This is a genomic window from Mucilaginibacter sp. (assembly GCF_965277465.1).
GTDB lineage: Bacteria > Bacteroidota > Bacteroidia > Sphingobacteriales > Sphingobacteriaceae > Mucilaginibacter.
The window spans coordinates 1,614,803-1,730,145 of the sequence record NZ_CBDICW010000002.1; the positions used below are offsets into that span (position 1 = coordinate 1,614,803).

Genomic DNA, 115,343 nt, shown 5'->3' on the forward strand with positions numbered 1-115,343 from the left:
CCGTGCTATCAGCTTTGCGATATCCGATGGGCAATTGCCATCAAATAATAAAGCTGGGTATGTAATTCGCCGTATTTTACGTAGAGCTGTTAGATATCAATATCAGTATATAGGTTTTAAAGAGCCATTTTTAAATACTTTGGTGCCATTACTTGTAGAACAGTTTAAGGGTGTTTTTGACGAGTTATGGAATCAAAAGGATTTTGTGCAGAAAGTTATTCTGGAGGAAGAAATAAGTTTTTTACGAACATTAGAAAATGGCCTACAAAAATTCAACGTTTATTTGGTAAAATTAATTGATCGCGAGGAAAAACATTCATTGGCTAAAAAACATGATTTGTTGAGCGAAGAGCCAAAATCTGTAGGAGAATCTTTGAAGAAAGGTTTTGATCTTTCAGAAGATATAAATAAGATATTGACCGGAAAAGCCATTTCAGGAGATTTTGCTTTTGAACTATCAGATACATATGGTTTTCCTTTGGATTTAACTGAATTAATGGCTCGTGAAAAAGGACTTATTGTAGATATTGAAGGCTATAATAAAGCCCTCACCATCCAAAAAACCCGTTCGCGTGCGGCCACGGCTATTGATACCGGCGATTGGGTTATTGTAAAAGACGATGACACCGTTGAGTTTACCGGCTATGATGAAACAGAAAGTGTTGCGCACATTGTTAAATACCGCAAGGTAAAAGCAAAAGGCACAGAACAATACCAGATAGTGTTGGATAAAACGCCTTTTTATGCCGAAAGCGGCGGACAGGTAGGCGATAAGGGCGAACTTGTTTTTCCCGATGGTGAGATCATTGCCGTTACGGATACCAAAAAGGAGAATGGGCTTATTGTTCATTTTACGGATAAACTGCCCGCTACTATTGATGATGCCTTAACAGCCATTGTGGATGCCACGCAGCGTAACAGTACCGAAAATAATCACAGCGCCACACACTTGCTGCATGCCGCTATGAAACAGGTATTGGGTGCGCATGTAAATCAAAAAGGATCATTAGTAAATGCGGAGTACCTGCGTTTTGACTTTTCGCATTTTGCTAAGGTAACTGATGAGGAGGTGGCCAAAATTGAAGCCATCGTAAATGAAAAGATCCGCGAGAATGTTTTCCTGAAAGAGGAGCGTAACGTGCCTTACCAGCAAGCCATCAGCAGTGGGGTAACCGCACTGTTCGGCGAAAAATATGGCGACTTTGTAAGGGTGATCACTTTCGACGATAAATTTAGCAAGGAACTTTGTGGTGGTACGCACGTTAAGGCTACCGGTCAAATCGGTTTCTTTAAAATAGTGGCCGAAAGTGCCGTTGCGGCAGGTGTAAGGCGTATTGAGGCTATAACCGGCATAGCTGTTGAAAATTATATCAACGAACAAAGCAAACTGGTGCAGCAATTGAAAGAATTGCTGAAAAATCCAAAAGACATTTCAAAAAGCGTTGAAAGCCTGTTGGACGAAAATGCCAAACTGAAAAAGGAAATTGAAAAATCAATCCTTGAAAAATCATCAGGCTTAAAAAATGAGCTGGCCCAAAAGGTTGAAACCATTAACGGTATCAACTTTATAGCTCAAAAAGTTCAGCTTCCAAATGCTGATGCTATTAAAAACCTCGCGTATCAGCTTAAGGATATTGTGTCTGATCTTTTCCTGGTGCTGGCTGCCGATATTGATGGCAAGCCATCATTAACCGTAATGATAGCCGAGAACTTAGTGAAGGAGAAAAACCTTAACGCCGGCACAATAGTGCGCGAACTGGCAAAGGAAATTAAAGGTGGCGGGGGCGGTCAGCCGTTTTTTGCAACTGCGGGCGGCAGCGATATAAGCGGCCTGAACAATGCGCTTGAAAAAGCAAGGACCTTTATTGTTTAAATTATAAGATAATCAGGTGGTGATGAAATAGCTTTAGCACCACCTGATCATTAAGATAAACTTAATATGCTGTCAATTAATATAGCATATTAATAACTATTAACTTTATATTTGACCTGTAACAGAGGCTGCAACCAAGGCCGCTTTTTATTTATATGACAATTCTTACAGCCGGAATAGGCGACAAATATGAATTAGTTGTCGGGTTAGAGGTACACGCACAATTATCTACACTAAGTAAATCTTTTTCTTCAGATTCTGCTGCTTTTGGTGCAGGCCCCAACCAGCACATCAATCCTGTTTCATTAGGGCATCCGGGTACATTGCCGCGCCTTAATAAAAAGGCAGTGGAGTATGCTGTTAAAATGGGTTTAGCCTGTAATTGTACCATTAACCTGCGCAATACATTTGCCCGTAAGAATTACTTTTATGCCGATTTGCCAAAAGGCTACCAGATAACACAAGATCAGATGCCGATATGTTTAGGCGGTTCTGTTTTAGTACGCTTAGCCGATGGGGTCACCAAAAATATAGCTATCCACCATATTCACATGGAAGAGGATGCAGGCAAAAGCATGCACGATCAGCACCATGCCGATTCATTAATTGATCTGAACAGGGCAGGGGTACCGCTTATTGAAATTGTTACCGAGCCAGATATGCGCAGCAGTGAAGAAGCCGGTCAGTTTTTATCCGAGATCCGTAAGTTAGTGCGTTACCTTGATGTTTGCGATGGCAATATGGAAGAAGGCAGCCTGCGCTGCGATGCCAATATTTCAGTAAGACTAAAAGGCCAAACCAAGTATGGCAATCGCTGCGAGGTGAAAAATTTAAACTCTATCCGCAATGTGCAGCGCGCAATTGAGCATGAGTTTGAGCGCCAGGTAAACATTATTGAAAATGGCGGTCATATAGACCAGAATACCTTGAACTTTAATGCCGATACCGGCGAAACATCTGTGCTGCGCTCAAAGGAAATGGCAAATGATTACCGTTATTTCCCTGAGCCTGATTTAACCCCTTTGGCACTTAACCAGGAATACCTGGATAAGATATTGAAGGACATGCCTACGCTGCCTAATGCACTTTATAAAAAGTACACTACAGAGTTAGGCCTTTCGGACTATGACGCCGGGGTTATTACTGCTGACAAAGATTTTGCGCATTATTTTGAAACGCTGATCACTTATACCGATAATTATAAGGCCGCAACAAACTGGTTGATGGGCGCGGTTAAATCGCACCTTAACGATCATAATTCATCTATCAAGGATCTGCATTTAAAGCCGGAAACCCTTGCCGGGCTGATTAAAATGGTAGATTCGGGCCAGATCAATAATTCAACAGCATCGCATAAGTTATTCCCTGCCTTGTTAAAAAATGAAGGCAAAAGCGCCGAACAAATGGCTGCCGAGCTAAACCTGCTGATCAGTTCAGATAATAATGATGTAAGCCGTTTTATACAGGATGCTATTGCTAAATTCCCGGATAAGGTAAAAGAATACCAAAAGGGTAAAAAGGGCGTTTTAGGCCTGTTTATGGGCGAGATCATGAAAAGCTCTAAAGGCAAGATCGATCCGCAGAAAACAAATCAACTGTTAATAAAGGAGTTAGAAGCTAAATAATAATGAGATAGGCTAGATGAACTTTTAGTCCGTATATCTCAAATAACCATATCATTAATATGAAAAAGAATATATTTCAATACAGTATTATCCTGTTGGCATTCTTAATATGCTCGTGTAAAGATAGCAGTGTATTTACCATTGCAGGTACTGTAAATAATCCGGGTAGTTTAAAAACTGTATTTTTATTGGAGGCCGACAGCAGCCAGGTTTCGGTAATTGATTCAACCAATTTAAGCGACCAGGGAAAATTTCAGTTTAAGCATAAAGCGCCATACGCTAACCTTTACAAGCTTAGAATTGGCGGCAGTATTTTTGACCTGATCGCAAAAAATGGCGATGAGATCGATTTTACCACCAGTCTTACCGATAATACGCACGGTTACCAGATCACCGGGTCTTCAGAATCTGATAAGATCAAGGAGTTTAATAAGATCAGTAATTTTTATATCGACAAAAGCAGCAAGCTAACACAGGAATACCAGGACAAAGCACAGGCATTAGGCAAAGAATCAGACTCGCTGATCGCTATCTATAAACCTATGTTTATGAAAAACATGGATGCGTACAGCGTTGAGATATTGAAATTTGTTAACGCTAACAAAACATCATTAGCTGGTTTTTACGCAGCAACATCGCTTGACCAGGTTAAGTATGAAACACAGCTGATAGCTTATGCCGATGCGATAAAAGACAACTTTAAGGATAACCCGGCTGTTGGGCATTTTGTAAAGCAGATGGAGGATATAAAACCAATTTCCATTGGCCATAAAGCACCTGATTTTACCATCGTAGGTATTGATGGTAAGGCTATTAAGCTGTCTGATTATAAAGGTAAATACGTAATGCTTGATTTTTGGGCATCGTGGTGCGCACCATGCCGTGCCGAAAATCCGAATGTTGTTAAGCAATATGCTATATACAAATCATTAGGGTTAAATATTTTAGGAATCTCGCTTGATAATGATAAAGCTAAATGGCAGCAGGCTGTTACGGCTGATAAACTGGTATGGAGCCACGGATCAGACCTTAAAAGCTTTGAAGGCGCTACAGAAAGACTGTACCACATCGAGGCCATCCCTTCAAATTTTATTATTGACCCGCAGGGAAACATCGTTGCAAAAAATGTAACGGGTGCCGATCTTGAAGAATTTTTAAACAAAACATTTACTAAGGCTCAACAAATCGTTAAAATAAGGTAAGACTTTACAATTTCTTAATGTATATTTAACCATTAGCTTCTATTATGCTCATACATTTACACAAAAATTAACACTGCATGAGTAACTCTACCAAACAGAAGATTCTTATAGTTGATGATGAGCCCGATATTTTAGAGCTGATAGAATATAATTTAAAAAAAGAAGGTTACCAGGTTTATACTGCCCGTAACGGTCAGGAAGCGGTAGCTGAGGCCAAAAGATCATTACCCGATTTGATTGTGCTTGATATTATGATGCCTAAAATGGATGGCATTGAAGCTTGCCGCATTATGCGTACCATGCCCGAGTTTAAAAATACCTTTATGGTTTTTTTAACCGCCCGCAGCGAAGAGTACTCAGAAATTGCAGGCTTTAACGTAGGTGCCGATGATTATATAGCAAAACCAATTAAGCCACGTGCTTTGGTAAGCCGTATAAACGCCATACTGCGCCGTAATGCCCCAGCCGAAGATGTTACCGATAACAAACTTGAAATTGGCGATCTGGTTATTGACCGCGAAGCCTATCTTGTTTTTCAAAGAGGTAACAAAGTGGTTTTAGCCAAAAAGGAATTTGAATTACTTTACTTATTGGCCTCAAAGCCAGGCAAAGTTTATACCCGCGAGGTGATCCTGAAAAATATTTGGGAAGATTCTGTTGTGGTAACTAACCGTACCATTGATGTTCACATCCGCAAGCTTCGCGAAAAATTGGGCGATGATTGTGTTGCAACTGTAAAAGGGGTAGGTTATAAGTTTGAAGCTTAATAATTTAATAACATAAAAAAATGGCCGGCTAAATATTAGCCGGCCATTTTTGTTTTATACTGTTTTAATTTTCAGCTTAGTGAGCTGAAGATACTTTTTTCTTTGCGGCTGTTTTAGCGCTTGTAGCTTTTGCAGCAACGGCTTTTTTAGCACTTGTAGTCTCAGCTTTAGCTTTTGTAGTAATTGCTTTGGCCTTAGTTTCAGCTTTAGCTTTTACATCAGCAGCTGCTTTTTTAGCATGGGCTGCTTCTTCTTTTGCTTTGGCACTTATTTCTTTCGCTTTGGTATCGGCTTTAGCTTTTACATCGGCAACAGCAGTTTTTGCTTTCGCTTTAGCTGCATGTGCTTTATCGGCAACCTCATGTTTAACTGCTGTTGCTTTTTTTGCTGCAGTAGCTTTTTTTGCGGTAACCGTTTTTTTTAGATCATCAAACTTGTCTTCGGTAGCTTCTTTAAGGTCTTCGGCTTTATCTTTAGTTCCATCCCAAAACTCTTCAATTGTTTCTTTAACCTTCTCGAAAAATCCCTTCTCTTCAGGCTTGGTTGAATTTGTGCTCATTTTATTTGGTAGTTAGATTTTTGTTTTTTTATTTTCAAATCAATACAAATATCAAACCAAGCCCATTTTTAACATTATATATGTTTGTAAATGAGTTTAAAATGAGCTTTACTGTACTTTAAATTATACAATATTATTGTACATATACATGCCCTCATTGCCTGCGCAATTAAAATTATCGTATCCATATTAATAACCGTATTTTTGCCGGCTATTATTTTGTTATGAAGACTCCAAAATTTGCCGACCTGATACTGTTTGAAGATGATGATATAATTGTGGTTAATAAGCCGCCATTTATCAGCTCGTTAGATGAACGTGAGGGCGGCGAGGTGAATATGCTGCGATTAGCTAAAGGTTATACCGATGATGCGCAGATATGCCACCGGTTAGATAAAGAAACCTCTGGTGCCCTTATAGTAGCCAAAAACCCTGAAGCATACCGTGCGGTATCTATGCAGTTTGAAAAACGCCAGGTAAAAAAAGTTTACCATGCTATAATTGATGGTACCCATGTATTTGATAACCTGCTGATAGACCTGCCGATACTTAACGTGGGTAAAGGTAACGTTACCATTAACAGGCAGGAGGGTAAAAGGGCCGAAACATGGTTTCAATCGTTAAAATACTTTAAGCACTATACCTTGGTAGAGTGTCGCCCGGTAACAGGCCGTATGCACCAGATCCGTATCCACTTAGCCACGCAAAGGGCATCCATAGCAGGGGATGAGATGTATAAAGGACTGCCGGTATTTTTATCAAAAATAAAACGCAAATACCATTTAGGTAAAGATCAGGAAGAGCAACCCATTATGAAACGCTTTGCACTTCACGCCTATGAAGTAACTTTTAAATTATTAAACGGCGAGCCCATTACTATCCACGCCCCATATCCAAAAGATTTTGAAACTTTGCTGAAACAGTTGGAGAAGTTTGACCTGTAGTTATAGAGTGAAATTATATTCATTGAAAAAGCCCTCCGGAGTTTAAAACTTCGGAGGGCTTAATATTTATATTGAAATCTTTTTTGGTTTTGCTTATTAGGTTGTATATCCTAAAATTTTCATTACCTGCTTGCTGTTCTGCTCTTCACCAAAAACCTCAAAGTTGAATGTTTCGTCACGGTTTCTGCGGATGATAACATGCTTTGGCGATGGTAACAGGCAATGATGGATGCCACCATAGCCGCTTAATACTTCCTGGTAAGCGCCCGTGTTAAAGAAACCCAGGTACTGTACCTTACGTGTTTTTGGCATAAACACGCTGTTCATGTGCGCTTCCTGGTTATAGTAATCCTGCCCGTCGCAGGTTATACCGCCAAGATTCACCCGCTCGTATTCAGAGTCCCAGTTGTTTATAGGTAATAAAATATATTTCTGGTTCAATGCCCAAACATCAGGAAGGTTGGTAATAAATGATCCATCCAGCATTAACCATCTTTCGCGGTCATTTTGCTGTTTACGGCCCAAAACCTTGTATAAAATACCCGAAGCTTCGGCCACGGTGTATTTACCAAACTCGGTAATAATATCCGGTTCTACCGTATCGTTTTCAGCGCAGATCTCTTTGATACGGCTCACAATCTCGTTGATCATGTATTCGTAATCAAAATCAAATACCAACGAATCCTTGAAAGGCATACCACCACCAATGTCCAACGTATCCAGATCAGGATTGATCTTTTTGAATTTGCAGTAAAGGGTTACATACTTTTCTAACTCGTTCCAGTAATAAGGTGTATCAGAAATACCCGAGTTGATAAAGAAATGTAATAGTTTAACCTTAAAGTTTGGATTACCTTCAATCTTGTTATAATAAAAATCGATGATGTCTTCCATGCGCACACCTAAGCGTGAGGTGTAGAACTGTGAGTCTGGCTGCTCTTCAGCTGCTATACGGATACCCAGGTTACATGGTGTATCCATCTCGATCTCGTCATCATAAAGATTAAATTCTTCTTTATTATCCAGTACCGGAATGATGTTTTTAAAACCGTCGTGCAACATATCAATAATATACTGCTTGTACTGGAAAGTTTTAAACCCATTACAAATAACAGTTATATCCTTAGTTACCGAACCTTTTTTCTCCAATGCATCAATCATAGGCATATCAAATGCCGATGATGTTTCCAGGTGGATCTCATTTTTAAGTGCCTCTTCAACAACGTGCTTAAAGTGCGAACTTTTGGTGCAATAACAATATTTATAGCTGCCGCGATAGTTGTTTTTAACAATCGCCTGCTGAAACAGCAGTTTTGCCTGCTGGATCTTTTTCGAAATTATAGGAAGATAAGTGAAGCGCAGGGGGGTGCCATACGTTTCAATCATTTCCATTAAGTTGAGGTCCTGAAAATATAGTTCATCCTCAATGATCTCAAAACCGTCCTGTGGAAAACCAACACTCAGATCAAGAAACTCTTCGTAACTCTGCATTCTTTAAAATTTTGGCAAAAATGTAATTTTTAAACGGAATAATTGGCTATTTATTGATAGAATTTTTATGGTTGAAATGTAATTTGTTTTTAAGGTATAGTTTATATTTTCAATACTATGCAATATTAGCTATAAAGTTACTGGTAAATGCACTTCGGCCATCATACAACGTGCACTGCCGCCGCCGGTGGTTTCAATGGTATTAATATCAGCATAAACCAGTTTTCCATATTTTTGTAGCCGTTTACGCTGCGCATCGGTAAGTGAATTATAGGCATTGGCCGACATTACGATTAAATTTTCGCCGGTTTTACTCTCTACTTCCAGCATATTACCTGCAAAACTATTCATCTGCTCAAATGATATGACAATAATTTCCTTATGGGTTAATTTAAGGATACTTACCACTTCATTTCTTTCACTGTCGTCAGTAATACTATCCAGGCAAATAACTGTAAATCCGCTGCCTATGCACATCAGCACGTTGGTATGGTAAATGGCTTGGTTATGCTCATCAACAGCATTAAAGCTAACTTCTTTATAACCTGTTTGTGAGCAAAACAGTGCAAGCACTTCACGGTCAGTACGGGGAGAGATGCAGGCATAGGCAATTTTATTTATACGATCTAAAACCATGCTGCCTGTTCCTTCTAAAAACTTTCCTTCTGCTTCAAATCGGCTCAGGTCAATAATGTGGTTTGCTTTAAATTTATCCGCTATCCGGTTGATAATATCTTCCCGGCGCTCCAGCCTGCGGTTTTCGGCCTGCATAGGGTATAAAAAAATATTACCATCAGCATGAAATGATACCCAGTTATTGGGGAAGATAGAATCGGGCGTATAAGGCTGCGGAGTATCGTCAATAACAATAACATCAACCCCGTTATTACGTAGTTTATTTACCATGCCATCAAATTCCTGCTGCGCTTTTTCGTTAACAGTATCATTTTCGGCAACTTTTGTTTGAAAAGCATTACTCCCGGCAGTTTCCTCGTTAAAACCAAAGTTAACCGGGCGGATCATTAATATATGTGAGGTGGCTTGTTTGTTAGTCATTAGTAAATATTATATAATATTATCTCTTTGAAGTGGCATGCTCATGCAATGGAAACCGCCGCGTGCCCTTGATAGTTCTGCCGATGGCATCAAAACCAGGGTATCAGTTATGGTATCCGGAGATATCTCGCCCGATTCAAATTTTTGAAGCAGTTCGGCCACCCTTATTATTTTAAATCCTTTTTCTTTAAATGCGTCAACGGTCTTGTCATTCCTGTCGTAACCCAAAACCACCCCTTCTTTAACGGCAAGCAGGTTGCAGGAGTCTGTCCATTGCTCGCGGGCATCATACGGAAAAGTATCCCCGCCCGAATAGATGAACTGGGTTTTCTCGGTACTCTTTAAATCATTTTCGCTTATATCAGCAAGCAGGTCTTCAAGGCTCTCAAACGTTTTTGTCTTTTTGTCTTTCCTGAACTGAACTATCTCCGGCTTATCCTTGTTCTTTTTATCAGCAAACCAGGCTATTGGCTCATTATTTTCAAGAGCACTTTCTGTTATGGATAATGAGCGCAACAATACCCACATGTTGCGTTTTACCTGGGTAAATACGGTATCAATATGCATATAATCGCGCTTATGCGGTATTTTCACAATGGTTACCTTTTTTACCACATCTTTTTCAAACAAAAGCTTTATTGCTTCATTGGCACCGCTTACTGATGTGCGCTCGCTGCAGCCAATTATCAGGTGCTTGGGGCTAACCATCATTACGTCGCCGCCCTCTAATGTTGTTTTTTGATCGGTGTCCTCGCCGGGGCGTAAAAAATGCTGAACCGTTTCCGGGATCTCTAATATATTATCTTGGTAGACTGCAAAAATCGGGTGATTAAAAAATATATAACGCATTATCAGCGTTTCGCGCGCTCGCGCCTTTTTTGCAGGCTTGTTGAGCAGCATGTAGTTATTAATAGCGATGCCAATATCCCTCGAAAATATGAGATTAGGGATAGGGGCAAAGATCATCTCGCTTTTGCTGAACGAGCCGGATATGATAACCTTTGCTAACTCTACAGGATCGGTATCAATAAGTTTTAACTGCAGGCGATAGGTACAGTTTTCAATAGCACAAACCGATGCAACTAACTTTTTACGGGTATCGGCATCGTGTAAAATATCTTCCAGTAACGACTGGATCTCTATAACCCGGTTTGACGCATGAAAATCTTTATCGTCGGGTTTAAAAAATGAGCGTTTATTTTTTTCGGCATCAATGTCTTTCAGCTTTCCTTTTATTTTATCCGGATCAAGAAAATACATCAGCAGCTTTACGTAATAATCGTATTCGCCTTTGCGCATGGTTTCAAGGTGCACAATATCCTCAAAAAGCCAGTCTTGTGCTTTTGAAGGAACAACTTTGCCCAGGCCATTGTCGGGGCTGTGGATCAGTAAGGTACGGAGGGTGCCAATTTCGGATGTTACATCTAATTTAAAATCGCTGTTGCTAAGAGTCATAAATGGTTTGTAGAGTAGCAAATCTATTCTTTTTTATTTCGGAATCCCTGATTTTGAAGCCGGAAATTTGTGTGAGGCAATCAGATTTTATAGGATTGCAGTTTATATAAATTTATAAATGTTTAAAATATCAATTTAGTACGATACCTAAATACTGTAAATTCTGATTCGACCAATTTTCGGACTAAAATAACTAATTTTGCCCGATGAATTTTATTATTGAAGCTACCCTTAAAGCTGTTAAACATTTATACCAAACTGATATTGCCGCTACAGATATAAACTTACAGGAAACCCGTAAGGAATTTGAAGGGCAGGTTACCATAGTTACTTTTCCATTCACTAAGTTTTCAAAGAAATCGCCGGAGCAAACAGGCAATGAGATTGGTGAATACCTGAAAAATGAGTTAAAAGAAATTGCTGCTTTTAATGTAGTTAAGGGGTTTTTAAATATATCAATAGCCGATAGCTACTGGATAAACGAACTGTACACCGCAATATTACCGGATGATTTTGCTGTAATTAAACCTAATGGCAAAAAGGTAATGGTTGAATATTCATCGCCAAATACCAATAAACCCTTGCATTTGGGGCACGTGCGCAACAACCTGTTAGGTTTTTCGGTGTCTGAAATTTTGTCTGCCGCCGGGTATGAGGTGATCAAAGCCAACCTGGTTAATGACAGGGGGATCCACATTTGTAAATCCATGCTGGCCTGGCAAAAATTCGGTAATGGAGAAACTCCCGAATCTTCGGGTTTAAAAGGCGATCATTTGGTGGGTAAATACTATGTGATTTTTGATAAGGAATATAAAAAGCAGATAGAAGAGTTAAAGGCAGCCGGACAAACCGAAGATGAAGCTAAAAAGAATGCCCCGCTGATAAAAGAGGCGCAGGAAATGCTGCTTAAATGGGAAGCCGGGGATGAAGAAGTGATCAGCCTTTGGAAAACCATGAACAGCTGGGTTTATGCAGGCTTTGCCGATACCTATAAAAAATTAGGCGTAACGTTTGATAAATTCTATTACGAATCAGATACTTATTTGTTGGGTAAAGATATTGTTGATGAAGGCCTGGCAAAAGGTGTTTTCTTTAAAAAAGAAGATGGCTCTGTTTGGATAGATCTGACTGCCGAAGGGCTTGATGAAAAGCTGGTGCTCCGTTCAGACGGGACATCGGTTTACATGACCCAGGATATGGGCACCGCCCAGTTGAAATATAACGACTATCACATGGATAAATCAATCTACGTGGTAGGCAACGAACAGGATTATCATTTTAAGGTGCTGTTCACTATTTTGAATAAACTGGGTAAAGATGGTGCCAATGGATTATATCATTTATCCTACGGCATGGTTGACCTCCCTTCGGGCAAAATGAAATCGCGCGAGGGAACGGTGGTTGATGCAGATGACCTGATGGCCGAAATGGAAAAAACGGCTAAAGAACAAACTGATGCTACGGGCAAGGTGGATGGCTTTAGCGAAGAAGATAAACAACAGCTTTACCATATTATTGGCATGGGTGCTCTGAAGTATTTTTTACTGAAGGTTGACCCTAAAAAACGACTACTTTTTGACCCTAATGAGTCGGTAGATTTTCAGGGACATACCGGGCCGTTTATACAATATACCCATGCGCGTATCCGTTCTGTTTTAAACAGGGCAGCCATAGACGAACAGGGGCAGGAAGCATATCCGGCTTTAGCTGATGAGGAGCGCGACTTGATAGTTACCTTAACCCAGTTCCCTGAAATTATTAAATCGGCAGCAGAAAGTTATAGCCCGGCAGTTATTGCCAACTATGTTTACGAGTTAGCAAAAGTTTATAATAAATTTTACCATGAAAGATCAATACTACAGGCAGAAACTGAAATAGCCAAACAATTCAGGTTAAGGCTTTCAGCAGCATCGGGTAAGGTGATCAATAAAGGGATGAAACTTTTAGGTATCGAAGTGCCGGAAAGAATGTAGGCCTCACCTAAATCCTCTCCAAAGGAGAGAACTTGGAAAACAAACTTCATCACAACCCCAATGCGGGTAAAGGCCTGTCAGAAAAGCGGGCCTGGGAGTATGGCCTGCGGGGGGAAGCTTTTTTCTGACTTGATCTTTGGTTACTTTCCATCTAAGGGAAAGTGACTAAGCCCCGCGGCTATGAGCGGGACGGTGCCCTTCATTTAACACAAATTATATTCAATAGAACCCCTACCTCCTCCTTCCCCAGGGAAGGAATCGCACGAGCCAGCGCTTGCAAAAGCCTCACCTAAATCCTCTCCAAAGGAGAGAGGACTTTAAAAGCATTTTAAATACCCCCACATTCCTTTCCCCAAGCATGGAAGGAATCGCACGAGCCAGCGCTTGCAAAAGCCTCACCTAAATCCAATTTATCTTGAGTAAGGAATCGCAGAGGGACAAAACAAAAAAATCCCTGATCATTTAGATCAGGGATTTTTTTGTATCGTTATAATTCCCTTTCAGGGGATAAAGGGGCTGTATCTTATCTCCAGCGACCTCTGTGCCATGCATAACCACGGCCAGTGCGAACCCATCCGCCGCGCATGTAAGCATGTCCAGGTCTTGGCCTTGCCCAGTAACCACGGGTATAAACGTACCGGCCACCACTCCATGTCCAGTCGCCATCAATCCAGACAGCTCCGGCATAAGGAGCCACAGGTCTTTCATAAACAGGCTCAACAGGTTGGTCGGAAACGTAATAACTTCCTGCGCACGAGGAAAAGAACAAGGACCCGGCTAAAGCAGCCATTAATCCTAATTTTGATAATGTCTTCATCGGTATATGAATTTATTTTAAATTACATGTATTGACAAACGACTGACAAAAAGGTTTAATAATTATTTTTGTTTAAACTTATACGCTACTACTAAATCTTTGCTTCCTGCAGTATATTTATAAAACCCACTTCCTGATTTTGCGCCCTTATGTCCGGCCGCAACCATGTTAACCAACAGGGGGCAGGGAGCGTATTTGGGATTGCCAAAACCATTGTATAATACATTAAGTATAGCAAGGCAAACATCAAGGCCAATAAAATCAGCAAGTTGCAGGGGGCCCATTGGGTGCGCCATGCCTAATTTCATTACAGTATCAATTTCTTCAACGCCTGCCACACCTTCGTACAAAGTGTAAATAGCTTCATTTATCATCGGCATTAAAATGCGGTTGGCAACAAAACCCGGATAATCATTCACTTCTACCGGGTCTTTATCCAGCTGGCGAGACAGATCCATAATAGTTTGTGTAACCGCATCAGTAGTGGCATATCCGCGTATTACCTCAACAAGCTTCATTACCGGTACCGGGTTCATAAAATGCATGCCTATCACATTGCCCGGGTTTTTAGTTACGGCAGCTATCTGGGTGATAGATATGGACGAGGTATTGGATGCCAGTATAGTACCATCTTTACAATAGTCACTTAACTGTTTAAAAAGATTCAGCTTAATATCGCGGTTCTCTGTGGCGGCTTCAATTACAAGGTCGGCATCGACAACCGCGGTTTTAAGATCAGTAAAGGTGGTGATATGTTTAAGGGTATTTGTTTTCTGCTGATCGTCAATGATGCCTTTTTTTACTTGCCTTTCTAAATTACCGGCAATAGTTTGCACTGCTTTGGCCAGTGTATCGGGGTTAACATCAACTAAGGCTACTTCAAAACCATGCTGGGCAAAAGTATGCGCAATACCATTGCCCATTGTTCCTGAACCTATAACTGTTATCTTTTTCATATAAAAACGAATGAGCTACTAAGTTGGATCAAATTATTTGTAAAGACAAATTACAGCGTGATGTAGCTGCCAGCATCAATAATGGCCTTTTTATCCAGGTTGTTATATTCGGGCAGGTGACCAAGCAATTCAAGCCCCGAATGCTGCATAATATATTCTTTTGAGTAGATGTCTTTTGTGCCGTTAAAAATGATACCTTTAATCGGAATGCCGTACTGTTTAAGTGCAAATACCGAGAGCAAAGTATGATTAATACTGCCCAGGTAATTTTGCGATACCAATATTACTTCAGCATTTAATTGTTTGATCAAGTCGATTATTAAAAACTGATCATTAAGCGGAACCATCAAACCACCTGCACCCTCAATTACTAATTTGTTATTAGTTTCGGGTTGAATAAATTTAGACCGATCTATCGTAATACCGTCAATAGCTGCCGATTTATGGGGAGAAAAGGGTTGTGTTAACCTATACGTTTCAGGATGAAAAAACGAGGTAGTATTCGATACCAGGCTTTTTACCCTCCAGGTGTCGCTTTTATCCAGGTCACCTGATTGTACAGGTTTCCAGTAATCAGCCTTTAGTTTCTCAACTATAGCTGCAGATACAATTGTTTTACCTATCCCGGTACCTATGCCAGTAATAAATATAGGTTTGTCAGACATTCTTTATTAACGTTAAAGCCTCAATTATACGATGACTTTTCCTGTATTTAATATCCTTTTCAATTATTTAATCAACCTTTTTTATAAATATCAGATAATCATTTAAATAAAATCAGTGCTTAAGGTTGTACTGACTTTTACATTTAGTAAAATTCGTTTAAAAATTGTGAAGGGACATACCACCCGCCGAACTCTGCTTTAATAAAAAAGGCGTTGTAATTAATTACAACGCCTTTTTTATTAAGACCGGGCGAGGGTTAGTTACCACCACCGCCGCCACCACCTTGCTGCCTTTGGGCACGCATTTCGTCCATCATTTTTTGATAGGCGGCTGCCTGGTCAGCAGTTAAAATTGCTTTAAGCTGCTCGTTAGTAGCCATCATTACAGGGCGCATTGCAGATCTGTCTGCACCTGCTGTACGCAAGCTATCCATCTTAGTAGCCTGTACCTTGTATAAAGCTGTTATTTTAGCTGTTTGATCGTCGCTAAGTTTAAGCTGTGTTTGTAATTGTTTGGCTCTTTCTTCAGGGCTTTTTCTCATACCGCCACCTTGTGCCCGGCAGATAGCTGTCATTCCAATAAGGACGCAGCACATTAACAAAAATTTTCTCATCGTTTTTCAGTTTTTATTTGTTTGATAAAGATAACCGCCTTATGGTTTAATAACGATGATGTAACTTAATTGTTGCTTTGTGTTGGCGGCAGGTCAATAGCAATTAGCGATTTAAAATTAACTGAGTAATTTTAAATAATATGCCAGTTCAAACAATGACCTATTTATAAATGCCCAATTACTAATTGCTCCCCTGTAAGTTTGAAATGGAGCGCTGCATTTGTGCCATCATGGTGTTAAGGCTTTCCAGCGTAGGCTCGGGGGTTGGCAATGGTAAATGAGTAGAGATATAGGCTTTAGCTTTCCAGATCTCTAATACATCCTCGCCATTTATTTCGTATGGTTCATAAACTGGATTATCTGAAATGAGCTTTAGTTTTTTGGTATCCTTAAATTTATTGCCTGCGCGTTTGTAAACTATACCATCACTTTTTGATATGATCACGTAGGTTTCTGCGGGCTTTACATCGCCCCAGTTCTCTAAATATTCACCTATTATAATAGTACCCGATACTAAGGGTAACATGGAGTCGCCTTTTATTTCAAAAGCGCGGTAAGTACCCTGCTTAAACATGGGCAGGTAAAACTTAGGTAGCTTTGAAACGTATTCAGGATCGGCGTAACCATTTAAATAGCCCGCACTTGCCTTCATAGGTACCAGCTCAATATTTTCATTATCATCCTTATCAACCGAGATGCTGAGCACCCTTAAATTGGCAGGATTGCCTTTTGGTTTAGGCGCCCACTTTTCATTAATGGTTTCATTGATAAAATCATCAATAGAGACTTCGAAAAACAATGCTATCTTTTTTAGTAAATCATATTTCGGGTCTGCCCGTTCCTCTTCATAAGCGCCAACCAATGATCTTTTAATGCCCACAGCATCTGCAAACTGCTGTTGTGTAAGGCCTTTCTTTTTGCGGAGGAATTTAATATTTGAAGGAATATTTGACATAAAATTTGGAATTGCTAAAATTATTAGTATTTTTATGCTCATAAAATTAGTAATTATTTTTTAACCAGCAAATTTTATTATCAAATGAAACGTTTTATCTATATCATTACTGACAGAAACCGCAATAATTTACACGTTGGCTTATGCTCTGACCTGTTAAAAACACTTGATTTTTACCGCCAGATGCCTACTTTGTTTTTTGATAATTCAAAACAGCTTAACCGTTTGGTTTACTTTGAGGAGATTAATACTGAGGAGCAGGCTATGGAGCGCTTTAAAACAGTAAGCACTTATACAAGGCCCCAAAAAGAAAAAATGATCAGACCTGTTAACCCTGACTGGGTAGATCTGACCATTGGTTTAAATTTTGAAAGCGGCATCAGGGTTAGGCCTCAGCTTCGCCCGTCTATCAATGCTAATCGCAGAGCGCTTACTTTTTAACAAATTTTAATGCACCGGAGTTCATGCAGAAGCGTTTTCCGCCTCGATCGGCAGGGCCGTCGTCAAAAACGTGGCCTAAGTGCAAACCTGTGCTTCGTTCAATAACTTCGTCGCGGCTCATGCCGTAGCTATTGTCTTGTACAACTTCAACTTTTTTGGGGTCAACAGCCTTTACAAAACTTGGCCAGCCTGTACCACTGTCGTATTTATCTTCCGAGCTAAATAAAACCTCGCCAGTTGCTGCACTTACATACACACCCTTCTCATGGTTGTTGTAGTAAGCATTTTGATATGGGGCCTCGGTTCCGCTTTCCACCATAATATTATACTCATTAGGGGTAAGGATTTTTTTCCACTCGGCAGGGGTTTTACTCATTTTACGCTTCGGATCGTATTTTTTAACCTGACCGCTGCTTTGCTGGCAACCAAATGCTGTAAAAACACTCAGTATAATTATTGCTAAAATCGACTTTTTCATTCTATTTACGTTTTTTAGTTAGACGAAGGAGTTTAGATATCCTTACAATAATAAATACGAAATATTACTCCGGTAAGTTTGTCAGCAATGCGTCTGTTTACAGTACTTTGGTTTTAGGAACAAGTACCGAACTAACAATGTGCATTATACCATTACTCTGCTGAATATCAAAGTTACTGATCACACTTTCGCCGCCATTTTCGTCAATCAATATAATATTGCGGTTCACGTCAATTTTGGCAGTAAGAATTACGCCGGCAATAGTTCTGAAAGTAGCCTCGCCTTTGTTAGCGTTTATTTTTCTTTGAATATCCTTAACCGTTAATTTACCCGCTATGGCATGATAAGTTATCAGATAGTTTAAATCATATTTATGGCTCGGCTTTAAAAGCGTATCCATTTCGCCGGCAGGTAGTTTACTAAAGGCCTGGTTGGTTGGTGCAAAAAAAGTAATAGGACCTTTGCTTTTAAAGGTTTGGGTTAAACCTGCATCTTCAATGGCAGTAACCAGTAAGCTGTAATCTTTTGATAGGTTAATGTTCTCAACAATATCATTTGATGAGGTCATGGCGGTACCGTTCACAATTTTTATTTTACCCCATTTTGCCTTAGCCGTATCAATAACCGGATGCATTTTTACAGACTTTTGTGCAAATAATACGGAGCTGCTAAAAATAAATAAAGCAATTGTGAGCCACTTTTTCATGGCCGCAAAACTACTATAAATAATGCTGTAAGTAATACACTAATTATAATCTGTTGATCACCAGTGTGTCACAATGAGATATTAACAAAAAAAGCGGTTCATGCCACTTTTTTTGTTAATTAAAGCTGTTAAATTACCATCCTGGTGTAAAGCCTAAGCCAAATACAGGCTTGTTAATATCAGTACGGTTAAACGGAACAGCCAGGTAAGGCTCCAATACAAGGTAGCCGAAAATGTTAATTCTTAAGGAGATACCTGCACTTGTTGCCGGTACGCGCGAATAAACAGTTTGTGTTAATGGCGCGCCCGAAGTTGGGTCAGTTTCCTGATGCCCGGCCAAATCTAACAGTGGTTTTGAACCTAAAATAGTAGGGTTTGATTTAAACTCTATTTTGTCGCCGGCGTTCCATGCCAAGCCTGCATCAAAAAACAGGTTAAGTTCAGTAAACAGTATCTTCGATTTAATTTGTGAAAGTCTTTCGGGCCCGGTAAATGGCAGACGAATCTCAAAGTTAGCCACTGCTATGCGGTTACCTGATAACTGATCAATAGTGAAGTTATTGGTAGGTTTTTTACTGTTGTTATTATAAAAAGTTTGTGCCTCATAACCCCTTATCAGGAAAGGGTAACCTAAGTATAACTGGTAAAGGTTACCCGTATTACCAAAACGACCATAGCCATATAACCTTGCCGCAAAGGTAACCGGTGCTACCCGTACATATTCGCGCAGGTCAATTGTTGGTGCAAAATACTGGTAGGTGCCAAAATCATACTCGGCCTGCAGGCGGTAACGATAGCCATTAAGTGGCGATGCTACCCCAAAAAAGGAATTATCGCCAACTAAAGCGGTGTTCACATTAAAAATTGTGAAAGGCGTTAAACTGAAATTGGTATTTGTTGGGTCGGCGTTATAGGCAGAATTTGAGATATGCTTTTTAGTATAATCAAGTATACTACCTGTGCTGTCATAAATGGTGCTATACCTGTCAACCCGGTAATAGTAACGTGCAATACCGGTACCAAATTCAACCCTTGTTTTTTTGGTGATGGGATAGGAAGTGAAAATGGCAGCCTGATCCTGAAAAATACGGATCAGATCAAAGCGCTGCTCAGTTGCCGGTACCGTGTTACCATTAACTTTGAAGGTAGTGGGCACTAAGTTGTAATTAGCAGTTTGAAACGGGATATGTGATACCGTACCGCCAATGTTCCAGCGGCCTTGCTGGTTAATGTAAGTGAACTGGGCACCAAAGTCATAAATCTCCCCGTTAACTGCGGCCCCTGCATATATTTGGTTGCGGCCTAAAATATCACTGAAAACGCCTTGTACACCGCTTGATAAACCCGTGCCGTACTGGCTTACAGATGCGCCTATACCACTGCTGGCCAGGTAATCCATTTTAAATTGTGGTTTATATGGAACGTTTTTTATAGAGTCTACCGGGATTTTTGGGTAAGCCAGGTAATTGTTCAGGTTTGAATTGATCAGATCAACCCCAACCGAACGCGACGGCGGCAGCATGGCCACATTAAAATTAATATCACCTCCATCAACGGGTGTTGCCGTAAATTGGGAAGCTTTAGCATTATACAACGCGTACTTTTGGGCACGGTAGTACGAGTAAACAATATCATTATTAGCCGATATACTTAACGCTGGCGAATATTCCGTTATACCACAAATACCTGTAAACAGGTTAGTCATCTGCTCGGTTTTGCCCGTTGCCGTTGTGTAACGGTACATATTGCGGAAGCCATCCCGGTTTGACAGGAAATAGATCTGTGTTCCGTCTGATGAGTATTGCGGGTTTAAATTATTGGCTTTATTAAATACTTTAATATCGGTTACTTTTCCGCTGGCTATATCAAGCTCGGCAAGATTAAAGGAAATATCTTGCGAAAGCGTTTGGTCGTAAGTAGTACGGTCGCTTGAGAATACGATCTTTTTACCATCGCGCGAAAAACTTGGCTGATAGTCGGAATATTTATCGTTGGTTAACTGCCTTACCTGTTTGGTGTCAAAATTATATAGGTACAAATCACCCTGGCCTTCTGATAATCCCTGGAAAACTACATTTTTACCATCCGGCGACCAGGAAAGGTTACTAAACTGCTCAGCCTTGCCCATCGAAACATCATCAATAATATTTCCCGAAGCTACATCAACCACTACCATGCGGTTACGGCCCTTGTTAAATACGCTGAATGCAAATTTCCTGCTATCTGGCGACCAGGCACCTGCCGACTCAATAAAGTTAAATTCATCAATATGGGTATTGGATACTTTGCTGGTGAGTTTTCGTAAAATGGTACCTGTTTTTGCATCGGCCAGGAAGAGATCAACCGTAAACAAATTCTTTTCGGACAGGAAGGCCAAATATTTACCATCCGGGCTGATGGCAGGGGCAAGGTTCATCTTGCCGGAGTTTTTTTCGTCAATCAGCCTGTGCCCAACCGGGGTTTGCAGAGTATCTTTTAAATAAGGCTTATAAGTTGCCTCAATGGAATTTTTCCAAATGCTTGATAAAGTTTTGTCATCATAACCAAACGTGCGGCGAATTCCGTAAGATAAACCAAACCGGGCCGTATTTTTAAAGAAGGGGACGATTACCGTATCACCATAGGTAGACCCAATGAAAGACCAAAATGCTTCGCCATAACGGTATGGGAAATATTTATTGCTTTCGGTCAGGTCCTTTACTGTCGGAATATCATGGTTCAGGTAGGCATCGCGCATCCACATTGCGGTATAGGAATCCCTTTTACCTAATGACAGGTACTCGGCCATCCCTTCAATCATCCATAAGGGAAGGTTATTAATATTCTCGAAAGTGGCGGAGTCTCGGCCTAACAAAGCATGGTACTGAAAAGCATGCACTAACTCGTGCCCTATAACATGGCGGGTTGTTTGGTTAGTTTCCATAACCGGCATAACAATCCTGTTTTTCAGGCCCTCTGTAATACCACCCGTCCCCACGTCAATTTCCCCATCAATGGCAGTTGTTTGCTGAAAATCTGGGTGATTAGCATATAATATAATTGGATTTGGCTTGCGGAATGTATCACGAAAAACCTGCTGATGCAAGGTGTACCAAAGCTCGCTCTCCTGGGCAAACCGCCTGATCATACTATCATTTTTTAAATAATAATAGATTTCAAAATGCGGAGTTTTATAAACTTTAAACTTAAGGTTTTTGTAACGCACCTTGTTTTGGCCAAAGTACTGTGCGCTCGCCTTGAAGCTTAAAAGCATTGAGCCACATACACATAACAATATAAACAGGGATTTTTTTATTTTAACATGGGAGCGGAGATGTGTACGCATAGGTGATAAGTTGATAAGCACTAAAATAGTTAAAACTTAAAACAGTTGGATTGATTTTACCCAACCCAACTGTTCAATTATTTTATCCTTTTCAATTTTACGCTGATTATATATAACCTTTACGCGTAAAACTACTTGTCGGTTGCCTTGGTTTCCGGATTTTCTGTCGCAACAGGAACCGGAACTACTTTTGTTGAATCAAGCGGGCGGAACAAACTATCTGTTTCGGCTGAATCAACCTTTAAATGCGGCGAAGGGCAATCATAACTTTTTGTGATCTTAACCCAGGGTTTCGGGAACATGCCATAAGTATAGCCCGATTTTGGATCGGCATAAACCTTTTCCATAAACCTTGCAAAAATAGGCAGTGCAGTGTGCGAACCTTCACCGGTTTCTGAATTGGTAAAGTGTACGCTGCGGTCATCATCGCCCACCCAAACACCGGTTACCAAATCTTTGGTAATACCCATATACCAGCCATCCACATAATCTGACGATGTTCCGGTTTTGCCACCAATCTGGTTTTCTTTTTTCCATAAGCCTGGATATTCCCATAGGGCTTGCGAAGTACCACCCGGTTCTTCCATACCACCACGAAACATGTATAACATCAGCCATGCAGTTTCTTCGCTCAATACTTTCTCAGTCTTTAAACCAAATTCCTGTAATACATTACCATCCTGATCGGTGATCTTGGTCACTAATAAAGGATCAATTTTTTCGCCTTTGTTCAGGAAGGTACTGTAAGCGCGTACCATTTCAAAAACGGATACATCATTTGATCCTAATGAAACAGACGGTACTGATTTAAGCGGACTTTCAATACCACACTTATGCGCATACTGAACAATTTTATCCCAACCAACCTTTTCTGTAAGCTGCGCTGTAATTGAATTTACCGATTTACCCATTGCCCATCTTAAGGACATTTCCTGGTACGAGAATTTGAAATCGGCATTTTTGGGTTCCCAAACCTGGGCTACACCGCCATCAGTATATTTTATAGATACCGGCTTATCGGTAAATTTATCACAGGGGCTATAACCATTATCCAATGCGGTTAAGTAAGCAAAAGGCTTAAATGTTGAGCCTGCCTGCCTGCGTGATTGATTGACGTGATCGTAATTAAAGTACTTATGATCAATACCTCCAATCCATACCTTTATCTTGCCTGATGATGGCTCAATGGTCATCATCCCTGTATTAAGGATCCGGGTATAGTATTTTATAGAATCCACACTTGAAAACGTGGTATCCTTTTCACCATTCCAGGTAAATACCTTCATGCGTTTAGGCTTTTCAAAATATTGATTGATCAGCGTGGTATTGTTGCTGTATTTTTTTTGCAGCTTGGCATAAATAGGCAGGCGTTCTTCGGCCTTTAAAACAAAATCTTTTATCTCATCACCATTTGAATCGCGCCATGGATTTTTTTTGCCCCATAGGTTATCAAAGCGTTTTTGAAGCATCTTCATTTTTTCGGCAACTGCCTCTTCTGCAAATTGCTGCAAACGCGGGTCAATAGTGGTATAGATCTTTAAACCATCTTCATACAGGTTATAATCATTATCATGGCACCATTTTTTTAACCACCGTTCAACCGCCTGGCGCAGGTATGAGTCGCCTTGTCCTTCGTTTTCAACATAGCTCAAGTCAAGCTTAATGGGTGTTTTAACAATGGTATCGTATGCTGCCTTTTTCAAATAACCATACTTTAACATCTGCCCCAATACAGTATTGCGTCGCTCTAAAGAATGTTCAGGGTTATTGATGGGATTATAGGTTGATGTAGCTTTAAGCATGCCAACAAGGGTTGCAGCCTCGGCAGGATTAACCTTATCCGGCGTTTTATTAAAGATTTTTAACGAGGCTGTTTTTATGCCGAAAGAATTATTACCAAAAGGAACTGTATTTAAATAAAGTGTTAAAATTTCCTGTTTGGAATAAACGTGCTCAATCTTAAATGCCGTTAGCCATTCCTTGCATTTATAAACTATAGTTCTGATAAGCGGAATATGCTTTATAATACCCTGCGATTTCTTTTTACGGGTTTCGAAAAGGTTTTTAGCCAATTGCTGCGTAATGGTACTACCACCACGTTTATCGCCTTTAGCCGTTGATACTATACTGGTAAAGAAGGAGTAAAAATCGACACCGTTATGATGATAAAACCTTGCGTCCTCGGTAGAGATAAGCGCATTGATGATATTTGGCGATATGTCTTTAAATTCAACAGGCGAACGGTTTTCCTTATAATACCGCCCGATCAGCGTGCCATCGGCATAGTAAACCTCCGACGAGAGTGACATGCTTGGGCTTTTAATATCTTGCATATCAGGCGAGTAGCCAAATAACCAAAGAAAGTTTAATTCGATGGAGCAGAAAAATATAATAATGAAATAAATGAAGATCAAAAAATATCTCAGAAATTGGTTTTTTATACGTCTGAACATAGGGGTAAAGATGTAAAATTATGGCCCTAAATCATAGCCATTTTAACAATTATTAACAACGCGAATTTAGCAGGTAAATTTTAAGTTAACTTAGATAAATATTTTTTGTTTAATGAAAAGCATAAGTAACAAGTTTAAAATAACAAACGGTCATAAGTTTTCGCTCGCTGAATTTGATACAAGCTATTCGGGGAGTTTAAAAAAGGAGGATAGCAAAACTATTTTGGATGAGCTGATTGAACAAACAGCTGCCCTGCAATCAACCCTGTATGCCGATAACAGGTATGCCCTGCTCATTATATTCCAGGCAATGGATGCTGCCGGTAAGGATGGTGCCATAGCACATACCTTATCAGGACTGAATCCGCAAGGCTGCGAGGTTTATAGCTTCAAACAGCCAAGTACCGAGGAACTTGACCATGACTTTTTGTGGCGGCACTATAAGGCCTTACCTGAATTTGGGAGGATAGGCGTGCATAATCGGTCACACTATGAAAACGTGCTGATAACTAAAGTACATCCTGAGTTACTACTGAAAGAGAAGCTGCCGGGTATGGACTCGGTGAAAAAGGCCGACAAGAAATTTTGGGATAACAGGTACCAAAGTATCCGGTCGTTTGAAAAGCATTTATCAGATAATGGTACGGTGGTTATCAAATTCTTTTTGAATTTATCAAAAGATGAGCAAAAGGAACGGTTTTTAAAACGGATAGATGACCCTGAAAGAAACTGGAAATTTTCATCCGCAGATATTTTAGAGCGAGGCTATTGGGATGATTATATGAAAGCTTATGAAAAAGCCATCAAAGAAACGTCAACGCCTGAAAGCCCCTGGTATGTGATCCCGGCGGATAAAAAATGGTATACCCGCATAGCTATATCAAGCATTATATTGGAAACTTTAAAAGGCCTGGATTTAAAATACCCCGTTTTGCCAAAAGACGAAAAGGAAAAGCTGGATGAGGCCAAAAAGGAACTGATGAAATAGGGAGATAAATTAACAATCCAAATAAAAAGCGGGAAGATTGCTCTTACCCGCTTTCTAAAAAATTAAAACTATAAATGTTAAACCGAAGTTTCTGTTTAATTAACCGTAGCACGCAGCATTAATGCGCCTACAGTTACATTGGTGCGGCTATCAATAATTATAGCGCCACCGTTTGCCTTATTGTTCTGGTAAAGATCAAAGGCCAAAGGCTCGGCTGTTTTGATCACTATGCGGCCAATATCATTCAGCTTAAAATCTTCATTGTATTCTTTTTCAAGCGTATTGATATTCACTTTGTATAAAATTTCCTGTATGCGGCAGCGGGTAACCTTGCTGTTATGCTGCACAAAATAGGTATGGGTGGTATCCAAAGCGCGGGTATCCATCCAGCAAAGATCAGCTTCTATTTGTTGCGAAACTTCAGGCAGATAATCCGTGTTCACCAAAATGTCTCCGCGACTAATATCTATCTCATCTTTTAAATGGATAGTAACAGACATGCCGGCAAATGCCTCAACAGGTTCTTCATCAAGTAATTCTATTTTTTCAATAGTTGAATGAAAACCCGATGGCAGCACAGTTACCTTATCATTTACTTTGAACGATCCGCTTGATACTCGGCCGGCATATCCGCGGTAATCGTGCAGTTCCTCAGTTTGCGGGCGTACTACCCATTGCACCGGGAAACGGGCATGTGCGGTGCTGTTATCAACCACTAATTCAATGGTTTCTAAAAACTGTAACAAGCTTTCTCCTTTGTACCAATGTATATTGGTTGATGCATGCACAATGTTATCGCCTTTTAAAGCACTAACCGGGATATATTTTACATTTTTAAGTCCAACCTTTTCAGCAAGGGCCTTGTAATCGTTAACAATGGTTTCGTAAGTAGCTTCGCTGTAATCAACCATATCCATTTTGTTGATACACACCACCACCTGCTGGATACCTAAAAGAGAAACCAGGTAGGAGTGACGGATGGTTTGCTCAATAACGCCCTTTCGCGCATCCACCAAAATAATGGCCAGGTTGGCATTTGATGCACCTGTAACCATGTTACGGGTATACTGAATATGCCCTGGGGTATCGGCAATTATAAATTTGCGTTTATCGGTCTGAAAGTATTTGTAGGCCACATCAATGGTGATGCCTTGCTCACGTTCGGCTTTCAGGCCGTCGGTTAAAATGGCAAGGTCAATACTGCCGTCGTCATTTTTACGGTTCGAGCTGTGCAGAGCTTCTAATTGATCGGCAAGAATAGATTCGCTGTCATACAGTAAACGACCTATCAGGGTACTTTTACCATCATCAACGCTGCCTGCAGTAATAAATTTTAATATATCCATATATGTTTATTTCGGATCTCAGATTTTTGAATTTAGATTGAGCTATATTATTGATGACGTCACCAACAAAAAGGGCTTAATATCCTTTAGCTGAAATTTAGAAATATCCTCCTTTCTTACGGTCTTCCATTGCGGCTTCGCTAACCTTATCGTCCATTCGGGCGCCGCGTTCACTTATTTTTGATTCGCTTATTTCGTTAATTATATCATCTATATGGTAAGCGTATGATTCTACCGCTGCCGTACAGGTCATATCACCCACGGTGCGGAAACGTACATTTTTACGGCTTACCGTATCATCAGCATCCATATTTAAAAACGGAGAAGCGGCCATTAGCTGCCCGTTACGGGTAATTACTTCGCGCTCATGCGCAAAATAAATAGAAGGTAGTTCAATTTTTTCTCTGCGGATATAGTTCCAAACATCAAGCTCGGTCCAGTTACTGATCGGGAAAACCCTTACGTTTTCGCCTTTGTGAATTTTACCGTTAAATATATTCCAAAGTTCGGGGCGCTGGCGTTTTGGATCCCATTGGCCAAATTCATCCCTAACCGAGAAGATCCTTTCTTTTGCACGTGCCTTTTCCTCATCGCGGCGGGCGCCACCAATACAGGCATCAAACTGATGCTTGGCAATGGTATCCAGCAGTGTAACGGTTTGCAAAGCATTTCGGCTGGCATTTTTTCCTTTTTGCTCAACTACCTTGCCTGCATCAATAGAATCCTGTACATGACCAACTATCAGCTTTTCGCCGATACGTTTAATCATGTCATCGCGGTACTCAATGGTTTCAATAAAGTTGTGCCCGGTATCAATATGCACCAGGGGAAACGGGAACTTACCCGGCCTGAAAGCTTTTTCGGCAAGGCGTACCAGGGTAATAGAATCTTTTCCACCCGAAAATAGCAGGGCAGGTTTTTCAAACTGACCGGCTACTTCACGCAGAATATAAATAGCTTCTGCCTCTAACTCGTCTAAATAATCAAATTGATGTTTACTCATTTGTCTATAACTTCATTTACCTCATGTAATCCACATTCCTTTTTAGACTGATCTTCCCACCACCAGCGGCCCGCACGAAAATCTTCTCCGGGTTGTACCGCTCTTGTGCATGGCGCGCAGCCTATACTCGGGAAACCCCTGTCGTGCAGTGTATTATAAGGTATGTTGTATTTTTTTATATATTCTTTTACTTCGTCTAATTTCCAGCTATAAATAGGATGAAACTTTACAAGGTTGTTTTGCTCGTCCCATTCCACATTTTCCATGCTCTGCCGGCTTGCTGATTGCTCGGCTCTTATGCCAGTTACCCAGCATTTGTTACCTGCCAAAGCACGCTTCAAAGGCTCAATCTTGCGTATGCCGCAGCACTCCTTACGGTTATCAACAGAGTTATAAAAGCTATTAGGGCCTTTGGCGTTCACCATTTGTTCCAATAGCTCATTGTTTGGATAATAGGCATGTATGGGCTTGCCGTATATTTCCATAGTGCGGTTCCATACATAATAAGTTTCAGGGAAAAGCCTGCCGGTTTCCAGCGTAAAAATTTTAATGGGCAGGTTATTGGTGAATATCATGTGCGTTATCACCTGGTCTTCCCAGCCAAAACTGGTTGAAAAAACAATTTCGCCATGAAAAATATCTGATAAAAGTGTTAAAGCTTCTACCGGGTTTAATCCACTGGTTTCCTGTTTTATATGTGCTGCTAATTCGCTCATCTTATAATACCTTCATTAAAAAAAGCACAATACTTTTAACACTTATTATTATTACTATCACACCAACGGCTATCATTATTGCCTTGGCCGAAATCTTATTTGATATTTTAGCCGCAATAGGCGATGCAATGGCACTCCCTATCACTAAACCAGCAACAGCACCCCAATGGTTACTGTTAAGCATGGTAATAAATGTTATAGAGCTCATGAGCGCTATAAAAAACCTTGAAAGCTTTACCGTACCCAATGAAAAACGCGGATTACGGCCACCGGCTATCAACGTTGATAATACGATTGAACCCCAGCCGCCACCGCCAACAGCATCAATAAAGCCGCCGCCTAAACCTAATAGAGAGATCTTTTTTATTTTGTCGGATGATTTTTTTACCCCGGTTTTAAATGCTTTTGATAGAATAACTATACCTAATATTAACGTATATAAGGATACAAAAGGCTTGGTGTACTGACTGTAATGCTCTAATGAGGAAAGAAGGTAGGCTCCAGTTACGGCACCAATTATACCCGGTACAAGCAACAGTTTAAACAGTTTCCAGTTAATATTGCCCATGCGGTAATGCATCCAGCCGGCAATACCATTGCTCATGATCTCGGATAAATGGACACCCATACTGGCCGATGCAGGCGGCACACCCATTGACAATGAAAACGAGGTGCTTGTAACCCCGTACGACATGCCGATAGCCCCATCAATCAATGCAAAAACAAAGCCCGCTCCTAAAAAGTAATAAAACTCAAAAGGGATGGTTTGCGCATAAGCTTTAAACCCAGGTTCCCTTAACCATAGGGCTGTTGCCACAACTAATATGGATAGTATAATGCTGCTCCAGATAAGCCAGATAAAGTTCTTTTTTCCGGCGGCTTTTGGTTCAACTAAAATTGAGGTAACTTCATTAAGTTTGCGCACTTTGTAGGCAAAATCACCACCAAGGGTATTGCGCAGATCGCTCATTTGTTGCAATGTGGTATCCAGTTCGGCAGGCAAACTTTCATTTAATACCTCTTTAAGGCGTTTAGCAATAGTGGGCGATTTGCCGTTGGTTGATATAGCAATTTTTAAATTTCCTTTTTGTACAATTGACCCTAGGTAAAAATCGCAAAGTTCAGGCTTGTCTGCCACATTTACCAGCAGTTTCCTGTCATGGGCTGCTTGCCTGATAAATTTGTTCAATTCGCTGTCATTTGTTGCCGCTATCACCACATCTGCATTGTTCAGATCGGTATCGGTAAATAATTTTTGTAAAATTTTCAGGCCCTTATATTCAGCAGCCAATGAGTGTACCTCGGGCAAAATTTCCAGTGCAATAACAGTTACTGCTGCATGCGGACTATTATTTAAAACGGCTGTAAGTTTTTCCAAACCAACGTTTCCGCCTCCAATAAGTACCAAATGCAGTTCATTCAGCTTTAAAAAAACAGGGAACAAAGGGTTGCCTTCTGCTTTCTCGTCCTGAATTGTTAACTTACTATTCCTGGGCAATAATGTCATAAAATTCTTTAATTGGTTGAAAGTGCGGATGTAAAGATACTACCTCGCCAAAAACAATCAAGGCAGGCGATGTAATCTTCTTTTCTTCTACAACCTCAACAATAGTATCAACAATGCCAATAGCTACTTTCTCGTCTATGGTGGTTCCGCTTTGGATCACTGCGACCGGAAGTTTGTTCTTACCTTCTTTTTTAAAGATCTCAGTAATTTCCTTAAGTTTATGGATTCCCATTAAAACTATAACAGTAGCATTGGTGCGCGCAGCTTCATAAACATCGTTTGATACCTTGCCATTTGCGGTAGTACCGGTAACTACCCAAAAACTTTCGCTCAGTCCCCTGTGTGTAACCGGGATATGCTGCATTCCGGGAACACCTATTGAACTTGATATGCCGGGAATAACCTGTGCCGGGATGCTGTATGAAGCTGCATAATCCAGCTCTTCAAAGCCACGGCCAAATACAAACGGATCACCGCCTTTAAGCCTTACCACGTGGCCATAGTTAAGGGCGTAATCAATCATCAGTTTGTTAACCGCATCCTGCGAGTAGGAATGATCGCCTGAGCGTTTGCCTACATAAACCTTTGTGGCGTGTGCCGGGGCAAAGTCAAGCAATTCGCTGTTTACCAAGGCATCGTACAAAACAACATCAGCAGTTTGTAAAGCCTTAACACCTTTAAGTGTAATCAGGTCGGTATCGCCGGGGCCTGCACCAACAAGGGTAATGCGTGGTTCTTTATGAACTTTTTGGGTTGATGTAATGATCATGATTGTATCAATTCCTCTCTTTTTGCTTTAACGGTATCTAAAAATTCATTGGCAGCCTGCAAATAAGTAGTTGCAAAGCTTTCTGATGGTTCGTTTTGGTTGATCTGCAAAACCAGGTCGTTAAAGGATCCGTTGATCTTTATTTCGCCAGTGTTTACAAAGTTGTTATCAAATTCCCTGATAATGCCCACCTGTGTGCTGCTGTTAATACTTTTATCCAGCAGCAAAGCTTTTGCTGAGCTTACAAATGTGTTGTAAGCATGGTAAATAGCATCGGCCCATCTGCCATCGGCAAATGCTTCTTTAGCCCAGCCAAATTTTTCGTCGGCCTCGTATAATAAGGTAGCTACAAGGTCAATTACAACACCGGCACATTCGCCAACACCTATAGCGGTGGCAAAAGTTTCCTGGTGACCCCAGTCAACAAATTCATCTTCGGTAAGCGTGGCTAAATCGGCCAGTGGTTTTAATAACTGATAAAAATAATCTTTGCCATTTCTGTCATAAAACGCATGGAAGGTTTCATTTTCAGTGGCGTTTGTTTTGTAATTATCAAGCACGGCCCTTAATACATGTGTAGCACGCTTAGCCGGAACTTTAATGATTTTTTCGGCAGCGCGCCCAACACCATCACCAACCGTACCGCCACCTAAAAGTACCTGTACCGATGGTAATACCTTAGCACCCGCTTTTAACGAACTGCCATGAAAACCTATATGCGCCAGGCCATGTTGCCCGCATGAGTTCATGCAGCCGCTAATTTTTATTTTGATCTCGCGGTTATGGATCAGGTCTTCATATTCGTTATAGATCACATCTTCTAACACGCGCGAAAGTGTCATGCTGTTTGAGATGCCTAAGTTACAGGTATCGGTACCCGGGCAAGTAGTAACATCAGCTAAACTATCAAAGCCGGGGGCCGAAAGATCAATTGCTGTAAGGCCAGCATATAATGCCGGTAATGATTCTTTACGAACGTATTTTAACAGTAAGCCCTGGTTTTGGGTTATCCTGATCTCATCGGCCACGTATGGGCTTATAGCTGCCACTAATTTACGTGCAGTATCTGACGGAATATCACCCACGGGTACTTTAACCCATACACCATAAAAGCCGGTTTGCTTTTGCTCAAACACATTGGTTAGCAACCATTGCTCATAACGTAAAGGGTTATCAATAGCTATATCAGCAGTTGCTGAAAGCTCCGGGATAACTGGAGTTGGCACAGCATCCCTGTTTATTGGATATGTTTTTACTTTTATCGCTGTTCTTTCAATTGCCGCTAATCTCAAAACTTCATCCAGCCCGATTTTTTGGATCAGGAACTTTAACCTGGCCTTGTTGCGGTTATTGCGTTCACCGTAGCGGTCAAACACACGGATTATAGCCTCGGTATATGGAATTAACTGGTCTTCGGGTAAAAACTCTTCCACAATGCTTGCCAGCAATGGTTGTGCACCTAAGCCGCCGCCAAGCATTACTTTAAAGCCGCGCTGACCATCTTTATTTATTTTAGGTATAACGCCAATATCATGAATATATGAAAATGCAGTATCAGCCTCGCTTGATGAAAACGAGATTTTGAACTTGCGGCCCATATCCTGACAGATAGGGTTACGCAAAAAATACTCAAACGTAGCCTGCGCATAAGGCGATACATCAAAAGGCTCGGCCGGATCGATCCCCGAAGTAGGTGAGGACGTAACGTTTCTTACCGTGTTACCGCAGGCTTCGCGAAGCGTAATATCATCCTGTTCCAGCTCAGCCCACAGCTGTGGCGTACGGTCAAGGCTTACATAATGTATCTGTATATCCTGGCGGGTGGTTAAGTGCAGGTTGCTGCTTCCGTATTTGTCTGATATATCAGCAATGCGAAGCAGCTGTTTAAATGAAACCTTACCAAAAGGTAGTTTGATGCGGATCATTTGAACACCTGGTTGGCGCTGGCCATAAATGCCGCGTGCCAGGCGCAGGCTCCTGAACTTTTCATCATGGATCTTTCCTTCACGAAAAGCCCTGATCTTTTTTTCAAGATCAATGATGTCTTTTTCTACTATCGGATTCTCCAGTTCTGTTCTGAAGCTTTGCATAATTTTGGTGTTAGTGTTGTGATATAAAAAAACCTCTTAGGCTATAGCTAAGAGGCTTATATTTTAGTGATATTAATAATGCCTCTTTATTTGCCCTGCATATAGCAGTTCATTTTAGCCTTATAATATGTACAGTTATTCCCTTTCATTGTCTTATAGTGACAAATATATATATACTATACGGAAATGGTAGTATTTATTTTAAATTAATCAGTTTTTTACCTTTTAATTACTCACAGCTTATTAATTGGTGCCACTTATTTCTAATGAATATCTATTGCTTAATCCATAGGGGGATATTAAAAATTTCCAAGTTTTTTTCTTGAAATAATGAATTATGGTAAGCCTTTTGTGATTTAAGGCCTTTTTTTAATCCTTTACGATGATTTTTGGAGCTTAAAATTTGACTTTTAATGAATATTAATAGATTTTTTATTTAATTATCGATAAAAAATAAAATTTGATATTAAAAAGTATCAACATGTACAATTAAAAAAGTAAAAATCAGATTTAATTGGATAAATTAAGATTTTTTTAATTAAAGATTTATTTATTATATATCAGAATACTAAAATATTTCTTTTTTTTTAATAAAATTTATGCTTTTTATGGTGAAATTATCATTTTACGGCATTTTATTTTGTGAATAATGTATAAAAAAGCATATTATTTTGAATTTGTATTAAAATATTAAAAAATATAACTATTTTACAGAGAAATTAACATGAACTTCTCACTAAATTAACAACTATGACTTTAAAATTACCCCTAATTCTATTTGGAGCTTTCATTTTGTTTAGCTCTTCGCTTTTTGCCCAAAAGCTAACAGGCACGGTTACTGTTGCTGGTAAGCCTATACAAGGCGCCAGCGTACAGGCATTACCATACGGCTCAGGAACCACAACCGACATTGATGGTAAGTATGCGCTGACTTTAAAAGCCGGAACTTACAACGTTATTTTTTCGGCTATTGGTTATGAAAAAGCAACCATGAACGTAACCATTACTGCCGGCGAAAGCAAGGTTATGGACGTGGAAATGAAATTATCATCAGAATCATTAAAAGAAGTTGTAGTAGTAGGTAGCCGCGGTGCGGGCCGTACTAAAACTGATTCACCGGTACCGGTTGATGTGCTCAACGTTAATCAGGTTGGCGCAACTACTGCAAAACCCGATTTAATGAGCCAGCTTAACCAGGCTGTACCATCCTTTAATTATAACAAACAAAGCGGTGGCGACGGATCAGATGCTATTGACTTTGCAAGCTTACGTGGTTTAGGATTTGACCAGACATTGGTTTTGGTAAATGGCAAACGCCGTCACTTATCTGCCTTTGTTAATGAGGTAGGTACCCGTGGTCGTGGTAATAGCGGTACCGACCTAAACGCTATACCCGAAGCTGCTATTGATCACGTGGAAATATTGCGTGATGGTGCATCGGCCCAGTATGGTTCTGATGCGATAGCCGGTGTAATTAACCTTGTTTTGAAAAAGGATGTAAATCATCTTACCTTAAATGCAGGTTTCAGCGGTTATAACGATCAAAAATACAATACCTTAAATTATTCAGATCCTGCTGCTTATTACACAGGCAAAAAATTTGATGGCCAAACATTTACCTTAGGTGGTGATTATGGTGTATCTATAGGTAAAAATGGTGGCTTCCTTAACGTAGGCGGTAACTATGAAGATCAGGGAAAAACTTTCAGGGAAGATCCTTCTTTGGCGGTAAGCCGTGAGCGCCGTGCTTTTGGTGATGGCTCGGTAGCATCAGGTGGTGCCATGTATAATATGGAAGTACCTTTAAAAGGAACCAATACTACCTTTTATTCGTTTGGTGGTTATAACTATAAACACTCCAACGTTTATGCTTACACCAGAAGCTGGAACTATGATAATGGTCTTCGTCAAAACCCTACAAAATTCCCAACCGACCCTACAACAGGTGCACTTATTTTTGTACCCAGTGTAATGAAGGTTGATGCTCCGGCTGGCGCTCCGTTCGATCCTAACAATGTTTACTACAATCCGCAGGAAGATGTATACATAAAGGATATGTCGGCAGCTTTTGGTTTCAGAGGAACAACCGAAGGTGATTGGGATTGGGACATCAGTGATAACACTGGTCGTAATGATTTCCATTACTGGGGTAATAAAACATTTAATGCTTCATTGCCTTACGTTGCAGGCCAGCCAATTCAAACCCGTTTTGATGATGGTGGCTTTAACTTTTTGCAAAACACTGCAAATGCTGATATAACCAAACGCTTTAAAGGTATAGGCGAAGGTTTACAATTATCATTTGGTGGTGAGTTCAGGTATGAGCGTTACAGCCTTTATGCAGGTGAGCCTAACTCATACATAAATGGTGGTGCTACTTTACCGGTTAAAGGGTCAAAAGGACAGGATTCACTTATTTCAAAAGCTTCAGGTTCTGAAGGTTACCCGGGTTACCAGCCAAGTGATGCCGTAAAAGCACACCGTACCAATGAAGGCGGTTATGGCGAACTTGCTTTTGATGTAACCAAACTTTGGTTGATTGATATGGCCGAACGTTTTGAAAACTACTCTGATTTTGGATTTGTATCAACCTCAAAATTTGCAACACGTTATAAATTAACCAGCAATTTTAACGTACGCGGCTCAATAAGCACAGGTTTCCGTGCACCATCATTACAGCAAATTAACTTTAGTAATACCAACACCTCCATAATTGGTGGTAACCTGGTGTATACAAAGCTGGTACCTAACTACTCGGCCGTTGCTGAAACTGCTGGTATCCCAAAATTAACTCCTGAAACTTCTGTTAACTACAGCTTAGGTTTTGCATGGCAGCCTACGCATAACTTAACGGTTACTGTTGATGGTTATGATATTATCATTAAAAACAGAATTGTTATCTCGGGCTTATATGCTGCTGATGATGCAACATTAGGTGCACCATTACAAAATATATTAAATAGTAATGGTATTGGTGATGCTCAATTCTTTGCCAATGCGGTTAATACAACAAACAGGGGTATTGATATTGTTATTGATTACAAAAAACGTTGGGACAATAATAGTCACTTTACTGCTTTGTTAGCCGGTAACATCCAGGGTTTAACCATCAATAAGATCAATGTACCTGCAACATTTAAAGGTTCAGCATCTGATAGTGCTACTTTCTTTAGCGACAGGGAGCAATATTTCCTAAAAGCAAGTGCGCCTAAAGCTAAGTTCACATTGAGCATGGAGTATGGTGTTAAAAAACTATCGTTCGGTACGCACCTTACTTATTATGGCGACGTAAAGGAATTAGGTTTTGGCGAAGCCAGCACACCATCAACCTCAGCTGATCCGTTTTTCCCTTACGTATCTTTGGATAACGGAAGCGGTGTAGTTCCTGAAATATTTGATTTCAAACCTAAAGTAACTACTGATCTTTATGTATCATACAAAGTAAGCAAGATCGTATCATGGACTGCCGGCGTTGACAACTTGTTTAACGTACATCCGGGTAAAGCAATTGTACCGGGTTCGTCAAGTGCAACCAGCGGAAGCAGTTCTTTTGGCGACAGCGAATCAGGTGGTCCGTTTGAAGCTGTACAAATGGGCTTTAATGGTATGCGCATATTTACTAAATTATTATTCCATTTTTAAAAACTACAATATCACTGTCTAACAACAAAGCCGCACCCTATATGGGGCGGCTTTGTTGTTTTATTAATAATTTACAGCAAGTAAGCTTTGTTAATTTACCGTGGAACAGTTTTAAGCTTTGCTTTAATTATGGAGTCTTTTTGCGCGTTAGTAAGCTTATTGTTATAATTAAAAATGGCGTTTTCCCAATCATCATAGCTAACATTTGGCAATATAATATAGCGGTTGCCAAACTCCTTTTTTAACTTTTCGGTAATTGCCGCCCTGTTTGCTTCATCGGGGTGGTTGTCATAAAGCAGGTCAAAATCGGGCAGGTTATCGCCACATAACAATAATATCTGGTGCGATTTTAAAACATCCAGCCGCCGTGTTTCCTTACTTGATGTTTTTGAGCGAAGTAATAAATGTGCATCATCAGCATTAGGTAAATTATATAACTGTAAATTTTTAATAGTGCCGGGGCGTTCATCTTCGTCGCGGTTGGTAATATAAAATATGGTTACACCTTTTGATGCGGCATACTTAAAAAAAGATGCTGCGCCGGGTACGGTATCGCAAATGGCTTTGGCGGTCCATTCTTTCCAGCTGTTAGGGCTAAACTCCTGGTTGTTTATAGCTCTTTGTGCGTCGTAAGGGCTGTTATCTAACAGGGTTTCATCAATATCGGTAATAACAGCATACGGCTTTGTATGATGCTTCTTTATGGCCATGTCTAATCTTAACCTTGCTATATTATATGCCTGGAAACAAAGGGCTTTATATTCTGCTGCGCGTTGCTGAAAAATGGAGGTCCATACTTTGCCATTATTGGCTATTGAGGCCGGTGTTTTCGGATCTGTTTGTGCTTGTGCGGAGAGCAAGCAAACATTGATTATTAGCAGCAGAATATATTTTTTCATGGTTGATAAAAGCGCTTTGTTGATTTAAAATTAACAAAAAATCATCCTAAGTATAACACAATGTTAAGTTATGCACTTGAAAACGCAATGCTGATTTGTAACACCTTGCTAATTTGTGTGTTATAAGCTTGGCTTTTGTCTGCTAACAAAATATTGAGTTGATGCTTACAATTTGCTATTATTGTTGTTAAATACCTTAAACAAGTAATAAACATGAAAAAACGTATTGTAACCATTTCACTAACTATAGTATTGCTAATACTGGCAGGTACCATTTATTACCGGTATTATTTTGTTTTTGGGGATGGTACCAAAGCCGGTACTATGAACTACTTTGTACATAAGGGTTATATGTTTAAAACCTATGAGGGCAGGCTGATCCAGGCGGGTATCCGTACGCCAACACAGGGTAGTATACAATCAAACGAGTTTATGTTTTCGGTAACAGACGAAAAGGTGGCTGATAAGCTGAATAAAAGTGCAGGTGCATATATTGAACTGCATTACAAAGAGTATATGCATACCTTGCCTTGGCGCGGTGTAAGCAATTTTGTGGTTGATAGTGTTATTTCTGTGCATCCGTATAATCCGCAGCAACAATAATAAGCGTTGGTTTAGGAGTAGTATTTACTTATGAGAATTTATCAGCAGGCATTCAGGTTGCGTGAAAAGCGAAGAGGTTTCCATTTGATTACTTCTGAAGTGTTGTATGCTTTGCCAGCTATCAGCGAAATAAATATGGGCATTTGCCAGGTATTTATTCAGCATACCTCGGCCGCATTAACCATTAATGAAAATGCCGACCCAACCGTAAGGAAAGATTTTGAAACTTATTTTAATAAGGCTGTCCCTGAAAATGATCCTGATTATTTGCATAATGACGAAGGATCTGACGATATGCCGGCGCATTTAAAAGCCGCTATGCTGGGCAGCTCGGTAACTATTCCTATCCGTAACGGTCGGCTGGCATTAGGCATGTGGCAGGGGATATATTTATGCGAACACCGCAACCAAGGAGGTGAAAGAAGCCTGATCGTGACCGCCTGGGGTGAATGATTGGTTAATTTAATTAATCTAATACTATTCTATTACCCCTTAAAACCTATCTCTATCTAAATTAAAAGATAGAAATTAACCAGGGTAAACCCTCCAAACATTATGTGCCGGTAATATAAAGCGGCATTTAAATTTTTAAAAAGCTTACCCTGTAATTAACAGGTGTTAATAATTAAATGGCTGTTAAAAACGCCATAGTATCCACACCATCGGCATAATCCCAAAGGGCCGGCTGCTGACTTTTACCAAAATCAACCACCTGGTTTTTTACTTTGACTGGTGCAGCAGTAACAATACATTGTATGTTATCACTTTCGGTTTCCAAAAGCGTTTCGGCAGCTTTCAAACTATCATAATAGCTGTAAAATAAAACGGCAAGCGGCGATGCCAGCTTATCACTTTCTTTCAGGATCAGGAAATTATTATCTAAGTGCTGCTCGCTGCCTACAAGATAAATAGACCGGTTATAACCATAATTGTTATTGTATTTATTATGATGGATAATGGGGTTATAAACCTCTATCGATTCAAAAAAGAAATTAAAGTTATACCCCTTGGGTACCAACAGCTTTGATACGTTACGGCAGCCCAAACCGAAATAATCAAAAATATCATGGCCCAGTTCAAATAGCTGCTCGGTAGTTTCATGCCCGGTAAGCAGGGCTACACTGGTGCGGTTCTTCCTGATAATGTTGGGCACTTTACCAAAGTAATATTCAAAATAGCGCGAAGTGTTATTACTGCCGGTAGCAATAACGGCATCAAAATTCTCTAATCTTTCAACAAAGCTGTAACGGTTTGCAAAAGCAGGTTCAATACCAACCAGCATCTGTAAAACATTTTTAATAAGCCTTGCATCCTGTGATGATGCTTTAATTAAGGCAATGTTCCCGGTTATCAGCACACATAAAACATCATGAAAACCTACCAGCGGAATATTGCCCGCCAAAATAAGGCCTACCTTTTTTGATGGCTTATCGGCATTAAAGTTATAATTATCCAGCCATTGGCTCAGATCAGCGGTGTTTAACATGCCGCCAATAGCCTTTATAGCTCTTAAAACACTTTCTGATGTAAACCACGCGTTGTATTGGCGTTCACTCTCTATCATGGCCCACAGGGCTTCGGTTGGGTTGCTCAGCTGGTCACCAAGCTCTGTAAATGCAGCAATTAAGCGCGATCTGTTAATTTTTGACATATATATGGTAAGGATGGAAACCCTTAAACTCTTTTTTTGTTATATTTGCGTGCCTGTTAATATCAGGCAAAGTTAATTGAGATTATAAGATATAAAGAAATATGGCGATTAAAATCACCGACGAATGCATAAACTGCGGAGCTTGCGAACCTGAATGCCCTAATAATGCCATATATGATGCTGGTGCAGCATGGCGTTTTTCAGACGGAACAGGCTTAAAAGGGCTGATAGATTTTGGCGATGGCAATACTTTGAATGCTGAAGAAACCCAGGCAGCTTTATCTGATGATATATATTATATCGTTCCTGATAAGTGTACCGAATGTGTTGGTTTTCATGATGAGCCCCAATGTGCTGCGGTTTGCCCGGTTGATTGCTGTGTAGATGACGAAGATATTCGTGAAACTAAAGAGGAATTGCTTGCCAAGAAAGATTGGTTACATTTGGGTGAATAATATTCGCTCTATAAAAATATAAAATAGGGGAAGTATTCAATTGCTTTCCCTTTTTTTGTAGTTTGCTTTTTGAAACCTAAAACCTGAAATTGCGTAGACAGTCCTGAATTTATGGAATACGGTATTTGTAATCTTTCTGTTATACCCTTGCGTGCCGAAGCTAACGATAGGAGCGAGCAGGTTTCGCAGGTTTTATTTGGTGAAACTTTTGAGATCACTGATTGGAAGGACAATTGGGTAAAGATCATTACATCAAACGATAATTATCCCGGTTGGATAGGACGGTTACAATTTAATATGCTTGGCCACCTGTCTTACAAAAGAATTAAACAAAACCCACCTCCATTAACCCATCGTGCCGTTACACAAGCTTGGAAAATAGCCAATAATAGCATCCTTTACCTGCCTATGGGAAGCACGCTATCTTTTTTAGAAGGTACAACCTGCCATGTGGGCGAAGAAAGATTTGAAATAATAGGGGAGATTGGTGAAACCGAAAACCTTGCTGTTACGGCAACATCATTTTTAAATACACCTTATTTATGGGGTGGGCGCACTCACTTTGGGATAGATTGCTCCGGGTTTACACAAGCCGTATTCAGATCTCAGGGGGTTAGCTTATTGCGTGATGCCAGCATGCAGGTTGAGCAGGGTTACGGCATAAACACCTTAAATGAGGCTAAATTGGGTGACCTTGCCTTTTTTGAAAACAATGAAGGTAAAATAGTTCATGTAGGTATTATGCTGAATAATGAGCGCATAATACATGCATCGGGCAAAGTGAAAATTGATGGTATTGACGAAAAAGGTATTTATTCGGAAGAACAAAAACGATATACCCACAAGCTAACTGTAATCAGGCGGGTGCTTTAATCAAACCCTATATCCCACAACATTATATTTTTATCATCACTGGCAGAAATGAGCTGGTTACCATTCCATGCTATTTTATTGATGGATAGCTGGTGGCTTGCAAAACCCTTTTCGCGGCTGATCACTTTATAAAGTTTAAAATTATCTGCACCCCAAATCTTAATGCTTTTATCCATGCTGGCCGTTGCAAAATATGGCAGTGTAGGATGAAACTCAATACTGTTAACCGCAAATAAATGTGCCGGGATATTATGGATTAGTTTATATGACGAGCTATCCCAGATCTTTATCTGCGCATCGCGTCCACCGGATACCAAATAATTACCTGAAGGGGAGTATTGCAGGGAGAAAACAGACATGATGTGCTCATTTAAGGTTTTGAGCAGCGTGTAATCTTCTAAATCATAAATGTAGATCAGGTTGTTGCGGCCGCCAAAGGCTACCTGCTTTTCATCAGGCGAGATACTGATACACCTGATCGTATCGTCGGCTACTTTAATGGTATGTATTAACTGCAAGGTTTTAAGGCTCCAGATAGATACTGTACCATCCTCCGAAGCTACCAACAATTCCTGCTTACCTTTTACCGACTGAATATCAAATACCGGTTTTTGATGGTGTTTAAATGAGGGAAGTAACTTTTGCTGGATAAAATCAAAAACCATTACCTCGCCATTTCTGAGCCCGGTAAACATCAAAGGCAGTTCAACAGGGCAGTGAATAGCATAAATTGATGCTGGTACCTTAAACATTACTTTAATAAAAGCATTGTTTTTAAGGCTCCACTCTACTACACCTTTATCATTTCCTCCGGAAAATAAGATACCCGGTTTTTGCGATAGTTCAAGCGTAAATATAGGGTTACCGTGTCCGTTTAGTTCAGCTGTTTTTTCTACAGAGATCATTGAATTGATATATGGTTGACAATACAGAATAGGTATTGTCGCTTTTCATAGGGCTTACTTATGTCTTGCCTCTAAATTTTTAGCTATTTTTTCAAGGTTAAGTCCTTTTTCGCGGAGTAAAACCAGTAAGTGGAATACCAGGTCTGACGTTTCATTGATCAAATCGGTTTCTGTTTCGGCAAGCGCCGCTATCACGGTTTCAACACCCTCTTCACCAACCTTCTGAGCTATTTTATTCAGGCCTTTTCTTTGAAGCTTGTTAACGTATGATCCCTCTACAGGGTTTTCATACCTGTCGCCGATTATGTTTTCCAGCTCTAAAATAAAGTTCTGGTTATATTCGGTTTTAAAACAACTGCGTTCACCAGTATGGCAGGTAGGGCCATCTGCTTTAACTTTAATTAGCAGGGTATCGTTATCGCAGTCAATATTTATGCTTTTTACATGTAAAAAATTATTGCTGGTTTCGCCCTTGGTCCATAACCTGCTTTTTGAACGCGAAAAAAAGTAACTATATTTTCCTTTACGGTTTTATCATAAGCTTCCTGGTTCATATAGCCCAGCATCAGCACTTCAAGCGTTTGCTCATCCTGTATAACTACGGGTACCAGTCCGTCTGATTTGTTGAAATCGATATTCATTTGTTTTTATTTTATAGGGAGTATATACCCATTATAATTAATGGTTTATACTTCTCTTACTTCAATATTATGTTGTTTCAAAACCTTTTTCAGGTCGGGTATTAATATTTCACCATAGTGAAATACAGATGCTGCCAATGCTGCATCAACGTTGCTTTTTTCAAACACATCAATAAAATGCTGAACTGAACCTGCACCGCCCGATGCTATTACCGGGATGTTTACCGCGTTATTAACAAGCTTTAACAAGTGGTTATCAAATCCGGCTTTAGTGCCGTCATGATCCATGGATGTTAATAAAATCTCGCCTGTGCCGCGGCTTTCAGCCTCTTTTATCCACTCCAGGGTTTCCCTTTCGGTAGGCAGGCGGCCGCCGTTTAAGTGTACAATATTTTTACCTTCAATTATGCGTGTATCAACCGCTATTACTACAAACTGAACGCCAAAGGCTTTAGCCAGTTCATCAATTAAAGCCGGGTTACGCACTGCTGCCGAGTTAATGGATATTTTATCGGCACCGGCATTTAAAAGGGCATCAGCATCAGCAATTTCGTTAATGCCACCACCAATAGTGAAGGGGATGTTTATTTGTCTTGCAACAGCTTTAACCAGTTCAACCATCGTTTTGCGGCGCTCAACGGTGGCTGTAATATCTAAAAAGACCAGTTCATCGGCACCCTGCTGCGAATAGTTCCAGGCAAGTTCAACCGGGTCACCTGCATCCCGCAGATCAACAAAGTTTACACCTTTTACTGTACGGCCATTTTTAACATCAAGGCAAGGGATAATTCGTTTCGTTAATCCCCCCAACCCTCTAAAAGGGGAGCTGATATGCAAGTCTATTTGTTCCAAAACTTTTTCTAACTGACTAAATACTTGTTGGTTTGGGCTGATTACTATATAGAAATCAGAGATTCTAAATTCCAGTTTTTTATTTCTTCTATAGATATATGGCCTTCATAAATGGCTTTACCCACTACACATGATTCTACCTTAATACTGTTTAATTGTTCAACATCTGCCATTGAGCTAACACCACCAGAGGCTATCAGCTTAATAAATGGTGAATGGTCAAGCAGTTTGGCATACAGGTCAACACCTGCACCACCTAATTTGCCATCTTTATTAATATCGGTACATAAAAACCTGAAAAAGCCCAATTGAAGGCATTTATCAACGTAATCCATCAGCTTTATAGGTGAGCTTTCCATCCAGCCGGAGTATTTGATCACCTCGTCAAGCACATCTATGGCAATAACCACCTGGTCAGAACATTTGTCTTTTCCGCAAATCTCTTTGCTTAATTCTTTTAAAAATGACGGGTTGGTTAAGGCCTGTGTACCAACAATAACACGATGTACACCGGCATCAATAAGTTCCTTTACCTTATCAATACTGCGGATACCACCACCATACTGAACCTTCATATCTGTTTTGCGGATCACATCAAACAGGTATTGCTGGTTGGTGAAATCGTTCTTTGCCCCATTAAGGTCAATAATATGAATGAAGTTTGTACCGTTCGACTGGTATTTATGGATCATTTCCTCCAGGGAAACATCATATTCAGTTACCTGCTTATAATCACCCTCACGTAACCGCACCACTTTTTTGTCTAAAATATCAATTGCAGGAATAATGTACATGTCTTTTATATTTTTGAGAAGTTTGTTAGTAATGTTTCACCATAAGCACCTGATTTTTCGGGATGGAACTGTACGCCATAAAAATTATCCCTCCAGATTGATGCCGAAAACTTGTTTGTATAAGTTGTTGACGATAAAGTATATAAATTATTATACTCAATAAAGTATGAATGTACAAAGTAAAAGTGTGATCCGTCCGGAATGTTTTGAAATAGTGGGTTTTCTTTTTCGGGATACACGCGGTTCCAACCTGTGTGAGGTACTTTGTGATCAGCGCTGCTGGTAAATTTTAGCGTATTTATAGGGAAAAGATCCAAAAGTTTAGAGTCGCCTTCCTCCGAATACGCGGTTAACAACTGCATGCCTACACATATACCTAAGGTAGGCTTGTTAAGTGCTTTAATTTTTGGTACCAGGCCTGTTTGCTCCAATTTGTTCATAGCAGCACCTGCATGGCCTACACCAGGAATAATATAACGGTTGTACTGCTCAAAATCTTCTTCCCTGGTAATCATCCCATAGGGGATGCCCAACCGCTTTAAAGCGGCTGTCAATGAAAAGATGTTGCCTGCGCCGTAATAAACTATACCTATCATTTTTATGCTTTGGATTTGAAATATAAGACCTGGATTTTTCCCTGTGCTTATTTCCCCATCGTTTATAACAATCCCTTTGTGCTCGGTAAAACCATGTTATTTACATCGCGTTTTACTGCCATTTTTATTGCCTTAGCAAAGGCCTTAAATATAGCTTCAATTTTATGATGCTCGTTATCACCTTCTGCTTTTATATTAAGATTGCATTTTGCTGCATCAGAGAATGATTTGAAAAAGTGAAAGAACATTTCGGTAGGCATTTCGCCAATTTTTTCCCTTTTAAATTCGGCATCCCAAACTATCCAGTTGCGGCCGCCAAAATCAATGGCTGCCTGTGCAAGGCAATCATCCATCGGCAGGCAAAAACCATAGCGCTCAATTCCTTTTTTATTACCCAAAGCCATGGCAAAAACTTCGCCAAGCGCAATGCCGGTATCTTCAATGGTATGATGCTCATCAATATGCAGATCGCCCTGTGCTATAATTTCCAGATCGATATTACCGTGGCGGGCTATCTGATCAAGCATATGATCAAAGAAATGTACGCCTGTGGATACCTTTGCCTCGCCCTTGCCGTCAAGGTTTATTTTTATGTAGATGTCGGTTTCCTTAGTTGAACGGCGATGTTCAAACACGCGCTGCCCAAGTTTTAAAAACTCATAGATCTTTTGCCAATCGGTAGTTTCTAAAGCAACGGTGCTTTTTATGGCATCTTCTTCGGCCTGTCCGCTAAATTCGTGGCTGCCCAAGTTTGAATTATCATTTAGCCAGATAGCTTTTGCACCTAAATTATGACCTAACAACACATCGTTTTTACGATCACCAATAGTGAAAGAGCCTTTCAGATCATACTTTTCCGAATCAAGGTATTGGATCAGCATGCCTATGCCCGGTTTACGGGTAGGTGCATTCTGAGCAGGGAAGGTTCTGTCGATACAAAAGTTTGAAAATACAACGCCTTCGTTCGCCAGTGTTTTAACTATAAAGTTTTGTACCGGCCAAAAAGTATCTTCCGGATAAGATGCGGTACCCAAGCCATCCTGGTTGGTAACCATCACCAATTCAAAATCAAACTCGGCTGCAATTTTAGGCAGGTATTGTAAAGCACCCGGATAAAACTCCAGCTTTGCGAACGAGTCGATCTGTTCGTCGGTAGTTTCTTTTATCAGTAGTACCATCGCGGTCAATAAACAGTACTTTTTGAAGCTTGTTCATTTAAAGTTCCTGTAAAGTTTGGAGTAAAATATTGTTTTCGTCGGGCGTACCAACAGTGATGCGCAGGCAACCTTCACACAAGGTCAACTTTTGAACGGTTGCGCACAATTATTCCCTTGTTAACTAAAAAATTATATATACCTTTTGGCATCGGTAGTTTTTACCAGGATAAAGTTAGCATCAGATGGGTAAATATCTAGCACAAAATCAAAGTCTTTTAAACCTAATACCAGCTTATCTCGCTGCAACAGCGTTTCCCGTATCCAGCTGTTTACCTGGTCTACATTGTCTAATGCCTGCAATGCCAATTCCTGTGATGCCTCATTAATGTTGTAAGGTGGCTTTACTTTGTTCATCACCTCAATGATCTCTTCGCTGGCAAAGGCCATGCCCAGGCGTAAACCTGCTAAGTCCCCATGCTTTACTAAGGGTTTGCAATACTACAAGGTTACCATATTCGGTAAGTTCCTGTATAAAAGTTTTTTGACGGCTGAAATTGATATAAGCCTCATCAACTACAGCAATACCGTTAAAATTGGTCAGCAGTGTTTCTACATCTGCACGGTTGATAGAGTTACCCGTAGGGTTATTTGGCGAGCAGATAAAGATCAGCTTGGTATTTTTGTCAATGGCTTCGGCTATGCCTTCCAGGTTAAGCTGAAAATCTTCGGTTAGTGGTATGTTTTTTACGGCTATATCATTAATATTTGCCGATACCTGGTACATGCCATAGGTTGGTGGTACCAGTATCACATTATCAACACCCGGGTTGCAAAAGCTGCGGAACAAAATATCAATAGCCTCATCGCTGCCGTTACCTAAAAATATATTACGTACCGGCAATCCCTTTATTTCACTTAAGCGTTTTTTTACATGGTATTGCAACGGATCAGGATAGCGGTTATATTGCTGCTCAAGGGGTGAGCCGAAAGCATTTTCGTTTGCATCCAAAAAAACACTTGCCTCGCCCTGGTACTCATCCCTTGCAGAGGAGTAGGGGATTAGGTTTTTTATGTTTTCGCGTAATATATTATCTATACTAAACATGTTATTGATGTTTGTTGTGTTAGTTCAACCATTATATCGATGAATGAAGCAGTTGCAAATTATACAGAGCGGCTCTGTATACCGGTGATTGCTTCATCCCTCACAATGACGATTGGTTATTTTATTACTTCATTCTTACTGTTACTGCATTTTTGTGGGCATGTAACCCTTCCAATTCGGCCAGGATCTCAACGGATGGGCCAATGTTTTGAATCCCATCGGGCGTTATATGCTGAAAGGTGATCTTCTTTACAAATGAATCAACAGACACACCCGAATAAGCCCTTGAATAGGAGCTGGTTGGTAGCGTATGGTTGGTTCCTGATGCATAGTCGCCAGCACTCTCGGGCGTCAGGTTGCCTAAAAATACAGATCCCGCGTTAATGATCTTTGGTGTTATCAGCTTCCAGTTTTCGGTTGCCAATATTAAATGCTCCGGGGCGTATTGGTTGCTAAACTGCATGGCCTCATCAAGGTTACCGGTTATTACTATGTAGGAGTTCTCCAACGCTTTTACTACAATTTCGGCACGAGGCAATACGGGTACCTGTTTACTAACTTCTGTCGAAACGGCTTCGGCTATCTGGGCAGATGTGCAAACCAATATGGCTTGGCTATCCATTCCGTGTTCGGCCTGGGCAAGCAGATCGGCAGCTACATAAACAGGGTTGGCAGTTTCATCAGCTATAACTAATACTTCTGATGGGCCTGCCGGCATATCAATAGCCGTGGTAGTGGTTGATTGTATGATGGTTTTAGCCTTGGTTACAAACTGGTTGCCAGGGCCAAATATCTTATCAACTCTGGTGATAGTTTCGGTGCCGTAAGCCATAGCGGCTATGGCTTGTGAGCCACCGGCAAGGTATATCTTATCAATACCTAAAAGCAAAGCTACATAAGCTATAAAAGCATTGACCTTGCCGTTTTTTTGAGGAGGCGAGCACACCACAATTTCATGACAGCCAGCAATTTGTGCCGGTATACCTAACATTAAAAAGGTGCTTGGTAAAACAGCCGTTCCACCCGGAATATACAGACCAACCTTTTCAATGGGCCTAAGCTCGCGCCAGCAGGTTACACCAGGCATGGTTTCAACCTTATCTTCGGTTTTTAACTGTGTATGGTGAAATTTATAGATGTTATTATACGCTACTTGAAGCGCCGCTTTTTGATCTGCCGAAACTGCAGCTGCAATTTCAGTAAGTTCAGCCTTATCTAAATATAATTTATTAAGCTCAACCTTATCAAATTTTAAAGCATAATCAAACAGGGCGCTATCACCATTTTGCTGTACATGTGCAATAACATCTTCAACAATGGCGCGGATCTCATTAGCCGGGTCAACATTACGCTGAACCAGTTTTTGAATTTGTGCTGTATTCAGATCTGCATAATTATAGGTCTTCATTCGGCTTGCAGTTAAATGCTTCAACAAAAAGCAAACTATAAAATTATTTTTTCTATAGGCATTACTACAATGCCCTGTGCTCCGGCTTGTTTCAGCTGGCTTATCCTGTCCCAAAAATCACGTTCAGGTATAACGGTGTGTACCGCAACCCAGTTTTCTTCGGCCAATGGTACTACTGATGGGCTTTTAACACCCGGCAGCAATGCTATAATAGAAGGCAGGTTATCTCTAAGAACGTTTAAAACTACGTATTTGGTTTCTTTTGCTCTTAATACCGATTGGATGCGCTGAATGAGCTCGATAACCAGGTCTTCATTTTCGCTTCCTTTACGACCGATAAGCACAGCTTCGGATGACATAACATCACAAAATGGTTTCAGGCCATTGCTTTTCAGCGTTCCACCGGTTGATACCAAATCGCAGATGGCATCGCTTAACCCCAAACCCGGTGAAATTTCAACCGAGCCCGAAATGGTGCGGATATCAGCCTGGATGCCTTTATCTTTCAGGAATTTACCAAGGATGGCAGGATAGGTAGTAGCAATTGATTTGCCGTTAAGCTCATCAAGGTTTTGAATATCATTAGTATTGGGTACTGCAATTTTAAGTGAGCATTTACCAAAGCCAAGCCTTTGCAGGTAGCTTACTTCAACTTCGGTTTCCTGTATCACGTTTTCGCCCACTATACCCAGGTCGGCAATGCCATCCTGTACATATTCGGGGATATCATCATCGCGCAGAAAAAGAATTTCGAGCGGGAAATTAGAAACAGGAGAGATAAGCGAGCTTTTGTAATTTTCAAAATTAAGGCCGCAATTTTTTAATAATTCAACGGATTTTTCGTTGAGCCGACCCGATTTTTGGATCGCTATTTTAAGTGTTTTCACTGAATGGATTTAAGGAACTATAATAAAAAGTACAAACGGAGGTTGTTATTTCACGTAGAAACATACATTATCTAATCACCACATGGTGGTGATGGTGCAGGTGCAAATGATATAATGTATAACCGTTCATTTTTTGTATAGTAAAACTATAGATGAGCCTTGCAAATATAGGGAGTTGTTTATTAAATCAAAATAAAAGTTTGATTTGTTTATTTCAAATACAGAAGAACAAAATTAAATTCCGGGCTATCGCTCAAACCTGACCTTTCAATACAGCTTATTCCTCGCAATAATAAACCGTTCCTTCTTTTGCCCCGCCAATTTTTATTAGCTTTTTATTCTTCATAATATCCGGCAGGCTAAGTAATTCGGTATTATAAAGGTTACCGAACCAAATTAAATAAAAGTGCTTGTGTGCATAAAACTTCTGTACATCGGCCTTGAAAAATTTATGCGGTATCAGGAATGATGACATGCCGGTAAACAGATAAACAGCTTCATCAGCATCCGTATAAATGGGCACACCGGGTTTAAAAATGTCTTTATGCTGGCGCAGATAAACTACAAACTCCGATTTATTCCAATCGTCGTCACTATATCCCGGTACACCATAGTCGCCTTCGTCCTCATAACGCTGCCAATCGGTTTGGTAGGTTGAATACTCAAAAGCCAGCATCAATAATATAGCAACAACGGCTAATACATACTTTGCTTTTGTTTTTGCCAGCTTGATAACATCGGGTACCCAACTGGTAATGCCGATAAGCAATGGGATAAACATTGGCGCAATAAGGCGGTTATTGATGCGCTCGTATCTTGAAATACTTGCCGATATAACAATAAACAACCCATAAACTATAGCAAATGCAATTACAATGTTTTCATAACTGTTAATGCGGCCCTTGTAGGCTTTCCACAGTAAAATACCTATCAGTGAAAGTAATATTACTGAGGTAAGTAAGGGGGCATAAGGGTAGGTATCCTTGTTTAAACTTGCCCAATCGCATAATACGGTGCCAAAATAACGCAGGTTATCAATAAAAGGGGTTATGGATGGCTCGCGGGTACCTGTGCTTAGGTTTGTGGAGAGTTTGTTTAAGATCAGGTTGCCTACCAACAGGGAAATAGACAAAAAGCCGAATAAAAGAATCTGGCTGATCTTTTTACGGATAGGTAACTGATTATCCAGCAAAAGCATTAAGCCGCCAGCACCAATTATGGTGACACCTGCATAGCGGGTTATACAGCTGATGGCCGCTACTAAAGCCACCCATATCAATGCTTTGGTTAAATGACTTTGCAGGTAATGCCAGTAGGCAATAACAAACAGTAGTATCTCAAATATAAAAAGGGTTTCTGACCATAAATATGTATAGATCTCCAGCAAACCCGGGCTTAATATAATAGCGAGAAGGATAAGCCATTTATAGATCCTTGAATGGGTTGCAAACTTCTCCATGATCCACCCGCTGGTGAAAATTACAATGGCGAATAAAAATGAATTGATAGTTGCCCCGGCACTGATAGGATCAACCCGCGAAATGAATTGGATAACGCTTAAAAAAAATGGGTAAAATACCGGGAAAAATACAAGCGGCGTTTTGTTAAAAGTAAGCAATGAGCCATGTGCTTGTATATTGGTTGCCGTGCTGGCATACATAATTGAATCGGGCGAGATCCCTACACCACTGTAATTGGTGTACAGGTAAATGGCATAAAAACCAATAATTGCGGCTATTATCGAATCGAGATTTTTTAAATAGCGTTTGGCGTTCATGTGCTTGAAATTTTTTTATTATAATTTGTTGTTAGGCCGTAATAGCTTAAAAGAATATAAGTATACAAATGTTTTACAAGTATTGCTTATAACGAATATTTAAAATTGCTTTACTAAGCTATCAGGTCCAATACGGTACTTATAGGCTGATCACTGTTAATCAGTATACCGGTTACGCCTGCGGCGGTGCCTGCTTCAACATCGCGCTCACGGTCGCCAATAAAATAGGATAGGGAAGGGTCAAGGTTGTATTTTTCAATTCCCTGTAATAATAAACCGGGTTTTGGTTTGCGGCAATCGCAATCGCCCGTAAAATCAGGGTGATGCGGGCAATAGAAAAAGTCGGTTAGTTCAACACCATGATTATGGTAAGTGTCTTTAAGTGATTTGTGCATTTTAGCCAACTCATCCTCCGTATACCAGCCTTTGGCAAGGCCGCCCTGGTTGGTAGCTATCAGCAATAAATAACCTTTGTCTTGCAGCGTTTTTAAAGCCTCAAAATTATCAAGGATATGGAAATCTTCTATCCGGCGAACATAATCGCCCATTTCCTGGTTTAAAACACCATCACGATCTAAAAATACAGCTTTATTTTTTGCAGACATTTATTGAAATTTCTGCAAAGGTAACAATTCCTTAAATATCAGTCAGGCTGTTGGCAAAATGGTAAAATTGAGCAAAGCATCACAAGGACTATTTGTGATAACTTTAAAATAACCGAGCCTTTTTTTATTAAGGATAATTATGCGGATATATTACTTGGTTTTGAAAGTATAAGGCATACTGTTAAAGCCACCTGCTGCAATAGTATTAACACTTACCGAAACAATATTGCCATTGCTATCGTAATTGTTTTGAACCGTATTAAAGGAGAACGAACCTGATATTTTACTTTTAACAGAATCTACAGTGGTAATGGTAACAGTACCTGCGCCTGGTTTAACAATACCATTCGGCGTATATACTGTTGAATTTGGTTTTGGTGTTAAATACTCCATCAATAAATTACTGGTCGCATCAACGGTATAAGTACCAAGCGGGAAACCACTGGTGTTTGATGAAATAGGCTTTGTAAGCGAAAACTGTATTTGCTTATTATCAACCGTGCCTGAGCAGGTAAACACTTTACTTTGATTAGCAGTATTATAAGTAACTATTGCATTGGTGGAATCGGTGTTCCAGGTACTGTCGTTAATATTAGCAATTAGATAGTAAGTAGAGTTGGCAGAAGCAATAACCGTGTCTTTTTTACAATTTTCCAATAGTAGGATCACGGATAGTAAGGTAGCAATAAGTGAAATTTTCTTCATATATGATTATTTAGCAAAAGAACGACTTTTACCTATAAATAATATAAAGTATTTCGTTTTTTACATTTTTTAACAATTGGGGCATTATTGAGCATTTTTGCAACCGGCTAAAACGGCTGCAAAAACAAGTAAAAAGCCTATTTAAAATACGACAGCGGAATGATTTTCCACATATCGTGAGATAGGTTACCGGTAAGTAATTCGTATATAAGATACAGCGGCCAAAAAATATAACTGATTAAAAGCAGTATAAGGTTATGGTTATAATACCAGTTAACCATTAATGAATATAAGCCTAATACAAGGTATAAAATGCTTGAATCTCTGTTTTTCATGAAGTTAAGCTAACTCTTTATATTAAATAATTTGAATTGTAAATATAGGCAGATAATTATAATTCGTCTTAATACATCAAATTTTTAACTGTTGGGCAAATGATTATTAAAACCCTGCCTGGTATATTGTTAATAATTATTGCCAAACTCAACTTAAGTTAAATTTGTTTGTTAAGCATAATTATATATCTTGCCAACCCGTTATAGCTTATGCAATGCTTTAATTAGCTATAAAGGCAACCAATTATAAAAACAAAATGCCCTAAAAAGGGTTTAACTTTAAAAACAAACAAACTTATCATGGCAACAACAAGCGGAATTACTGCGTATTCAGTAAAAACAAAAACTAAAAATGTACCAATGATCGATCCTGTTATTGATATTAAATCAGGTCGTTACATTGCTACCGGTAAAGATGAAGCAGGCAATAAAATGGCTGCAATTATGGGTAAAGCAACTGCAGAAGAGCATATAAAAAATGGTAATGCAAAAAAAGGCTCTGGCTGGTAGTTTAAATTAGATCTTTAATTATGGTTTTATAAAAAAACCATTATAGATTAAAAAAATTACCGGGCTTAAGATTATTTAAAATACCAATTAATCTTAAGCCCGGTATATCAACTCTCCCTGCAATTATTCCCATTTTCCTTTTGGGATAGCACAATTTCTCTTAATTCGTTCGGTTTATATCTAATTGTTTTATCTGTTCTTTATAAGCTTTCGGTAATAAGGCATCTTTTAAAAAGCCATTCAATTTTATTAATCGGGTAAATTTATACAGTAGTAGCGCAGGGTAAAGCCAGGTAACCTCTCCTGAAAACAACATCCCCTTTACTTTTCGAGGTACCAGCATTTGCTGCACTTGTATAAGTAATACATATCTGATGCTACCCAAATGTCTTTTATACTGCCGATAAAGATCAATAGTAAACGCACTGTTTACAAGGTTTTGCTGTAAATGCGCTTCCCGCATTATTTGCCAGTCGTAATAATCTTTGGGCAATCCGGTTAACTGCATGCGTAAGCCAACCCGTTTAAAAACTTCAAACACTTCTGTCTTTTCAGTATCACTTAACTGGTGTTCAAGCAGTTCAAACGAGCGGATAGAATAATCGATCAACAAAAATAATACATCCCGATAGGCCCATGCGGGTATTTGTTCACCCCGCTTCCTTTCAACATCCAGATGAATAGCAGTAATCAGGTCAATCGATTTCAGGGCTTCTTCTTCCTTCGAAAAAATGATCTTGCGGGCGTAAGTTACGGTAGAAAATAATCTGCCTAAAGGATCGGCAGGCAGGCGGCCTGTAAAATAAAGCCAATCCACAGCCTTGTTCAAAGCAAATTCTGCTGCAGCTCCAGCAAATATAAACAGTACCGTATCTGCTTTACCCCAAATCTCTCGTACAACTGAATTTTTATCAACAAAACACTTATCCATAATAGTGTATATAAAAGTACTTTGAGTTGCAAAGTAAATAATAATAAACTGCATATCAAAATGTTAAAATATTGTTAAATCAGCCTTTTCAGAATGATTTATATAACGATATTATCCATTTGTTTTAAAATTATGAGGTATATTACAGGCACAATAAAACCTTATTATTAATGAAACAATTTTTAACTATAACAATTTTATCGGCCATCATTTTCTGTGGAAATTTATTTGCCCAAACGGGTAAGGATTATAAAGATATAGCAGATGCATTGTTAGAAAAAAAGAATTATAAGCTGGCTGCTGATAATTATACCAAGGCCATCCCGCACTTTAAAAGTATTAAAAAGAAACTTTCAGAACTTTACGATGGCCGCGCAGAATGCGAACAAAACTTAAAACTATACGATAAGGCATTGGCAGATGCCTTAAAAGCTACTACTTTAGACCCTAATAACGGCAGCGCCTACTGGGACTTAGGGAGTATTAACAGCGATATGGGTAATCATAAATTATCAATTGATAATTATACCAGGGCAATGCCATTTTATCAGGATAATGATTTTGGACTTTCAAATTTGTATGATAACCGGGCTGATGAGGAACTGGATCTGCACATGTATGATAAAACAATTGTTGATGATTCATTAGCGCTAAAACTCAATCCAAAAAACGGGAATGCATATTGGCACAGGGGAATAGCCTTTGATGATTCTGGAAATTATCAACGCGGTATAGCTGATTATTCTGCTGCAATACTTTTTCAGGATAAGGATGATAAAGAAAATCTGGCCATACTTTTTGATGATAGGGCAGGATGTGAAAAGAAACTGAAAGACTATTTGAAGGCAATAAATGATGAGAATTTTGCCATTTTACTCCAGTCCGAAAACGGGGAGTACTACTGGAGCCGGGGTGCAATATACGCTGATAATGGGGATTACCAGCTTGCTACAACAGATTACACTAAGGCTATTGCCCTTTTAAAGGATAATAAAAAAAAGCTTGCCAAGCTGTATAGTAACCGTGGCGCTAATGAAACGGAATTAAAACAGTTTGATAAGGCCATTGCCGATTATAATATCGCAATCTCACTAAACCCGGTTTCCGGAGCTTATTATTGGGAAAGAGCCATAGCCTATACCTCTATGGGCAACTTTAAACAAAGTATAGATGATTATTTAAAAGCAGCTACACTTTATAAGGACGACAATAAAAACATAGCCATAATTTACAATAACTGCGCTGATAATGCATATTTTATGAATGATTATCAAAAGGTGATCGACTATAGTACCAAGGCAATTGAATTGAATCCAACCTATTCATCGCCCTATTATTATCGTGCAAAAACCTATTTAAAAAAGCTCAATAAAAAAGATGCAGCGATACCTGATTTTAAAAAGGTATTGGAGCTTGATACAACAAAAAAATCTGTCAATTATATATTTTCTCTTTTTTATACCGGCGATTATAACCAGGCCTGTAAAATTTTACAGGATAAAATAATCAACAATAATAACAGCTACGATCTGCTGACAGACTATTACAATATGGCGTGCCTGCTATCGCTGATGAATAAACTACCTGAGGCTAATCTTTATCTAAAAAAGGCAGTTGATGCAGGCTATTAAAAAAAATATGCCATAAATGATGATGATTTGGATAATATAAAAAGTACACATGAGTTTAAAGACCTGATGGCGGCAACAGAGTCTAAATAATAATTATTAGCGGCATAACTAACTTTGCTATAAGTTCATAGCCCAAATTGCAGCGCTTTCTAAAGGGATGCGCAGCCCTGTAATAATTTTGCTACGCTAATTTTTGCTAACTTAGCAGAAATTTACACTTGCTGTTTTCAAAACATCCGGGGCATCCTGCTCCTGATAGCGCATTTACTGGCGCATGCAAGTTCATTTAAATCAAAATATTTATGGCGAAGTCACAGGCAACCTTTATGAAGAAGCAACTCGAAAAAAACAAGCAAAAAAAGAAGGAAGACAAAGAACAACGCAAGCTTGACCGTCAGCAAAATTCTCCGGGCGGAGATATTGACAGCATGATGGCTTATGTTAATGAATTTGGTGAGATAGTTTCAACCCCACCCGAAAACTTCAAGAAACCCCAGGAATAAGCTTTAATAAATTACGGATGGCAGGCGATTTTTTTATCGACTGAAAATTAATAGATTAGTGCAAACAACTGATCTTAATGAAACCATTCCTGCTAATTTTATTGCTTTCAATTTTCTCTTCCGTTACGGCACAGGATATAAAAAATGGTCAGATAATATCTGGCCATACTGATACCGTCCAATCAAAAATTCTTGGCGAAAAGCGGGCCGTATGGATCCACCTGCCCGAAGGTGCCGGCAGTCCTGAAAATGCCATGCGTTATCCGGTAGTTTACCTGTTAGATGGTGCCGAATTTTTCTCGCCGGTTACCGGAATGATAACCTACCTGAGCGAAAAGAACGGTAATATGATATGCCCGGATATGATAGTTGTTGGCATTACCAATACCGATCGTACCCGCGATTTAACACCCACCTACGGAAAGCTTGACTTTACGGATAAGCCTACCGATGATTTTAAAACATCAGGAGGCGGAGAAAAATTTACTGCCTTTATTGAAAAAGAGCTGATTCCGCACATTGATTCAATTTATCCTGCTGCGCCGTTCCGTATGCTGGTTGGGCACTCCTTTGGTGGTTTAACAGCTGTAAATATCCTCATCAACCACACAAACCTGTTTAACGCTTATACCATTATTGATCCGAGTATGTGGTGGGATGGCAAAAAATTATTAAAACAAGCGCAGGAAGTTTTAAAGCAAAAGGACTTTAGCGGAAGATCAGTGTTTTTAGGTATTGCCAATACTATGCCGGATGACATGGATACCTTACATGTAAGGCACGATACAAGCGGAGTAAATAATCACATTCGGTCAATACTCAAATTGAAGGATGTATTTCAACAAAATACGGCTAATGGGTTAAAGTGGGATTATAAATATTACAAAGATGATAACCATAATTCATCACCGCTTATTGCGGAGTATGATGGTTTCAGGTTTTTGTTTGATTACTATAAATTACCTAACGCTATTGATGCAAAATTGTATGATGCAACAGCAAAAATAGATGTAGGGGCAGTGCTGTTAGCTCATTATGCCGCAATATCCAAACATATGGGTTACCAGGTGTTGCCTCCCCAATCTATTTTACATGATATGGGTTATAATTTTATGGAAATAAACCTGCCCGACAGGGCCTTGGCTGTTTTTGAAATGAACATTAAATACTATCCAAAAAGCTATTTGGTTTATGATAGCATGGGCGATTATTATGATATGAAAAAAGACAAGGAGCAAGCCATAATGTATTATAAAAAATCCATCGCACTTAAAGATAATTTAGAAACCCGGAATAAACTGAATAAAGTTTCGTTACAAAAATAACAAGTTAAGGCATTTATTGTAATTGGGATAATGTGATTATACTCCATAACAAACTGAAACAATCCGGATTATAAATAAAACTTTATGCAGATTAGTTGTTTTATCAATTAAATTATAAAATAGTTTATGGCACAGCAAAACCAGTGGCAGCGGGTTAATCAAAAGGAAGAAGAGGATAAAAATAAGGAGATCAAATCAGCCTTAGATATAAATAAAACCCTTATTGATCATTTGGCTATAGGCATTACCGAATTTTTGGGAAGCATGAAATTTTTGATTGCCTGTATCCTGCTATTTACAGTCTGGATTTGCTGGAACCTGAACTTTTTGAACGGATTAAAGCCTTTTGATCCATTTCCCTTCCCGGTGCTTGAAATGGTGGTATCGCTGTTCGCCGTGGTTTTATCAGTATCCGTATTAATTAATCAAAACCGGCAGGGTAAAATAGAAAAGGTAAGGCAGCGGGTAGAATTTGAGGTAAATGTTAGGGCCGAAAATGAAATTACCAAGGTTTTGCAAATGCTCCATGATATTCAGCAGGAAATGGGGATGAACCATAAACACGACCACGAACTGGAAGCAATGAAAGAACAGATTGACATTAAGCAACTTCATCAAACCTTTGACGAACAGGAAGGCAAAAAGGATAGTTAATAAATTATTACGCTGTTTAATCTGCTTCAATTATTATCCGGGTATGGTGTTAGATCACCCAATAATTCACATCTGCCTAACTTTTCCACAATTCCGCTAAACACCACCCAATGCATTAACTTTACCCACCTATTAAAAAGGAGTAAACCGTTTGGCAAAAGACGTAACCAAAGAAACGCCGCTAATGCAGCAGTACAACCAGATAAAGACTAAGTACCCCGGTGCATTGCTTTTATTTAGGGTTGGTGATTTTTATGAAACCTTTGGAGAGGACGCGGTTAAGGCTGCCGGGATATTGGGAATAGTGCTTACCAGGCGCGCCAACGGATCGGCAACGTATATTGAATTGGCGGGGTTCCCGCATCATTCGCTTGATACTTACTTACCCAAACTGGTAAGGGCCGGTCAGCGTGTTGCCATTTGTGATCAGTTAGAGGATCCGAAAACTACCAAAACCATAGTTAAGCGTGGCGTTACCGAATTAGTGACCCCCGGTGTAGCCACCAACGATCATATCCTGAATCAAAAAAGCAATAATTACCTTGCTTCGTTATATTTTGAAAAAAACAGTATAGGGGTAGCTTTTATTGATATTTCTACCGGTGAGTTTTTAACGGCTCAGGGTAACAGTGATTATATTGATAAACTGTTACAAAGCTTTTCGCCAAGCGAGATCATCTATCCAAAAAGCAGGCAAAGTGATTTTAAAGAGAGTTACGGCGACCGCTTTTATACCTATACCCTTGATGAATGGCCTTACAGCGGCGATTATGCCAACGAGGTGCTGCTTAAGCACTTCGGCGTAAAATCATTAAAAGGGTTTGGTATTGATAAATTAAACCTGGGTATTGTTGCCGCCGGTGTAGCCCTGCATTATTTAAACGAAACAGAGCACCGTAACCTGCAGCATATTTCGGCTATCAGCAGGATAGAGGAAGACCGCTACTTATGGCTCGACCGTTACAGCGTTCGTAATTTGGAGTTAGTTGGCTCGGCCAATGAAAATGCCCATACACTTGTTGAGGTGCTGGATCAAACCTGCACGCCAATGGGGGCACGCTTGCTGCGCCGCTGGATAGTAATGCCGCTTAAGGAGATCAAACCGATCAAAGACCGGCTGGGCGTAGTTGAATACCTGATTGAGCAGGAAGATGTACGCGAAACGCTGAAACAGAACATCCGCCTGATAGGTGACCTGGAAAGACTGATCTCAAAAATTGGTTTGCAGAAAGCCAACCCCCGCGAGGTTTGCCAGCTTAAAAAAGCTTTAATGGCCATTGTAACTATTAAAGGAATTGCAGAAAAATCCATCAGTTTGCCTTTACAAGCCATTGGTGCACAGCTTAACCCTTGCACACTTATCTGCGAAAAAATAGAAAGAGAATTAAGTGCTGAGCCTCCAGTAATGCTGATAAAAGGCAGCGTGATGAATGAGGGGATTAACGAGGAACTTGATCATTTGCGCAAAATTGCTTTTGGTGGGAAAGGCTATTTATTGGAAATCCAAAAACGCGAGGCTGAGTTAACCGGGATACCATCACTTAAAGTATCTTTCAATAACGTTTTTGGCTATTACCTGGAAGTTACACACAGCCATCGCGATAAAGTACCTGCAGAATGGATCCGCAAGCAAACCCTGGTAAATGCAGAACGCTACATAACGCCCGAACTTAAAGAGTACGAAGAGCAGATATTAGGCGCCGAAGAAAAGATATTGGTTATTGAAACTCGCTTATATAACGATCTACTATATTCGCTGGCCGAATATATTAAACCGATACAGCTGAATGCACAGCTGATAGCCCGTTTGGATGTGTTGCTTAATTTTGCTACCATATCCATAAAAAACTACTATGTTAAGCCGGATATTAATGACAGCCGGATATTAGATATAAAAGGCGGACGCCACCCGGTAATTGAGAAACACCTGCCGCTTGGTGATACTTATATTACCAATGATGTTTATCTCGATTCAGAAACACAACAGATCATCATCATTACGGGGCCTAACATGGCCGGTAAATCGGCTTTATTAAGACAAACCGGCTTAATTGTGCTTATGGCGCAAATGGGTTGCTTTGTACCTGCATCAGCAGCCTCGATTGGTTTGGTTGATAAAATATTTACCCGCGTTGGTGCTTCAGATAACCTTTCATCGGGCGAATCAACCTTTATGGTGGAGATGAACGAAACGGCAAGCATCCTGAACAACCTGTCGGACAGGAGCCTGATCCTGCTGGATGAGATAGGACGTGGAACATCAACTTATGATGGGATCTCCATAGCCTGGTCTATTGCCGAGTTTTTACACAACCAGCCGCAGGCAAGGGCCAAAACCTTATTTGCTACGCATTACCACGAGTTAAATGAGTTGAGCAATACCTTTAACCGCATCAAAAACTTCAACGTATCGGTAAAAGAGGTTGGTCAGCAGATCATTTTTTTACGCAAGCTGGTACCGGGTGGCAGCGAGCACAGCTTTGGGATCCATGTTGCTAAACTTGCAGGTATGCCTCAAAAGGTATTGAGTAGGGCCAACGAAATTTTAAAGAAATTAGAGAACGAACGAACAGGAGGGGAGCACATTAAAGAAAGTATTCGTAAGGTGCAAAAGCAGGCGGTGCAGATGCAGATGTTCTCTATCGACGACCCTGTACTCGTTAAGATCCGAGATACCCTGAACAACCTTGACGTAAATACCCTTACTCCGGTTGAGGCTTTGATGAAACTTGATGAGATCCAAAGGGTAATAAAAGGTTAATTATTTTATTCCACTTACTTAGTTAGGTTCTTTTGGATATTAATGTTAATATGTTAAAAACCTTTGGGTAACCTTAAAGGCCCTTTGCCCGTATTTTTACTTGATGAATAAAAAGATCCGCTATTTTTTCCTGTTACCGGTTTTTGCAATCGTTTTGTCGGCCTGCCATAGTAAAAAGGCTGTGCTTAGGGGCGAGCCGGGCGAGGTTGTAAAGCCACAGGCAAACATTGCAGATAAATATTCTGAAATTATGGGTGTTGATCGCCGTGATATTCAAAACGGCCGCTTATATGCCTTTATTGACCAATGGATGGGAACCCCATACCGGTTTGGCGGCGAAGATAAAAACGGTATAGATTGCTCAGGCTTAACTCAATTGCTGCAACAACAGGTTTATGGGATAAATATCCCAAGATCTACAGGGCAGCAGATAAACGTGATCAAGCGCAAGTATGAAGAGGAACTGATAGAGGGCGACCTTGTGTTTTTTGATTACGACGGTAAAAAATTCAGCCATGTGGGTGTCTATCTGCAAAATGGCTATTATGTACACGCCAGTTCATCAAAAGGTGTAATGATCACCAAGCTGCATGATCCCTACACTTACAAGTACTTTTCAAGATGCGGATCTGTTGTTGCAACCGATGATACCAGTGCAAATCCCGGCAAATGATCGGTTACTGCTTATTAATTCATGCAATGAAAATTAATAGGTAATTTAGCACCATCATGGAAGAGCCAAAACAAAATTATTCTTTCTGGACTAAATACAAAAAGTTCGCCAGTACCGAAATTCTGCTTTATGTTATTATGATTGTGGGCATAATCCTCGGCATTGTAATTTTCAGCTAATTGTTTTTAATCAGCACCACCTCATAGGCATCTGCATCAATTACCGATTGATAAAAATCAACCAAATCCTGGTAAGTATCCTTGCTGTAAGTGCCATCCATAAACTGAAGCTTGCGTTTATAGGTTAGCTTGTTGCCGTTAAGGCTCATGGTTGCCGTAAATTTCGCAAAAGGCTTGTCAATTGCCTCATTTAAAGGGACTTTTTCCAAATGGTAACCCGTAGGCAGTGTATAAGTAATTTCATCAACATCGGTATATCCGCGGTTAATGTACACATCATTTATGCGGTTGCGTAATTGGTGGGGCGGCTCGCTGAGGCGATTAACCGCGTTAAGCATAAAATAATACTTACCGTCGGTTAGGGTAGCATATTCCCTTGCATGCAGTTTTACATCCTCGGTACTTACGGGATTAAAGCTTTTATCCTGCTTAAAATCAAGGCTTTCAATATCCATATTGTTGATAGGATATATTTGTTGTAGCATCTTATAACGCTCGGTACGGGGTTCATTTAAAAGCTCATCGCGGTATTCGTAATCAACCCCTTTAAAGGCTGTTGACATTTTGCCGGATAGCTCACCGTCATCATTAATAACAAACTCGGCTTTGCGGCTTTTTAAATTATCAAGTGTGGAATACTTCGGGGTATGCAATAACTTCCCGCCTTCAGGCGTGCAGGCCAGCACTAAGCGGTCATCCGTAAAGGAGCCTAAATAGCCAAAGGGAATAGTTTGGCTGGTGCAATCGGCCCAGGTGGTATCATTTTTAAAGGGCACGCATAAAATAACATGATCTGCCTGATCCATGCTGGCAAAATCTTTTTGCAGGCTTACTTTATAATCACGGCCCGACTTAACAATACAATAATAGGAGTTGATATTAACAGCGCTCAACAGCGCCTGTGTATAGTTAACCAGGGCCTTGCAATCGCCGTAGTTCTGCCTGTCAACCTCATCTGCTAAAAACGGCTGATAACCCCCTATACCCACCTGCACACTGATGTAGTGGGTTTTGCCTTGCATAAATTCATAGATCTTTTTTGCCTTTAATTTAGGGTCGGCAATATCTTTGGTGATGTCAATAACATGAGCAATGGTTTCTGATGGCAAAGTCTGTCGGCTTTTAACCAGGTTATCATATTGCCACTTGCCTAAATCTTTCCAGTTGTTGTATGATCCGTTAATACCATAGTAAACAAATTTTTCCGGGATGAATTTAACGCTGCTTAAATAGTTTTTATAGTAAGGGCTAAAGGGTTCGTATTTGAGCGCCTTTAAGTTACTTACCTGCCATGTATAGGTTTTAAGGCCTTGTGCATTAGTGCCTATGCTTACTTTAACAGGCATGTTATTTTCCTGGTACCTGAAATTAAGGTCGGGCCTGCAGCTAAAAGTAAATGAGCTTTTTTCAACAGCCTTTCCCATATAATTGGTGGGCCTCCAGGGGTCAATATTAAGGGTTTGTTTTGACCGTTCCTCATACTCATACGCTATAGTATAAGGGTAATCGGTAATGGATGGTAAATAGTGCTTTATCCTTACATCTTCAAACAACGATTCACCGCTGGCTGCGCTTTCATCCTCAAAATCACTTTCAGAGAACTTTCCGGTCTGCTTGCCAAAGGCATTATAAATAACACCTTTTATATATTTTATAATATTGCTTTTATCGTGCTCAATAACAATGTGCGCATCCCGGTCACCATTTTTATTTAAAACAGTGATGGCTATTTTAACATGATGTACGGCGTTATCAAGGTCTTTAATCTCGATGCTTTCCTCGCTGTTCCTGACAACGGTACTTGCATAAGGCAAAAGATCTTTTGGGATAAGGCTTGCATCATAGTTTTGCTGTGCTATAACTGCACCAGTAACCAGCAATAAAAACATCGTAATTATAAAAGACCTCATTATTTCTTTTTAAATATCATTTCTGATTTTTCTGATTGTATGATCTTATTATAAAGCTCTTTCAGGTACGGATACTCTTCGGAGCTATAGATCGATTTGTTAAATTGTATAACATTTGAAAACTTGAACCCATTATCTTCCGGCTCATAATAAGTTAAAAACTTACCGCCATTATCAGGCATGCTCAGGCTTAAAGCTTGCGGCGGCGTTTCAATTGTATAACCTGCCGGTAAATGGATGGTTAATATAAACCTATCGTCTGATGGCATTCCCCAATCTACCGGGTAGGAGCGTTCGGCTAATTTAAAAGGATTGGTTATGATCCTCTTCATAAAGAAAGGGTTGAAGGTAATTTTGTTGGCCCCCGTTTTATTATAAAGATCAATTTCCACTTCGTAGATCTCGCCGAGCGGCAAATCCAGGCTATCCAAATTCAGGATCTCTGATTTCAAAATCTTCATTTTTGGGAATTTTTCATTCAGATTTTCAACATACTCATCTGTGCTGTTAAATTTCCTGATAGCTACTCTTTTTTTGTAAGCCTCGTATCCAACAGAGTAGTTAACCATTTTTCCGGTTAGCTTTCCATCCTCGTGCAAAGTAAAATCATAGGTATAAGTACTTTTTTCTTTTTGCGGCAGATTAAGATCCATAAAATACGAGGGCTTATCCAAGCTGAAAACCCGTCCTTTATCATTTAAACACCTGAAAGGTAGCACCCCAAACGGAAGCATAGGGTCGGTAGCATCTAACAGATAACTTTGATCGCCAATGTTCACTTTGGCCACTACATAATTAAAATCACCTAAAACAGGGTACAGCGTATTGAGCATTCCATTGTCGCGTGTTGATAATAAAACAGTTTCGGCATTTAAACCCGCAGTGCTGAGTGCAGTAACTAATGATAGGTTTATATCAGCATCGCTGCCACTATGCGTATCGAATGCCTTGCTTATATTTTCGCTGTATATTCCGCGTGATTCATTCCATTTAAACCATTTTTGCCAGTAAGTATAAATAGCTCTTGCTTTTGAAATATCATCAGTTTTACCTGCAATAATGCTTGCTACTCTATCTTTAAGCAATCCTTTTCTTTTTAACTGGTTGCCAAAATAAATTTCATTTTTTAGCTGATAGTCAATATCCCTCCACTCTTTGGTTATTTTATGCTTAGAACCATCATAAGGGCTGGTATATTCAACCAACTCAAAGTTGATGGTTGATGAAAAGTTTTTGCTCGATGTCATGTAGTCCTCTTCAACAAAAGCGGGTATATCGCCCATGCCATAAACTATATGCGAGCAATCGCAGCTTGCGCCGTGTGTTGAAAAACAGCTGGTCTCAACATCGGATGTATTTTTGGTGAGTTTTAAAAAACCTTTGATAGAGGCATTGTAAGTCCAGAAAGCAGGTATATGAACCTCGTATTCTGAATATATTTTAGGAATATCTGCCTGAAAATGCCAGGCATGGAAATTCTCGAAATAAGGCGACTCTATTTTGTATGTATATTCAATTACACAGCCATTGCGTATGCCAGGCAATGCAAATTTATAAATAGCCCAATGCTTGTTTTCTTTTACCGGGTATATCTTTTTATTTTCAAGTTCAACCTTTTGGGTGGTGCCGTTATCATCTAAGTAATAAGTAACCCCTTTTATATCCTGTACGTCTTCAAATGAGTCGGCGTCACTGTTATTATAAACTGGTATTTCAACAGTCCCTTTATCAAAAGCCTTGCTGTCAAATATCTTTATCTTAACATGATACAGGTATTGCAGCTTAATATTGTCATCGCCACCAACATCTATTCGCGATTTTCCAAATTCCTGCAGTACTACAGCGTGTGCCGAGGTATCTTTGGCATAGCTCTTCATATCCATCTGCTCACGGGTAACTGCTCCATACTTAAAGTCTTGCGCGCCTACCCGGCTAAATAAAGCTGTTATTAGTAATAGAAATAGTAAGGTTTTTCTCATGGTTTAAATTGTGTAATAAGGTGGCATTAAATTAACGTTTTAATCACGTAAATTATAAATTGAATTTAAATTAATAATACCGATTGTTTTAAGACTTTTACGACCTTTGCAACAGCTTAAATTAAGGAGCATAAAATTATTGGTATTATGCCAGCTTCTTATATCAGCTAATAAGTAAACATCTATCAAATGAAATTAAATTTAAAACGGCCTCTGGCTTTTTTTGATCTTGAAACAACAGGAACCAATATTGGCGTTGACCGTATTGTTGAAATATCTATTATAAAACTTCATCCCGATGGTAGTGAAGAAGTTAAAACATGGCGTGTAAATCCCGGCATGCCTATCCCCTTAGAATCATCATTAGTACATGGGATTTATGATGAGGACATAAAAGACGAGCTTGTTTTTAATGAAATTGCCAGCTTAGTAGCTGAATTTATAGGTGAAAGTGACTTGGCTGGTTATAATTCCAACAAGTTTGATATACCTATGTTAATGGAGGAGTTTTTGCGTGCAGGTGTTTTATTTGACCTGGATAACCGCCATTTTGTTGATGTGCAGAACATCTTCCACCAAATGGAGCAGCGTACATTGAAAGCTGCTTACCAGTTTTATTGTGATAAACAGATCATTAACGCACACTCTGCCGAAGCTGATACCCGCGCTACTATGGAAGTTTTACTTGCCCAGGTTGCCCGTTATGAAAATACAGAGTGGGAGGATAAAAAAGGAAACAGATCTATCCCGGTGGTTAACCATGTTGAAGGCTTACACAAATTTACCAACCTGAGTAAACCTGTTGATTTTGCAGGCCGGATGGTTTTTAACGACGAAGGACAGGAAACATTTAACTTTGGTAAACACAAAGGCAAACCGGTTGAAGATGTGCTTAAAATTGAACCAAGCTATTATTCGTGGATGATGAATGGCGATTTTCCGTTATATACCAAACGTAAGTTAGAGGAGATCCATAACCGCTTTAATGCTAAGAGGGTTGCTGAAAGGCAACAAAGACCTGCAACTCCTAAAGCACCACAGGCACCCAACGAAGCTAAAACGGAACCAGCCCCGGTTAAAAGGGAGTTTCATAAACCAGACCACGTTAAAACTAATAATTATAACAAGCCATATCAAAAAAAGGACGAAAGCCCGGCTTTGCCTGTTGATGATGATATGTTAAAACTGCTTGCAAGTAAATTTAAAAAAGGATAATACCTATTTAATTAAACATTATACAAAACCCTCTTACGGCCAGTAAGGGGGTTTTACTGTTGTACCCCCCGCCACACGGCAATCCACACAAATTTTTGTTGCCGCAGCGTATCCTAATTGAATATGGGTAATACGATCAACTATAGGTATGGTTAATAAGGTATCACCGCTTAATAAGGAATGTTCAAGCCGTTCATTTAACGTTGCAGTTGGTGCAAATAAAATACTTATATCAGCGCATTGGTCTGCAAACGGGGGGCCTACAACTCTTGGGAGTTGAATTGGTAATGACCGTCCGCTTAAAAATAATCTTTTATCAGTAGTTGTAGATACACTTATAAAGCCGATAACTATCTCTTTCGGATCACTCATCGAATGGATATTTCCTGTTATAGTTGAAGGCTCAGGATCAAAGATAGAACCCAATTGCTCCGTGTTTTTTTTAAGCGACGACCAATACGTATAAGCATCTTCGGTTATGGCATATTGTTTTACATGCAGGCAATAAACATGATTAAGCCTCCCGGTTGAAGCGGCCACATAACCAAGCGGAGCCTTGTAAATAACATCGGCAGATAATTTGCTCGAGTTGCCTACATAAAAGCTATTTGACGGGTTAGCAAACCGGTAACAGGTACTCACCAAGCTATCAGGGCTGCGAAAAAGTACCTGATGGTTAACATATATGTATTGTGACCTTTCTAAAGAAAAATAGGTCCAGGTTTCGTCATAATCCCAGCGGTAGTAATGTGTTTGATTAGCCGGATCATGCGATGAGACATAAAACTGCACGCCACTTGTAAGCGCCTGGGAGGATATGCTATCAATTGGCGGGGTTATCTTGTTCTCAATAAAATCTGAAACGTATTGTTTATTAGTTGCTGTATAAATATGTATGCGGTATTTGGCACCGGCAATTAAATTAAGATTTTGAGTGCGGTAAGTACCGGCAACAGTTTCAGTTAAATTTACCTGGTTCAAGCTTTGATCTTCAACAGCAACCCTTGCACCCGTTTCGGCTATTTGCGTGGTACTGTTAAGTTTTATTGTACGGCTAAGCTTTATTACAGTACTATCGCCGCCGCTATTGATTAAGCCTTCAACAACCAAATAACGCGCACTGGTTGATACGACAGTAGGGGTGTATGGTTTTCTACAAGCATAAAATGTCAATAAAAAAACCGTACATAAAAATATTATGTAAACTGTTCTCATTCCCGGAATATAAAAAAGCAATAATTGGTTTATAATCAGCTGTGGTTATCCAAGAAATTTGATGTTCCTTTTCAACCCCTCTAATTTAGTTCTTTTTACGGCAGAATTTTTAAAAACTTTTTTAAAAACCTCATCTGTAATATCTTCCCAGTCTTCTTTTTTTAAATGGAGCAGATCCGGGTGGGGGGTAAATGCGGGTTCGTTATGCAGTACCGAGAATTTATTCCAGGGGCAAACATCCTGGCAAATATCACAGCCAAACATCCAGTTATCCATTTTGTCCTTAAACTCAGCAGGGATCTCGTTTTTAAGCTCGATGGTGAGGTACGATATGCAGCGGCTGCCATCAACTATATAGGGAGCAACTATAGCGTTGGTTGGGCAGGCATCAATACAGCGGGTACAGGTACCGCAATGGTCGGCGGTGGGGGCTATATCATATTCAAGGTCAAGGTCAATGATCAGTTCGGCTAAAAAGAAAAAAGAACCACTTTTTTGATTGATCAGGTTGGTGTTTTTCCCTATCCAGCCCAGGCCGGCTTTTTTTGCCCATGCTTTATCCAATACCGGGGCCGAATCAACAAAGGCACGGCCACCTACTTCGCCAATCTGCTCGTTTATAATAGCAAGCAGTTGCTTTAGCTTATCCTTAATAACCTGATGATAATCAGTTCCGTAAGCGTACTTTGATATTTTGGGGCTTAGTGGATCCTGCTGTTCATTATCAGTGTAATAATTTAAACCAAGAGATATTACTGAGCGGGCACCATCAACCAGCAGGCGTGGATCAAGCCGTTTATCAAAATGGTTTTCCATGTATTGCATCTGGCCGTGCATGCTTTTATTGAGCCAGGCTTCCAAACGCGGAGCTTCATCTTCCAAAAATTCAGCTTTTGAAATACCGCAAAACATAAAGCCAAGCTTTTTAGCCTCACTTTTGATCAAATTACTGTATACCGATCTGTTTTGTAGCATTTAGGCAAATATACCACAAAACTAAACTTGAAAATAATACTGTTAAACTCTAAAAAATTAACTTATTAGAAATTAATTTTACGTTTTTGTTGTATTTTTTAGATTGTGGTGTAGTTGTTGCTGTTATTATTAAATATACAGATAAAAAATGCTAAAGCCTATTAATGATTTGCCGCCACAAGTAGCCGGTCTGCATGCTTTTGCTGAGGTTACAGAAACAGAATATGAGCAAGCGCTTGTTTCTTTGTTGGAGGATTTGCTGAATAAAAATAACAGGATCAATTTTATATTGGTTCTTGAAACGGATATACATAATTTTTCGCCAGGCTGCTGGTGCGGTAGTATAAAAATAGGGTTTAAATACTTTTTTAAATGGAAAAAGGTTGCAACCGTAAGCGATCAAAAAGGTGTTATGGGCTGTAGCGATCTGTTTAAATATATATTACCGGGTAAATTCAAAACCTTCCCGCTTGATCAATTGGACGAAGCTATGAGGTGGGTATCTAAACGGTAATTTAAACATGATTAGTTACCTAATGTAAAAATTGTATTATAAAAGCTAAAACACCATAAGTTAACCTGCGGCTCCTAATTTCATAACCTTATTTATTTAAATTTGAGCAGGTTAAAAAGCTTATGAAAACATACTTCGCCCTCATATTCTCCCTGTTTATTGCTGCCACAGCTTTTGCACAGAACGATACCACTCAAAAAATAGTTGAGGGACGTAAAAACAGCCCGGACCAAGAGAAAAAACCTTATGTTATCTTAATATCTGCCGATGGTTTCCGCTATGATTATGCCGAAAAATATAAGGCAACCCATTTGTTGGCATTAAGCAGCAGCGGGGTTAGCGCTTCGTCAATGATCCCTTCGTACCCATCAGTTACATTCCCTAATCATTATACGCTTGTAACCGGGTTATACCCATCACATACAGGGTTGGTTAATAATTCGTTTTTTGACCGTAACCTGAAGGAATCCTATTCAATGGGAAACAAAACCAAAGTGGCCGATCCAAAATGGTATGGGGGCACACCTTTATGGGTACTTGCCGAGCAGCAGCATTTGTTGGCCGCAAGTTTTTACTGGGTAGCATCAGAAGCGCCTATTAAAGATACACGGCCTACCTATTATTATATTTACAACGATAAGATCAGTATCCATAACCGTATTGAGGCTGTTGTGGCCTGGTTGAAATTACCTGCTGAAAGCCGCCCGCATTTTATAACTTTTTATTTACCACAAGTTGATCATGCAGGGCATTTATACGGGCCTGATGCGCCGGAAACAGAGAAGCAGGTGCATTTTGTTGATTCGGCAGTATATGAGCTTACCAAAGCTGTAACAACAACTGGATTGAATGTAAACTATGTGTTTGTATCAGATCATGGGATGACCAAAATAGATCGCGAGCATACCATCAGTAAACCGGCTGCTATTGATACCTCGAAGTTTATTGTTTCGGGCGATGATATTTTGGTCCAATTGTATGCAAAAGATCGTAAAGATATTCAGGAAACCTATCAACAGCTAAAAAAGGAAGCGGTTGACTATAAAGTTTATTTAAAAGAAAACATGCCGACCAATTTACATTATGGTACAAGTGATGATTGGCATAACAGGATAGGTGATATATTACTGATCCCGAATTGGCCAAAGGTTTTTAATATGTATGGCCGTAAGCAGTTAAACCCCGGTACACATGGATTTGACCCTTATGCAGTAATGGATATGCACGCCACTTTTTATGCATGGGGCCCGGCATTCAAATCACACTTAAAAATTCCTGAGTTTCAAAATGTGAATATTTACCCGCTGATAACTGCAATTTTAGGATTAAACTATACCGAGAAGATTGACGGAACAAAACAACTTGCCCAAGAGGTATTAAAGTAACTAACAGGTTATTTCAAGGATATCTGCCGTAAAAACAACCTGTTAGTATTAAATATTTATCAGGGTGTTTTCGCGGGCTATAATATCGGCAATGCTTGTTTCTGAAAGGATTTTTAACGTTGCATCCCTAACTTCAACAAAAACATCACGTATACCACAAGTTGTTTCCTGGTGGCACTCATCACATTTGTGGTAAAAGTTTAAGCTGGCACATGGCACCATTGCAATAGGGCCGTCAGTAATGCGCATTATGCTTACTAAAAAAATCTCTTTTGGATCTTTGTTAAGGCTGTAACCACCACCTGCACCTTTTTTACTATACAGATAACCAGCGTTGCGAAGGTCTAATAAGATCTGTTCAAGAAATTTTTTAGGTATACGTTCCTCCTCAGCTATTTTTGAAATTTGCATTGGCGGTTTATCGGCGTTTTTTCCTAAGACCACAAGGGCCTTAATAGCGTACTTGGTTTTTTTTGATAGCATCGTTTAAAAATACAATTGCAAAGTTACGTAAAGAAATTTGTACACTTATATTAAAAAATAGTAGATAGGATCAGCACGTTTATTTAACAATGATACCAAATGTTTTATCAATATCAATAGGTGCTGCCTTTTTAACCTCGGGTGGCATCATGAAACGCTCTTCGTGGTTTAAGCTGATGATTTGCAATGCATCACCTACACTAACAGTTCCATCGCCTTTGTGAATAAGGTTTTGCCCAAAGTAGATCTTTTTATTTTTTTGGCGATAGGAGGCCAGCGTTTTCAATGGTTCTTTGCCCTTCGCTGCTGTTTCCTGGTTTATGGTGGTTAAAACACATCGGGCACAAAGTTTTACTCCATAAAAATCAATATCGGCAATTGTGAAATGCCCAATCAGGTCTTCTTCATAGGGCTCGCCGCCGGTAAATACAATATTAGGTCTGAACCTGTCCATCGGTAAAGCTTCAGTTATCCGGCTGTTCAAATCATCGAGTGATGCCTGCCCGATCAGCAGAAAAGGGTATGCATCGGCAAATGATGTTACTGAATCCCCTGGTGCATAGCGTTGATCAACTATGCGCCTGGTATCATCGGGCATATAAACCAAACGGCATTTTATATCAAGCATTTGGGTAAACCAATCGTCAGCTTCTTTACTTACATATTCACCAATACAGATGTCATCCCAAATAATAACCATTTCCCGGTCGGTAGTAACAGTTGTATTAAAGGGGATAGTAAACGTACTTTTATTTTCCCGGTGAGTAATACGAAGCCCATTGCTTTCAATGGCTACCTGTAATTGTGTTAACTGCGGGTATACGCGCTGGGTAATAAAGGAATTATGCTCATCAACCAACATCCAGCGCCTGTCGTGCTCAAAACCTTTATCAGTAACTACAGCATTCTTTACTGAAATTCCGGGGAGGGATTTTATAGGGTAAATGTATATTTCACTTATCTGGCGCATTTATTATGATCGGTTGTATACAAAAATATAAAAACGCAGGCATAATTTAAGCTTTTGGCAGCTATGAATATTCAACTCTCAATATATTTAAGGATTATATTAGTAACAATCTATTAAACCTAACATCCTATATTAGATAAAAAAATTAAAGTTATGATAGTTACAACCAGCACAAGTTTAGAGGGATATAAAGTAACCCAGCATCTGGGTATAATAAGAGGTATAACCGTACGCTCGCGTGGCATTGGCGGTAATTTTATGGGAGGCTTGCAAACCATATTTGGCGGCCAGAACACTGTTTACACCGAACTATGTGAAACTGCCCGCGAAGAAGCCTACCAGTTAATGATACAGCATGCACGCGAGCATGGCGCCAATGCCGTTATCAACATGCGGTATGATGCAAACGAAGTAATGCAGGGTGTTACCGAAGTTTTAGCTTATGGCAGTGCTGTGGTTGTAGAAAAATTGTAGTTTTGCTGGCTCAAGCAATTCTATGCACAAAAGCAAACTTACGCTTTACATATTTGTAGCCCTTGTTTTGGGTGTTATAGCGGGTTACCTATACAATGTATATGTAATTAATGCCATTAACACAAAAATGGCAGTTGCCGAAGGCAATATTAAAGCCATTGGCATTAAGTTAGCCGGCATAAAAGATACAACTACAGCAACTTATCATTCGCTAAAAACAGAAAAAACCACCCAGTTAACTATCCGCCGCGAAAGCGATAGTTTGCGTGAGGATAAGCTGGAAGACTTTACTATTTTAAGTGATATTTTTTTAAGGCTGATAAAAATGATAGTGGCGCCCCTGGTATTCACTACATTGGTGGTTGGTGTAGCCAAGGTTGGCGATGTAAAGGCCGTTGGCCGTATCGGTGGTAAAACCTTATTGTGGTTTTTGAGCGCCACACTGGTATCGCTGCTATTGGGTATGCTGTTGGTAAATCTTTTTGAGCCGGGGCAAACCATGCATTTAACCTTGCCCGATAGTCATTTAAGTACCGATGTTAAAAAGGCATCCTTATCATTAAAGGATTTTATAGGCCACGTTTTCCCGAAGAGTTTTATTGAGGCGATGGCCAATAACGAGATATTGCAGATTGTGGTATTCTCCATCTTTTTTGGAATTGGAACAGCCGCCATAGGCGAAAAAGGGGAGGTGGTTATTAAAGCTATGGATGCCATTGCCCATGTTATATTAAAAATAACAGGCTATGTAATGCAGGTTGCACCATTGGCTGTGTTTGGTGCTATAACAGCCATTATAGCAAAGCAGGGCTTAGGCATATTATCAACCTATGCCATTTTTATTGGCGAGTTCTATTTTTCGCTCATCATACTCTGGCTCATAATTATTTTTGCAGGCTTTGTTGTTTTGCGTAAACGCGTATTTACACTGGTAAACAATATTAAAGATGCCATGCTTATTGCTTTCAGTACCTCAACCAGTGAGGCGGCCTACCCTAAGGTATTGCTGGAACTGGAGCGCTTTGGCTGCAGCAATAAAATTGTGAGCTTTGTTTTGCCGTTGGGCTATTCATTCAATTTGGATGGATCAATGATGTATATGACCTTTGCATCGTTGTTTTTGGTGCAGGCCTACAATATGCATTTATCATTTGCCCAGCAAATAACCATGCTGCTGATACTAATGCTCACCAGCAAGGGCGTAGCAGGCGTGCCAAGAGCATCGTTAGTGGTAATTGCGGGTACCATGTCTATGTTCAATATTCCGGAGGCAGGGCTGGCTTTGCTGATAGGGATTGATCCATTGCTGGATATGGGCCGCTCGGCAACTAATGTTTTAGGTAATGCTATGGCAACGGCTGTAGTAAGTAAATGGGAAAACGAATTGACGGAATGAGTTCAGGTTCATCATTCAATCAATAATTAAACAGATCAACAAATCAATAATTAAATATACATGTCTGATAAAGCTAAAAAAGTATTTCTACTGCTAACCATCGTGGTGCCGTTTCTGCTGTACTGTGTTTATTACTATACCCGGATGCTTAAGAACGCACCTTATAAGTTTACAGAGTTTAAATCCTTTGTGATCCAGTACGGCGAGGGAGATAGCCTGGTAAACAAGTACGATTCAAAAACCGGGGATTACCAATACGTAAATAAGCACGATTCGATCATTAAAAAGAATTTGCTGCTTACAAAGGACGACCTGTTGTATTTACACCGCAAGGCTGCTGATTTAGGCTTTTGGGATTTCCCGGCTAATGAGATGAGTACCGATACCATGAAATTTAATGGCAAAAAGCCCTTACATTATTATATCGCCTTTAATTATGAGCGTAAAAGTAAAAAAGTGATGTTTGATGAGGCTTTTGACGGCGATACCAAGCTGAAGGATGCCAATGAACAACTGATAAAAGAAATACTGCATGTTTTGGCTGATGCCGAAGACCGGAATAAAAAATAAACTGTGTGTTGCAAATTGTAAGAACTATTCCTATATTTGCACCTCGAATTTTAAAACAATAATTAACAAACAATGTACGCAATAGTAAGTATAGCAGGACAGCAATTCAAAGTTGCAAAAGACCAGCAGATCTTTGTACACAGGTTACAAGGTGATGAAGGCGCTATTATTGAATTTGACAATGTATTGTTAGCAGAGAACGAAGGCGCATTTAAATTAGGTTCTGATTTAAAAAGTGCTAAGGTTTCAGCTAAGATAGTGTCTCATTTAAAAGGTGATAAAGTAATTGTCTTCAAAAAGAAGAGAAGAAAAGGTTACAAAAAGAAAAACGGTCACCGTCAGCAATTTACCAAGATCGAGATCACAGGTATCACATTATAATTAAAGTTTAATCGGGATCTGTTTGATCTCATAAAAGATATTAAGAAATGGCACACAAAAAAGGGGCCGGTAGTTCCAGAAACGGCCGCGAGTCACATAGCAAACGTTTAGGTATCAAGATATTTGGTGGTCAGCCGGCAATTGCAGGTAACATCATCGTACGTCAGCGTGGTACTAAACACAATCCAGGCCTTAACGTAGGTATTGGAAGGGATCATACCTTATTTGCTTTGGCAGAAGGTATTGTAACTTTCAAAAAGAAAGCAGACAACCGTTCATACGTTTCTGTACTTCCTTTTGAATTTGAGCCTGAAGAAGTTGAGGTTGCACCTGCACCCGTAGCTAAGGCTGAAAAGAAAGCTGTTGAAGCAAAAGCACCAGTTGCTGAAGCGGTAGCAGTTGAAGAAGAAGCTCCAAAAGCAAAGAAAGCACCTGCTAAAAAGAAAGCAGCCGATACTGAAGAAGCACCGGCAGCTGAGTAATTAGCTAAGCTATCATATTTTTAAAAAGCCCTGATCTATATTAGATCAGGGCTTTTTGTTTTTAGCCGAATGCTTAAGCAGTAATAAACCCGTATTTATAGAAATCCATCTTAGATATAAAATGAAAAATCCTATGCGGCTTGAACATATTTCAAACTGCACAGGATTTCTTTTTATGGCTGATTTATAAATACCGGGGGCTTATTCAATAATAAGCTTCTTTAAATAAAATGCATCGGCATCAACTATGGGCATTGTTTTGCTGTCAATCTTAATGCCTTTACTATCAACAATCATTCTTTTTGTACCTGCATCTGTAGTAATATCCATTGGCAGCGGAATGCTCATATTATCTAACTGTATAAGATATTTATCCCTTGGTAATTGCTTAATATGCACCTCTAATTTATTTACCGAACGTAAATACAGATCAAACAAGGGCTTAAGATCTTTTCCTGACTCCTGGCTAAAGAAATTCTGCACATCATCCGTACTCACCAAGTTGCTATAGGTGTATTTAGGCGAGGTAACAAACTTTTTAAGCGCGGGATAAAACACACTATCGCCCATCATATAACAAAGCGTATGCATAAAGAATGCGCCTTTGCCGTATATGTCGCCGTTATAAGCGGCTTCCTCATCAATGTCTTTACCTATCACAATCGGAATTTTATTGCCGAAGGTAGGAGCAGATTTTTTAAAGAAATTTACATAAGCCGCCTGGCCCTCAAATTCCTTTATATATAAGGCATCACCATAAGTACAAATCCCTTCGTGGATCCAGTAATCAGCCCAGTCTTTTGCTGTTACTTTATTGCCCCACCATTCGTGGCCAAACTCATGATGCATCAGTCCGTCATAATCTTCGCCACCTACTTTGGTATAGTGAAACTTATTACCATAAGCGTTCATACTTTGGTGCTCCATACCTAAGTGGGGAGTTTCGCAAATGGCTATTTTTTCTTTTGCCCAGGGATATTCGCCAAAATATTTTTCCTGCTCATGGATGGTCTTTTCAAAAATATCTAAATGATGCTCCGCTTTTGAAAGGTGTTCTTTAAGTACATAAAATTGTAAGGGAGTTACATGCCCATCAATGGTGGTATATTTTCTTGTAACCACGGCATAGTCCCCTACATTAAATACAATGCTGTAATTATTAATGGTATAATTTGTTTTCCAGTGAAAGGTTGCTGTTTCGCCATGTTTAGTTACTTTTTGTAATAAGCCGGGGCCTGCAACAACCAGGTCCTTAGGCACGGTAATGATCAGATCTACACCTTCGTTGGGCTCGTCAGACGGATGATCCTTACAAGGGAAATACAGTTTACCACCTGTACCCTCGGCTGTTATAGCCATCCATTGGTGCCCGGTTGAATCTCTTGACCAGATGAAACCATCATCCCAGGGTGGTCTGCGGGCCACGTGGGGCTTACCACCATAAATTACCTTAACAACAGCCTTACCGGCGGGTAATTCATTCGCAAGATTGATCTTTATCAGGTTGTTTTTATACTCAAAAGGTTCTTTTTTATTATTCACCAAAACCTGACTTATTTTTAGCGAATCCAACAAGTCAAAGAGCAATACATGGGTTGGCTGGGTCATCATAACATCAATGGTTGTATAGCCATCAATCGTCCGTTGATCAAAATTGATATTCAGCGCTATGGTATAATGGCGAACATCCATTATAGCTTGTTCGGGTTTTAGCTTACCGCCTGAGGTTAGTTCCTGGGCATGTAACTGGCTTGTTGCTAATAAAGCAAGCAGGGTAAATAATTTACGGATCATTATATTATTCAGTTAGATAAAACTTTATAGATTCGGAAGTTTTGGATTTGATGGGCCTGTTGTTGCGCATTGCTGGAATCCACCTGCGCGAATTTGCCATAATCTTTAATGCCTCGGCATCAAACTTGGGCGACATGCTTTTAACGATCTGAAAATCGGATAAACGACCATCGGCCTCAACAAAAAAACTTACGGTAACCATTCCCTGTATGCTTTTATCGGCACCTTCGGGCCATTTCAGGTTTTCGGTTAGGTATTTGTGAAATGCTTTTTGACCACCGGGATATTCAGGTGGTGTTAAAATTTGAAAGTTACCGGAACTGATCTCTTTACCAACCCCAGTGAAGGCATTTTTTTGCGGATAGGAAAAAGAAATAAGTAAGGCAGGAATGATCAGCAACCAATTCATGCCTTAAATATAATTAATTCTCCCTTACCAGTAAACCATCTGCAAAATCATGCAGGTATTGTTTATGCTCTTCGGGTAAGTTAATAGCATCAAGAGCCTCAAAAGCTTTGTCAGTGTAAATCTGCATGGCTTCTTCTGCGTAATTCCTGATCTCTAACTGGTTGTAAATGGCGGTAACCGCTTCTACCTTCTCAGCCTGGTCAAACTGTTTTAATGCAATCCAGTGGGAAAGGTCTGCAGCTTGTTTATCTTTTGCCAGTTCAAGTGCTTTAATCAGCAGGTATGTTTTTTTATTGGAGATAATATCTCCGCCAACCTGCTTGCCAAATTTCTCCGGATCGCCGTAAACATCCAATATATCATCCTGCAACTGAAAGGCAATTCCTAAATACTCGCCAAAGTTGCTTAGCAAATCGGCATCTTTTATATCGGCACCGCCAATTAATGCACCAATTTTTAATGCACCACCCAACACTACGGCTGTTTTAAGGCGAATCATGTTCAGGTACTCATCAATCTTAACATCATTGCGCACCTCAAACTCCATATCAACCTGCTGGCCTTCGCAAACGCCAACCGCGGTATTATTAAAAATATCTAAAATCGGCCGCAATAAACGGTCTTCAACTTGCATCATCAGCTTATAACCTTCTATCAGCATCACATCACCTGACAGGATACCCACATTCTGATTCCACTTTTCATGTACGGTAGTACGGCCACGGCGCAATGGTGCATTATCCATAATGTCGTCATGCATCAGCGTAAAGTTATGGAACACCTCAATTGCCAGGGCAGGAGGAATAGCTGCATCAATGTCGCCACCAAAAAGGTCACAGGCCATCAAGAGCAGGGCAGGGCGCATTCTTTTACCACCGAGGGATAAGATGTAGCTTATAGGTTCATACAACTCGGCAGGGTATTGCGGGAAGCCAATTTTGTCAACTGCCTCACTTATTATTACCTGCAAATCTTCAAGTTTCTTCATTCTTATACTTATCAGTTAACCTGCCTTTAGGATAATGCCGAAAAGGAGCCGGGTTAACTTAATCAACAATAATATTTAATCCTGTACTAAAGTAAAATCGATCTGTTTTTTAGTGAGATCAACATTTTTTACCTTTATTTTAACCTCATCACCCAGCTGATAAACTTTCTTTTTACGCTGACCGATAATGGCATAGTTCTTCTCGTCTAAAGTATAAAAGTCATCCGAAATATCACGAAGACGAACCATCCCCTCGCATTTATTTTCAATGATCTCAATATACATTCCCCACTCGGTAACACCCGAAATAACACCACTAAAGATATTGCCGATCTGATCACGTAAATATTCAGCCTGTTTATATTTAACAGAAGCACGTTCGGCGTCAGCAGCCTTTTTCTCCATTTGTGAACTGTGCTGGCACAGTTTTTCATAATGCTCAGCATTGGCCGAATGCCCGCCGTTTAAATAGTGGAACAGTAAACGGTGCACCATCACATCCGGATACCGGCGTATTGGAGAGGTAAAGTGGGTATAATGCTCAAAAGCCAAACCATAATGGCTGGAGCTTTTGGTAGTATATATAGCCTTCGCCATTGAGCGAATAGCTAAATGGGTTAATACGTTCTGCTCTTTTTTGCCTTCCACATCCTCCATTAAAAAATTAAGGGATTTAGCAGTCTCTTTGTCTGATTTTGTATTGATCTTATATCCAAATCTTGCAGCAAACAGCGCGAAATTAGCCAAAGCATCAGGCTTAGGCGAATCATGCACACGGTAAACAAAGGTATATTTGTGTTTGCCTTTGCCCATTTTGCTTACAAATTCGGCAACCTTGCGGTTTGAAAGCAGCATAAAATCTTCAATCAGTTTGTGAGCGTCTTTACGTTCCTTAACGTAAACGCCGATAGGTTTGCCTTGCTCATCCAGCTTAAACTTTACTTCGGTAGTTTCAAAGCTGATGGCGCCGTTCTTAAACTTACGCTCACGTAGCTTATGGGCTAAGGCATTTAACTTTAATATTTCGGTATCAAATTCGCCGGCTTGTGCTTCAATTACTTCCTGCACTTCCTCGTAGGTAAAGCGCCTGTCTGAATGGATCACCGTTTTGCCAAACCATTCATTAATAATGTAGGCATTCTCGTCCAGTTCAAATACCGCTGCAAAGCATAGCTTATCTTCTTTAGGGCGTAATGAACATAAGCCATTTGATAAACGCTCAGGCAGCATGGGTATTACCCTGTCAACCAGGTAAACAGAGGTAGCACGGTCAAGCGCTTCCTTATCAAGGGCCGAATCGGGCTCAATATAATGCGATACATCAGCAATGTGTACACCTACTTCATAATTGCCGTTTTCTAACAGCCTGAATGATAGTGCATCATCAAAATCCTTGGCGTCAAACGGATCGATAGTAAAAGTGGTCACCTGTCTAAAATCGCGTCTTTTGGCAATTTCTTCTTCGGTAATTCTATCTGATATTTGTTCAGATTCGTGCTCAACCTCTGCCGGGAAAGATAGCGGGAAGCCATACTCTGCAAGAATGGCGTTCATTTCGGTATCATTCTCGCCCTGGGTACCTAAAATATGTTTGATACGGCCAATTGGGTTCTTGGCATCAGCAGGCCAATCGGTAATTTCAGCAACAGCTTTTATCCCGTTTTTGGCTCCGTTAAGCTCAGCCATCGGAATAAAAATATCATGCATCATTTTACGATCATCAGGAATAAAGAATGCAAACCTGTCCGAAAGCTTTACAATACCTGTAAACTCCATTTTTGCACGCTGTAATATCTCTATTACTTCGCCTTCCTTGTTTTTTCCCCGGCTTTTGGCGTATACGTAAACTTTAACCCTGTCGCCATTTAATGCATTGCGCAACTTGCGGGGGGCTACAAAAATATCGTTCTCAAACTCGTCATCGGTAACAATAAAGGCCGAACCATCATTGGTTAAGTCTACTTTACCCTCAACAAACGTTTTTAACTCCAGCAACTGAAATTTACCAGGCGCTATTTCTTTTATAGTATTTTTTTTGGCTTCGTCTTTAAGTATATCGAATATAGTTTCGCGGTCCTCAGGATCACGAATATTTAAATGGGCAGATACTTGTTTGTAATTTAACGGTACATTACCGTTTTGTTCAAATATATCAAGCACCATTTGGGTGAGTACTTTATTTATAGATGAACTGTTTTTCTTTTTAGACATATGTATTATTTGTACAAAGATACGGGATTAAGTCGTAACTGTTAAGTTCAAAGTCCATAGCCTTTAACTTGTGTTTAGCTGTAACGCTGTTAGTTAAAGACTTTAAGATTTGGGATTGAACTGATCAGTTTTTTAGTGTATTCTTCTTTTGGGTGATAATAGATCTCGTCGGGATCGCCCATCTCAACTATCTCGCCCTTGTTCATCACCATCATCCGGTCAGAGATATGTTTAATAACCGCTAAATCATGCGAAATAAAGATATAGGTGAGGTTAAACTCCTGCTGCAGCTCACGGATCAGGTTCAATACTTGAGCTTGTACCGATACATCAAGGGCTGATACCGATTCATCACAGATAATAAATTTGGGTTGCAGTGCCAGTGCACGGGCAATAACTATCCGCTGGCGCTGGCCGCCCGAAAACTCGTGCGGGTAACGGTTAAAATGTTCAGGCAGGAGGTTAACCCGCTCCAATAGTTCCAATACCTTCTTTTTTCGTTTAGTATTGTTGTTATAAAACTTGTGCACCTGCAAAGGCTCCATTAATGAATCGCCCACGGTTAAACGCGGGTTAAGCGAAGAGTAAGGATCTTGAAAAATGATCTGAATATCCCTGCGGATCTCGCGCATATCATTTTTTTTGAGGCTCCGCAGATCCGTGTTTTCAAACTGGATACTGCCCGATGTTGGTTCTATCAGCCTTAAAATGCTCCGGCCTAAAGTTGTTTTACCACAGCCCGATTCACCTACCAGTCCTAATGTTTCGCCAGGGTAAACATCAAAGCTTACCTGGTTTACTGCCTTTACATATTCTTTTTCGCGATTGAAAAATCCATTATTTACCGGGAACCAGGTGTTTAGGTTATTGATCTTCAATAAAGGCTGTTGATTGTAGAGCCTACTTTTTCGTTCATCTATTTCATTGGCCTGATATTGATAACCCTCACGGATCTTTTCAATGCTGATGGGTGCTCTTGTATCAGCATCCAAAAAATCGGAAACAACGGGTAGCTTTTTTAAATGAAAGTCGGGTGATGGGCGGCAGGCTAACAGCCCTTTGGTATATGGATGTTTGGGATGGGTGAATAATGTCTTTACAGGTGCTTCCTCCACTACTTCGCCTTTGTACATTACCAAAACACGGTCTGCTATTTCGCTGATCACCCCCAAATCATGCGAGATAAATATCAGGCTCATATTGCGTTCGGCCTTTAGTTTATGCAGCAGTTCAATTATCGTTTTTTGTACTGTAACATCAAGTGCAGTAGTAGGTTCATCGGCAATCAGTATCTCCGGGTTACAGGATAGCGCCATAGCAATCATTACCCTTTGCTTTTGCCCGCCCGAAATCTGGTGCGGGTAACTGTCAAAAATTGCTTCGGGGCGGGGGAGCTGTACTTCCCTGAAAAGTGCTAAGGTTTGCTCCTTTGCTTCGGCCTTACTCGCTTTAAGGTGTAGTTGTATAGCTTCGGTTATCTGGAAACCGCAGGTTAAAACCGGGTTAAGCGATGTCATGGGTTCCTGAAAAATCATTGCCATGCGGTTACCGCGGATCTGCCGCATTTCCTGTTCCGGCAGCTGGCATAAACTTACGCCATTTAGTAAAGCTTCTCCGGTTATAACGGTCTGCTCAGCATTCAGCAAACGCATCAACGCAAGCGAGGTGACCGATTTACCGGAGCCTGATTCGCCCACAATGCCGATGGTTTCTCCTTTGTTTAAGGTAAAAGAAATTCCTTTTACCGCTTCAAACAATCCGTTTGGTGTTTTAAATTTTATATGCAGATCCTTTACTTTCAGCATTATACGCCAACTATGGTTATGCAGTCATCAGCAATCAGGGCTTCGCCACGGTAGCGTCTTAATAGTTGTGCAGTGGCTACAACATCTTTTTGACAATAGATACATATCCGCTCCAGTTCGTTATCAACCCAGTAAACATGCCCCACCATACTGCCATCTATGTCGTCCTTGGGTGTGGGAATGTTGAAGATGGCTGTAAGTAAGCTTAAAGAGGTATAGCTTTTATAATCGCCGAATTTCCACAGCTCCATCGTATCCAAATGGTATATCTCCCAGGGTTTTTTGCCTGATAGTTCTAATTGCGAAGGGATCTTTAAACCGTTTATCAGCAACCTGCGGCAGATGTATGGAAAATCAAACTCCTTGCCATTATGGGCACAAAGGATTAAGCTTGGCGGCTGACTTGCCAGCAATGCGGAAAATTTTTCAAGCAGTTCTTTTTCATCGTGCGACGCAAAGGATTTTACCCTTAAGCCTGTTTTTTTACCATTGATAAATATTCCTACCGAGATGCAGATGATCTTCCCAAACTCAGCCCAGATCCCTGCGCGGCCATAAAACTCTTCGGCAGTTTCTTCTTTACGCTGGTATTGGGTTTTAGCATCCCAAAGTTTTTGAAAATGCTCAGGTACCTGGTCAAAACTGCTGTATTGCGGAACGGTTTCAATATCAAGCACCATCAGGTTATGAAGGTCGTATTGTTCAAGCATTTTTAATCATCGCGTTTTATTATCAGCCAATATAATAAATCAGTTGGCTGCTTTTGCCCTTAAGCGCTTAAAATTACAATTAAACTAAAGTTGTTAGGGTTAGCAGTACTACTTGGCTAATATTTCAAAGCTGATGTGTACGGTATTGCCATTACCATCAACCAATGTTAAGGTATGCTTACCCGGTGAAGGGTTGAGGGCTAACTGGTGAAAATCCTTTGTTTCGCCGGCATACTTATCATCAAGATGCCAGAAAATTTTAACCCCTGCCTGCCTGTGTGCCGCATTGAAAATTACCTTGCCCCGGTTGCCATCGGCTTCTAAAGGCACATAGATCTTTGCACCATCTTTTGGATAGATGATCTCCATCGGGTTAGCACTTTCGGCCTGAACGCAATCCGGCCTGAAAGGCGGAAGTACATGATACTGATAGTTTTTAGTTTTATAATAATACTCCATTGAGGGTGGGAGCACAAACCATTTTTTATTCACGATCTCGTCGGGCGGCACACAGTTGCCCGTTACCTGCCATTTACCATCTTTACTTAAGTGTACCAATTGGTGATACGGGCAAACCGGGGCTTTCAATCCGCTTTTGGGCACCCACATTTCATCCGTATCCTCGCAGTATTCGCCTGCACGGTAACCGCTTTGATGGCATACCTTTATTTTTACCATTTCGCCAACAGGCATTTCAAACCAATCGCGGGTTACCGGCAACAGCCGGAAGATTTCGAAAAGGGCAGGGGCGGCGGTGTTTATACCTGTAAGGCCGGGCTTGCCTTCGCCATCTGTATTGCCCACCCATACGCCAACCACGTATTTAGGGCTTATGCCAATAGCCCACCCATCCCTAAAGCCAAAGCTTGTCCCGGTTTTCCAGGCCACGCGCTGGCTCGAACTAAACTGCTGCCAAAGCATTTCTTCGCCTGGTCGCATAACCTCTTCCATAGCTTGCAGGGTATAATAAATAGAGCCAGCATCCAGCAAGCCAGATCGTTCAAGCTCAGGTTTTTTTGTAGATGGGAAACTGTAAACCGGGTTATGATAATCTGCCGGGTCATACTTGCCATTGTATTTAGTATAATGATTAAGTACCCGGGCCATATCTGCATAGGCTCCGCTCAACTCCCAAAGTGTGTTTTCGCCGCCACCTAATATCAGTGATAAACCATAATGATCTGCAGGTTTTTTAAGGGTAGTTATCCCGGCTTTCTGCAGAAAATCATAAAAACGCTCGTACTTAAACTGCTGCAGCATTTTTACGGCTGGCACATTTAATGAGCGTGACAAGGCCCGGGATGCTGGTACTGCACCATCATAACCCAAATCAAAATTTTCAGGATGGTACCCGGCAATTTGCGTGGGTATATCGGGCATCAGGCTATTGGGCAGCAGCAAGCCATCGTGCAGCATATTTGCATATAAAAGCGGCTTAAGCGTACTGCCAGGGCTGCGCGGTGCATTCACCACATCTACATCGCTTTCCATTTCCGGGTCTTCCGGGTGAGATATGTTACCGGCATATGCCAGTGTTGCCCCGGTTTCAACATCAAGTACAATGGCTGCTATGTTATTAATATCATTGGCTTTTAAAACCTGGTGATGCCGCTCTAAAATATCATTTACCTGTTGCTGCAATGCCGACCGGATACTCGTTTTTATACGGGTGTCGCCATACGTATTGCTTTGATGGTCGGCTTTAAAGCGTTCAAGAAGGTGTGGGGCAAGCTGTGGTAAGGCAAGCGGCCTGTCGGGTACAGGTTCAAATTTAGCTAATGCCGCCGTGGTTGAATCAATTACGCCTTGTTTATAAAGCTTATAGAGCAATAAGTTGCGTTTTTTTAGAAGGATGCTCCTGTTTTTTCCAGGATGAACCAATGAGGGTGAGTTGGGCAATACAGCCATCGCCGCCATTTCGCCCCAGGATAATTTATCCGGGCTACGCCCGAAGTATCGCCACGAGGCAGCATCCAGCCCGATCACATTACTGCCAAAGGGCGCATTACTGGCGTACAGGGAAAGGATCTCGTTTTTATTATAACTCAACTCTAACCGCAGCGCCATAAAAATTTCGCTCAGCTTGTTCCAAATGGTTCTTTTATGCCGGGTTGCTAACCTGATAACCTGCATGGTAATGGTGCTGCCACCACTGGTTACCTTTTTTGAGCGCATGTTTTGCCTGATAGCCCTGCCAAATGCCAACGCATCAAAGCCGGGATGGTGCATAAAACGCTTATCCTCAAAAGATATAATGCATTGCCTGAATTTTTCAGGAACTTCGGCATTCGGAGGGAAACGCCATTGCCCGTCTGATGCTATTGCCGCACCCAGTAACTGGCCCTCTGCATCATCAATAACGTAGGAGGTGGGGCTATTGAACAATGGTTTTGGCAGGCAAAACCAGAATAGCACTATCAAAGCAACTGAAAACGCCAGTATTATTATTACTTTTGGTTTTTTGATATAGATTTTTACCCGGCTTAAACCCGATCGCACTAATACTGAAAATGAAGATACAAAAGTTGTCAATTGTTATTCCGGCTTACAACGAAGGTAATACGATACATTTAATTTTAGATAAAATTAAATCGGTTCAGCTTATCGAAAATATACAAAAAGAAGTAATAATAGTTAACGATTTTTCGAGCGACCATACCGAGCAGGCAATAGACAGTTATCAGCAAGGTAATCCTGAATTGAGCATCAGCTATTTTAAGCATGAATTTAATAAGGGGAAAGGCGCTGCCCTGCATACCGGTATTTCAAAAGCAACTGGCGAATACTTAATTATACAAGATGCAGATTTAGAATATGACCCGGAAGAATATAATGATTTGCTTAAACCTGTTTGTTCCGGCTTTGCCGATGTGGTTTACGGATCAAGGTTTATGGGCAGCAACCCGCACCGGATCCTTTTCTTTTGGCATACCATTGGTAACCGCTGGCTAACCTTTGCCTCAAATATGTTCAGTAACCTGAACCTTACTGATATGGAAACCTGCTATAAACTATTTGATACCAAACTGATCCAATCTATCAAACTAACAGAACAGCGCTTTGGCTTTGAGCCGGAAGTAACGCAAAAGGTTGCACGTGTACCCAAGATCAGGATCTATGAGGTAGGGATCTCCTACTATGGCCGTACCTACGAAGAAGGTAAGAAGATTGGCTGGAAAGACGGCGTCAGAGCCATTTACTGCATTTTAAAATATGGATTTTTTAAAGCAAACTAATAAAAATGAAGAATAGTTATTAATTAATAACTATTCTTCATTACTCTTCTACTTTATTACCTCAACCCATTGTCCTTTTATCAGAGCTGTTATTGAGTTATTATACATAGCCTCGCAATAAGTAGCCGGCAGGTAATATTTACCTGCATAGGCCGCATTCAGCATCACATAATAAGTAACCTCTTTTCCTTCGGGCAAACTGAAATAGGTATTCACCCGGTCGTCCCTTATATCCAGGTAGTCGTATGCTGATGATGCAAAGGCTTCTGTATTGTTGGTTAACCTTGTGTTTAATATTTCCCATCCTGACGGGAAGATCTGCGTAAGCGCCATATTATCATACCGCCCGCGTTTACCCGGATTTTTTATGGTTACCTGCGCAACAAAGTCTGTCCCCTGTTTCAATTTTCCGGGATCAACTTCTTTCCCTCCAAGGGTAAAGTAGCCAATGCGCATTGGTAAAACATCAGGGTTAATTTGGGTTTGCACATCCTGCCCCGACGATGGCTGGCCCTGCTGAACTAACCTGACATAGAGCTTGTTATTGCCACTATTTTTAAGTGATACTGTACCGCCATTAACAGCAAGCCCTGTTTGCCATAAATAGGATGGCGAACTAACACCTGCTTTTACAGCACCTGCCTGGTAGTTAAAGATCAGCTTTGAGGATGATTTGTTTTCGCCACAGTATTGGGCAATAGCAATTAAAGAATAGGCGGTAGTTTGCGTACTATACCAATCATCCTGCGATAACCTTAAAGCAACGGTACGCAATAAGCCTGCTGCCTGCTGTTGCTTGCCAAGCAGGGTCAGTGTTTCTAATATCATAGCCTCATCCCGCAGATCAGAGCCATAAGTTCCAAACATTGAATTATAAGGCTTTATGGTTAATGGCAATCCGTTAATCATCTGCAGGCCTATCTCCGGCTGACCGGCAAGTTTATAGGCAGCGGCCAAACGCCAGCGCGCCTCAATACTCAGATATTTAAATTCTCGTAAGCGGTTCATGGCGCCAAGTTCCGGCGAGTGGGCGAGCGCCAAAAGGTATAAACGATAGGCCTGCACTAAATCGGCCCCGTAAAAACTTCTTGAATCGGGTGCCCAGGTAACCGCTTTTTGTTTCTGGTATTTTTTCCACTGTTCAATAAACCCAAGCGGTAAGGTATAACCCTTTGCCTGTGCCGCTAACATAAAATGCCCGGCGTAATTGGTTCCCCAGTCATCAGCATCGCCCACACCCGGCCAGTAGCTTAAACCACCACTGCTAACCTGAAAGCCATTTAACCTGTTAATAGTCAGTTTAATATTGCGCTCTGTTTCTGCTTTTTGGCGTGGTGATAGATCCAATAACTGGTTTAAATACAATTGAGGAAAGGCTGACGAGGTTGTTTGCTCTACGCAGCCATAAGGATATTCAATTAAGTAATTTAAGCGCTTGGTAAGATTTAACGGCGGGATGGAAGCTACCTCCAAAGTAGCTTTGTTGGTACCGCTAATACCAATCGCGGTGTATGAAGCGCTCCAGCTTTCACCCGGCTTAAGTTCTTTCTCCTGTATTTTGGTGATAGGAGGGTTTGGATTGCGCACATTAAGCTCCACATCATAGGCAGCGGTTTCTTTTCCGCTTTTGGCGATGATCCTCACTTTGCCAACTCCTACAAAATCCTTAACGGTCAGATCAAAGGTTACCAACTGATCGCCGGTTTTATCAAAGCTGATTGTTTTTTGATTATTACCGGCCAGGTTGCTAAACATATTTGATTGTACCTGTAGGCTCACCGTTTTAACACTATTTTCCATTGCAAATACAGTTATTGGTAACTGGATCTTCTCCGACGGACCTAAAACCCGCGGCAGGGTTGCCAGTATCATCAATGGTTTTTTAACCGCGACTGATTTTTCTGCATGACCGTAGCTTCCGTTATTTCCGGCAATAACCATTGCCTTTACCGATCCGATGTATTGGGGTAATGTAAAGCTATGGGTTTGCTGCTCACCCTTATCTAAATGGAATGGCCCCAGAAACTTCACTACAGGTTTAAACCGGTTTACTGAAACATTGCGGTTAGTTCCGGCTGTGCCATCACCACCTATGCTTAAAATGCGTTCCAGGCCACCACCGTAAGCGCCGATGATATAGTCAAACAGATCCCATGTTTTTACACCGAGCGCTTCTTTGGCATAAAATGTTTCGTGCGGATCCGGATTTTTATAATTGGTAATATCCAGTAACCCTTCATCAACTATGGCTATGGTATAGGTCATTTCCTTGCCCGATGCCTCTGAAACCGTAATGTTTGATTGGGTTTCGGGCCTAATTTTATCCGGCATATTGATCACCGGTTTCAATATCGTTTCGGGATCATCTACATTTAGCGGGATAGCCCCATACATACGGATGGGCAGGTCATTAACGGTTTGCGCATGGCGCTGCAATAGCGTAACATTTACAAAAATGTTAGGCGCCATAGTTTCATCAATTTTAAAGGTATAGCGGGTTTGTCCTTTTTTAGTATCAATCCAAGTTGTTTTTAAAACCTTGCTGCCGTTTTCTAAACTGATCAATGCCCTGCCGTCAGAGCTGGTTGGAATCGTCAGTGTTGCATCATCCCCAACCTTGTAATTGGTTTTATCCGAAGTAAAGGATAACATGGCCGCTTCGGTAGGGTTGCTTTGTTGCAGCCTTTCCGACCAGTTTGGCCAGTCGATATACATTATTTTACCTGATGAGTGCCCGGTTGCCGGGTCTTTTACCCTGATCAGGTAGCGACCCCAGTCAGCCTGTTTAATATGCAGGTTCCATTTACCATGCCCATTGGTTAGTTTTACAGTTTCGGTTTTAATGAGCTTATTGTACTTGTCTTGCGTAAAATTGCTCATTTCATTGCCCGTTTCATCCCACCACCAGCGCCATTGTATTTTATAAAGTTCCAATTCAACGCTGTTTGATCCGCCTATGGCAACACCATTTACATTTACATCGGCAATATCAATGGTATTATCCCTGTCAGTATACAGCATACCCGAAAGGTCGCTGCCCTTAGGCGTTTTTATCCCCACATAACCCGGATAAACATTATAAGGCATACTTAATGATTGTATGCTGAAATTGCCGCCCGGTTCAAATACCTTCACTAAAAAGTTTGCAGTTAACTGCCCAGGTGCCTGTTTTTCAATATTGATATTTGTATTTACGGTCGCCTTACCTTCGGCATCAAGCCTGCCATCAAAAATGGTTTGGGTTTGTGTGGTAAAGGCAAGGGTAGGATCATCAAATACATAATCCTCATAATTTTTAAAGCTGGTTGTTTTGGGTGATAAAAAAGCATCGACCTTTGCTTTTAAATTTTGTGCCGTGCCGCCAAAAAGCCATTGTGCCGTTAGGTTTCCGTTTACCGAGCCGCCTTTAGTCAATTCTTTAGCACCATTAAAGTTTAGACCAATCTTTAACCGGTTGGGCATTATGGTTTCAATCTTCACGTTTTTTTGAAACGAAGCACCGCCCACTTTTACCTTGGCCGACCAGTTACCCGTAGGCGAAGCTGTTTCGGTAGCGGTATGAAAGCTGTAAAAGCCATCAACTGAATTTGTTTGGGTAATGCGGCGGTATAGTTTACCATTAGGGTCGTATAACTCAAATTGAACGGGGTGATCGGCAGGGAGGGTTTTCAGCTTATCTTCCAGTATGAACGACATAAATATCGAATCGCCGGGCCGCCATACGCCGCGTTCGCCATATAAAAATCCTTTAAGGCCGCTTTGTACCTGTTCGCCGCCTACATTAAAACGGGATAGAGGCAGCGAACTACCATCATCTAACTTTAAATAACCACGTTCTTTTCCGTTACGGGCAACTAACAGGTATGGCTTTCTTTTCATATCAAACCGGGCAAAGCCATCACCACCTGATGTGGTTTTGTAGATAACCTGTTTCTGGTAATCTAAAAGTTCCAGTTCAACGCCTGGCATTGGCTGGGCGCTTAATATATTGGTAACCGCCACTACCATGCTGTTATCGCTGCCCCGTTTCGCTATCAGGCCAATATTTGAGGCAATGATATTTCGGGTAGCCCAGCGTTCTCTTGTAAAATAGGAGTTGGTACAAGGATCATCACGCTCTTGCCAGTTAAATCCCTCCGGATAAAAACTGTCATATCTCGACCAAAAGTCATCATCCTCATCATTAATGGTACCTGAATTTGTACCAAAACGGCTGCTTCCATCCTCGCCATATCCTTCATTGTCATCAGCTTTTTTAACAGGGCCGCCGGCTTTACAGTTATAGATAGAATAATCTTTTCTAAACCCGATGATCACCCTATAGATAGCACCAGGTTCTGTACGTAACAGCTGGTCAATATCAAGCATAAACCGGTTCTTTTTATTCAGATTAAGGCTCTTATCCTCATCCAGGCGAATAGTTTTTTGTACTACAGGTTTACCAACGTGTCGTAATTCGTCGGCACCGTCAAAGCCATTGTTCTGAAAATACTGGGGTACATTGTTTTCGTAGATCTTTATGATGCTTACATCAACTGCGTTGAGATTAACCGCCTCAAATGGCATCATCAGTTTACCCGAATCCGGTAAAATAACCCCCTTACCCGGAATAGTTACCGCGGGCAGCCTGTTCTCGAAAAATACATTGGCACTATATGTTTTGTTGATCTTTTTGTGCGATATGTTTTCAACCCCTTCGTTTACATACACACTATAATCGCCCTGCAGTGTTTCGGGCGCATATATTTTAACGGTGCTGCCATCAATAGTATAAGCAGGCTCATTTACGTTATTAATGCCTATCAGTCCGTTTAATTCCTGCCCTATCATAATGGCGTCAGAAAATTGAACCAATACATATTGGTCATTATCCTGTACGGCACGAATATTTAGCACCTTAAAATCTCCAATAGCAGGTATTGAAAAATCCTGACTTCCTTTTTTATCTACATTTAAACTGCCGCCATCCCAGTTAACGGTTAACGGGTTTACTTTACCGTTTTCGCGGGTTAGCTGCGTTATAAAAAACTGGTGCGTTTTGGTTACCGGGTTATGCTGCCAGTTTATTTGAACTGGAGATGGAAAGTTGGCTGAGATAAGCTTTTCAATACTTGCAGGGTCTTCGTTATCAGCAGTTTGGATAACGCCGCCCAATTTCATTTTGTCTACAGATGTATTGGTAGCTGTTTGCAACCCGGTAAAGGTTACGGTAAAATCGGGCTTAATGGTTTGAAAGTTGAACTTAAAATCTTCAAAGTGTTCCGGGACCTTAGTGATCTTGCTTAATTTGAAATCGGCTGTATAGCTTTTGTTAGGATCCAGCTTTCCCTCGGGCCTGAACTCAATGGTTCGGGCATCCACCCAGTAGGCTTTACCTTTTATTGATGGCGAGAAATCGAAGATATTATCGCCTAATTGTGCATTTTGTTCATGGCTGGTTTGTATCTCGCTGGCCAGCCTGATGCGGATTGTGCTCTCTTTAGAGATAACCCCGGTTGTGTACGATTCAATATATTTCCCAAAAGCGGGGTCGATGAATGTTTTTTTATGATTATGAAAAATGATATAAGTGATAATAACAGCCAGTAAAAGAACAGAACTGAAGCTAATTAATCCTTTTCTGGAGAGGAAAAGGCCGTATGCGTTTTTCATTATAAGGTTTATTTATTATCATGTAAATTATAAAATTTATGATAACAAATAATGTTTTGCAAACAGATTTTTTGGATAGCAGATTGGCTGTTATAATATCATTACGCCAACCTTATTAAGCACGGGGAGTTTGATGAAATTTAGCTCAACAATGCTTTCGGGCAAAAAGATAAATTTTTTATCGAAGATCTCGTTGCCAATATAGTAGCTTAACCAATATTCATTATTAAGGCCAAATGTTTGCTCGTCGATAGGTTCAATAAGCTTGTATCCGCCGTTTTTAACCTCCGGGAACATGTGCCGAAGAGTAGAGGTCTTTACCTGTTCGCCATCTTTTTCGCCATAGCCCCTTGAGGTGATCAATACGTTTTCAATAGGGACGTTTTTAAGGTTAATTAAGTAAACGTACCATATTTTGCTTTCAACGCTTTCTTTCTCAAGCGCTACTGCTATAGCAATATCTTTTACTACGTTTTTGGGCAGGTCTTTTATCATAAACAATGAGGACTTTTTAACTATACCCCAATAACACAAAACGTTTATTAAAATTATTTCTTTTTGGCTGCAACTTTTTTCTTTGCAGGCGCTTTTTTAGCTGCGGGTTTTGCAGCAGCTACCGATTTACCAAACCGGCCTTTTTTGGCATCTTTAGGCATAGCATCAGCTAATGCTTTACACTCTTCAAAAGTAAGCGTCAGCGGATCTTTATCCTTAGGGATCTTAACGTTCAGTTTACCAAACTCAATATAAGGGCCCCAGCGACCATTTAATACTTTAACAGTTGCATCTTCATCGAAGGCTTTAATTAGCTTTTCGGCATCTTTTTTACGCTTTTCGTTAATTAGCTCTATTGCTTTTTCTTCGGTAACATCATGCGGGTCTATCTCTTTAGGTAAAGAAACGAATACTGAATTATGGCTAATGTAAGGGCCGAAACGACCTATAGCCACCTTCATTGGCTTGCCTTCAAACTCACCAACAACTTTAGGCAGCTTAAATAGTTCAAGCGCTTCCTCAAGCGAAATTGTTTCTATGCTTTGCCCTGTGCGCAAGCTGGCGTATAAAGGCTTGTACTCTTTGTCTTCATCATTTGCATTTTCACCTACCTGTACAAAAGGGCCATAGCGGCCAATACGTACAGATACTTTTGCACCACTTTCGGGGTGCGCACCTAATTCGCGCTCTCCTGTTGCTTTATCGGCAGTTTGAATAGTGCTTTCAACTTCTTTATGAAAAGGCGTGTAAAAATCACGGATCATATCCGTCCACTCGGTTAAACCTTGCGCAATTTCGTCAAATTGTTTTTCAACGCTGGCTGTAAAGTTAAAATCAACAATCCCCTTAAAGTATTGAACCAAAAAATCATTTACAACCGCACCAATATCCGTAGGGAAAAGTTTACCGCGTTCAGCACCGGTATTTTCAGTTTTCTCGTCCTTAACTATTTTATCGGCTTTAAGTGTTAAAACGCGGAAGTTTCTTTGTTTGCCATCACGTTCTTCCTTAACAACATAGCCACGGTTTTGTACCGTAGATATGGTTGGAGCGTAGGTAGAAGGGCGGCCTATGCCAAGTTCTTCTAATTTCTTAACCAAACTTGCTTCAGTGTATCTTGCAGGCGGGCGCGAAAAACGTTCCGTGGCCGTCATTTCCTGTAAAGCCAAGCGCTGTCCCTTTGTTAAAGGCGGAAGCATTGCATTTTCACCATCCTGAACATTATCTTCTTCATCATCGCTCGATTCCAGGTAAACTTTCAGGAAACCATCAAATTTCATTACCTCGCCATTGGCAACCAAATCTTCTTTACGGCTTGATATACTGATCTTTGCAGTGGTTTTCTCAAACTGTGCTTCGCTCATTTGCGAGGCTATTGCACGTTTCCATATCAGTTCGTACAACCGCATTTCGCCCGAATCGCCCTGTATGGTATGGTGATTAAAATAGGTGGGTCTTATGGCTTCATGCGCTTCCTGTGCACTTGCGTTTTTTGTTTTATATTTTCTGTACTGATGGTATTTATCGCCATAGGCTGATACAATTTCATCTGTTGCAGCATTTAAAGCGGTATCTGATAAGTTTACCGAGTCGGTACGCATATAGGTTATATGCCCTGATTCGTAAAGCTTTTGTGCTACCTGCATAGTACGTGATACAGAATAGCCTAATTTTCTGCTGGCTTCCTGTTGCAGGGTTGATGTTGTAAAAGGAGCAGCCGGCGAACGTTTAGCAGGGCGGGTATCTAACGACCTGACTTCAAAGTCGGCAGCTATACAATCCTGTAAAAACTTCTCGGCGTCTTCCTGCTGGCTAAAGCGCTCAGGTAACTCTGCTTTGAAGGCTTCTTTCCCCTTACCAAAAAGGGCTACTATTTTAAACGCAGCTTCTGATTTAAATTTGTTGATCTCGCGTTCGCGGTCAACAATTAATCTTACGGCAACTGATTGTACACGGCCTGCTGAAAGTGATGGTTTTACCTTTTTCCACAATACGGGCGATAGCTCAAAACCAACTAATCTGTCTAAAACACGGCGTGCCTGCTGTGCATTTACCAAATTATAGTCAATTTTTCTTGGTGTTTCAATCGCCTTTAAAATGGCTGGTTTAGTGATCTCATGAAAAACAATCCGCTTGGTTGAGGCATCTTTTAAATCCAAAGTATCAAACAAGTGCCAGGAAATGGCTTCACCCTCGCGGTCCTCATCCGATGCAAGCCAAACCATGTCTGCTTCTTTAGCTAATTTCTTTAACTCGCTGACTATTTGTTTCTTATCGGCCGGAACTTCGTATTTTTGTTTAAATCCGTTGGCAATATCAATAGCATCATCAGACTTAACCAAATCGCGGATGTGTCCGTAACTTGACTTTACCGTAAAGTCTTTGCCAAGGTATCCCTCGATGGTTTTGGCTTTCGCCGGAGATTCAACTATTAGTAGGTTTTTAGCCATTTAAGGAGTTATTTTTTGCAAATAAAACATAAAGAAAGCGAAACGCCAATATGTTTTTTGGATTGTTAAGATGTTTTGATGTTTAAACAATGAAAAATCAAGGCCTTTTTGGAATGAAGAATTTATACTTAAACTGCCAGGGGGAGCAGCACTTCAACCTCAAAAATTAAAACATCCGGTAAACTATTACATTAAAAAACCACCACCAAGCAAATCATTGCCTTCGTAAAATACAGCGGACTGGCCCGGGGCAATTCCCGATACTGAATGATGAAAATCAACCTTCATATGCTGTCCCATTTGTAAAATGGAGCTTTGCGCACCTGCGTCTTTATATCGTATTTTGGTAATGGCCTCTAATGGCTCATGAATGCTTTCGTATTTAACTAAATTCAGGTTCCTGACCCAGGCCTGCTTGCGTTCCAACTCATCAACGGTTCCTAATACTACGGTATTGGTATCGGGCTGTATGCTGGTAACAAACATAGGCTGCCCTAAAGCAATGCCCAAACCCTTACGCTGCCCAATGGTATAGAAAGGATAGCCCTGATGTTTACCCACTATGGTGCCATCTGTTAAAACAAAGTTACCGCCAGCTACGCGTTGCTCCAGGTCCTCAACTTTGTTCCTTAGAAACGATCTGTAGTCGTTATCGGGCACAAAACATATTTCATAGCTTTCGCTTTTACCGGCAAGTTCCAGCTGGCCCATATCTACAGCCATTTGCCTTATTTCGGGTTTAGAGAAACTGCCTAAAGGGAATTTTGTGCGGGCAAGATTTTTTTGTGATACACCCCACAATACATAAGATTGATCTTTGTTTTCGTCCTTGCCTTTTGATATAACATATCTGCCGCTATCCTGTAAGCGGATGTTGGCATAATGCCCGGTAGCAATAAATTCACAGTCTAATTTGTCGGCACGTTTTAAAAGGGCTTCCCATTTAATATGGGTGTTACATAAAACGCAGGGGTTAGGGGTGCGGCCGGCCAGGTACTCATCAACAAAATTGTCAATCACAAAATCGCCAAACTCATCCCTGATATCTAATATATAATGCGGAAAGCCATAACCGACTGCTAAAGCGCGTGCATCATTGATACTATCAAGGCTACAGCAGCCGGTTTCCTTTGAACTTCCACCCGACGAGGCATAGTCCCAGGTTTTCATGGTAAGCCCGATAACTTCATAGCCCTGCTCATGCAGCATAACTGCCGCAACCGAACTATCAACCCCGCCACTCATTGCCACTAATATCCTGCCATGCTTACTCATAATTTTGCAAAGATACCTTTTTGTGCTTTATATTAATAGTATACAAGTCAGGGTAGGGTAAAATGTATTTGATTGCTTATGTTAAGTTATTGATAATAGGCTAACAGATGACGTGTTTATTTAACTTAAGGGAAATAATAAAACTGATTATCTTATTAAGATATTTAATTGCTCAATAAGTTATTAAAAGGGACTGCTGCATTTTATTTTGAATCAACACATATTTTATTATGAAGGGGTAGGACTATAATTTCATAATTAGTTGCAAAACGTTAAATAAAAATTTGAAAGTTGTTAACATATCAACATTTTTCAGATAGATTAAAAATGGGCAGAAAACAGGCTTTAAGATGCTTTCAGAGCTGTTTTTTTTGCTTTTTGATGATGGGGTAAACTCAATTTATTAATTGTTTTTTTATGACTTTTACAGTTAATAAATGTAGTTGTGACCATTATAAAATTGATGTATCTTTTTTGTTAATAAATTCGTAAAAGTGAAGGAAGCTATTGTAACATCTGTATTACAGTTTTATATTTGGAATACCCTAATTAATTTAAATAATGAATACCCAATTAACTTTAGAACAAAAATTGCAAGGTGTGATTTTAGTGATTATTTGTTTTGTTGCTGTAGTGAACTACCTTGTAAGGTAAATTAAACAAAGTTGAAGTAATTTTTAAGGTGCTTATTCCCTAAGATAAGCACCTTTTGTATTTATAACATTTTTCAGGCTCTGATTTGCCCTTTACCTCTAACTATCCACTTATAGCTTGTTAATTCCTGCAAGCCCATTGGGCCACGTGCATGCAGTTTTTGTGTACTTATCCCAATCTCGGCCCCTAATCCAAATTGTGCGCCATCAGTAAATGCAGTTGATGCGTTTACATAAACAGCTGCGGCATCAACCCGGGTTAAAAAGTCTTCGATATGATCAGCATCTTCGGATATAATGGCTTCGCTGTGCTTTGAGCTATAATTTGCAATATGATCAAGTGCCTCCTCAAAACTATCCACTGTTTTAATAGCCATCTTCATCGATAAAAATTCTGTACCAAAATGTTCAGGCTTGGCCAATTGTAGTAAATTTTTAGGGTAGATGCCTTCAATGGCGTTATACGACCGCTCATCAGCAAATAGCGCTGTTTGTGTATCAGCAAGCCGTTCGGTTAACTTTGGCAGGTCTGGGAGCCTGTCGCGATGAATGATCAGGCAATCTAAGGCATTACATACGCTTACCCGGCGGGTTTTGGCATTAAATATAATAGCACTGCCTTTATCAACATCGGCACTTGTATCAAAATAGGTGTGTACAATGCCTGCGCCTGTTTCAATTACCGGTACCTTACTGTTGGCTCGTACATGGTTTATTAAACCCTGGCTGCCACGTGGTATTAATACATCAACATAACCAATAGCATTTAGCAAGGCATCCGTAGCCTCGCGCTCGGGTGGTAAAAGGGTAGCTATATTAACATCAATGCCGTGCTTTAATAAAACCTGGTGTATTAAAGCTATAATAGCCCTGTTAGAATGATCGGCATCGCTGCCGCCTTTTAAAATACAAACATTACCCGTTTTAAAGCATAACGAAAAAACATCAAAAGTAACATTGGGCCGGGCCTCATAAATAACCCCAACCACGCCCAGCGGAACACTGATTTTTGAAATAGCTAAGCCGTTAGGCTGTGTTTTTTGAGATAGGATATGGCCTAAGGGGCTATCGAGCTTTACAATACTATTTATCTCTTTAGCAATATCCTCAATACGTGCAGCTGTTAGTTTTAATCGGTCGTATTTAGGATCATCTGCATCCATCCGGTCAAGGTCCTTTTTATTTTCTTTCAGGATGTGATCGGTTTGTGCCACAGCTTCTAAAGCGAGATCACTCAAAACCCGGTTTATAGTAGCAGGATCAATGCTTTTACGACCGGCTAAGCGGGCATTTTCAAAATAGGAGGTGTAGTTGGCTAACATTCTAAATAAAGATAATCATAATGTACCAGGGGTTTTTGATTTTTTTTGCCGATCATCTCGTTTGCTTTGTCTGCTCCATATTCGGCAATTCCAAAGCCTATTAGCTTATCGTGCTCATCAATCAGCTTAATGATCTCCCCCTTTTTAAATTCAGTAATAATATTTACTATGCCAACTGGTAACAGGCTGGATGCTTTATTAGACGTGAGTGCAGTTTTTGCCCCATCATTAACCTGTACAACGCCCGTAGCAAAGTTGCCAGAATGTGCTATCCATTTCTTTTTGCCTGATGCATTTTTATTAGGGATAAAATGGGTGTGTACAGCTTTATTAGCCAGTACATCGGTTAAAATATTGTCTTTTGTGCCATTGGCAATATGCACGGCAATACCTAATTGCGCCACTTTTTGCGACATGGTTGATTTGGTGATCATCCCCCCACGGCCAAACTGCGACCGGTCCGAGCTTACAAATGCCGAAAAATCAATGGGGGTGCTGCTTACTTCTTCAATTATTTTAGCGCCATCGGTTGTTGGGTCGCCATCAAAAATACCATCTACATTGGTTAAAACAATTAGCGCCTGTGCATTAAGCATGGAGGCAATTAACCCGGCAAGCTCATCATTATCGGTAAACATCAGCTCGGTTACTGAAACCACATCGTTCTCATTCACAACCGGGATAACATTGTGCTGCAAAAGTATCTCCAAACAGTTTTTCATGTTGAGGTAATGCATCCTGTCCCTGAAATCTTCTTTAGTTACCAATACCTGCGAGCAGAGGATTCCGTATTGATCAAACAGGTTGGCATAGGTGTTAATTAATTTTACCTGGCCTATAGAAGCTAAAAGCTGGCGTGCCGCAACCGGATCATATTTATCTGAAACGGTGATCAGGCTTCTGCCTGATGCTACAGCTCCTGATGATACCAATATAACTTCATGACCTTGTTTTTTTATCTCGGCAATCTGCTCAACCAAGTGGCCAATCCGTTTCAGATCAGGCAGGCCATTTTTTTGGGTGAAAACATTTGAGCCGATTTTGATAATAATCCGATGGTAATTATAAGCCATTTTGATAGTAAAAGTTGCAATATACAAGGTATTTATATTGATTTTTACTATTTTATTATCATTTTTTCCTTAAGTTGATAGATATTGTAGTTTATTTATATTTTTTATATTGATTCTATCTTTATCTCTATATAATTACTGTTAAAGTTGTGTTTTACTGCTTAAAGTGATACTAAAATGATTGATTAACTAATAAATCCTTTTACATATTCCTTGGTCAATTCCTCTTTCGGATTAAGCAAAACTTCTTCGGTATGGCCAAACTCGATGATCTGCCCCATGTATACAAAAATAATATAGTCTGACACCCGGCGTGCCTGGCGAAGGATATGCGTTACCAATACGATTGAATATTTTTCTTTCAGGCTGATAAAAAGGTCTTCGATAATGGAGGTAGAAACCGGATCCAGGGCTGATGTTGACTCATCTCCCAAAATAATTTCAGGCCCAACTGCTAAACCCCGGGCCAGGCATAAACGCTGCTGTTGGCCAATTGATAAGCGGGTGGCCGATGCATTTAAACGGTCTTTAACCTCGTTCCATAGGCCGGTAGCTTTTAATTGTTCTTCAACCAATATATCCAGTTCCTGTTTTTTACGGATGCCATGGATGCGCGGGCCATAGGCCACGTTATCATAAATAGACATAGGCAAAGGATAGGGCCGTTGTGATAATAAGCCCATTTTTTTTCGGATATGGGTTACTTCGGCATTTGCTGCATAAATATCTTCGCCATCAACAAGTACTTTGCCCTCAATCTTTACATCAGGGGTATTGTCTAATAATCGGTTAAATGACTTTAACAGGGTTGTTTTACCACAGCCCGATGGCCCGATGATGGAGGTTACTTTTTTATCGGGGATATTGATGTTAATATCCTTTAAAATATGCTGTGCGCCAATGTGCACATTTAAATTCTGTACGCTTATATGTGGAGTTTTGGTCATTTAAATTTTATGTTTTGAATACTTTTTGATCAGTATATCAGATAATACCGTAATGATTAATACAATAATGGTTAGTATAAGTGCCGATGCATAGCCGCGGCCCTGTACTTCCTCTACCGGACTGCCAAGCTGAAAAAATATAGCCAATGGAAGTGTGGCGGCGGGTTCATGCAGTGATGTAGGGATATTATCACTAAAACCTGCAGTAAACAGAACAGAAGCAACATCGCCGATAGCCCTGCCAAATGATAACAGGATAGCGGTAAATATGCCTGGCCTGATCTGCCTTAAAATAACTTTTGACATTTCCCATCGGGTGGCACCTAAGGACAAAGTTGCATCGCGAAGCTCTAAAGGAACGGTACGGATAACTTCATCGAGCGTACGGACTAATATAGGGATCACCAGTAAGGTGACGGCTATAATACCACCTAACAGGGAGGCCCTGATACCAAAATAGATCATGATCAGGAAACCGAATGCACCATAAACTATGGATGGGATTCCAAACAAAACATCAAAGGCCATTCGCAAAGTATTAGACATGAACTTTTTGCCATCCATATACATATTAATGAATATCGCTACCGGGATGCTGATTAAAAGCCCCAATATGGTTGCGCCGCCCGCCACGTAAAATGAACCGATGATTGCATTTAATACGCCGCCCTCTTTACCAATATAAAAACCGCCGCCCGGTGTTTTGGTGATCATATCCAGGTTAAGGTAAGGGATGCCTTTATAAAATATAGTACCTACAATCAGGAAAAAACTGCCTGCAACAATAATGGTTGCAAGCACCATTAGTATCCTGAAAAATAATTCTTCTAATTTTCGTTTTCTCATGCGGCAAGTTTCCTTTCTAACCGGGTTAATATTACCCTCGATATAATGTTGAACAGCAGGATAATGATAAATAATAACAAAGCAGCAAACATCAACGCCGAATCATAAAGCGGGATAGAAAGCATCTCGCCATAGTTATTGGCGATCAGGGCTGGCAATGGGTACCCGGCATCAAAAACAGAATGAGGTACAATGGCATTATTTCCGCAAACCATTAGTACGGCAATGGTTTCGCCAAAGGCCCGGGATATGGCTAATACGGTTGCAGCAATAATACCTGGCAAAGCCTTTTTCAATACTACCTTTTTAATGGTTTCCCATTTGGTGGCTCCTAAAGACAACGATGCATCTTTTAATTCCTGCGGGATAGTTAGCAGTACTTCGCTAATAATGCTTACAATAAGTGGGAATATCATTACCGCAAGCACAATACCGCCGGCCAATACACTGTAGCCGGTTGAGAACTCCACAAAATGTGGCGCTATATGGTCTTGAATCAATGGGATGATAAACAGCACCCCCCAAACACCAAATATTACAGGCGGAATACCCGATAGCAGGTTTACAAACGGTGTAAGGATCCTTTTTATACGGGTAGGGGCATATTCAACTATATAAAGAGCCGTTAAAAGGCAAAGTGGCAGGGCTATAATTATAGCTATACCAGTTACCCAAAGTGTACCCATTATAAAAGGGTAAAAGCCAAACAGACCTTTTAATGGTTTCCAGATACTGGTGGTGATCAGCTGCCCCCATGATAGTTTTTGAAGTAGCGGGATTGATTTATAATATAAACCGATACCAATAACCACTAATAAAGAAACTGATGCCAGCGTTAACACCAGCATCAGCTTTGCTATAATTTTATCTTTTAATAAACGCATGTTTGTTGACCAGGCTGATTAAGATGGAGGGGGATGATTAATTAAATGACTGCACTCAATTAATCATCCCGCTGATCCATATTTAATTTACCTTTTTCAGTTCCTCCTGAATTTTTATTTTTGAAAGAGCGATGTAACCATTTTCGTCAACATCCTTTTGCCCGGTGGTTAAAACATATTTTACAAACTCAATCAATTCCTTTTTCTTTGGTTTGCCTTTAAACAAAAAACCAAGGTTACGTGCCGGTGGCGAAGGATATTTACCCGCTCCTATAGCTTCAGTTAATTTGTCAATCGTATCATAAAAGTTTTCATCGGCATCAATTTTTCCGTTACCATTTACATCAATAGGCAGGGCATGTACACCAGCCACCTGTTTGCGTGTTTTAAGGTCATACAGATAAGCAATATTGTTATAACCAATTGCAGTTGGATCCCTTTTTACCGCTTGTGCTAATCCTGGATCGCCATAAACACCAACACCCAACAGGTCTTCCTGCTTTTTACCAAAATATTTGGCCCAGGTTTCGCCTGCACCGGCAGCATCCGATCGGGTATAAACATGGATAGGTGCAGCCACTTTTCCAGCTACCTGTTTCCAGCTTTTGATACTGCCCGAAACAAATATGTTTAGGAACTGATCTTTTTTAACGCCTTTGGTAAGTAGTTCAGCCGCATTCGGGTTAGCTGTATTAAAGGTAGGCACAACCGCATCTTTGGTTACATAAATAGTATATGCACCTTTTTTAACTTCGGCTGGGTCAATATCCCTTGATGCAAGGCCAATATCAACTAAACCTGAAAGCGCATCTGTTATGCCTTTGCCTGCACCACCTGCCGAAATGTTAAACTTTACATTGGGGTGCAGTTTCTTAAATTCGTCGGCCCACTTAACCGTAATAGGATAAAGAGCAAATGCGCCCGATATACTTATTGTGCCTTCTAAATCATCAACCGGTGGTTTAGGAGCGCTTCGTTTAACAAACGAAGAAACAACTACCAGGAGGCCTAATGCAACCGTACTTACTATAAGTATCTGCTGCTTAAAAAATGCTTTCTTCATTATGCTTTATTTAAAAGGTTAATTGTAACTGCGTTTCAATAATGTTGTTTTTAACTTGTGTTATTTCTTCGCGACGGTCAATATAATCTAACGTTATGCGGGCCCAGTTGTTAAAGTAATAGTTTACACCACCTGTATAATAATTAGTGCGATCGGTTTTTACAATCTTATTAGGATCATAGGTGTCGTATTTAGCAGCTAATTGCAACCTCTTCGGGATCACGAAGTAGGTAGCCTGGCCAAACCAGCCATCTCTTTTAATAGCGCCATCAGTTCCTTTGTCATATTCTGCCTGTATGGCCAGACCGCCAATTACATAACGGGCATCAAAGCCGCCACGGTTACGTTTTTGATTCTTTGCAGGCGTTCCATAAAACCCTACACCATTATAAAAGTTACCAGATATATCCAGGTTTTTAATAGGGTGAACAGTTAACCTGCCAACAATATCCTTGCGGCTGTTGTTATCGGCCGTTACATCATACCCGGCTCCATTAAATACTCCAAATGTATAATCAAACAGGTAATGCTCGTTTAATTTTGCAAAACTGCCACCAATCTGGATACCAATGTCACGACCATTTTGATTGCCGATAACATCTGCCGATCTGCCTGCAAGTGCATTTACAACCTGCGAGCGATCAATAAAATCAAGCTGGCTATCAGAAATCAAGCTTTCTAACGAGAAAGGGACTTTAAACTGGCCTGCTGTAAATTTCAAATAATCGGCTATTTTATAAGTTGTATAAGCATCCAGCAGTTTGGTTGTTCCGGCAAATTCGGTATATACCTCATAGTTCCAGTTATCATTAATATCACCCTTAACATCCAAACGTGCACGGTGCAGGCTAAACGAATTGTTGAAGCCCGATTGCTGGAATCCCTGGTATTCGGTTTGCACCAAACCGCTTATTTGTAAAGCGCGGGTGCCAATGGTTATATTATGCTGATTAGCTTTATCTTTTTTGGCTTGTTCTTTTATCGCCTGATCGGCACGGATAGAGTCGGCTTCCTGCTGGCTCAATACATTTTTTTTGATCAGGATATTCAGAAGATCCTCATTTTGTTGTGCTTGTGATGTTATAGTAGTAAAAAGTATACTCAAAAGGAGTACAGTTCTGATTACGTAAGGTAATTTCATGTGTTAAGTTTAGACGTGAAAATTGTGATTAAATACTAAGGTTGTTTGCTTTAAATTGATGGAGTGATCAACAGCAACACATATAGCTACCTGTTATTAGGGCGTAACAAGGTGGGGTTAAAATGTACTGATTGTTTGATTTAAGGGTTTTCATTTTTTCTTTTAATTCTATAATATCTACCTATTTAGTAGTGTAAAAGTATGTGTAATATTTTAATTCACAAATGTTTATTTAAAAAAATATAATTAAATTGAATTTATACTTATTAAGTAACTGATAATTAATTATTTGTAAAATAAAAAAGCCAGCAGCTTTTTATAGCTACTGGCCGGATAATAATAAATAATTGATAATTTATTGCAGGTCGTCGCCCTGCTTTATCTCGTCAGAGGCGTGAAGCACTACTTTATCATTGGCTTTAAGGTTACCGAATACTTCGGTAGCATCATTGCTTGTTAATCCTTCTTTAATTTCAACCAGATCGGCTTTGCCGCCATTGTTCCTAATCACGTATTCTTTTTCTGTAGACCTGATGATGGCATTATTTGGAACCAGTAATGATTTTGCGCCTGATAGCATCGGGATCCTGACCTCGGCATACATACCCGGTTTTAAGTTCCCGTTTTTATTAAGTACATCTATCTCAATAGCTTCAGACCGCATACTACCCAAAGCGTTTGCCGAACGGCTGATCTTAGCCGTTTGCTGTTGCCCAGGCATGGCATTGAATGTGAAGGTTACCGGTTGATTTAAATCTACCTTATCTACATAATCCTCCGGAATGTAAACCTCCAAACGCATTTTATGAATATCCTGCAGGATCAGCATTGGCTGATCAGTCGCTTTTCCCGGTGCAACAAGCGCGCCTGGCGAAACATTACGCTGAATGATCATACCATCAAATGGCGCATAAATACGCAGGTAGCCCTGCATGGTTCTTACCGAAGCTACATTAGCGTATTCGGACTGTGACATGGCTTCATCAGCCCTCATTTTTGCGGCGGCATTATCAATATCCAAAGGTGATACAGAACCGGGCTCTTTAGCTGCTTCAATTAACCTTTGATATTTTTCTTTACTGGCAATAGCATTTTCTTTGGCCTGTAAATAGCGTGAATTAGCTGCCTGTAATTGTGATTCCATTTCAGGGGCTTCTAAAATAACCAGCAGCTGTCCTTTTTTAACGATAGAACCCCTGTCAACAAGCATTTGCTTTACAAAGCCATTCACTTTAGGGAATAAATTAACTTCATTAAAGGATACTAATTGCCCCGGCAAGCGTGCCGAACTTGACAATGCCTTTTCAGATACATTGGCAAATTTATATTTACTGGTATTTTGCTTTGTTTGTGCAGTTAGATCTACCGGTTTTTGGTTGCCTGAGCAGGCAGCAAACAAACCGGTTATGGCGATTAACAAATAATTTCTGTATTTCATGTTATTTGATGTTTAAAGATGGGGTTATAGGTGATTCCTCGGGCATTAAGGATGGTTCATCATAAGTGGTTTTGTTTTGCATCCACGAAAAAACCAAGGGTAATATAAACAGGGCGGCAAGGGTTGATGCAAATAAGCCACCAATAACAGCGCGGCCAAGCGGTGCAGTTTGTTCGCCTGCCTCGCCCATGCCTGATGCCATTGGGATCATTCCCGCTATCATAGCTAAACTGGTCATTAAAATGGGGCGTAACCGGATGGATGCACTGGTGATGGCTGCTTTCGTGGAATCCCTGTATTCTAACCTTAATTTTTCGGCATTGGTAACGATCAGGATTGCATTGGCAACGGATACACCGGTTGACATGATCATTCCCATATAGGATTGCAGGTTAAGGGTTGAGCCGGTAAGCAGCAATGCGGTTAGTGAACCCAATATTACCGCTGGTATAGTTGATAAAACCGTAAGTGATACCTTGAACGATTGATAATTGGCTGCTAACAGCAAAAAGATAACCAAAATAGCAAAGCCTAAACCGCTTTGTAAGCTATCCAGCGTTTCTGTTAACAAGCTCGACATGCCGCCAATCTGCGCCAATAAACCTTTGGGTGGTGTTCCTAATGATTTTACTGCTTTTTGCACATCAGCGGTTGCAGTACCCAAATCTTTTTTATAGATATTGGCACTGATGGTAATAAACCTTCGCGGGCCGCTGCGGTCATATTCGCCGGGTTGATAGGTTGTCTTAAAGTCTGCAACATCAGCAAGGGTAGGGCTGCTCTGCCCTTTTACCAAAGGTATTTCCTTCAGTTCATCCATCGTGTTCATAACATATTCAGGTATTTGAACCTGTACCTGGTAGGTGTAAGCATTTTTATCATCCAGCCAAAGGTTTTTCTCTGTAAAACGGCTTGATGATGTACTTGCGGTAACTGAACGCGAAATATCTTTAACGTTCAACCCAAATTGCGAAACTTTCAGCCTATCCAAAGTAATAGCAATAACCGGGAATTTTAAAGGCTGATCAATCTCCACATCGCGCAGGTAGGGGATTTGTTTCAGTTTGGCTAATACCTTATCGCCGTAGGCCTCAATTTGCTCCATGTTTTTGCCTGCAACCTGTACTTGTATAGGTGTTGATGCACCCTGGCTCATGATCTTTTCAGTCATATCTATAGGCTCAAAGCTGATGGTCATCTCGGGTATTTGCGCTGCAATATTCTTGCGAAGCGCATCTTTCAGCTCATCCATGTTCACCTTATAATCTTCATCAAGATTTACTTGGAGCACGGCTTCGTGTGTGCCTGTATTAAATACATAAAGGTTACTGCTACCAAAGCTGCTGGGTATTAAACCAATGTAGCCCGATGTTATTTTTACATGATGATCTACCGTTTTATCAATGATCTGTAAAACCTGTTTAAACTTATCTTCGGTACGTTCAAGCCGGGTTCCTTGCGGTTCTTTTAGCCTGATCTGGAACTGACCATTGTTTAGCTTGGGCATCATGTCCTTCCCAATAATCACAAAACCGGCCCCGGCAAGTACGATCACCAAAACCAAATAAACAGGAACTATCAGTTTTTTACGCGGCATTAAGCGGGTAATGATACCGATGAAACGGATCTTCACTTTTTCAAACAGATCGTTTTCCTTTGGATGATCTTCTTCTTCTTTTTGATGTTTATTAACCTGCTGCTCTTCATTTCTATCCAAAGCCTCACCAGCGTGTGCATGTATTTCGCCATGCTCATAATGCTGGTAGCGTTCGGCTTTTATCATCCAGTTACTTAATATAGGTACTAAGGTTTGGGCAATAACGTATGATACGATCATGGTTAAACCGATAGCCATTGATAGTGGCAAAAACATAGCCTTAGGTACACCATTCATCAGGAATGAAGGAGCAAAAACAGCGAGGATACAAAGCAATATCAGCAATAACGGAAAGGCAATTTCCTCGCAGGCATCATAAATAGCCAGCCGTTTTGATTTACCCATCTCCAGGTGCTGATGTATGTTCTCAATCGTAACAGTTGCCTGATCTACCAGGATGCCAATTGCCAGCGCCAGCCCGCTTAGCGTCATGATATTAATGGTTTGCCCAAATAAACTAAGTAATAATACACCTATTAATATAGATACCGGTATGGTGATCACCACTATAAGACTGCTCCGCCAGTCGCGAAGGAAGAGCAGTACCATCAACCCGGTTAGTAAAGCGCCGAGCCCACCCTCGGTCATTAAACTTTTTACGGCATTTACCACAAAAACCGACTGGTCAAACTCATACGATATTTTTACATCGTCAGGCAGCAGGTTCTGCATTTCGGGCAGCTTGCTTTTTAAATCCTGAACCACCGTCCAGGTAGACGCGTCGGCAGTTTTAACTACCGGGATATATACGGAGCGTTTTCCGTTTATCAAGGCATAATCTACCGTAATATCTGCCGCATCGCTAACCCTGGCTATATCCTTAACATAAATTGGTACCCCATTTTTAGTTATTACCGGGATGTTACCAAAATTATCCGCGGTTTTTATCAGAGAGTTCATGGTGGTTAAGTACATCTGATTGCCCAATCTAAGGTTTCCTGATGGCGACATTACATTGAATTTGGATAAGGCATCAACCACCTCATCGGGCGTAAGGTTAAAGCTGCGCAGCTTATTCGGATCAACACTAAGAATGATTGACCTTGCATTTGAACCAAATGGCGGCGGAGCTGATAACCCTGGGATGGTAGCAAACATGGGCCTGATGCGGGTTGCGGCCATATCATAAATATCTTTCAGGCTTTCGCTTTTACTATCTAAAACTAATTCGCCCACCGGTAATGAAGAGGCATCAAAACGTATAACCTGTGGGGGTAAGGCACCCGGCGGAAAAAAGCTTTGTGCCCTGTTAACCTGCAAGGCAACCTCGGCCGAAGCTTCGGCCATGTTGGTGCTTTCGTAAAAGGAAAGTTTAACAAGGGTTAAACCCTGTATATTTTTACTGCTTATATTTTTTACACCGTTAACATACAAAAATTGATCCTGCAGGCGGGTAGAAAAGAAACCCTCCATTTGCTGGGGCGACATGCCTCCGTACGATTCAATGATATATATAGTTGGCAGGTTTAACTGCGGAAAAATATCTATCGGTATTTTTATTGCACTAAGCACTGCAAAAATCAAAAGGCTCATGGTTACCACCACTACGGTGATAGGCCTTTTCAGTGCGGATGTGACCATTGACATAGTTGATTATTTTAATAAGTTTAAAACTGTATTTACCTGGTTTTGGGTAATGGCCTTTTGGAACAGGGCATTAGCATACGTGTATTTAGCCTGCATATAATCTGTTTCTGCACGGTATAGAATATTTAGTGCAGCATCAAGCTCCACTATATCCGTTAACCCATTTTTATAAAGGGAGAGTTTCTGCCGGTAACCATCATTGGCTGCCTTTAACTGATTGGGAATCTCTTTTAAGCGTTCTAAAGCGGTTTGCATTTCTACATCAGCCTGGCTTGAGCTTACAGAAAGTAACTGCTGCTGCTCCTGTAGCTTTTTCATAGCATATTGTGTGCTGGCTTTTTGGGTACGGAGCTTCAGTTGTTTTCTGCGCAGATCAAACAGGTTGTAGGATACACTTAATCCAACCAGGTAATTTCCCCGGTCAAAACCATAACCGTTGCTTATACTGTTGTACTGGCCGCTGGCATTAACGCTGGAAGCTCTTTCCCAGGCCGCCGCATCCAATGAGATCTTTGGGTTATATAATTTTTTTACAAGATCTTCTCTTTGCAGGCTGTTTTGGTAAACTGACCTGTAAAAGTTAATGATGGGATGATTAATAGTATCAGGTGCAAATAATGCTGCTGATGGTTGATTGATCAGTGCTGCCTCAACAGTACTATCGGGCACAATAGATTGATAAGGCAATCCCGTAACTGCCGATAGTTGCAACTGTACCTGTTTAAGCTGATTATTCAGTTCGATATAGTTTAAGCGGGCCTTTGAAAGCTCTGCCTCGGCAATACTGGTATCAACACCGGCACGTATACCACTTTTAGCAAGCGATTCTATCGATCTTCTGATCTGCTGGTTACGCTGAATATTGCGTACTTGTATAGCCAAAAAATCCTGCAATCGAAGCAGTTGCAGGTAATCACCTATGGTATATGCCTCTAACTGGTATTTTGATTGTGCAAACTGATTTTGCTCAACTTTAATATCTGAATTGGCTACCTTGTTTTGCGCACCATATTTGCCAAAGTTGTAAATCTCCCAATCCAGGGAGGCTATGCCCAGGTTATCGCCAACGGCGGTTGTAACATTGGTATTATGGATGCCTCCGGAGCTTGACGGGATTATTCCAAAGCCAAAATAAGGTCCGGTTGTATTATTACTGGTACCAACATCGGCCTGATAGTTGAGCTTTAAATTAGGGAGCCAGCTGCTGCGGGTTTCGGCAGCTTGTGCCTGGCGGATAAGTATTGCGGCAGAATCAGTAAGCAGCGTTGGCGCTTTTTGATCCGCGCGGTTCAATAATTCTTTTAAAGTTATCGGGGTTGATTGCTGGGCCTTTGCTGTTATCGCCAATAATAGCAATAACGCAATGCCAAAGCATCGTTTTAAACTTAACATTTGAAATTGAAAATTAATTATTATGAAATTTATTATTGGAAAAGCAGTGTGGTGTTAACCAACTGTCTAAAAATTATCGCATTAAGCGATCATTTTCCAAAAAAGATCAAATAATCAATATGCCATTCAGTAAATAGGCATCATCGGGCGGGGATAGGCTTTGATTAAGCTTACGTAAAAAATTAGAGGCAGCACTTTTTACCGTACTGAAAATAGCAGGGAAAAGGATGCCTAAAAGAAAATCAAATCGTAAAAAAAACTGTTTAATTGGATCGGCCAGTTTTTTCTGAACGGATATTATATCAGCATTACTGTCTTCGGCGTATTCCTGTTTGCGTTTGGTAAATGCTTTTACAAAGATGTTTTCATCAGCAGGAGGGTGATTACGGCTAAACATACCAAAGCCTAAAAAAGGCTTTGCAACCAATAGCAATACAGCAAAACAGAAATATAATTTAGCTGATTTTAAATGATCCATGTTTTTTAACCGCAAATATCACTTGCCATATATGTTGTACAAAGTTCACCACAATTTGTTCAATAAACCAATAGTAACATTAATGTTGCACTACCTCTGCGTCCAAAGCGCCTACAGATAATTAATAGTATGCGGCCCCTGGCTAAAAAGCAAATCAGCAATGCTCAGGTTTTTTTGAAACCCTTTACGGTCTTCAAAAACCTGGAAATACTGCTTTTGCCCAAAATCTGAATCTCTTTTTGGCGTGATACTGCTCCTGAAATCTGTAAGGTCAGGATAGGTGACTTCGTAGCTCTCCGTATAGCTAAAATTTGTTTTTAGTTTGATGGCTTTAAGTACAAATTGTAAAAGCTGCTCATTGTAATCAAATAAATAATCAAATTTCTTTTCGTAAAAAGTAACAAGCTCATCTTCGTAATATTCAAAATAAGCCGACCTGCGGTAACAGGCCTGCAAGCCCAGCCAATGCAGGCGCTGCCATTCAAAATCGTAGCTTATTTTAACATCCTTAACCTTGGTATGCTTTTTTGAACCTTTTTTAACAGGTACAACCAGTGTCAATACGCCATCAGGAGTATAGATATTGGTACGGTTACGATAGGTTTGTTTAGGAAAATGCTCCTCTCTTTCTATCAGTATATCAGGCTTGTAGGTGTTTAATTGTATAAAATATTCAATCGGTGGAAGATAAAACATAGGTAACACAGCGCCTTTTTCAATCATATATTTTATGTTTGTAGCTAAAATCGGACGAAAATAATGATAAAAAAAGGGCTTTCAAGGTTAGGTACATTCTTTTTGTATCTGTTATCGTTATTGCCTTTCTGGTTTTTGTACCTTATCTCTGATCTTTTATTCGTAATTCTATATCATATAACCAATTATAGGCGTAAAGTTGTACAGGAAAATCTCCGAAACTCTTTTCCTGAAAAATCAGAAGTAGAACGCCAGAGTATTGAACGCAAGTACTATAAATACATGGCCGATTTGATGGTAGAAACCGTGAAATCAGTAAGTATGTCTGAAAAGCAGGTTAGAAAGCGTATGATTCCGACAAACCCCGAAATGGTTGAACATTACTTTAGCGAGGGGAAAAGTATTATGGCTGCTGCCGGGCATTATTGTAACTGGGAAATGGCTTGTTTGAGCTTTGGTTTTTTAACGGATAAAAAAAGGGTAATAGTTTATAAGCCACAATCGAACGAAGTTTTTACCGAATTTTTTAACCGGACGCGGTCGCGCTTTGGGGCCACCATGATCTCCATGCGGCAAACGCTCCGTAAAATGATCGAATTTAAAAATGAACTTACCTTTACCGTATTAGCATCTGACCAAACCCCTACAAAAGAAGATGCCAAATACTTTACTACCTTTCTGAACCAGCAAACCGCTGTTTTTTTAGGCATTGAAAAGCTGACCAAGGTGGTTGACTGCGTAGTGATATTTTATAGAATTGACCTTGTAAAAAGAGGGTATTATACATATACCTTTATACCTTTGGTTGAAGATCCGAAAAATACCAAACCTTACGAAATTACTGAAGCTCACGTGAAATACCTCGACTCATTGATAAGAGAGAAACCTGAATATTGGCTATGGTCGCACCGGAGATGGAAAATTAAGCCGGAGGACGTACAGAAATGAGTTATACACCCAAAGTTGCCGTAGTTATATTAAATTGGAATGGCGTAAAATATCTGCGCCAGTTTCTTCCTTCGGTATTATCATCTATATATCCTAACCTCGAAATTATTGTTGGTGATAATGCATCAACCGATGGCTCAGTTGAGTTTATAAAAAACGAATACCCATCGGTACGCATCATACAAAATGACGATAACTACGGTTTTACCGGCGGCTACAATAAAGTATTGGAGCATGTTGATGCCGACTATTATATACTTTTAAACTCCGATGTTGAGGTGTTTCCGGGTTGGATAGCACCTGTAATCAACTTAATGGAGAGCGATCCTTTAATTGCCGCTGCTGCACCAAAGATCAGGGCGTTTAACCAAAAAAGCCATTTTGAGCATGCCGGTGCTGCGGGTGGTTTTATAGATAGCTATGGTTATCCATTTTGCCAGGGCCGGATGTTTTACGAGGTAGAAGAGGATAAGGGGCAATACCTGCAATCGGGAGAGGTGTTTTGGGCCACAGGTGCTGCAATGTTTGTAAAAAAGCATTGCTGGCACGAAGCCGGTGGTTTTGACGATAGGTTTTTTGCCCACATGGAAGAGATTGACCTGTGCTGGCGGTTAAAGAACATGGGTTATAGGGTGATGTACTGTGCCGAATCGGAAGTGTTCCATTTGGGTGGGGGCACATTGAACGTTGAAAATCCTTTTAAAACCTATCTCAATTTCAGAAATAACTTGCTGCTGCTGCAAAATAATCTTCCGTTTTGGCGGGCGGTATTTGTGATTACCATCCGTATCTGGATGGATCTGCTGGCTTTGATCCGTTTTTTAAGCGAGGGTAAACGTAAAGATGCCTGGGCTGTTAGCCGTGCACATCAAAATTTTGTATTAAGTTTATTTAAACCCAGCAAAAAGAATAAAAAACTCAACGTACCTAAAAAATACCCATTAAAGGGTATTTATAAAGGTAGTTTGGTATGGACTTTTTTTGTTAAAAAGAAACGGCATTTTACTGAGCTTGACCCGACGGATTTTCTTTAGGAAGATGTTCAGTTAACGGCACTTCCTTAAACGTTTCAGGATTTTTAATTTCAGCACTGGTTCCTTCCGGGAAAAATACCTGTATATCGCGTTTGGGGTGTGGTATTTCAACACCTTCAACAGCAAACTGTGTATAGATCTCGCTCATCACACTGCTTTTTAGCGATACCCATTTACCAATATCAGCCGCCCAGAATAACAACCTGAAATCAACAGAGCTATCACTAAAATTATGCAGAAAAACCAGCGGTGGCGGGGTTTGCATAATATCCTTACGGTTGCGTACAATATTTTTAAGCAGGTTTTCGACTTTAGCAATATCAGAACCATAAGCTACACCAACTATTAGTTCAACACGGCGGTTGTTATTGCTTAATGTCCAGTTAATTACGTGTTGTGAGATCAGATCGCCATTTGGTACGATCAGCTCTGAGCCATCGCCCGCCTCAATTTTACTTGACCGGATACCTATCTCTTTGATTGTACCCGAGCGGTTACCAACCTCAATAATATCACCTACCTGTACAGGTTTCTCAAAAGCTAATATAACGCCCGAAACCAGATTGTTCACAATGTTTTGCAAACCGAAACCTATACCTACGCCCAATGCACCTACAACTATGGTTACCTCTGTTAAGGGAATCCCTGAGAATATAATTGCCGCAATAAAGCCAATGGCAAAAACCGATAGCCGGATCAATAAAATAGAGGTCCTGTTCTTTTTTGCATCGCTTGATTGGGCTGATTGCTGCTCAGCATAATCATAAAAATAGCTGATTACACGGGATATAATTATAGATAACCAGATCACAAAAACAAATATAACCAGGCTGCCAAAAGTGAAGGCTGCTGTACCTAATTTGTACGAGTGGGTTAAAAAATCACCGGCTTTATCGTATATATAATCGTCAATATCAAGGTTTTCCAGTAACTTAATTATCCATAAAACGGCTGCTATTTTAACCAGTACATTCTTGAATTTATTTTGTAGGATCTTAAAGTCGAGATAAGAACTAAAACTGCTATTTGCCACTTTATTAGCCTCAAGCTGTAAAAACAGGCTTTCCATTAAAATCTGGATAAACAAATAGAAACCAAAGCCTAAGCAAAGATTAAAGATGGTAGCTACACCAATAATTTTGGCTAAACTGAACCTGCCAATTATATTAAGGAATAAAGAGATGGCATTACAGCCAACATATAGCTTAACGATGAGCCCTATATATGGCGGATAATTTTCTGCTGTTATTTTTGTTTCCTTTAAAAACCACAAGCCCCAAAGGATACTTATAACCGATAAAAATACTAAAGAAACCCTGTCAACCCGGCTTACCTGCATAAACAGGTTGGTAATTGCAAAAAGAAACAAAAGTGCAAAA

General features: G+C 40.3%; 93 protein-coding genes and 3 pseudogenes (2 of these 96 running past the window's edge). 31 read left to right on the plus strand and 65 right to left on the minus strand.

Annotated features, from left to right (window positions below; translation table 11 throughout):
* From alaS to ACQY4U_RS19465, 4 genes are all read left to right on the plus strand, one after another.
* Window positions 1–1,873: the 3' portion of an alanine--tRNA ligase gene (gene alaS, locus ACQY4U_RS19450; RefSeq protein WP_428331121.1), read on the plus strand. It extends 890 nt beyond the left edge of the window; 1,873 of the gene's 2,763 nt are visible here — the last part of the coding sequence; its start codon lies off the left edge, out of view; its stop codon occupies window positions 1,871–1,873.
* A gap of 155 nt (window positions 1,874–2,028) precedes the next feature.
* Window positions 2,029–3,498 (plus strand): Asp-tRNA(Asn)/Glu-tRNA(Gln) amidotransferase subunit GatB, encoded by a 1,470-nt coding sequence (gatB, locus tag ACQY4U_RS19455; RefSeq protein ID WP_428331122.1) that lies wholly within the window; start codon window positions 2,029–2,031, stop codon window positions 3,496–3,498.
* Window positions 3,499–3,557: 59 nt separating this feature from the next.
* Window positions 3,558–4,700 (plus strand): redoxin domain-containing protein, encoded by a 1,143-nt coding sequence (locus tag ACQY4U_RS19460; RefSeq protein WP_428331123.1) that lies wholly within the window; start codon window positions 3,558–3,560, stop codon window positions 4,698–4,700.
* Window positions 4,701–4,777: 77 nt separating this feature from the next.
* Window positions 4,778–5,467 (plus strand): response regulator transcription factor, encoded by a 690-nt coding sequence (locus ACQY4U_RS19465; RefSeq protein ID WP_428331124.1) that lies wholly within the window; start codon window positions 4,778–4,780, stop codon window positions 5,465–5,467.
* A 76-nt stretch (window positions 5,468–5,543) separates the two neighbouring features.
* On the opposite strand, the gene ACQY4U_RS19470 is transcribed toward ACQY4U_RS19465, so the two are convergent.
* Entirely contained in the window at window positions 5,544–6,026 is a 483-nt protein-coding gene (locus ACQY4U_RS19470; RefSeq protein ID WP_428331125.1) for a hypothetical protein, read from the minus strand.
* Window positions 6,027–6,250: 224 nt separating this feature from the next.
* Here ACQY4U_RS19470 and ACQY4U_RS19475 point away from each other — a divergent pair, with 224 nt between their 5' ends.
* Window positions 6,251–6,970, plus strand: a complete 720-nt coding sequence (locus ACQY4U_RS19475; protein WP_428331126.1) for an RluA family pseudouridine synthase — start codon at window positions 6,251–6,253, stop codon at window positions 6,968–6,970.
* A 96-nt stretch (window positions 6,971–7,066) separates the two neighbouring features.
* On the opposite strand, the gene ACQY4U_RS19480 is transcribed toward ACQY4U_RS19475, so the two are convergent.
* The 3 genes from ACQY4U_RS19480 to ACQY4U_RS19490 all read right to left on the minus strand — a co-directional run bounded on the left by ACQY4U_RS19480 (window position 7,067) and on the right by ACQY4U_RS19490 (window position 10,972).
* The gene (locus ACQY4U_RS19480) at window positions 7,067–8,461 is read right to left on the minus strand and encodes an arginine decarboxylase (protein WP_428331127.1); all 1,395 of its coding nucleotides are present in this window, start codon (window positions 8,459–8,461) and stop codon (window positions 7,067–7,069) included.
* A 129-nt stretch (window positions 8,462–8,590) separates the two neighbouring features.
* Entirely contained in the window at window positions 8,591–9,517 is a 927-nt protein-coding gene (gene ctlX / locus ACQY4U_RS19485) for a citrulline utilization hydrolase CtlX (protein WP_428331128.1), read from the minus strand.
* A 9-nt stretch (window positions 9,518–9,526) separates the two neighbouring features.
* Window positions 9,527–10,972: an arginine deiminase family protein gene (locus ACQY4U_RS19490; RefSeq protein ID WP_428331129.1), complete on the minus strand. Its 1,446-nt coding sequence runs from the start codon at window positions 10,970–10,972 to the stop codon at window positions 9,527–9,529.
* Window positions 10,973–11,178: 206 nt separating this feature from the next.
* Here ACQY4U_RS19490 and argS point away from each other — a divergent pair, with 206 nt between their 5' ends.
* Entirely contained in the window at window positions 11,179–12,945 is a 1,767-nt protein-coding gene (gene argS, locus ACQY4U_RS19495; protein WP_428331130.1) for an arginine--tRNA ligase, read from the plus strand.
* Between the two features lie 523 nt (window positions 12,946–13,468).
* Here the strand turns inward: argS and ACQY4U_RS19500 are convergent.
* The 5 genes from ACQY4U_RS19500 to ACQY4U_RS19520 all read right to left on the minus strand — a co-directional run bounded on the left by ACQY4U_RS19500 (window position 13,469) and on the right by ACQY4U_RS19520 (window position 16,952).
* A complete protein-coding gene (locus tag ACQY4U_RS19500; RefSeq protein ID WP_428331131.1) occupies window positions 13,469–13,762 on the minus strand; it encodes a hypothetical protein in 294 nt (97 codons plus the stop codon).
* Between the two features lie 62 nt (window positions 13,763–13,824).
* Entirely contained in the window at window positions 13,825–14,718 is an 894-nt protein-coding gene (locus tag ACQY4U_RS19505; RefSeq protein ID WP_428331132.1) for a 3-hydroxyacyl-CoA dehydrogenase family protein, read from the minus strand.
* 50 nt (window positions 14,719–14,768) lie between these two features.
* Window positions 14,769–15,383 carry a dethiobiotin synthase gene (gene bioD / locus ACQY4U_RS19510; RefSeq protein WP_428331133.1) on the minus strand — a complete coding sequence of 205 codons (615 nt, stop codon included), beginning with the start codon at window positions 15,381–15,383 and terminating at the stop codon, window positions 14,769–14,771.
* A gap of 257 nt (window positions 15,384–15,640) precedes the next feature.
* The gene (locus ACQY4U_RS19515) at window positions 15,641–15,997 is read right to left on the minus strand and encodes a hypothetical protein (RefSeq protein WP_428331134.1); all 357 of its coding nucleotides are present in this window, start codon (window positions 15,995–15,997) and stop codon (window positions 15,641–15,643) included.
* 181 nt (window positions 15,998–16,178) lie between these two features.
* A complete protein-coding gene (locus ACQY4U_RS19520) occupies window positions 16,179–16,952 on the minus strand; it encodes a helix-turn-helix domain-containing protein (RefSeq protein WP_428331135.1) in 774 nt (257 codons plus the stop codon).
* Between the two features lie 84 nt (window positions 16,953–17,036).
* Between ACQY4U_RS19520 and ACQY4U_RS19525 the strand changes: the two genes are divergently transcribed.
* Entirely contained in the window at window positions 17,037–17,393 is a 357-nt protein-coding gene (locus ACQY4U_RS19525) for a GIY-YIG nuclease family protein (RefSeq protein ID WP_428331136.1), read from the plus strand.
* Here ACQY4U_RS19525 and msrB read toward each other — a convergent pair.
* The 4 genes from msrB to ACQY4U_RS19545 all read right to left on the minus strand — a co-directional run bounded on the left by msrB (window position 17,383) and on the right by ACQY4U_RS19545 (window position 24,355).
* The gene (gene msrB / locus ACQY4U_RS19530; protein ID WP_428331137.1) at window positions 17,383–17,871 is read right to left on the minus strand and encodes a peptide-methionine (R)-S-oxide reductase MsrB; all 489 of its coding nucleotides are present in this window, start codon (window positions 17,869–17,871) and stop codon (window positions 17,383–17,385) included. The two genes, ACQY4U_RS19525 and msrB, sit on opposite strands and share 11 nt — an antisense overlap.
* 97 nt (window positions 17,872–17,968) lie before the next feature.
* A complete protein-coding gene (locus ACQY4U_RS19535) occupies window positions 17,969–18,577 on the minus strand; it encodes a fasciclin domain-containing protein (protein WP_428331138.1) in 609 nt (202 codons plus the stop codon).
* A gap of 133 nt (window positions 18,578–18,710) precedes the next feature.
* Complete coding sequence (locus ACQY4U_RS19540) at window positions 18,711–21,830, minus strand: DPP IV N-terminal domain-containing protein (protein ID WP_428331762.1); 3,120 nt, start codon at window positions 21,828–21,830, stop codon at window positions 18,711–18,713.
* A gap of 203 nt (window positions 21,831–22,033) precedes the next feature.
* Window positions 22,034–24,355 carry a transglycosylase domain-containing protein gene (locus ACQY4U_RS19545; protein WP_428331139.1) on the minus strand — a complete coding sequence of 774 codons (2,322 nt, stop codon included), beginning with the start codon at window positions 24,353–24,355 and terminating at the stop codon, window positions 22,034–22,036.
* 112 nt (window positions 24,356–24,467) lie between these two features.
* Here ACQY4U_RS19545 and ACQY4U_RS19550 point away from each other — a divergent pair, with 112 nt between their 5' ends.
* Window positions 24,468–25,343: a polyphosphate kinase 2 family protein gene (locus tag ACQY4U_RS19550; RefSeq protein WP_428331140.1), complete on the plus strand. Its 876-nt coding sequence runs from the start codon at window positions 24,468–24,470 to the stop codon at window positions 25,341–25,343.
* A 95-nt stretch (window positions 25,344–25,438) separates the two neighbouring features.
* Here the strand turns inward: ACQY4U_RS19550 and ACQY4U_RS19555 are convergent, their stop codons facing one another.
* The 6 genes from ACQY4U_RS19555 to ACQY4U_RS19580 form a co-directional block, all read right to left on the minus strand.
* Entirely contained in the window at window positions 25,439–26,689 is a 1,251-nt protein-coding gene (locus ACQY4U_RS19555; protein ID WP_428331141.1) for a sulfate adenylyltransferase subunit 1, read from the minus strand.
* A 97-nt stretch (window positions 26,690–26,786) separates the two neighbouring features.
* A complete protein-coding gene (gene cysD, locus ACQY4U_RS19560) occupies window positions 26,787–27,692 on the minus strand; it encodes a sulfate adenylyltransferase subunit CysD (protein WP_428331142.1) in 906 nt (301 codons plus the stop codon).
* Window positions 27,689–28,408, minus strand: coding sequence for a phosphoadenylyl-sulfate reductase (locus ACQY4U_RS19565; RefSeq protein WP_428331143.1), 720 nt, complete (start codon window positions 28,406–28,408; stop codon window positions 27,689–27,691). Before ACQY4U_RS19565 ends, cysD begins: the two co-directional genes overlap by 4 nt.
* Before the next feature lies 1 nt (window position 28,409).
* A complete protein-coding gene (locus tag ACQY4U_RS19570; RefSeq protein ID WP_428331144.1) occupies window positions 28,410–29,915 on the minus strand; it encodes a TSUP family transporter in 1,506 nt (501 codons plus the stop codon).
* Window positions 29,893–30,684, minus strand: a complete 792-nt coding sequence (cobA, locus tag ACQY4U_RS19575) for a uroporphyrinogen-III C-methyltransferase (protein ID WP_428331145.1) — start codon at window positions 30,682–30,684, stop codon at window positions 29,893–29,895. Before cobA ends, ACQY4U_RS19570 begins: the two co-directional genes overlap by 23 nt.
* A complete protein-coding gene (locus ACQY4U_RS19580) occupies window positions 30,681–32,774 on the minus strand; it encodes a HEPN domain-containing protein (RefSeq protein WP_428331146.1) in 2,094 nt (697 codons plus the stop codon). The genes cobA and ACQY4U_RS19580 overlap by 4 nt, the downstream gene beginning before the upstream one ends.
* Window positions 32,775–33,524: 750 nt before the next feature.
* Between ACQY4U_RS19580 and ACQY4U_RS19585 the strand changes: the two genes are divergently transcribed.
* Window positions 33,525–36,416 carry a TonB-dependent receptor gene (locus ACQY4U_RS19585; protein ID WP_428331147.1) on the plus strand — a complete coding sequence of 964 codons (2,892 nt, stop codon included), beginning with the start codon at window positions 33,525–33,527 and terminating at the stop codon, window positions 36,414–36,416.
* Between the two features lie 95 nt (window positions 36,417–36,511).
* Here the strand turns inward: ACQY4U_RS19585 and ACQY4U_RS19590 are convergent, their stop codons facing one another.
* On the minus strand, window positions 36,512–37,315 hold the full coding sequence (locus ACQY4U_RS19590; protein ID WP_428331148.1) for a 5'-nucleotidase, lipoprotein e(P4) family: 804 nt from the start codon (window positions 37,313–37,315) through the stop codon (window positions 36,512–36,514).
* 213 nt (window positions 37,316–37,528) lie between these two features.
* On the opposite strand from ACQY4U_RS19590, the gene ACQY4U_RS19595 reads away from it, so the two are divergent.
* Window positions 37,529–37,918 carry a hypothetical protein gene (locus tag ACQY4U_RS19595; protein WP_428331149.1) on the plus strand — a complete coding sequence of 130 codons (390 nt, stop codon included), beginning with the start codon at window positions 37,529–37,531 and terminating at the stop codon, window positions 37,916–37,918.
* 30 nt (window positions 37,919–37,948) lie between these two features.
* Window positions 37,949–38,371 carry a secondary thiamine-phosphate synthase enzyme YjbQ gene (locus ACQY4U_RS19600; RefSeq protein WP_428331150.1) on the plus strand — a complete coding sequence of 141 codons (423 nt, stop codon included), beginning with the start codon at window positions 37,949–37,951 and terminating at the stop codon, window positions 38,369–38,371.
* A gap of 172 nt (window positions 38,372–38,543) precedes the next feature.
* Here the strand turns inward: ACQY4U_RS19600 and ACQY4U_RS19605 are convergent, their stop codons facing one another.
* Window positions 38,544–39,569, minus strand: coding sequence for an acyl-CoA reductase (locus ACQY4U_RS19605; protein WP_428331151.1), 1,026 nt, complete (start codon window positions 39,567–39,569; stop codon window positions 38,544–38,546).
* Between the two features lie 101 nt (window positions 39,570–39,670).
* On the opposite strand from ACQY4U_RS19605, the gene ACQY4U_RS19610 reads away from it, so the two are divergent.
* Window positions 39,671–40,024: a 4Fe-4S dicluster domain-containing protein gene (locus tag ACQY4U_RS19610; RefSeq protein ID WP_428331152.1), complete on the plus strand. Its 354-nt coding sequence runs from the start codon at window positions 39,671–39,673 to the stop codon at window positions 40,022–40,024.
* A 111-nt stretch (window positions 40,025–40,135) separates the two neighbouring features.
* Window positions 40,136–40,897, plus strand: coding sequence for an NlpC/P60 family protein (locus tag ACQY4U_RS19615; RefSeq protein WP_428331153.1), 762 nt, complete (start codon window positions 40,136–40,138; stop codon window positions 40,895–40,897).
* Here ACQY4U_RS19615 and ACQY4U_RS19620 read toward each other — a convergent pair.
* The 13 genes and pseudogenes from ACQY4U_RS19620 to ACQY4U_RS19680 all read right to left on the minus strand — a co-directional run bounded on the left by ACQY4U_RS19620 (window position 40,894) and on the right by ACQY4U_RS19680 (window position 52,664).
* Window positions 40,894–41,802: a WD40 repeat domain-containing protein gene (locus tag ACQY4U_RS19620; protein WP_428331154.1), complete on the minus strand. Its 909-nt coding sequence runs from the start codon at window positions 41,800–41,802 to the stop codon at window positions 40,894–40,896. The two genes, ACQY4U_RS19615 and ACQY4U_RS19620, sit on opposite strands and share 4 nt — an antisense overlap.
* A 54-nt stretch (window positions 41,803–41,856) precedes the next feature.
* Window positions 41,857–42,443 (minus strand): annotated as a pseudogene (gene hisIE, locus ACQY4U_RS19625) (bifunctional phosphoribosyl-AMP cyclohydrolase/phosphoribosyl-ATP diphosphatase HisIE).
* 45 nt (window positions 42,444–42,488) lie between these two features.
* Window positions 42,489–43,253 (minus strand): imidazole glycerol phosphate synthase subunit HisF, encoded by a 765-nt coding sequence (gene hisF / locus ACQY4U_RS19630; RefSeq protein ID WP_428331155.1) that lies wholly within the window; start codon window positions 43,251–43,253, stop codon window positions 42,489–42,491.
* A gap of 86 nt (window positions 43,254–43,339) precedes the next feature.
* A complete protein-coding gene (locus ACQY4U_RS19635) occupies window positions 43,340–44,089 on the minus strand; it encodes a HisA/HisF-related TIM barrel protein (RefSeq protein ID WP_428331156.1) in 750 nt (249 codons plus the stop codon).
* Between the two features lie 5 nt (window positions 44,090–44,094).
* Window positions 44,095–44,685 (minus strand): imidazole glycerol phosphate synthase subunit HisH, encoded by a 591-nt coding sequence (hisH, locus tag ACQY4U_RS19640; protein ID WP_428331157.1) that lies wholly within the window; start codon window positions 44,683–44,685, stop codon window positions 44,095–44,097.
* A 62-nt stretch (window positions 44,686–44,747) separates the two neighbouring features.
* A pseudogene (hisB, locus tag ACQY4U_RS19645) lies at window positions 44,748–45,900 on the minus strand (bifunctional histidinol-phosphatase/imidazoleglycerol-phosphate dehydratase HisB).
* Window positions 45,901–46,947 (minus strand): annotated as a pseudogene (hisC, locus tag ACQY4U_RS19650) (histidinol-phosphate transaminase). It lies immediately after the preceding pseudogene.
* A 124-nt stretch (window positions 46,948–47,071) separates the two neighbouring features.
* The gene (gene hisD / locus ACQY4U_RS19655) at window positions 47,072–48,355 is read right to left on the minus strand and encodes a histidinol dehydrogenase (RefSeq protein ID WP_428331158.1); all 1,284 of its coding nucleotides are present in this window, start codon (window positions 48,353–48,355) and stop codon (window positions 47,072–47,074) included.
* Between the two features lie 35 nt (window positions 48,356–48,390).
* Window positions 48,391–49,242, minus strand: a complete 852-nt coding sequence (gene hisG / locus ACQY4U_RS19660; RefSeq protein WP_428331159.1) for an ATP phosphoribosyltransferase — start codon at window positions 49,240–49,242, stop codon at window positions 48,391–48,393.
* A gap of 277 nt (window positions 49,243–49,519) precedes the next feature.
* Window positions 49,520–51,019, minus strand: coding sequence for a hypothetical protein (locus ACQY4U_RS19665; RefSeq protein ID WP_428331160.1), 1,500 nt, complete (start codon window positions 51,017–51,019; stop codon window positions 49,520–49,522).
* 113 nt (window positions 51,020–51,132) lie between these two features.
* Window positions 51,133–51,624, minus strand: a complete 492-nt coding sequence (locus ACQY4U_RS19670) for a D-glycero-alpha-D-manno-heptose-1,7-bisphosphate 7-phosphatase (RefSeq protein ID WP_428331161.1) — start codon at window positions 51,622–51,624, stop codon at window positions 51,133–51,135.
* Between the two features lie 150 nt (window positions 51,625–51,774).
* The gene (locus ACQY4U_RS19675) at window positions 51,775–52,329 is read right to left on the minus strand and encodes a DUF6252 family protein (RefSeq protein ID WP_428331162.1); all 555 of its coding nucleotides are present in this window, start codon (window positions 52,327–52,329) and stop codon (window positions 51,775–51,777) included.
* A 137-nt stretch (window positions 52,330–52,466) separates the two neighbouring features.
* Window positions 52,467–52,664, minus strand: coding sequence for a hypothetical protein (locus tag ACQY4U_RS19680; protein WP_428331163.1), 198 nt, complete (start codon window positions 52,662–52,664; stop codon window positions 52,467–52,469).
* Between the two features lie 300 nt (window positions 52,665–52,964).
* Here ACQY4U_RS19680 and ACQY4U_RS19685 point away from each other — a divergent pair, with 300 nt between their 5' ends.
* Window positions 52,965–53,174, plus strand: coding sequence for a hypothetical protein (locus ACQY4U_RS19685; RefSeq protein WP_428331164.1), 210 nt, complete (start codon window positions 52,965–52,967; stop codon window positions 53,172–53,174).
* 160 nt (window positions 53,175–53,334) lie between these two features.
* On the opposite strand, the gene ACQY4U_RS19690 is transcribed toward ACQY4U_RS19685, so the two are convergent.
* Window positions 53,335–54,105, minus strand: a complete 771-nt coding sequence (locus ACQY4U_RS19690) for an oxygenase MpaB family protein (RefSeq protein WP_428331165.1) — start codon at window positions 54,103–54,105, stop codon at window positions 53,335–53,337.
* 170 nt (window positions 54,106–54,275) lie between these two features.
* On the opposite strand from ACQY4U_RS19690, the gene ACQY4U_RS19695 reads away from it, so the two are divergent.
* The 6 genes from ACQY4U_RS19695 (at window position 54,276) to ACQY4U_RS19720 (ending at window position 61,652) form a co-directional block, all read left to right on the plus strand.
* Window positions 54,276–55,736: a tetratricopeptide repeat protein gene (locus tag ACQY4U_RS19695; protein ID WP_428331166.1), complete on the plus strand. Its 1,461-nt coding sequence runs from the start codon at window positions 54,276–54,278 to the stop codon at window positions 55,734–55,736.
* Between the two features lie 302 nt (window positions 55,737–56,038).
* Window positions 56,039–56,239, plus strand: coding sequence for a hypothetical protein (locus ACQY4U_RS19700; protein WP_428331167.1), 201 nt, complete (start codon window positions 56,039–56,041; stop codon window positions 56,237–56,239).
* Window positions 56,240–56,316: 77 nt separating this feature from the next.
* The gene (locus tag ACQY4U_RS19705; RefSeq protein WP_428331168.1) at window positions 56,317–57,564 is read left to right on the plus strand and encodes an alpha/beta hydrolase-fold protein; all 1,248 of its coding nucleotides are present in this window, start codon (window positions 56,317–56,319) and stop codon (window positions 57,562–57,564) included.
* A gap of 126 nt (window positions 57,565–57,690) precedes the next feature.
* Window positions 57,691–58,218, plus strand: coding sequence for a DUF1003 domain-containing protein (locus ACQY4U_RS19710; RefSeq protein WP_428331169.1), 528 nt, complete (start codon window positions 57,691–57,693; stop codon window positions 58,216–58,218).
* 151 nt (window positions 58,219–58,369) lie between these two features.
* Window positions 58,370–60,979 (plus strand): DNA mismatch repair protein MutS, encoded by a 2,610-nt coding sequence (mutS, locus tag ACQY4U_RS19715; protein WP_428331170.1) that lies wholly within the window; start codon window positions 58,370–58,372, stop codon window positions 60,977–60,979.
* Window positions 60,980–61,082: 103 nt separating this feature from the next.
* Window positions 61,083–61,652, plus strand: coding sequence for a C40 family peptidase (locus tag ACQY4U_RS19720; protein ID WP_428331171.1), 570 nt, complete (start codon window positions 61,083–61,085; stop codon window positions 61,650–61,652).
* 175 nt (window positions 61,653–61,827) lie between these two features.
* Here ACQY4U_RS19720 and ACQY4U_RS19725 read toward each other — a convergent pair whose 3' ends face one another.
* Together ACQY4U_RS19725 and ACQY4U_RS19730 are read right to left on the minus strand one after the other, a co-directional pair.
* Window positions 61,828–63,741 (minus strand): DUF3857 domain-containing protein, encoded by a 1,914-nt coding sequence (locus ACQY4U_RS19725; RefSeq protein ID WP_428331172.1) that lies wholly within the window; start codon window positions 63,739–63,741, stop codon window positions 61,828–61,830.
* Window positions 63,741–65,720: a DUF3857 domain-containing protein gene (locus ACQY4U_RS19730; protein ID WP_428331173.1), complete on the minus strand. Its 1,980-nt coding sequence runs from the start codon at window positions 65,718–65,720 to the stop codon at window positions 63,741–63,743. The genes ACQY4U_RS19725 and ACQY4U_RS19730 overlap by 1 nt, the downstream gene beginning before the upstream one ends.
* A gap of 189 nt (window positions 65,721–65,909) precedes the next feature.
* Between ACQY4U_RS19730 and ACQY4U_RS19735 the strand changes: the two genes are divergently transcribed.
* A complete protein-coding gene (locus tag ACQY4U_RS19735) occupies window positions 65,910–66,935 on the plus strand; it encodes an exonuclease domain-containing protein (protein ID WP_428331174.1) in 1,026 nt (341 codons plus the stop codon).
* A gap of 33 nt (window positions 66,936–66,968) precedes the next feature.
* Here ACQY4U_RS19735 and ACQY4U_RS19740 read toward each other — a convergent pair whose 3' ends face one another.
* Together ACQY4U_RS19740 and queG are read right to left on the minus strand one after the other, a co-directional pair.
* A complete protein-coding gene (locus ACQY4U_RS19740) occupies window positions 66,969–68,150 on the minus strand; it encodes a DUF4249 domain-containing protein (RefSeq protein WP_428331175.1) in 1,182 nt (393 codons plus the stop codon).
* Window positions 68,151–68,195: 45 nt separating this feature from the next.
* Complete coding sequence (gene queG / locus ACQY4U_RS19745; protein ID WP_428331176.1) at window positions 68,196–69,125, minus strand: tRNA epoxyqueuosine(34) reductase QueG; 930 nt, start codon at window positions 69,123–69,125, stop codon at window positions 68,196–68,198.
* 148 nt (window positions 69,126–69,273) lie between these two features.
* Between queG and ACQY4U_RS19750 the strand changes: the two genes are divergently transcribed.
* On the plus strand, window positions 69,274–69,639 hold the full coding sequence (locus ACQY4U_RS19750; protein WP_428331177.1) for an STAS/SEC14 domain-containing protein: 366 nt from the start codon (window positions 69,274–69,276) through the stop codon (window positions 69,637–69,639).
* Between the two features lie 122 nt (window positions 69,640–69,761).
* Window positions 69,762–71,024 carry an ectonucleotide pyrophosphatase/phosphodiesterase gene (locus ACQY4U_RS19755; protein ID WP_428331178.1) on the plus strand — a complete coding sequence of 421 codons (1,263 nt, stop codon included), beginning with the start codon at window positions 69,762–69,764 and terminating at the stop codon, window positions 71,022–71,024.
* Between the two features lie 48 nt (window positions 71,025–71,072).
* On the opposite strand, the gene ACQY4U_RS19760 is transcribed toward ACQY4U_RS19755, so the two are convergent.
* Both ACQY4U_RS19760 and ACQY4U_RS19765 read right to left on the minus strand, forming a co-directional pair.
* Window positions 71,073–71,507: an RrF2 family transcriptional regulator gene (locus ACQY4U_RS19760; RefSeq protein ID WP_428331179.1), complete on the minus strand. Its 435-nt coding sequence runs from the start codon at window positions 71,505–71,507 to the stop codon at window positions 71,073–71,075.
* Between the two features lie 79 nt (window positions 71,508–71,586).
* Window positions 71,587–72,477 carry an MOSC domain-containing protein gene (locus tag ACQY4U_RS19765; protein ID WP_428331180.1) on the minus strand — a complete coding sequence of 297 codons (891 nt, stop codon included), beginning with the start codon at window positions 72,475–72,477 and terminating at the stop codon, window positions 71,587–71,589.
* A gap of 153 nt (window positions 72,478–72,630) precedes the next feature.
* Here ACQY4U_RS19765 and ACQY4U_RS19770 point away from each other — a divergent pair, with 153 nt between their 5' ends.
* The 5 genes from ACQY4U_RS19770 to rpmA all read left to right on the plus strand — a co-directional run bounded on the left by ACQY4U_RS19770 (window position 72,631) and on the right by rpmA (window position 75,780).
* Window positions 72,631–72,951, plus strand: a complete 321-nt coding sequence (locus ACQY4U_RS19770; RefSeq protein WP_428331181.1) for a YbjQ family protein — start codon at window positions 72,631–72,633, stop codon at window positions 72,949–72,951.
* 22 nt (window positions 72,952–72,973) lie between these two features.
* Complete coding sequence (locus ACQY4U_RS19775; RefSeq protein ID WP_428331182.1) at window positions 72,974–74,347, plus strand: dicarboxylate/amino acid:cation symporter; 1,374 nt, start codon at window positions 72,974–72,976, stop codon at window positions 74,345–74,347.
* A 60-nt stretch (window positions 74,348–74,407) separates the two neighbouring features.
* Window positions 74,408–74,917, plus strand: a complete 510-nt coding sequence (locus tag ACQY4U_RS19780) for a hypothetical protein (RefSeq protein ID WP_428331183.1) — start codon at window positions 74,408–74,410, stop codon at window positions 74,915–74,917.
* 72 nt (window positions 74,918–74,989) lie between these two features.
* A complete protein-coding gene (gene rplU / locus ACQY4U_RS19785) occupies window positions 74,990–75,298 on the plus strand; it encodes a 50S ribosomal protein L21 (RefSeq protein ID WP_428331184.1) in 309 nt (102 codons plus the stop codon).
* 47 nt (window positions 75,299–75,345) lie between these two features.
* Window positions 75,346–75,780 (plus strand): 50S ribosomal protein L27, encoded by a 435-nt coding sequence (rpmA, locus tag ACQY4U_RS19790; RefSeq protein ID WP_428331185.1) that lies wholly within the window; start codon window positions 75,346–75,348, stop codon window positions 75,778–75,780.
* Between the two features lie 201 nt (window positions 75,781–75,981).
* Here the strand turns inward: rpmA and ACQY4U_RS19795 are convergent, their stop codons facing one another.
* The 7 genes from ACQY4U_RS19795 to pbpC all read right to left on the minus strand — a co-directional run bounded on the left by ACQY4U_RS19795 (window position 75,982) and on the right by pbpC (window position 86,229).
* A complete protein-coding gene (locus ACQY4U_RS19795) occupies window positions 75,982–77,574 on the minus strand; it encodes a M1 family metallopeptidase (RefSeq protein ID WP_428331186.1) in 1,593 nt (530 codons plus the stop codon).
* A gap of 4 nt (window positions 77,575–77,578) precedes the next feature.
* On the minus strand, window positions 77,579–77,983 hold the full coding sequence (locus ACQY4U_RS19800; RefSeq protein ID WP_428331187.1) for an energy transducer TonB: 405 nt from the start codon (window positions 77,981–77,983) through the stop codon (window positions 77,579–77,581).
* Window positions 77,984–77,996: 13 nt separating this feature from the next.
* A complete protein-coding gene (locus ACQY4U_RS19805; RefSeq protein WP_428331188.1) occupies window positions 77,997–78,971 on the minus strand; it encodes a polyprenyl synthetase family protein in 975 nt (324 codons plus the stop codon).
* Window positions 78,972–79,046: 75 nt separating this feature from the next.
* Window positions 79,047–81,182 (minus strand): ribonuclease R, encoded by a 2,136-nt coding sequence (gene rnr, locus ACQY4U_RS19810; RefSeq protein WP_428331189.1) that lies wholly within the window; start codon window positions 81,180–81,182, stop codon window positions 79,047–79,049.
* Between the two features lie 89 nt (window positions 81,183–81,271).
* Window positions 81,272–82,987, minus strand: coding sequence for an ABC transporter ATP-binding protein (locus ACQY4U_RS19815; protein WP_428331190.1), 1,716 nt, complete (start codon window positions 82,985–82,987; stop codon window positions 81,272–81,274).
* Window positions 82,987–83,697 (minus strand): 3'-5' exonuclease, encoded by a 711-nt coding sequence (locus ACQY4U_RS19820; protein ID WP_428331191.1) that lies wholly within the window; start codon window positions 83,695–83,697, stop codon window positions 82,987–82,989. Before ACQY4U_RS19820 ends, ACQY4U_RS19815 begins: the two co-directional genes overlap by 1 nt.
* 108 nt (window positions 83,698–83,805) lie before the next feature.
* Window positions 83,806–86,229 carry a penicillin-binding protein 1C gene (gene pbpC / locus ACQY4U_RS19825; protein ID WP_428331192.1) on the minus strand — a complete coding sequence of 808 codons (2,424 nt, stop codon included), beginning with the start codon at window positions 86,227–86,229 and terminating at the stop codon, window positions 83,806–83,808.
* Here pbpC and ACQY4U_RS19830 point away from each other — a divergent pair.
* Window positions 86,208–86,933, plus strand: coding sequence for a glycosyltransferase family 2 protein (locus ACQY4U_RS19830; protein ID WP_428331193.1), 726 nt, complete (start codon window positions 86,208–86,210; stop codon window positions 86,931–86,933). The two genes, pbpC and ACQY4U_RS19830, sit on opposite strands and share 22 nt — an antisense overlap.
* 48 nt (window positions 86,934–86,981) lie before the next feature.
* On the opposite strand, the gene ACQY4U_RS19835 is transcribed toward ACQY4U_RS19830, so the two are convergent.
* The 16 genes from ACQY4U_RS19835 to ACQY4U_RS19910 all read right to left on the minus strand — a co-directional run bounded on the left by ACQY4U_RS19835 (window position 86,982) and on the right by ACQY4U_RS19910 (window position 112,009).
* On the minus strand, window positions 86,982–92,585 hold the full coding sequence (locus tag ACQY4U_RS19835; protein ID WP_428331194.1) for an alpha-2-macroglobulin family protein: 5,604 nt from the start codon (window positions 92,583–92,585) through the stop codon (window positions 86,982–86,984).
* A 90-nt stretch (window positions 92,586–92,675) separates the two neighbouring features.
* Window positions 92,676–93,080, minus strand: coding sequence for a hypothetical protein (locus tag ACQY4U_RS19840; protein ID WP_428331195.1), 405 nt, complete (start codon window positions 93,078–93,080; stop codon window positions 92,676–92,678).
* Between the two features lie 53 nt (window positions 93,081–93,133).
* A complete protein-coding gene (gene topA / locus ACQY4U_RS19845; RefSeq protein WP_428331196.1) occupies window positions 93,134–95,530 on the minus strand; it encodes a type I DNA topoisomerase in 2,397 nt (798 codons plus the stop codon).
* A gap of 186 nt (window positions 95,531–95,716) precedes the next feature.
* On the minus strand, window positions 95,717–96,805 hold the full coding sequence (mnmA, locus tag ACQY4U_RS19850; RefSeq protein ID WP_428331197.1) for a tRNA 2-thiouridine(34) synthase MnmA: 1,089 nt from the start codon (window positions 96,803–96,805) through the stop codon (window positions 95,717–95,719).
* A 727-nt stretch (window positions 96,806–97,532) separates the two neighbouring features.
* Window positions 97,533–98,780: a glutamate-5-semialdehyde dehydrogenase gene (locus ACQY4U_RS19855; RefSeq protein ID WP_428331198.1), complete on the minus strand. Its 1,248-nt coding sequence runs from the start codon at window positions 98,778–98,780 to the stop codon at window positions 97,533–97,535.
* Window positions 98,774–99,853 (minus strand): glutamate 5-kinase, encoded by a 1,080-nt coding sequence (proB, locus tag ACQY4U_RS19860; protein ID WP_428331199.1) that lies wholly within the window; start codon window positions 99,851–99,853, stop codon window positions 98,774–98,776. The genes ACQY4U_RS19855 and proB overlap by 7 nt, the downstream gene beginning before the upstream one ends.
* Before the next feature lie 185 nt (window positions 99,854–100,038).
* The gene (locus ACQY4U_RS19865) at window positions 100,039–100,800 is read right to left on the minus strand and encodes a phosphate ABC transporter ATP-binding protein (protein WP_428331200.1); all 762 of its coding nucleotides are present in this window, start codon (window positions 100,798–100,800) and stop codon (window positions 100,039–100,041) included.
* A complete protein-coding gene (locus ACQY4U_RS19870) occupies window positions 100,801–101,646 on the minus strand; it encodes a PstA family ABC transporter permease (protein ID WP_428331201.1) in 846 nt (281 codons plus the stop codon). It abuts the gene before it with no gap.
* On the minus strand, window positions 101,643–102,530 hold the full coding sequence (gene pstC, locus ACQY4U_RS19875; RefSeq protein WP_428331202.1) for a phosphate ABC transporter permease subunit PstC: 888 nt from the start codon (window positions 102,528–102,530) through the stop codon (window positions 101,643–101,645). The genes ACQY4U_RS19870 and pstC overlap by 4 nt, the downstream gene beginning before the upstream one ends.
* Before the next feature lie 82 nt (window positions 102,531–102,612).
* A complete protein-coding gene (locus ACQY4U_RS19880; protein ID WP_428331203.1) occupies window positions 102,613–103,593 on the minus strand; it encodes a PstS family phosphate ABC transporter substrate-binding protein in 981 nt (326 codons plus the stop codon).
* 10 nt (window positions 103,594–103,603) lie between these two features.
* A complete protein-coding gene (locus ACQY4U_RS19885) occupies window positions 103,604–104,734 on the minus strand; it encodes a porin (protein ID WP_428331204.1) in 1,131 nt (376 codons plus the stop codon).
* 355 nt (window positions 104,735–105,089) lie between these two features.
* On the minus strand, window positions 105,090–106,172 hold the full coding sequence (locus ACQY4U_RS19890) for an efflux RND transporter periplasmic adaptor subunit (protein ID WP_428331205.1): 1,083 nt from the start codon (window positions 106,170–106,172) through the stop codon (window positions 105,090–105,092).
* Window position 106,173: 1 nt separating this feature from the next.
* On the minus strand, window positions 106,174–109,410 hold the full coding sequence (locus ACQY4U_RS19895) for an efflux RND transporter permease subunit (RefSeq protein WP_428331206.1): 3,237 nt from the start codon (window positions 109,408–109,410) through the stop codon (window positions 106,174–106,176).
* Window positions 109,411–109,422: 12 nt separating this feature from the next.
* Window positions 109,423–110,808: a TolC family protein gene (locus ACQY4U_RS19900; protein WP_428331207.1), complete on the minus strand. Its 1,386-nt coding sequence runs from the start codon at window positions 110,806–110,808 to the stop codon at window positions 109,423–109,425.
* A gap of 106 nt (window positions 110,809–110,914) precedes the next feature.
* Window positions 110,915–111,286 (minus strand): hypothetical protein, encoded by a 372-nt coding sequence (locus tag ACQY4U_RS19905; protein ID WP_428331208.1) that lies wholly within the window; start codon window positions 111,284–111,286, stop codon window positions 110,915–110,917.
* A 111-nt stretch (window positions 111,287–111,397) separates the two neighbouring features.
* A complete protein-coding gene (locus ACQY4U_RS19910; protein ID WP_428331209.1) occupies window positions 111,398–112,009 on the minus strand; it encodes a WbqC family protein in 612 nt (203 codons plus the stop codon).
* Between the two features lie 36 nt (window positions 112,010–112,045).
* On the opposite strand from ACQY4U_RS19910, the gene ACQY4U_RS19915 reads away from it, so the two are divergent.
* Together ACQY4U_RS19915 and ACQY4U_RS19920 are read left to right on the plus strand one after the other, a co-directional pair.
* On the plus strand, window positions 112,046–112,930 hold the full coding sequence (locus tag ACQY4U_RS19915) for a lysophospholipid acyltransferase family protein (protein ID WP_428331210.1): 885 nt from the start codon (window positions 112,046–112,048) through the stop codon (window positions 112,928–112,930).
* Window positions 112,927–113,964, plus strand: coding sequence for a glycosyltransferase family 2 protein (locus tag ACQY4U_RS19920; RefSeq protein ID WP_428331211.1), 1,038 nt, complete (start codon window positions 112,927–112,929; stop codon window positions 113,962–113,964). The genes ACQY4U_RS19915 and ACQY4U_RS19920 overlap by 4 nt, the downstream gene beginning before the upstream one ends.
* On the opposite strand, the gene ACQY4U_RS19925 is transcribed toward ACQY4U_RS19920, so the two are convergent.
* Window positions 113,933–115,343, minus strand: partial view of a mechanosensitive ion channel family protein gene (locus tag ACQY4U_RS19925; RefSeq protein WP_428331212.1) — the 3' portion only. 1,145 nt of this gene lie beyond the right edge of the window; 1,411 of the gene's 2,556 nt are visible here — the last part of the coding sequence; the start codon falls outside the window, past its right edge — the gene reads right to left on this strand; its stop codon occupies window positions 113,933–113,935. The genes ACQY4U_RS19920 and ACQY4U_RS19925 overlap by 32 nt on opposite strands.

Coding starts and splice junctions, on each gene's coding strand:
- ACQY4U_RS19820 (WP_428331191.1), bottom strand. CDS start 83,697: ATGCTTGAACAATACGACCTTCATAACCTGATGGTGCTTGATATTGAA.
- bioD (WP_428331133.1), bottom strand. CDS start 15,383: ATGTCTGACAAACCTATATTTATTACTGGCATAGGTACCGGGATAGGT.
- ACQY4U_RS19855 (WP_428331198.1), bottom strand. CDS start 98,780: ATGTTAGCCAACTACACCTCCTATTTTGAAAATGCCCGCTTAGCCGGT.
- queG (WP_428331176.1), bottom strand. CDS start 69,125: ATGCTACAAAACAGATCGGTATACAGTAATTTGATCAAAAGTGAGGCT.
- ACQY4U_RS19470 (WP_428331125.1), bottom strand. CDS start 6,026: ATGAGCACAAATTCAACCAAGCCTGAAGAGAAGGGATTTTTCGAGAAG.
- ACQY4U_RS19570 (WP_428331144.1), bottom strand. CDS start 29,915: ATGACATTATTGCCCAGGAATAGTAAGTTAACAATTCAGGACGAGAAA.
- ACQY4U_RS19490 (WP_428331129.1), bottom strand. CDS start 10,972: ATGACTCTTAGCAACAGCGATTTTAAATTAGATGTAACATCCGAAATT.
- ACQY4U_RS19900 (WP_428331207.1), bottom strand. CDS start 110,808: ATGTTAAGTTTAAAACGATGCTTTGGCATTGCGTTATTGCTATTATTG.
- ACQY4U_RS19505 (WP_428331132.1), bottom strand. CDS start 14,718: ATGAAAAAGATAACAGTTATAGGTTCAGGAACAATGGGCAATGGTATT.
- ACQY4U_RS19620 (WP_428331154.1), bottom strand. CDS start 41,802: ATGATCTCTGTAGAAAAAACAGCTGAACTAAACGGACACGGTAACCCT.
- ACQY4U_RS19465 (WP_428331124.1), top strand. CDS start 4,778: ATGAGTAACTCTACCAAACAGAAGATTCTTATAGTTGATGATGAGCCC.
- ACQY4U_RS19910 (WP_428331209.1), bottom strand. CDS start 112,009: ATGATTGAAAAAGGCGCTGTGTTACCTATGTTTTATCTTCCACCGATT.
- rplU (WP_428331184.1), top strand. CDS start 74,990: ATGTACGCAATAGTAAGTATAGCAGGACAGCAATTCAAAGTTGCAAAA.
- ACQY4U_RS19695 (WP_428331166.1), top strand. CDS start 54,276: ATGAAACAATTTTTAACTATAACAATTTTATCGGCCATCATTTTCTGT.
- pstC (WP_428331202.1), bottom strand. CDS start 102,530: ATGCGTTTATTAAAAGATAAAATTATAGCAAAGCTGATGCTGGTGTTA.
- ACQY4U_RS19540 (WP_428331762.1), bottom strand. CDS start 21,830: ATGCTTTTAAGCTTCAAGGCGAGCGCACAGTACTTTGGCCAAAACAAG.
- ACQY4U_RS19545 (WP_428331139.1), bottom strand. CDS start 24,355: ATGTTCAGACGTATAAAAAACCAATTTCTGAGATATTTTTTGATCTTC.
- mnmA (WP_428331197.1), bottom strand. CDS start 96,805: ATGAGTAAGCATGGCAGGATATTAGTGGCAATGAGTGGCGGGGTTGAT.
- ACQY4U_RS19905 (WP_428331208.1), bottom strand. CDS start 111,286: ATGGATCATTTAAAATCAGCTAAATTATATTTCTGTTTTGCTGTATTG.
- ACQY4U_RS19750 (WP_428331177.1), top strand. CDS start 69,274: ATGCTAAAGCCTATTAATGATTTGCCGCCACAAGTAGCCGGTCTGCAT.
- rpmA (WP_428331185.1), top strand. CDS start 75,346: ATGGCACACAAAAAAGGGGCCGGTAGTTCCAGAAACGGCCGCGAGTCA.
- ACQY4U_RS19605 (WP_428331151.1), bottom strand. CDS start 39,569: ATGTCAAAAATTAACAGATCGCGCTTAATTGCTGCATTTACAGAGCTT.
- cobA (WP_428331145.1), bottom strand. CDS start 30,684: ATGATCATTACATCAACCCAAAAAGTTCATAAAGAACCACGCATTACC.
- ACQY4U_RS19840 (WP_428331195.1), bottom strand. CDS start 93,080: ATGATAAAAGACCTGCCCAAAAACGTAGTAAAAGATATTGCTATAGCA.
- ACQY4U_RS19740 (WP_428331175.1), bottom strand. CDS start 68,150: ATGAGAACAGTTTACATAATATTTTTATGTACGGTTTTTTTATTGACA.
- ACQY4U_RS19675 (WP_428331162.1), bottom strand. CDS start 52,329: ATGAAGAAAATTTCACTTATTGCTACCTTACTATCCGTGATCCTACTA.
- ACQY4U_RS19865 (WP_428331200.1), bottom strand. CDS start 100,800: ATGACCAAAACTCCACATATAAGCGTACAGAATTTAAATGTGCACATT.
- ACQY4U_RS19835 (WP_428331194.1), bottom strand. CDS start 92,585: ATGAAAAACGCATACGGCCTTTTCCTCTCCAGAAAAGGATTAATTAGC.
- ACQY4U_RS19615 (WP_428331153.1), top strand. CDS start 40,136: ATGGAATACGGTATTTGTAATCTTTCTGTTATACCCTTGCGTGCCGAA.
- ACQY4U_RS19595 (WP_428331149.1), top strand. CDS start 37,529: ATGAAAAAACGTATTGTAACCATTTCACTAACTATAGTATTGCTAATA.
- ACQY4U_RS19755 (WP_428331178.1), top strand. CDS start 69,762: ATGAAAACATACTTCGCCCTCATATTCTCCCTGTTTATTGCTGCCACA.
- proB (WP_428331199.1), bottom strand. CDS start 99,853: ATGGCTTATAATTACCATCGGATTATTATCAAAATCGGCTCAAATGTT.
- topA (WP_428331196.1), bottom strand. CDS start 95,530: ATGGCTAAAAACCTACTAATAGTTGAATCTCCGGCGAAAGCCAAAACC.
- ACQY4U_RS19565 (WP_428331143.1), bottom strand. CDS start 28,408: ATGAGCGAATTAGCAGCACATATAAAACAGGAAACCAGTGGATTAAAC.
- ACQY4U_RS19730 (WP_428331173.1), bottom strand. CDS start 65,720: ATGAGAAAAACCTTACTATTTCTATTACTAATAACAGCTTTATTTAGC.
- ACQY4U_RS19480 (WP_428331127.1), bottom strand. CDS start 8,461: ATGCAGAGTTACGAAGAGTTTCTTGATCTGAGTGTTGGTTTTCCACAG.
- ACQY4U_RS19765 (WP_428331180.1), bottom strand. CDS start 72,477: ATGCGCCAGATAAGTGAAATATACATTTACCCTATAAAATCCCTCCCC.
- hisD (WP_428331158.1), bottom strand. CDS start 48,355: ATGAAGACCTATAATTATGCAGATCTGAATACAGCACAAATTCAAAAA.
- ACQY4U_RS19515 (WP_428331134.1), bottom strand. CDS start 15,997: ATGAGAAAATTTTTGTTAATGTGCTGCGTCCTTATTGGAATGACAGCT.
- rnr (WP_428331189.1), bottom strand. CDS start 81,182: ATGTCTAAAAAGAAAAACAGTTCATCTATAAATAAAGTACTCACCCAA.
- ACQY4U_RS19520 (WP_428331135.1), bottom strand. CDS start 16,952: ATGTCAAATATTCCTTCAAATATTAAATTCCTCCGCAAAAAGAAAGGC.
- ACQY4U_RS19705 (WP_428331168.1), top strand. CDS start 56,317: ATGAAACCATTCCTGCTAATTTTATTGCTTTCAATTTTCTCTTCCGTT.
- ACQY4U_RS19775 (WP_428331182.1), top strand. CDS start 72,974: ATGCACAAAAGCAAACTTACGCTTTACATATTTGTAGCCCTTGTTTTG.
- ACQY4U_RS19735 (WP_428331174.1), top strand. CDS start 65,910: ATGAAATTAAATTTAAAACGGCCTCTGGCTTTTTTTGATCTTGAAACA.
- ACQY4U_RS19685 (WP_428331164.1), top strand. CDS start 52,965: ATGGCAACAACAAGCGGAATTACTGCGTATTCAGTAAAAACAAAAACT.
- cysD (WP_428331142.1), bottom strand. CDS start 27,692: ATGAGTAAACATCAATTTGATTATTTAGACGAGTTAGAGGCAGAAGCT.
- ACQY4U_RS19585 (WP_428331147.1), top strand. CDS start 33,525: ATGACTTTAAAATTACCCCTAATTCTATTTGGAGCTTTCATTTTGTTT.
- ACQY4U_RS19805 (WP_428331188.1), bottom strand. CDS start 78,971: ATGAAGAAACTTGAAGATTTGCAGGTAATAATAAGTGAGGCAGTTGAC.
- ACQY4U_RS19680 (WP_428331163.1), bottom strand. CDS start 52,664: ATGAAAAACAGAGATTCAAGCATTTTATACCTTGTATTAGGCTTATAT.
- argS (WP_428331130.1), top strand. CDS start 11,179: ATGAATTTTATTATTGAAGCTACCCTTAAAGCTGTTAAACATTTATAC.
- ACQY4U_RS19870 (WP_428331201.1), bottom strand. CDS start 101,646: ATGAGAAAACGAAAATTAGAAGAATTATTTTTCAGGATACTAATGGTG.
- ACQY4U_RS19815 (WP_428331190.1), bottom strand. CDS start 82,987: ATGCTGAAAGTAAAGGATCTGCATATAAAATTTAAAACACCAAACGGA.
- ACQY4U_RS19880 (WP_428331203.1), bottom strand. CDS start 103,593: ATGAAGAAAGCATTTTTTAAGCAGCAGATACTTATAGTAAGTACGGTT.
- ACQY4U_RS19500 (WP_428331131.1), bottom strand. CDS start 13,762: ATGAAGACATTATCAAAATTAGGATTAATGGCTGCTTTAGCCGGGTCC.
- ACQY4U_RS19580 (WP_428331146.1), bottom strand. CDS start 32,774: ATGCAAAGCTTCAGAACAGAACTGGAGAATCCGATAGTAGAAAAAGAC.
- ACQY4U_RS19555 (WP_428331141.1), bottom strand. CDS start 26,689: ATGGATATATTAAAATTTATTACTGCAGGCAGCGTTGATGATGGTAAA.
- ACQY4U_RS19525 (WP_428331136.1), top strand. CDS start 17,037: ATGAAACGTTTTATCTATATCATTACTGACAGAAACCGCAATAATTTA.
- ctlX (WP_428331128.1), bottom strand. CDS start 9,517: ATGACTAACAAACAAGCCACCTCACATATATTAATGATCCGCCCGGTT.
- ACQY4U_RS19610 (WP_428331152.1), top strand. CDS start 39,671: ATGGCGATTAAAATCACCGACGAATGCATAAACTGCGGAGCTTGCGAA.
- ACQY4U_RS19795 (WP_428331186.1), bottom strand. CDS start 77,574: ATGATCCGTAAATTATTTACCCTGCTTGCTTTATTAGCAACAAGCCAG.
- ACQY4U_RS19920 (WP_428331211.1), top strand. CDS start 112,927: ATGAGTTATACACCCAAAGTTGCCGTAGTTATATTAAATTGGAATGGC.
- ACQY4U_RS19635 (WP_428331156.1), bottom strand. CDS start 44,089: ATGTACATTATTCCTGCAATTGATATTTTAGACAAAAAAGTGGTGCGG.
- ACQY4U_RS19780 (WP_428331183.1), top strand. CDS start 74,408: ATGTCTGATAAAGCTAAAAAAGTATTTCTACTGCTAACCATCGTGGTG.
- ACQY4U_RS19830 (WP_428331193.1), top strand. CDS start 86,208: ATGAAGATACAAAAGTTGTCAATTGTTATTCCGGCTTACAACGAAGGT.
- ACQY4U_RS19670 (WP_428331161.1), bottom strand. CDS start 51,624: ATGTCTGCAAAAAATAAAGCTGTATTTTTAGATCGTGATGGTGTTTTA.
- msrB (WP_428331137.1), bottom strand. CDS start 17,871: ATGAAAAAGTCGATTTTAGCAATAATTATACTGAGTGTTTTTACAGCA.
- ACQY4U_RS19550 (WP_428331140.1), top strand. CDS start 24,468: ATGAAAAGCATAAGTAACAAGTTTAAAATAACAAACGGTCATAAGTTT.
- ACQY4U_RS19690 (WP_428331165.1), bottom strand. CDS start 54,105: ATGGATAAGTGTTTTGTTGATAAAAATTCAGTTGTACGAGAGATTTGG.
- ACQY4U_RS19600 (WP_428331150.1), top strand. CDS start 37,949: ATGAGAATTTATCAGCAGGCATTCAGGTTGCGTGAAAAGCGAAGAGGT.
- ACQY4U_RS19590 (WP_428331148.1), bottom strand. CDS start 37,315: ATGAAAAAATATATTCTGCTGCTAATAATCAATGTTTGCTTGCTCTCC.
- ACQY4U_RS19725 (WP_428331172.1), bottom strand. CDS start 63,741: ATGAGGTCTTTTATAATTACGATGTTTTTATTGCTGGTTACTGGTGCA.
- ACQY4U_RS19700 (WP_428331167.1), top strand. CDS start 56,039: ATGGCGAAGTCACAGGCAACCTTTATGAAGAAGCAACTCGAAAAAAAC.
- ACQY4U_RS19460 (WP_428331123.1), top strand. CDS start 3,558: ATGAAAAAGAATATATTTCAATACAGTATTATCCTGTTGGCATTCTTA.
- ACQY4U_RS19890 (WP_428331205.1), bottom strand. CDS start 106,172: ATGAAATACAGAAATTATTTGTTAATCGCCATAACCGGTTTGTTTGCT.
- gatB (WP_428331122.1), top strand. CDS start 2,029: ATGACAATTCTTACAGCCGGAATAGGCGACAAATATGAATTAGTTGTC.
- ACQY4U_RS19800 (WP_428331187.1), bottom strand. CDS start 77,983: ATGAATTGGTTGCTGATCATTCCTGCCTTACTTATTTCTTTTTCCTAT.
- hisH (WP_428331157.1), bottom strand. CDS start 44,685: ATGATAGGTATAGTTTATTACGGCGCAGGCAACATCTTTTCATTGACA.
- ACQY4U_RS19770 (WP_428331181.1), top strand. CDS start 72,631: ATGATAGTTACAACCAGCACAAGTTTAGAGGGATATAAAGTAACCCAG.
- ACQY4U_RS19720 (WP_428331171.1), top strand. CDS start 61,083: ATGAATAAAAAGATCCGCTATTTTTTCCTGTTACCGGTTTTTGCAATC.
- ACQY4U_RS19885 (WP_428331204.1), bottom strand. CDS start 104,734: ATGAAATTACCTTACGTAATCAGAACTGTACTCCTTTTGAGTATACTT.
- ACQY4U_RS19895 (WP_428331206.1), bottom strand. CDS start 109,410: ATGGTCACATCCGCACTGAAAAGGCCTATCACCGTAGTGGTGGTAACC.
- ACQY4U_RS19760 (WP_428331179.1), bottom strand. CDS start 71,507: ATGCTATCAAAAAAAACCAAGTACGCTATTAAGGCCCTTGTGGTCTTA.
- ACQY4U_RS19535 (WP_428331138.1), bottom strand. CDS start 18,577: ATGAAAAAGTGGCTCACAATTGCTTTATTTATTTTTAGCAGCTCCGTA.
- ACQY4U_RS19915 (WP_428331210.1), top strand. CDS start 112,046: ATGATAAAAAAAGGGCTTTCAAGGTTAGGTACATTCTTTTTGTATCTG.
- ACQY4U_RS19475 (WP_428331126.1), top strand. CDS start 6,251: ATGAAGACTCCAAAATTTGCCGACCTGATACTGTTTGAAGATGATGAT.
- ACQY4U_RS19665 (WP_428331160.1), bottom strand. CDS start 51,019: ATGAACGCCAAACGCTATTTAAAAAATCTCGATTCGATAATAGCCGCA.
- ACQY4U_RS19710 (WP_428331169.1), top strand. CDS start 57,691: ATGGCACAGCAAAACCAGTGGCAGCGGGTTAATCAAAAGGAAGAAGAG.